Annotated in this window: 85 protein-coding genes (1 of these 85 only partly in view); 37 read left to right on the top strand and 48 right to left on the bottom strand. The window is 62.0% G+C overall.

Annotated features, from left to right (window positions below; translation table 11 throughout):
• The coding region (locus AC1Q80_RS26635; RefSeq protein WP_492362364.1) for a sulfate/molybdate ABC transporter ATP-binding protein at window positions 1-1,039 on the top strand (1,039 nt) is incomplete at its 5' end.
• Between the two features lie 62 nt (window positions 1,040-1,101).
• Here AC1Q80_RS26635 and AC1Q80_RS26630 read toward each other — a convergent pair.
• The 4 genes from AC1Q80_RS26630 to AC1Q80_RS26615 all read right to left on the bottom strand — a co-directional run bounded on the left by AC1Q80_RS26630 (window position 1,102) and on the right by AC1Q80_RS26615 (window position 5,896).
• Window positions 1,102-2,544: an amidohydrolase family protein gene (locus AC1Q80_RS26630; RefSeq protein ID WP_492362363.1), complete on the bottom strand. Its 1,443-nt coding sequence runs from the start codon at window positions 2,542-2,544 to the stop codon at window positions 1,102-1,104.
• Window positions 2,537-3,643 carry an amino acid ABC transporter permease gene (locus tag AC1Q80_RS26625; protein ID WP_492362362.1) on the bottom strand — a complete coding sequence of 369 codons (1,107 nt, stop codon included), beginning with the start codon at window positions 3,641-3,643 and terminating at the stop codon, window positions 2,537-2,539. The genes AC1Q80_RS26630 and AC1Q80_RS26625 overlap by 8 nt, the downstream gene beginning before the upstream one ends.
• A 3-nt stretch (window positions 3,644-3,646) precedes the next feature.
• Window positions 3,647-4,795: an amino acid ABC transporter permease gene (locus AC1Q80_RS26620; protein ID WP_173422950.1), complete on the bottom strand. Its 1,149-nt coding sequence runs from the start codon at window positions 4,793-4,795 to the stop codon at window positions 3,647-3,649.
• Window positions 4,796-4,867: 72 nt separating this feature from the next.
• Complete coding sequence (locus tag AC1Q80_RS26615) at window positions 4,868-5,896, bottom strand: amino acid ABC transporter substrate-binding protein (RefSeq protein WP_209789934.1); 1,029 nt, start codon at window positions 5,894-5,896, stop codon at window positions 4,868-4,870.
• Between the two features lie 240 nt (window positions 5,897-6,136).
• Here AC1Q80_RS26615 and AC1Q80_RS26610 point away from each other — a divergent pair, with 240 nt between their 5' ends.
• Both AC1Q80_RS26610 and AC1Q80_RS26605 read left to right on the top strand, forming a co-directional pair.
• On the top strand, window positions 6,137-6,823 hold the full coding sequence (locus tag AC1Q80_RS26610; RefSeq protein WP_492362361.1) for a GntR family transcriptional regulator: 687 nt from the start codon (window positions 6,137-6,139) through the stop codon (window positions 6,821-6,823).
• Window positions 6,824-6,843: 20 nt separating this feature from the next.
• On the top strand, window positions 6,844-7,149 hold the full coding sequence (locus AC1Q80_RS26605; protein ID WP_492362360.1) for a hypothetical protein: 306 nt from the start codon (window positions 6,844-6,846) through the stop codon (window positions 7,147-7,149).
• A 39-nt stretch (window positions 7,150-7,188) separates the two neighbouring features.
• On the opposite strand, the gene AC1Q80_RS26600 is transcribed toward AC1Q80_RS26605, so the two are convergent.
• From AC1Q80_RS26600 to AC1Q80_RS26585, 4 genes are all read right to left on the bottom strand, one after another.
• Window positions 7,189-7,860, bottom strand: a complete 672-nt coding sequence (locus AC1Q80_RS26600) for an HAD family hydrolase (RefSeq protein WP_173422953.1) — start codon at window positions 7,858-7,860, stop codon at window positions 7,189-7,191.
• Window positions 7,861-7,987: 127 nt separating this feature from the next.
• Window positions 7,988-8,653, bottom strand: coding sequence for a metallophosphoesterase family protein (locus tag AC1Q80_RS26595; protein ID WP_173422954.1), 666 nt, complete (start codon window positions 8,651-8,653; stop codon window positions 7,988-7,990).
• A 197-nt stretch (window positions 8,654-8,850) separates the two neighbouring features.
• Entirely contained in the window at window positions 8,851-9,231 is a 381-nt protein-coding gene (locus AC1Q80_RS26590; RefSeq protein WP_173422955.1) for a hypothetical protein, read from the bottom strand.
• Between the two features lie 181 nt (window positions 9,232-9,412).
• Window positions 9,413-11,143, bottom strand: coding sequence for a phosphoethanolamine transferase (locus AC1Q80_RS26585; protein WP_173422956.1), 1,731 nt, complete (start codon window positions 11,141-11,143; stop codon window positions 9,413-9,415).
• Between the two features lie 279 nt (window positions 11,144-11,422).
• On the opposite strand from AC1Q80_RS26585, the gene AC1Q80_RS26580 reads away from it, so the two are divergent.
• The 8 genes from AC1Q80_RS26580 to AC1Q80_RS26545 all read left to right on the top strand — a co-directional run bounded on the left by AC1Q80_RS26580 (window position 11,423) and on the right by AC1Q80_RS26545 (window position 20,640).
• Window positions 11,423-12,097 carry a response regulator transcription factor gene (locus tag AC1Q80_RS26580; protein WP_077505651.1) on the top strand — a complete coding sequence of 225 codons (675 nt, stop codon included), beginning with the start codon at window positions 11,423-11,425 and terminating at the stop codon, window positions 12,095-12,097.
• Complete coding sequence (locus AC1Q80_RS26575; RefSeq protein ID WP_492362359.1) at window positions 12,094-13,467, top strand: sensor histidine kinase; 1,374 nt, start codon at window positions 12,094-12,096, stop codon at window positions 13,465-13,467. Before AC1Q80_RS26580 ends, AC1Q80_RS26575 begins: the two co-directional genes overlap by 4 nt.
• 157 nt (window positions 13,468-13,624) lie before the next feature.
• Entirely contained in the window at window positions 13,625-14,791 is a 1,167-nt protein-coding gene (locus AC1Q80_RS26570) for an HPP family protein (RefSeq protein ID WP_173422958.1), read from the top strand.
• A 145-nt stretch (window positions 14,792-14,936) separates the two neighbouring features.
• Window positions 14,937-15,641 (top strand): CerR family C-terminal domain-containing protein, encoded by a 705-nt coding sequence (locus AC1Q80_RS26565; protein WP_492362358.1) that lies wholly within the window; start codon window positions 14,937-14,939, stop codon window positions 15,639-15,641.
• The gene (gene hlyD / locus AC1Q80_RS26560; RefSeq protein WP_492362357.1) at window positions 15,638-16,648 is read left to right on the top strand and encodes a secretion protein HlyD; all 1,011 of its coding nucleotides are present in this window, start codon (window positions 15,638-15,640) and stop codon (window positions 16,646-16,648) included. The genes AC1Q80_RS26565 and hlyD overlap by 4 nt, the downstream gene beginning before the upstream one ends.
• Entirely contained in the window at window positions 16,645-18,381 is a 1,737-nt protein-coding gene (locus AC1Q80_RS26555) for an ATP-binding cassette domain-containing protein (RefSeq protein ID WP_492362356.1), read from the top strand. The genes hlyD and AC1Q80_RS26555 overlap by 4 nt, the downstream gene beginning before the upstream one ends.
• On the top strand, window positions 18,378-19,526 hold the full coding sequence (locus tag AC1Q80_RS26550; protein WP_492362355.1) for an ABC transporter permease: 1,149 nt from the start codon (window positions 18,378-18,380) through the stop codon (window positions 19,524-19,526). Before AC1Q80_RS26555 ends, AC1Q80_RS26550 begins: the two co-directional genes overlap by 4 nt.
• Window position 19,527: 1 nt before the next feature.
• On the top strand, window positions 19,528-20,640 hold the full coding sequence (locus tag AC1Q80_RS26545) for an ABC transporter permease (RefSeq protein ID WP_173422963.1): 1,113 nt from the start codon (window positions 19,528-19,530) through the stop codon (window positions 20,638-20,640).
• Between the two features lie 3 nt (window positions 20,641-20,643).
• Here AC1Q80_RS26545 and AC1Q80_RS26540 read toward each other — a convergent pair whose 3' ends face one another.
• Together AC1Q80_RS26540 and AC1Q80_RS26535 are read right to left on the bottom strand one after the other, a co-directional pair.
• Window positions 20,644-21,246 (bottom strand): alpha/beta hydrolase, encoded by a 603-nt coding sequence (locus tag AC1Q80_RS26540; protein WP_492362354.1) that lies wholly within the window; start codon window positions 21,244-21,246, stop codon window positions 20,644-20,646.
• Between the two features lie 66 nt (window positions 21,247-21,312).
• Entirely contained in the window at window positions 21,313-22,245 is a 933-nt protein-coding gene (locus tag AC1Q80_RS26535; RefSeq protein ID WP_492362353.1) for a VOC family protein, read from the bottom strand.
• A gap of 248 nt (window positions 22,246-22,493) precedes the next feature.
• On the opposite strand from AC1Q80_RS26535, the gene AC1Q80_RS26530 reads away from it, so the two are divergent.
• Together AC1Q80_RS26530 and AC1Q80_RS26525 are read left to right on the top strand one after the other, a co-directional pair.
• Entirely contained in the window at window positions 22,494-24,320 is a 1,827-nt protein-coding gene (locus tag AC1Q80_RS26530; RefSeq protein ID WP_492362352.1) for a sensor histidine kinase, read from the top strand.
• Entirely contained in the window at window positions 24,317-25,684 is a 1,368-nt protein-coding gene (locus AC1Q80_RS26525) for a sigma-54-dependent transcriptional regulator (RefSeq protein WP_492362351.1), read from the top strand. The genes AC1Q80_RS26530 and AC1Q80_RS26525 overlap by 4 nt, the downstream gene beginning before the upstream one ends.
• A gap of 76 nt (window positions 25,685-25,760) precedes the next feature.
• Here AC1Q80_RS26525 and AC1Q80_RS26520 read toward each other — a convergent pair whose 3' ends face one another.
• The 4 genes from AC1Q80_RS26520 to AC1Q80_RS26505 are packed head-to-tail and all read right to left on the bottom strand — an operon-like array spanning window position 25,761 to window position 31,063.
• Entirely contained in the window at window positions 25,761-27,362 is a 1,602-nt protein-coding gene (locus AC1Q80_RS26520) for an ABC transporter ATP-binding protein (RefSeq protein WP_492362350.1), read from the bottom strand.
• Window position 27,363: 1 nt separating this feature from the next.
• Window positions 27,364-28,494 carry an ABC transporter permease gene (locus tag AC1Q80_RS26515; protein ID WP_492362349.1) on the bottom strand — a complete coding sequence of 377 codons (1,131 nt, stop codon included), beginning with the start codon at window positions 28,492-28,494 and terminating at the stop codon, window positions 27,364-27,366.
• The gene (gene oppB / locus AC1Q80_RS26510; protein WP_173422970.1) at window positions 28,487-29,410 is read right to left on the bottom strand and encodes an oligopeptide ABC transporter permease OppB; all 924 of its coding nucleotides are present in this window, start codon (window positions 29,408-29,410) and stop codon (window positions 28,487-28,489) included. The genes AC1Q80_RS26515 and oppB overlap by 8 nt, the downstream gene beginning before the upstream one ends.
• 54 nt (window positions 29,411-29,464) lie before the next feature.
• The gene (locus AC1Q80_RS26505; protein ID WP_173422971.1) at window positions 29,465-31,063 is read right to left on the bottom strand and encodes a peptide ABC transporter substrate-binding protein; all 1,599 of its coding nucleotides are present in this window, start codon (window positions 31,061-31,063) and stop codon (window positions 29,465-29,467) included.
• Window positions 31,064-31,817: 754 nt separating this feature from the next.
• Here AC1Q80_RS26505 and fba point away from each other — a divergent pair.
• Window positions 31,818-32,861, top strand: coding sequence for a class II fructose-bisphosphate aldolase (gene fba / locus AC1Q80_RS26500; protein ID WP_057211221.1), 1,044 nt, complete (start codon window positions 31,818-31,820; stop codon window positions 32,859-32,861).
• A 21-nt stretch (window positions 32,862-32,882) separates the two neighbouring features.
• On the opposite strand, the gene AC1Q80_RS26495 is transcribed toward fba, so the two are convergent.
• Entirely contained in the window at window positions 32,883-33,695 is an 813-nt protein-coding gene (locus tag AC1Q80_RS26495; protein ID WP_173422972.1) for a MerR family transcriptional regulator, read from the bottom strand.
• Window positions 33,696-33,925: 230 nt separating this feature from the next.
• Between AC1Q80_RS26495 and AC1Q80_RS26490 the strand changes: the two genes are divergently transcribed.
• Complete coding sequence (locus AC1Q80_RS26490; RefSeq protein WP_492362348.1) at window positions 33,926-35,194, top strand: 4-aminobutyrate--2-oxoglutarate transaminase; 1,269 nt, start codon at window positions 33,926-33,928, stop codon at window positions 35,192-35,194.
• 137 nt (window positions 35,195-35,331) lie between these two features.
• Window positions 35,332-36,807, top strand: a complete 1,476-nt coding sequence (locus AC1Q80_RS26485) for an NAD-dependent succinate-semialdehyde dehydrogenase (RefSeq protein ID WP_492362347.1) — start codon at window positions 35,332-35,334, stop codon at window positions 36,805-36,807.
• 23 nt (window positions 36,808-36,830) lie between these two features.
• Here the strand turns inward: AC1Q80_RS26485 and fabI are convergent, their stop codons facing one another.
• Genes fabI through AC1Q80_RS26465 form a run of 4 tightly spaced genes read right to left on the bottom strand, consistent with a single transcriptional unit; the run spans window position 36,831 to window position 42,002 of the window.
• The gene (gene fabI / locus AC1Q80_RS26480; protein WP_173422975.1) at window positions 36,831-37,616 is read right to left on the bottom strand and encodes an enoyl-ACP reductase FabI; all 786 of its coding nucleotides are present in this window, start codon (window positions 37,614-37,616) and stop codon (window positions 36,831-36,833) included.
• Between the two features lie 17 nt (window positions 37,617-37,633).
• Window positions 37,634-38,818: an acetate/propionate family kinase gene (locus tag AC1Q80_RS26475; protein ID WP_492362346.1), complete on the bottom strand. Its 1,185-nt coding sequence runs from the start codon at window positions 38,816-38,818 to the stop codon at window positions 37,634-37,636.
• A 2-nt stretch (window positions 38,819-38,820) separates the two neighbouring features.
• Complete coding sequence (locus tag AC1Q80_RS26470; protein ID WP_492362345.1) at window positions 38,821-39,777, bottom strand: phosphate acetyltransferase; 957 nt, start codon at window positions 39,775-39,777, stop codon at window positions 38,821-38,823.
• A gap of 20 nt (window positions 39,778-39,797) precedes the next feature.
• Complete coding sequence (locus AC1Q80_RS26465) at window positions 39,798-42,002, bottom strand: DUF3141 domain-containing protein (protein ID WP_492362344.1); 2,205 nt, start codon at window positions 42,000-42,002, stop codon at window positions 39,798-39,800.
• A gap of 339 nt (window positions 42,003-42,341) precedes the next feature.
• Between AC1Q80_RS26465 and htpG the strand changes: the two genes are divergently transcribed.
• Window positions 42,342-44,231 (top strand): molecular chaperone HtpG, encoded by a 1,890-nt coding sequence (htpG, locus tag AC1Q80_RS26460; protein ID WP_492362343.1) that lies wholly within the window; start codon window positions 42,342-42,344, stop codon window positions 44,229-44,231.
• Window positions 44,232-44,291: 60 nt separating this feature from the next.
• Here the strand turns inward: htpG and AC1Q80_RS26455 are convergent, their stop codons facing one another.
• Both AC1Q80_RS26455 and AC1Q80_RS26450 read right to left on the bottom strand, forming a co-directional pair.
• The gene (locus AC1Q80_RS26455) at window positions 44,292-45,485 is read right to left on the bottom strand and encodes a CaiB/BaiF CoA transferase family protein (protein ID WP_173422980.1); all 1,194 of its coding nucleotides are present in this window, start codon (window positions 45,483-45,485) and stop codon (window positions 44,292-44,294) included.
• 10 nt (window positions 45,486-45,495) lie between these two features.
• Window positions 45,496-46,683, bottom strand: coding sequence for an acyl-CoA dehydrogenase (locus AC1Q80_RS26450; protein WP_173422981.1), 1,188 nt, complete (start codon window positions 46,681-46,683; stop codon window positions 45,496-45,498).
• A 94-nt stretch (window positions 46,684-46,777) separates the two neighbouring features.
• Between AC1Q80_RS26450 and AC1Q80_RS26445 the strand changes: the two genes are divergently transcribed.
• The 10 genes from AC1Q80_RS26445 (at window position 46,778) to phnN (ending at window position 57,160) form a co-directional block, all read left to right on the top strand.
• Window positions 46,778-47,656 carry a DUF8692 domain-containing protein gene (locus tag AC1Q80_RS26445; protein WP_492362342.1) on the top strand — a complete coding sequence of 293 codons (879 nt, stop codon included), beginning with the start codon at window positions 46,778-46,780 and terminating at the stop codon, window positions 47,654-47,656.
• 182 nt (window positions 47,657-47,838) lie between these two features.
• Complete coding sequence (locus AC1Q80_RS26440; protein ID WP_173422983.1) at window positions 47,839-48,795, top strand: LysR family transcriptional regulator; 957 nt, start codon at window positions 47,839-47,841, stop codon at window positions 48,793-48,795.
• A gap of 80 nt (window positions 48,796-48,875) precedes the next feature.
• Window positions 48,876-50,003 carry an NAD(P)/FAD-dependent oxidoreductase gene (locus AC1Q80_RS26435; protein ID WP_492362341.1) on the top strand — a complete coding sequence of 376 codons (1,128 nt, stop codon included), beginning with the start codon at window positions 48,876-48,878 and terminating at the stop codon, window positions 50,001-50,003.
• 166 nt (window positions 50,004-50,169) lie between these two features.
• Window positions 50,170-51,012, top strand: coding sequence for a phosphonate ABC transporter ATP-binding protein (gene phnC, locus AC1Q80_RS26430; protein WP_492362340.1), 843 nt, complete (start codon window positions 50,170-50,172; stop codon window positions 51,010-51,012).
• An 86-nt stretch (window positions 51,013-51,098) separates the two neighbouring features.
• A complete protein-coding gene (gene phnD / locus AC1Q80_RS26425; protein WP_173422986.1) occupies window positions 51,099-52,004 on the top strand; it encodes a phosphonate ABC transporter substrate-binding protein in 906 nt (301 codons plus the stop codon).
• A gap of 107 nt (window positions 52,005-52,111) precedes the next feature.
• The gene (gene phnE / locus AC1Q80_RS26420) at window positions 52,112-53,074 is read left to right on the top strand and encodes a phosphonate ABC transporter, permease protein PhnE (RefSeq protein WP_173422987.1); all 963 of its coding nucleotides are present in this window, start codon (window positions 52,112-52,114) and stop codon (window positions 53,072-53,074) included.
• 9 nt (window positions 53,075-53,083) lie between these two features.
• On the top strand, window positions 53,084-54,601 hold the full coding sequence (gene phnE / locus AC1Q80_RS26415; RefSeq protein WP_492362339.1) for a phosphonate ABC transporter, permease protein PhnE: 1,518 nt from the start codon (window positions 53,084-53,086) through the stop codon (window positions 54,599-54,601).
• Between the two features lie 126 nt (window positions 54,602-54,727).
• Complete coding sequence (locus tag AC1Q80_RS26410) at window positions 54,728-55,435, top strand: DUF1045 domain-containing protein (protein WP_492362338.1); 708 nt, start codon at window positions 54,728-54,730, stop codon at window positions 55,433-55,435.
• Window position 55,436: 1 nt separating this feature from the next.
• Window positions 55,437-56,576 carry an alpha-D-ribose 1-methylphosphonate 5-triphosphate diphosphatase gene (locus AC1Q80_RS26405; protein WP_173422990.1) on the top strand — a complete coding sequence of 380 codons (1,140 nt, stop codon included), beginning with the start codon at window positions 55,437-55,439 and terminating at the stop codon, window positions 56,574-56,576.
• A complete protein-coding gene (gene phnN, locus AC1Q80_RS26400; protein ID WP_492362337.1) occupies window positions 56,573-57,160 on the top strand; it encodes a phosphonate metabolism protein/1,5-bisphosphokinase (PRPP-forming) PhnN in 588 nt (195 codons plus the stop codon). The genes AC1Q80_RS26405 and phnN overlap by 4 nt, the downstream gene beginning before the upstream one ends.
• Before the next feature lie 280 nt (window positions 57,161-57,440).
• Here phnN and AC1Q80_RS26395 read toward each other — a convergent pair whose 3' ends face one another.
• On the bottom strand, window positions 57,441-57,581 hold the full coding sequence (locus AC1Q80_RS26395; protein ID WP_492362336.1) for a hypothetical protein: 141 nt from the start codon (window positions 57,579-57,581) through the stop codon (window positions 57,441-57,443).
• A 519-nt stretch (window positions 57,582-58,100) separates the two neighbouring features.
• Here AC1Q80_RS26395 and hutI point away from each other — a divergent pair.
• From hutI to hutU, 4 genes are read left to right on the top strand one after another with little or no spacing between them, the layout of a single operon-like run.
• Window positions 58,101-59,345 (top strand): imidazolonepropionase, encoded by a 1,245-nt coding sequence (hutI, locus tag AC1Q80_RS26390; RefSeq protein WP_492362335.1) that lies wholly within the window; start codon window positions 58,101-58,103, stop codon window positions 59,343-59,345.
• Window positions 59,342-60,877 carry a histidine ammonia-lyase gene (gene hutH / locus AC1Q80_RS26385; protein ID WP_492362334.1) on the top strand — a complete coding sequence of 512 codons (1,536 nt, stop codon included), beginning with the start codon at window positions 59,342-59,344 and terminating at the stop codon, window positions 60,875-60,877. Before hutI ends, hutH begins: the two co-directional genes overlap by 4 nt.
• Window position 60,878: 1 nt before the next feature.
• On the top strand, window positions 60,879-61,697 hold the full coding sequence (hutG, locus tag AC1Q80_RS26380) for an N-formylglutamate deformylase (protein WP_209789969.1): 819 nt from the start codon (window positions 60,879-60,881) through the stop codon (window positions 61,695-61,697).
• Between the two features lie 2 nt (window positions 61,698-61,699).
• Window positions 61,700-63,373 (top strand): urocanate hydratase, encoded by a 1,674-nt coding sequence (hutU, locus tag AC1Q80_RS26375; RefSeq protein ID WP_057218298.1) that lies wholly within the window; start codon window positions 61,700-61,702, stop codon window positions 63,371-63,373.
• Between the two features lie 84 nt (window positions 63,374-63,457).
• Here the strand turns inward: hutU and AC1Q80_RS26370 are convergent, their stop codons facing one another.
• The 6 genes from AC1Q80_RS26370 to AC1Q80_RS26345 form a co-directional block, all read right to left on the bottom strand.
• Window positions 63,458-64,672: an MFS transporter gene (locus AC1Q80_RS26370; RefSeq protein ID WP_492362333.1), complete on the bottom strand. Its 1,215-nt coding sequence runs from the start codon at window positions 64,670-64,672 to the stop codon at window positions 63,458-63,460.
• An 87-nt stretch (window positions 64,673-64,759) separates the two neighbouring features.
• Window positions 64,760-66,202 carry a M81 family metallopeptidase gene (locus AC1Q80_RS26365; protein WP_492362332.1) on the bottom strand — a complete coding sequence of 481 codons (1,443 nt, stop codon included), beginning with the start codon at window positions 66,200-66,202 and terminating at the stop codon, window positions 64,760-64,762.
• A gap of 11 nt (window positions 66,203-66,213) precedes the next feature.
• Complete coding sequence (locus AC1Q80_RS26360) at window positions 66,214-68,133, bottom strand: beta-N-acetylhexosaminidase (protein WP_492362331.1); 1,920 nt, start codon at window positions 68,131-68,133, stop codon at window positions 66,214-66,216.
• A gap of 25 nt (window positions 68,134-68,158) precedes the next feature.
• The gene (locus tag AC1Q80_RS26355; RefSeq protein WP_492362330.1) at window positions 68,159-68,935 is read right to left on the bottom strand and encodes an SDR family oxidoreductase; all 777 of its coding nucleotides are present in this window, start codon (window positions 68,933-68,935) and stop codon (window positions 68,159-68,161) included.
• 21 nt (window positions 68,936-68,956) lie between these two features.
• Complete coding sequence (locus AC1Q80_RS26350) at window positions 68,957-69,820, bottom strand: MurR/RpiR family transcriptional regulator (RefSeq protein WP_077501810.1); 864 nt, start codon at window positions 69,818-69,820, stop codon at window positions 68,957-68,959.
• A gap of 25 nt (window positions 69,821-69,845) precedes the next feature.
• On the bottom strand, window positions 69,846-70,235 hold the full coding sequence (locus AC1Q80_RS26345) for a RidA family protein (RefSeq protein ID WP_173423000.1): 390 nt from the start codon (window positions 70,233-70,235) through the stop codon (window positions 69,846-69,848).
• A gap of 113 nt (window positions 70,236-70,348) precedes the next feature.
• Between AC1Q80_RS26345 and AC1Q80_RS26340 the strand changes: the two genes are divergently transcribed.
• Window positions 70,349-70,840 (top strand): hypothetical protein, encoded by a 492-nt coding sequence (locus AC1Q80_RS26340; protein WP_492362329.1) that lies wholly within the window; start codon window positions 70,349-70,351, stop codon window positions 70,838-70,840.
• A 29-nt stretch (window positions 70,841-70,869) separates the two neighbouring features.
• Window positions 70,870-72,345, top strand: a complete 1,476-nt coding sequence (locus AC1Q80_RS26335) for a M81 family metallopeptidase (RefSeq protein WP_234903101.1) — start codon at window positions 70,870-70,872, stop codon at window positions 72,343-72,345.
• Window positions 72,346-72,474: 129 nt separating this feature from the next.
• Here AC1Q80_RS26335 and AC1Q80_RS26330 read toward each other — a convergent pair whose 3' ends face one another.
• The 9 genes from AC1Q80_RS26330 to osmF form a co-directional block, all read right to left on the bottom strand.
• Entirely contained in the window at window positions 72,475-73,608 is a 1,134-nt protein-coding gene (locus AC1Q80_RS26330) for an ABC transporter ATP-binding protein (protein WP_492362328.1), read from the bottom strand.
• A gap of 87 nt (window positions 73,609-73,695) precedes the next feature.
• On the bottom strand, window positions 73,696-74,925 hold the full coding sequence (locus tag AC1Q80_RS26325) for an ABC transporter substrate-binding protein (protein WP_173423004.1): 1,230 nt from the start codon (window positions 74,923-74,925) through the stop codon (window positions 73,696-73,698).
• Window positions 74,926-74,960: 35 nt separating this feature from the next.
• Window positions 74,961-75,818 carry a carbohydrate ABC transporter permease gene (locus AC1Q80_RS26320; protein WP_173423005.1) on the bottom strand — a complete coding sequence of 286 codons (858 nt, stop codon included), beginning with the start codon at window positions 75,816-75,818 and terminating at the stop codon, window positions 74,961-74,963.
• Window positions 75,815-76,699, bottom strand: a complete 885-nt coding sequence (locus AC1Q80_RS26315; RefSeq protein ID WP_209789977.1) for a carbohydrate ABC transporter permease — start codon at window positions 76,697-76,699, stop codon at window positions 75,815-75,817. The genes AC1Q80_RS26320 and AC1Q80_RS26315 overlap by 4 nt, the downstream gene beginning before the upstream one ends.
• A 13-nt stretch (window positions 76,700-76,712) precedes the next feature.
• Entirely contained in the window at window positions 76,713-77,870 is a 1,158-nt protein-coding gene (locus AC1Q80_RS26310; RefSeq protein ID WP_173423007.1) for a Gfo/Idh/MocA family protein, read from the bottom strand.
• A gap of 523 nt (window positions 77,871-78,393) precedes the next feature.
• Complete coding sequence (locus tag AC1Q80_RS26305) at window positions 78,394-79,131, bottom strand: ABC transporter permease (RefSeq protein ID WP_173423008.1); 738 nt, start codon at window positions 79,129-79,131, stop codon at window positions 78,394-78,396.
• Complete coding sequence (locus tag AC1Q80_RS26300) at window positions 79,131-80,069, bottom strand: ABC transporter ATP-binding protein (RefSeq protein WP_492362327.1); 939 nt, start codon at window positions 80,067-80,069, stop codon at window positions 79,131-79,133. Before AC1Q80_RS26300 ends, AC1Q80_RS26305 begins: the two co-directional genes overlap by 1 nt.
• A complete protein-coding gene (locus AC1Q80_RS26295; protein WP_492362326.1) occupies window positions 80,066-81,232 on the bottom strand; it encodes an ABC transporter permease in 1,167 nt (388 codons plus the stop codon). Before AC1Q80_RS26295 ends, AC1Q80_RS26300 begins: the two co-directional genes overlap by 4 nt.
• A 115-nt stretch (window positions 81,233-81,347) precedes the next feature.
• Window positions 81,348-82,259 carry a glycine betaine ABC transporter substrate-binding protein OsmF gene (osmF, locus tag AC1Q80_RS26290; protein ID WP_209789981.1) on the bottom strand — a complete coding sequence of 304 codons (912 nt, stop codon included), beginning with the start codon at window positions 82,257-82,259 and terminating at the stop codon, window positions 81,348-81,350.
• A 334-nt stretch (window positions 82,260-82,593) separates the two neighbouring features.
• On the opposite strand from osmF, the gene AC1Q80_RS26285 reads away from it, so the two are divergent.
• The gene (locus AC1Q80_RS26285; RefSeq protein ID WP_492362325.1) at window positions 82,594-83,061 is read left to right on the top strand and encodes a DUF4126 domain-containing protein; all 468 of its coding nucleotides are present in this window, start codon (window positions 82,594-82,596) and stop codon (window positions 83,059-83,061) included.
• Window positions 83,058-84,434 (top strand): FAD-containing oxidoreductase, encoded by a 1,377-nt coding sequence (locus AC1Q80_RS26280; RefSeq protein ID WP_492362324.1) that lies wholly within the window; start codon window positions 83,058-83,060, stop codon window positions 84,432-84,434. Before AC1Q80_RS26285 ends, AC1Q80_RS26280 begins: the two co-directional genes overlap by 4 nt.
• Window positions 84,435-84,464: 30 nt before the next feature.
• Here AC1Q80_RS26280 and AC1Q80_RS26275 read toward each other — a convergent pair whose 3' ends face one another.
• The 8 genes from AC1Q80_RS26275 to ocd all read right to left on the bottom strand — a co-directional run bounded on the left by AC1Q80_RS26275 (window position 84,465) and on the right by ocd (window position 91,650).
• Entirely contained in the window at window positions 84,465-85,616 is a 1,152-nt protein-coding gene (locus AC1Q80_RS26275) for a M20 aminoacylase family protein (RefSeq protein ID WP_492362323.1), read from the bottom strand.
• A 10-nt stretch (window positions 85,617-85,626) separates the two neighbouring features.
• Entirely contained in the window at window positions 85,627-86,391 is a 765-nt protein-coding gene (locus AC1Q80_RS26270) for an ABC transporter ATP-binding protein (protein WP_173423015.1), read from the bottom strand.
• Between the two features lie 37 nt (window positions 86,392-86,428).
• Window positions 86,429-87,130 (bottom strand): ABC transporter permease, encoded by a 702-nt coding sequence (locus tag AC1Q80_RS26265; protein ID WP_209789984.1) that lies wholly within the window; start codon window positions 87,128-87,130, stop codon window positions 86,429-86,431.
• Complete coding sequence (locus AC1Q80_RS26260) at window positions 87,130-87,843, bottom strand: ABC transporter permease (RefSeq protein WP_492362322.1); 714 nt, start codon at window positions 87,841-87,843, stop codon at window positions 87,130-87,132. The genes AC1Q80_RS26265 and AC1Q80_RS26260 overlap by 1 nt, the downstream gene beginning before the upstream one ends.
• Before the next feature lie 119 nt (window positions 87,844-87,962).
• Window positions 87,963-88,763, bottom strand: a complete 801-nt coding sequence (locus AC1Q80_RS26255) for a transporter substrate-binding domain-containing protein (protein ID WP_173423017.1) — start codon at window positions 88,761-88,763, stop codon at window positions 87,963-87,965.
• A gap of 29 nt (window positions 88,764-88,792) precedes the next feature.
• Entirely contained in the window at window positions 88,793-89,596 is an 804-nt protein-coding gene (locus tag AC1Q80_RS26250; protein ID WP_492362321.1) for a dimethylarginine dimethylaminohydrolase family protein, read from the bottom strand.
• Window positions 89,597-89,627: 31 nt separating this feature from the next.
• A complete protein-coding gene (gene ctlX, locus AC1Q80_RS26245; RefSeq protein WP_492362320.1) occupies window positions 89,628-90,599 on the bottom strand; it encodes a citrulline utilization hydrolase CtlX in 972 nt (323 codons plus the stop codon).
• Window position 90,600: 1 nt separating this feature from the next.
• Window positions 90,601-91,650: an ornithine cyclodeaminase gene (ocd, locus tag AC1Q80_RS26240; RefSeq protein WP_209790272.1), complete on the bottom strand. Its 1,050-nt coding sequence runs from the start codon at window positions 91,648-91,650 to the stop codon at window positions 90,601-90,603.
• Window positions 91,651-91,774: 124 nt separating this feature from the next.
• Between ocd and AC1Q80_RS26235 the strand changes: the two genes are divergently transcribed.
• Window positions 91,775-92,200, top strand: coding sequence for an Lrp/AsnC family transcriptional regulator (locus AC1Q80_RS26235; RefSeq protein ID WP_025428636.1), 426 nt, complete (start codon window positions 91,775-91,777; stop codon window positions 92,198-92,200).
• Window positions 92,201-92,240: 40 nt separating this feature from the next.
• Entirely contained in the window at window positions 92,241-92,762 is a 522-nt protein-coding gene (locus tag AC1Q80_RS26230; RefSeq protein WP_173423021.1) for a hypothetical protein, read from the top strand.
• A 44-nt stretch (window positions 92,763-92,806) separates the two neighbouring features.
• Here the strand turns inward: AC1Q80_RS26230 and AC1Q80_RS26225 are convergent, their stop codons facing one another.
• From AC1Q80_RS26225 to AC1Q80_RS26215, 3 genes are all read right to left on the bottom strand, one after another.
• Entirely contained in the window at window positions 92,807-93,235 is a 429-nt protein-coding gene (locus AC1Q80_RS26225) for an OsmC family protein (protein ID WP_173423022.1), read from the bottom strand.
• Between the two features lie 145 nt (window positions 93,236-93,380).
• Window positions 93,381-94,970, bottom strand: coding sequence for an ABC transporter substrate-binding protein (locus tag AC1Q80_RS26220; RefSeq protein ID WP_173423023.1), 1,590 nt, complete (start codon window positions 94,968-94,970; stop codon window positions 93,381-93,383).
• A gap of 10 nt (window positions 94,971-94,980) precedes the next feature.
• Window positions 94,981-95,425, bottom strand: the 3' portion of a protein-coding gene (locus AC1Q80_RS26215; protein WP_492362319.1) for a helix-turn-helix domain-containing protein. The gene runs 242 nt beyond the window's last position; only the last 445 of its 687 coding nucleotides appear in the window; its start codon lies off the right edge, out of view; its stop codon occupies window positions 94,981-94,983.

The following is a 95,425-nucleotide window of genomic DNA, read 5'->3' as shown; positions in this document are numbered from 1 at the left end:
CATCCGCTCGGGCGAGCTGATCGCGCTTCTGGGCCCGTCCGGCTCCGGCAAGACGACGCTTCTGCGTCTGGTTGCCGGCCTTGAAAGCCCGACCGACGGCACGATCTTCTTCGGCGACGACGATGCCTCGCAAAAGACCGTGCAGGAGCGCAACATCGGCTTTGTCTTCCAGCACTACGCCCTGTTCCGGCACATGACCGTGCTCGACAATGTCTCCTTCGGGCTGAAGGTCCGCCCGGCCAAAACCCGGCCGCCGGCCGCAGAAATCCGCAAGCGCGCCCTCGACCTGCTCGATCTCGTCCAGCTCTCCGGCCTCGAGAAGCGCTATCCTGCACAGCTGTCGGGCGGCCAGCGCCAGCGCGTGGCGCTCGCCCGCGCCATGGCGGTCGAACCGAACGTGCTTCTGCTCGACGAGCCCTTCGGCGCCCTTGACGCCCAGGTCAGGAAGGAACTCAGGCGCTGGCTGCGCGAGATCCACGACCGCACCGGCCACACCACCATCTTCGTCACCCATGACCAGGAAGAGGCGCTGGAACTGGCCGACCGGGTCGTCGTCATGAGCAAGGGCGCCATCGAACAGGTCGGCACCCCCGACGAGATCTACGATCATCCGGTCTCGCCCTTCGTCTACGGCTTCATCGGCCAGTCGAATGCCTTGTCCGTCACGCTTCAAAACGGCGAGATCTGGTTTGAGGACCGGCCGATCGGCCTCAGAGCCCCGACCGAGCCCGATGGTCCGGCCACGCTCTACTTCCGCCCGCATGACATCGAGCTGATCGATGGCTGCGGCGGCTGTCTGGCCGGGCTCGTCACCGCCAGCCGCCGTGTTGCCGGCACTCGCCATCTCGAACTCGACCTCGGCCGCAACCACCCGCATGCCGAAATCGAACTGCCGCCAGAACGCACCACAACACAGGACCGCGCAAGGGTCGCGTTCCGACCCACAAAGTGGAAACTCTTCAGGGACGGGCACGTACTCGCGACGCCGAAGCAGGACGGTGCTGCGGCTGAAGAACCGCAACTGGTCGCGCAAGCCTGAAACACGAAAGCGCCGGCACTGCCGGCGCTCCCCCAGTTCATGTTCGCGGATCGCTCCGCTGCCTACTGCCCGACGGGCAGCGACAGCGGCGCCAGGTCGCGCATCGGCCGCTTCTTCGGATCGTTTTCCGGCGCCTTGCGACACGCGTAATCCTGGGCTTCCTGCAGCAGCGCCACGGCGCCGTCGTAGTCGATCATGGTCGGACGTCCATCACGCACGACGCATTGCCCGTCGACATAGACCTCCTCGACCGCCCGTTCGGCCGCGCAATGCAGCAGGTTGCGCAAGGGATCATAGACCGGCTGCATCGCGTGGTGTTTCAGATCGACGACAAGAAAGTCCGCCTTCGCACCGACCGCAACCCTGCCAATATCGTCACGGCCAAGCGCACGGGCGCCTGCAAGCGTTGCCGTCTCGAGAATATCCGCGGTCGAGACGTCGAACACCGACTTGCCGGAAAGCCTGGCGCAGATCATCGCCTGGCGCATCTCTTCCAGCATATTGAAGGGATAGCTGTCGGTGCCGAGCGCAACGTTGACGCCGGCGCGGCGATAGCGGCCGACCGATTCCAGCGCCATGCCGCTTCGCGAAAAGGTGACGGGGCAATGGCCCACAGTGGTGCGCCGTGCCGCCAGCAGGCCGAGATCGATGTCGGTGCGCTGGCGTGTCCAGGAATGGCTGTCGACGAAGATGCAATGGCCAAGGATCAGGTTGTCGCCGAGGACGCCGAGGCTTTCCAGATACTGCACCGCAGTCAGGCCGGTCCGACGCAGAAGTTCTTCATGCTCCGCCATCGTCTGGGCGGAGTGGATGGTGATCGGCATGCCGCGCTTGCGCGCCTCGGCTGCCGCGTCCTGCAGCAATTCGGCCGAACAGGTTTCGATCTGCGATGGCGCCACCACGCCACCAAGGCGGCCTGAGGGATGGCTTGCGGCCGCATCGACGACATCGAGCGCCCGGGCGAACGCATCGCGGCCGCGCGCCCTGTCCCAGATGAAATCAAGGCGACGGCTGTCCTCGACATGCCATTGCGCTTCGCGGAAACCGGGAGCGACGAAGGCGCGGGCGCCGCTTCGCGCCAATGTCGGCAGCCAGCTTTCGTGGGGTCCGGCAATATCGAGCAGAGTCGTCACGCCGCTGCGCATCAGGTCGCCCAGCATCACGGTCAACGACGCCTCGATGGCACCGTCGTCGATCTCCAGCAGGTTGGAGTATTCGTAGAGAGCATTGCCCCAAAGCGCTGACGTCCCTGCATCTTCGAAGATGCCCTTGGAGATCGGCTCCTCGCCGGAATGGCAATGCACATTGACGAAGCCGGGCGTCACCATGCGGTCAACGCCTGAGTTTTCGCTGGTGAAGGCACCGTCGTAGTGTCCGCCGACATGCACGAAGCCGGTCTCGTCATAGGCGACATCGGCGTCGTAGAGGTAGACATGGCTCTTCGCTTCGGCATTGAAGCCGACGACGGTGTGCGCCTTGCGGATGACGTGAACTGACTTAGTCATGCGTGGTCCTGAAATATTGCTCGAGGAAACGACTGTAAGCGCCCATCAATGCGCTGAAAAAGAAGTAAACGACCGCGGCGAAGACGTAGCCTTCGAGCACGGCGATGCCCTGCCATTGCGGGTCGCGCATGGCGGTGCGCACGGTATCGAGGAAATCAAGCAGGCCGACGATGGTCACCAGCGTTGTATCCTGGAAGAAGCCGATGAACAGGCCAACAAGCGGCGGGATGACCTTCTTCAACGCCTGCGGCAGCACGATCTTGGACATGATCTGCCAATAGTGCAGCCCGAGCGAATGGCCAGCTTCGATCTGCCCCTTGGGCACTGCCTGCAGGCCGCCGCGCACGATTTCGGCGATATAGGCGGCGGCAAAGAGAATGATCGCCACCTGGGCCCGCAGCAATTTGTCGATGGTGATACCGTCGGGCATGAACAGCGGCAGCATGACGGTTGCCATGAACAGAATGCTGATCAACGGGACGCCGCGGACGATCTCGATGAAGCCGACGCCGAGGACACGGATCGCCGGCAGGCTCGAAGCGCGCGCAAGGGCAAGGGCGATCCCCAGCGGCAAGGCACAGGCGAGCCCGACGAAGGAGAGCATGAAGGACAGCGGCAGGCCGCCCCATTGCGTGGTCGGCACGGGTGTCAGGCCGAACATGCCGCCGGCCATCAGCGTGTAGAGCGTCGGCAGGATCACGACGATCCAGGCAACGGCAAGTGCCCTGCCCCAGGTCCGCGGCACCATCGAGACCCCGCAGGCGCCGAGGAACAGAAGCATCGCCGTCTGCGGCCGCCACTGCTCGTCGAAGGGGTAGAAGCCGAAGAAGATATAGCGCAGCTTGGCAGACAGGAACGGCCAGCACGCGCCGCTGGACGCCTTGCACTCCGCCGGCGTGCCGGCAAAGATCGCATCGACGAACAGCCAGCCGATCGCGAGCTTGGCAAGGCCGAAGATCGTGCCGAGGCAGACGATCGTAATCAGGGCGTTGCCCGGCGTTCCGAAATAGGCCGAAAGCCAGGTGCGGTTGTGGGCGGGCGGCCGGGCAGCGGGCGCCATCAGGGTCGGGTCGGCAACGAAGCCTTCGAACTGGGCCATGGCTCAGCGCTCCCTCAGCGCAACGCGCGCGTTGTACCAGTTCATCACCAGCGAGATCAGGATGGACAGACCGAGATAGACGGCCATGAAGATGGCGATGGCTTCGATAGCCTGGCCGGTCTGGTTCATGATCGTGTTGGAGACCATCACGAGATCGGGGTAGCCGATGGCAATCGCGAGCGAGCTGTTCTTGAAGACCGTCAGATAGGTGTTGGTCAGCGGCGGCACGATGATGCGCAACGCCTGCGGCAGGATGACGAGCTTCAGAGTGCGCGAGCGCGGCAGGCCGAGGGCGGTTGCCGCCTCCCATTGTCCCTTGCTGACCGCTTGAATACCGGCACGGACGATTTCGGCGACGTTGGCCGAAGCGCTCAGTGTCAAGCCGATCAACAGCGCCACAAATTCCGGCCGCACGTGGTAGCCGCCGGTCAGGCGAAACCGGCCGAGTTCGGGGACGTCAAGAGACACCGAGATGTCGGCGAAGAGCAAGGTTGCCGCAAGCGGCAGCAGCAGGGCGAGCGCGGCGAAGGTCGCAATCGGCATGTCCTTGCCGGTCGTAATCCGGCGGCGAGCAAGGATGCGCTCGATCACCACGGCGGCAACGATGCCGACGACAACGGCGACAAATAGCGCCTCAAAACCGCTTGCCCAGCGCATGGCCGGCATCACCAGGCCGCTATTGGACAGGAAGACGCCTGGCAACATCTCGATCGCCTGCTTGACGGGCGGAAACACCGAGATGATCAACGAATACCAGAGCAGGAGATAGAGGAGCAACGGAACGTTGCGCAGCGCCTCGACATAGGCAAGCATCAAGCGCGACAGCACCGGGTTGTGCGAGAGACGGCCGATGCCGACGAGCACGCCGAGGATCGTTCCGAAGAAAACGGCGAGCGCCGAAACCTTCACCGTATTGGCGATACCGACAAGGATGGCACGGCCGAAGGTATCCGTCGGCTCGTAAGCGATCGCGGTCTCGGTGATGACAAAGCCCGCCTGGCGCGCCAGAAAGCCGAAGCCGGTGGCGATATCCTGCTTGGCAAGGTTGGCGCTCGCCGTACTGAACATCGCCCAGGCGACAAAGACGACGGCGCCGATCGCGACCAGTTGGTAGAGGAACGCGCGGATGCGCGCGTCATAAATCAGGGACATGGCGACACGTCTGCCAGGCAAGGGGAACGTCGAAGACGGAAAGGCCCGCGCCCAGGCGCGGGCCGACGAATATCAACGGAACGGCGGTGCGTAGAGCAGGCCGCCTTCGCTCCAGCGGGTGTTCGGCCCACGGGTCAGGCCAAGCGCCGTCTTGGTGCCGAGGTTGCGCTCGAACACTTCACCGTAGTTGCCCACACCCTTGACGATGTTGTAGCCCCACTTGTTGTCGAGGTTTAGCATCTTGCCGAGCTCTTCGCTGACGCCGAGCATGCGCTGGATTTCCGGATCCTCGCTCTTGGCCATCTCGTCGACATTGGCCTGAGTGATGCCGCGCTCTTCAGCCGCCATCAGCATCCAGACCGACCAGGAGACGATATCGCGCCAGTTGGAATCGTTCTGTCGGACGGACGGCGCAAGCGGCTCCTTGGAGATCGTCTCGGGCAGAACGACATAGTCGTCCGGGTTGTTGGCGACGGCGCGGATCGATGCCAGGTCAGAGCGGTCGGACGAGATCGCCTCGCAACGGCCGGAGAAGAAGGCGTTGCGGTTTTCATCCGGGCTTTCGAAGACGACCAGCTCGAACTTGCCGCCGATCGAGCGGAAGAAGTCGCTGAGGTTCTGGGCAGTGGTCGTGCCGGGCAGCGTGCAGATTGCCGCGTCCGTCAATTCCTTGGCACTGTTGACGCCGAGCGACTTCGGCACCATCAGCCCCTGGCCGTCGTAGAACACGGTCGGACCGAAATCGAGACCGAGCGAGACTTCACGCGAAAAGGTGTGGGTGGTCTGGCGCGACAGCATGTCGATTTCGCCCGACTGCAGCGCCTGGAAGCGGGTGTTGATGTTCGTCAGGACGAAATCGACCTTTTCCGGATCACCGAAAACCGCCGAAGCAACGGCACGACAGACGTCGACGTCGAAGCCCTGCATGTGACCCTTGGCGTCCGCGGTGGCAAAGCCGGGCGTGCTCATCGAGACGCCGCAGATCAGCTTGCCGCGCGCCTTGACCGTTTCAAGCGTGGTCGCGGCGTTGGCGGCAAACGCCGTCAGGCCGATCGCCATGCCGGCTGCCGTGGCGCAGAGTTGCAGAATTCTTTTCTTCATTTTCCCCTCCCGATGACTACGACAATCTCGACCTCTTGCGGGTCAAGCGATCCTCTTCGCATGCCTCCTCCCGCATGGGCCGGCGCCAGGGGTGTACCACCGGCGCCATCAATTGCATACGATAGTCGGATACAAATGGCAACATTATTGTATACAATATTGACGCGCATGGCTGTGGGCGCTATCGAAGTCATGGGACATGTTTTGCCGACCGCATTCGGCTTGCTTGGGGAGGCAACCTTGTCTGAGAGATCTAGCCGCAGCGAGGTTGTCTATCGGTTGTTGCGCCAGGCGATCCTGGAGCAGGCCCTGAAGCCAGGCACCAAACTTTCCGAAGACACGATCGCCGATCATTTCAAGGTCAGCCGCACCAGCGTGCGCGGTGCGCTCGTGCGCCTGAACGCCGAGGGGATCGTCGATCTCAGAGCCAACAAGGGCGCATGCGTGGCCGAACCGACGCTGGAAGAGGCGCGCGACATCTTTTCGCTGCGCCGCATGCTGGAGGCGGAGGTCATCCGGCGCCTCGTGGCGGACCTCGGCACTACAGGCTTCAAGCGCCTTGAGCAGCATGTGCGCGAGGAGCAGGCGGCACTTTCCGATCACGGACCGCTGTCGATACGCCTTGCCGGCGAGTTTCATATTCTGCTCGCGGAATTGACGGGCTCCCAGGCGCTGACACGGTTTGTGCGTGAAGTCGTCTCGCGCTGCTCGCTGATCCTCGCCCGCTTTGCCCGCCTGCACTCGCCCGAATGCGCGGTCGACGAACATATTCAGATCATTCGCGCGCTGCGGTCGAAGGATACTGCCGCGGCCGAAAAGATCATGCTTGAGCATCTCGACGCCGTCGAGCTTCGCGCCGAACTCAACCCTGACAAGGCCGAGCCGGATATTTCCGAGATCCTGAAGCGCTACGCCAGCGAAAGCTGACAGCCGTCACAACGCCGTTGTTGGCGGTCGACAGCCTTCTCGCTTACAGGCGGCATCACCATCGACCTGAGGCGCGAACCGCGCGACCGACGCAGGATCAGGTCTATTCGATCGCCCATCTGTCGATGGCCGAGTGGAACGACACCCGCTTTCAACGCGAAGACTTCGTCGAGCTGATCCCTGCCGCCCACGGCCAACTCGACGAGGGCGGCGGCTGGATCGACAATTCGAACGGCGAACTGACGGGGCCACGGCCAGGTTCGTCAAAAGGAAAAGCCGGAGGCCCTGGATCAGGCTCTCCGGCAATCATCAGCGTCTTGGCTTAAGCAGCTCTCGCACCGGCGAGCGCCGCCCGATGCCGACGCTTAGCGGCGGCGCAGCGACAGCATGCCGTCGTCGGCAATACCCGCTTCGATATCGTTGTAGCGGGCGAGCGTCATGTGCTGCGTGTCGGCTGCGGCGTCATGCGCACCGGTGATGACGATGACTTCCGCGCCGGCTGCCCTGCCGGCGAGAATTCCGGCCGGTGCGTCTTCGAAAACGATGCAGTCTTCCGGGCGAACACCCAGTTTCTCGGCAGCCAGGAGATACCCTTCCGGATGGGGTTTTCCGACAGACACATCTTCGCCGGTGATCATCAGCTTCGGCGTCGGGATGCCGGCGGCCGCGAGGCGGCGAACGGCGAGGTCGAGCGGCGCCGACGTGACGATCGCCCACTTCTCCGCCGGCAATGAATTGAGAAAGGCAATGGCGCCCTCGATCTCGATGATGCCTTCGACGTCGGCGATTTCAGCGAGCGCAAGCTCGTGGGCTTCATGCTCCGGATCAACGCCCGGCAGTTCAAGTGTGCGGATCGTGTCCACGGCGCGAACGCCATGGACCGTCTTCATCATTTCCACGGGATCGAGACCGTTGCGCACGGCCCATGCACCCCAGACGCGTTCGACGACGGCCATAGAGTTGAGCAGCGTGCCATCCATATCGAAAAGGAGAGCAGCAAAATTCTTGGCGAAGAGAGATGAAGGCGCGGTATCCAACGGTGATCCCCTGAAGCTGCGATAATGGGCGGGAAAGCCAGCCCGACAGTTTCGGCACACCTACAGCCTGCCGGGCAGGCGCACAACGCAATTCGGCGAACCCTTGATCATCTTCCGCAACGCCAAGTTACAAACGGTCACCGCCGCCAACGCTCAGAAAACCGATGGGGCCGCCCGGAATGTCGTCGTCAAAGATGGCGCAGGAAAGACTGCCGCCGAACACGGCAGCCGAATCCACATTTGTGCGGTTGCCAACCGTCGAAGGGTTTCTTCGGCTCGGCGTGTGGCCGTGGCAAAGATGTTTGCCCCAATAGTCACCCGAATAATGATCCGGGCGCCGGATCCAGAGGAAGATTTCGTCGCCCTGCCGCTCCAGCGGCATGGTCTCGTCGACGCCCGCATGCACGAAGATGCGAAACGGCTCGACGATAATGGAAGGAAGCTGCATCAGCCACTTCAGATGGGTTCCGGGAATGACGTTGTCGTAGGATGCCAGTGTCTCTTTGCCACCGTTGAATAACCACCAGTCGACATCGCTCTCGCCGCTACGGGCACCGAGCAGCATTTCCTCATGGTTGCCCTTGAGTGCCAGCCAGCTCCAGCCCTGCTTCTGCGGACCTGCCATGATCAACTCGACGACGCCACGGCTATCGGGGCCGCGATCGATCATGTCGCCAAGAATGATCACCCTGCCCTCAGGCGCATAAGCTTCGATCTGAAGCAGAAGCGCCTGTAGCTCGGCCAGGCAGCCATGGATATCGCCGACGGCAAAGGTCAAATGCTGCGCACACATGCGCCAGTCCTCCGGCGTTCGACGAACACATAGACGCCGCAACGGATGTCCGACGTTTGAATGCGAACGCCGATAGACTGCACGGATGGCGGAAACACGGCAAGGCCGCCAATCGCAGCGCCGGCAAAACAGACGACCCGCCGGTCAGGAATGACGCCTCGTCTCAGGTTCGAACTGGAGCACGGAAATCGTCGTCGCTAGCGACGGGAATTTCCCTTGGCGATAGCCGAACTGGCAATGGAAACGGGATCGCTGGCCGGAAAGGTGTCTTCGAGACCTTCGTCGAGCTGCTCTTCCATCGTTCCCGTGTCATGCGCAGTGCGCGCATTGGGCAGGGGGTCCCTCGCCGCGGCACCCGGACGCGGTTGATTGGACGCCTCCAGCGCCGTTTCGTCAGCTTCAATCGCCGCCGACAGAATGGCCTTTGCCCTGGCCACCGCATTCAACCTGTTCAACGACGCCTGCGCATCCTGCGGACACGTGACCGTGACGACTTCGCCTTCCGCGCCAACGAACTCTACGGTGAAGCCGGCCTTGCCGGCGCGTTCAGCGGAAACCTGTATTCCGACGACCTGCATCAGTTTCTCCCTCAGCAAAAGGACGGATTGCCGGCGCCGACTGGCGTGGCGTCTCCGTCCCCACGCGCTTGCAGCAGACTTGCTGCCGCAAACAAATGGATATGCAGGGAAGTGCGCGGACGGATGCTTTGTTCCAAGCGTCGATCCGATTTGTTCTGCCTCCAGCGGTCGGGCTGGACCGTTAGAGCGCCTTGGCGTCTGGCGGGGCGGTAACAGGCACGACCGCGGCCGGCAGGTCCTTCGCCGTATCGGCAGCCTGGAAGGTTGACACGGCCGGTTTGCCCGCAGGCCCCTGCCGGGTGCAGTTGGCGAATGCATCGAGATCGCGGTTGTAGACCTTCGTCTCAACATCCATCATGCCAAGCACGGTGTGGAACAGGTTGTCATGTGACTTCGGCTGGTCCGTCTCCTTGGCAAGGCAGCTCGTATCGACGCCCATCGCCGCCTGATACGGCTTTGAAAACCATGTGACGAAAGGGACCTGCGTCTGCTCGCGCGGGGCGATCGCATAGGGCGCGCCGTGCAGATAGATGCCGTTCTCGCCGAGGGATTCGCCGTGATCGGACATGTAGATCATCGCGCCCGAGATGTCGTTCTGATGCTTTTCCAACAGGCGGGCAACGCTTGCGAGCACATAGTCGGTGTAGAGGATGGTGTTGTCGTAGGCGTTGGTGATTTCCTCGACCGAGCATTTCATCAGTTCGGGCGTGCGGCAATCCGGTTTGAACTTCCGGAATTTTTCCGGATAGCGCAGATAGTAGGACGGACCGTGGCTGCCGAGCTGATGGAGCACGATGACGCTGTTCGACTTGGTCGCCGACAGCTTCTTGTCCAGTTCGCCGAGAAAAATCTCGTCGAGGCATTCGCCATTGTTGCACAGCGGGCTGTTCTTCTGGCCGGTCATGCTGGCGAAGTTGATGAGGTCGGCGATGCCCTTGCTGCCGGTGTTGTTGTCCCACCAGGACACGGACACGCCAGCGCGGGTCAGCACGTTCATGAGGTTTTCGGTCGAACGGGCCTTCCAGTCGCTATACTCGTTGCGCGGATAGACGGAGAACATGCAGGGAAGCGAAATCGCCGTTGCCGTGCCGCAGCTTGTTGTGTCCGTGTAATTGATGACCCCGAGAGATTTGAGTTCGGGATTGGTTTCCCTCTCGTAGCCGTTCAGCGAGAAGTTCATCGCCCTGGCGGTTTCACCGGCAACGACGACTACGACGACCGGCTTGCCTGCCGCCGCAACGCGCGCGCCCTGCCGGGCATCGGTGCCGAGCGGCTGCACCACGAGGTTGCGCTCCTTGTAAGTCGAGGAAGCGTATCTGACGGCCGCGGAAACGGGCCCGGTCGGATTGAAGCGCTTCATCAGATCCTTGTGCTCGCGGATGACATAGGCAACGCTGGCGAAATCCGAATAGATCAACCCGCCGCTGACGAGCAGGCACGGGGTTATGACGGCGAGATTGAAAGCCGCCTTGGGCAGAAGGCGCCGATGGCGAACCTTGACCCAAAGCACGAACATCGAAGGAATGACCGCGTAAACCAACAGGTGCAGCATCAGGCTGCCGGTCAGAAGATGGCCCGCTTCCGCCTGGGTGGTGACGGCCGCATTACCGATCATGTCCTTGTCGATGATCACACCGAAATAGTCGACGAAATAGGCTGACGACGCGGAGACGACGATGAGGAAGATCAGCACCGGCTTCATGACGTATTTGACCGACGCAAACGTCAGAACAGCGAAAGTCGCAAGCGCGAGCGCTGTCCCGAACGACAGCAGCGACAGCCGCGAGTGATCGAAATAGATCACCGCGTGCTTCCAGAAGGAATTGTTGGTGATAGCGAGCAGATAGATGCTGACGATTGCGCTGAGCGTGATGCTGCCGAGCACTGGCCGGCGAATTCTTGGGACCATCAAAACAGTCTTCTCCTGCTGCGACTGCCGGGCCGATTTTTGGCATGCGGCCAACGTTGTCGCGGGCATCCATTAGAGGCGGAGGCCGCGTCATGCGGGGTCGCCGGTTCGATTGCAGCCTCCTCCTGCCCTGTCGAGATACGCCCGGTAAGCTGTCGAAACCCCGTCAAGATTGCCTATTGGCTCTTCGACACCCGTTTTGGTTGGCCCCGGCGAAGGAGTTGGCAGCCGCGGAGAAAGCCCATATGGTCGGGCCAAGAATGGTCATACCGAGACGACTCGATGCGCCTGCTCCTGGTTGAAGACAGTCCGCGACTGGTAGAACTGGTCGGAGAAACCATGCGCGACGCCGGCTGGCGGCTCGACGCGGTCTCGAGCGTTTCGGACGCTGAAGCCGCCATCGCGGCTCAGGAGCACGATCTGATCCTGCTGGACCTCGGCCTGCCGGATGGCGATGGACTGGCGCTGTTGCGCCGCGTTCGCCAGGAGTATCCTGGTCTGCCCGTCTTGATCATCACCGCTCGGGGATCGGTCGACGAGCGGATTGCCGGTCTGGATGCCGGCGCCGACGACTATCTGGTCAAGCCCTTTCACCATCGCGAGCTATTGTCGCGGTGCCGCGCCATGCTGCGGCGAAATCCGCAAGCCGTGCAGCCGGTGCTCGAGGCGGGCACTCTGCGCTACGACCCTGCAACCGCAGACCTGACCTGCGACGGCGTCGTCGTCCCGCTGCCGCCACGCGAACGTTCGCTGATCGAGATCCTCATGCGCGAGGTCGGTCGCGTCGTGCCCAAACGGAAGCTCGAAACCGCCCTCTCGGAGTATGGCCAGGAAGTCAGCCCCAACGCACTTGAACTCGCGGTTTCTCGGGTGCGCAAGCGGCTGCAGGCCTACGAGACCGGCATCCAGATCGAGACCGTGCGCGGAATTGGTTATCTTCTCAGGCGCGCTTCATGACGAAGCCGAACCCGTCGCTGATCGGTATCGTCTCCCGTCGCATCCTCGCCTTTTCCCTGCTCGCGATGGCAATCCAGATCGGCGTTGTCTTTGCGGACTACTGGTTCGACGACGACAAGCTCAGCGTCCTCATGCTGCAGCAGGAAACGGAAGCGCTTTCCAGCGCCATCCATGTCCGCAATGGCATTGCGAGTTTCGAGCCGGACCGCGAACTGAGTGAACGTTACCTGGACCGCCATGACCGCGATGGTTCGATCTTCCTGAGGGTGCGAACGGCGTCTGGCGCTTTGCTCTACTCAAACTGCACAACGGAATGTGCCGAGCATTTTTTGCCGCTCAGCATCGATGCGCCGAATTTCTGGAAGCGCGAAATTCAGCCGGGCAAGCCGTTCAGCGTCGCCGGAGGGCAGACCTTCGAGCGTGCTGGCGCGACGGTCCTGGTCGAACTGGCCATCCTGAAAGATCCGAATGGCTTCATGTACGGCGCGCTGCTGCACGAGATGTTTGATTCGATGATCGTGCCGATGACCTTGATGTTCTGCCTCGTCATCGGCGCGACGATCTGGTCGATCCGAAGCGCACTGAAACCGGTGGCCATGGCGGCGGCGGCGGCGGATCGGCTGGATCCGCGCGACAGCAGTGCACGCCTGCCGCTCACCCGCATGCCGGAGGAGATTGCGCGTCTGGTCACGGCCGTCAACCGTATGCTGGCCCGGGTTGCCGACCTCATCCAGTCCCAGAAGCTGTTCTCCTCTTCCATCGCGCACGAGATCCGCACACCTGTTTCGATCGCGAAGATGGAACTCAGCCATATCGACGACCCGCGCGCCCGCAACGCCGAGCGGGATCTCGACGCCCTCACGCATATTCTCGAGCAATTGACCTCTCTTGCCCGCGCCGACGCCGTCGATCCGTCGGCCTATCAGGCGGCGGATCTTTCTCAGATCGGTGCTGGCCTTGCGGAGGCGATCGCGCCCTTTGTCTTCGATCACGACAAGTCGCTGGAATTCGTCGACGAGCGAACGCCCACTGTCACGGTCATCCCGGCGCTCGTCGAAAACATGCTGCGCAACCTGATCGAGAACGCGGTCAAGCATAATCCGCCGGGCACCCGTATCGTGCTAGCCTGCGGCCCGGGCGCAACGGTCAGCGTCGAGGATGATGGCCGGGGGCTGGTCGACCTCCCCGAACATCATGAAGATCTTGGCTACATCAAACGATCGGGTCAGATTGGTCTCGGGTTGAAAATCGTCCAGCGTATCAGCGAGTTGCATAATGCCCCGATCACGGTCGAGACTGCGCCCGACAAAGGGACGAAGATTACCATCGACTTCTCAGCGGCGCGGTCTGACGGCATGACGGTTTCATGATCAGCGGCTGCGCGGCTTGCGCCCACAATGCTTCCGATGCAGGCGCCATGCATATATTTTAATCCGTCGCGTTTTTTTGGATGCAGATTCCCTGCCCAATCCATCGCCATATGCTATTGGACTGAGCAATCAGTGATCCAGTCGCCCGCGAGTTTCCATGTCGAAGGCCAGCGCTTATCTCAAGCGTTTCATCCCATCGCTCGTTCCGATCAGCCATACGGAGCGGCTACGCGCGTCGCTTGGCGCGCTTGTCGGCATTCTTCTGACCGGCCTCGTCAGCACGCTGGCACTTGGCGCCGATGCCAACCTGCCGCTGCTGATAGCCCCCATGGGCGCGTCCGCAGTCCTGCTGTTTGCCGCGCCGTCCAGCCCGCTGGCGCAGCCCTGGTCCATCCTCGGGGGCAACATCGTCGCGTCCGTGATCGGGGTTACCTCGGCCCTTCTCATTCCGGAACCGGTCATTGCCGCGGCAGTCGCCGTCGGGCTTGCAATCGCGATCATGCTGTTGCTCGGCTGTCTTCACCCACCAAGCGGCGCGGTCGCCTTGACTGCAGTGCTTGGCGGCACATCAATCCATGAGGCCGGCTACTGGTTCGTACTGTCGCCGGTCGCGATCAATTCCGCCCTCATCCTCGTCGTCGCCCTGTTGTTCAACAACGCGACGGGCCGGCGCTACCCTCACCTGGCGCCCGCCGGCAACACGCACCGCACCGACGATCCCCTGCCGACGCACCGTCTCGGCATCGTCCCGGACGACTTGCAGGCAGTGCTGGCGCAATATGGCGAGGTTGTCGATATCAGCCCTGACGAGCTCGATGCGCTCATCCATCAGGCGCAGATCCGCGCCTTCAATCGACGCTCGGGCGAAATCACCTGCGGCGAAGTCATGTCGCGCGACGTGGCGACTGCAACGCCGGAGACCTCGCTGCGCAAAGCCTGGCAGACCTTGCTCGAACACGACATCAAGGCCTTGCCGGTTGTGACAGAAAAGGATGGCCTCGTCGGCATCATCACCCAGACCGACTTCATCAAACACGCGATGCTGGCACCGCATGCCGGCTTCACGCAACGGCTCGGCAGCGTCATCGGCTTTGGACCGAAAGCCCCCCGGCTCGTTTCCGAGATCATGACACGTCGCGTGCAATCGGCACTGCCGGAAACGATGATCGCCAAACTCGTCCCACCGATGGCCGACATGGGGCTGCACCACATGCCCGTCGTCGACGCCGACAACCGGTTGGTCGGCATCGTCACGCAGTCCGATCTGATTGCCGCACTCTTCCAGCGCAGGCTGGAGAATGACGACGAGCGCGACGTCGCCTGACATATTCCGAGTTCGCTGCCTGTAAGAGCGCTACCAAGCCGAGTCTGAGCGAATAGTGCGCCGGGCTTGCCAGCGGCAGGCGTCACCCGAGCCATCATAAATTCATTCGATTGACTTAATTGCTTGGCTGTCGTAATATGCGCACATGATGAAAAACAAGAACTCCCCATCCGGCCCCAAACCCGATCGCGGCGACGCCACGAAAGAGAAGCTGCTTTCGACATCGATCGATGTCTTCGGACGCTATGGTTTCGACGGCGCAAGCACCCGCAAGCTCGCGGATGCCGCTGGCGTCAACCTGCAGGCGATCCCCTACTATTTCGGCGGCAAGGAAGGTCTCTACATTGCTGCGGCCGAGCATCTGGCGGCGATCATCGGCGGGCACGTCGCCGACCTGCGAACGGTCATCCTGGAGCGACTGGCACGGCTTGATGCGGAAGGTGTCGCAATGAGCGCCAAGGAGGCACGTGCCCTGCTGACGCAGATGGTCCAGCGCATGGTTGGTTTGTTTGTCAGCCGGCAATCCGAGAGTTGGGCACGCTTCATTATCCGCGAACAGATGGAGCCGACGGAAGCCTTCGCGCGGGTCTATGACAACATCATGGGACCGATGATCTCAATGGCCGGCCGGCTGGTCGGCACGATCCTGGGTGAAGATCCGGCATCGGAGCGCGTGCGGCTGAAGACACTGTCCTTCGTCGGCAGCATCCTCGTCTTCCGCATGGCGCACGCCGCAGTGTTGCGGCAGATGCGGTGGGACGCCGTCGGCCCCGCCGAACTCGAAATACTGAAAAGCCACGCCGCCGACCTGGTCGAAGGGCTCGGCGAGAATACGGACCGCCAGCCATGAGCCGGAAAATACCCATTGCCGTCGCCCTGCTTGCCGGAGCCGCAGCCGCCGGCTGGTGGTTCGAGCTTCCTGCACGGTTCGGATGGTTGGAGCAGCGGCCGGCCTCGGTGCTCTACGGCAATGTCGATATCAGGCAGGTGTCTCTCGGCTTTCGCGTCAGCGGGCGCATAGCCAAACTGGCCGTCGATGAAGGCGACCCGGTCAAGACCGGTGATCTTCTTGGCAATCTCGATCCCACGCCTTTTCAGCAGGCAGTGGACGCGGCGGAGGCTGACCTTGGTGCACTGCGTGCCAATCTTGAAAAGCTGAAGGCCGGGGCACGCAAGAGCGAGATCGCTCAGGCGCGGGCCGTCCACGAGGAGCGGATCGCCGAACTCCAGAATGCTGACCTTGCCTATGAGCGGGCCGTGCAGTTGCGGCCGAACGGCACGATTTCGCAGGCGAACCTGGATGAAGCGAGTGCGGCACGCGCAGCGGCCGCCGCCCGCACCACCTCCGCCCGCGAAGCGCTTGCGTTGCTTGAGGAAGGAAGTCGGGTCGAAGACATCGCCGCTGCCGCCGCTCAGGTCCAGGCGGCGGAGGCCAGGCTCGCCAGTGCCCGCACCTCGCTTTCCGATACGAGGCTGCTGGCGCCCGACGATGGCATCGTCCTTTCCCGCGTTCACGAAACTGGCGCGATGATTGCGCCGTCGGACACAGCCTATGTGATTTCCTTGAATCAGCCCGTATGGGTGCGCGCCTACGTCGCCGAACCCGACCTCGGACGCGTCCATCCCGGCATGAAAGTCGAGATCGTCTCGGATACGGCCCCGGACCGGCCGTACGACGCAACGGTGGGCTTCATTTCTCCCGTTGCCGAATTCACGCCGAAGTCGGTGGAAACACCGGAACTGCGGACCGATCTCGTCTACCGCCTGCGTATCGTCGTGGCGAAGCCGGGAGTGGATCTGCGCCAGGGCATGCCGGTTACCGTTCGCCTGCCACCGGCTGCAGGAGGCACATCATGACCGCCGACGAGCGCTTCGTGCGGATCTCCGGTGTCGTCAAGCGTTTTGGCAAAGATGCGCCCGCGCTTGATCATGTCGACGGAGACATTCTCGGCGGTCGCATCACCGGTCTTGTCGGCCCCGACGGCGCGGGAAAGACGACGCTGATCCGGCTGATGACCGGCCTGATGCTTCCCGACGAAGGGACGGTGGCGGTATTGGGCTTCGACACCGCCAAGGACGCTGCCAGCATTCAGGCATCCATCGGCTACATGCCGCAGCGCTTTGGGCTTTACGAAGACCTGAGCGTGCAGGAAAACCTTGATCTTTACGCCGACCTGCGCGGCCTTCCGCTGGCTGAACGCACGGCGACATACGACGAACTGCTGGAATTCACCGACCTCAAGCGCTTCACATCCCGGCTGGCCGGCAAGCTTTCCGGAGGCATGAAGCAGAAACTCGGGCTTGCCTGCGCTTTGCTGCGCAAACCGCGTCTTCTTCTGCTCGACGAACCGGGCGTCGGCGTCGACCCCATATCCCGGCGAGACCTGTGGAAGATGGTCGAGAACCTGACCGCTTCCGGTATCGGCGTCGTGTGGTCGACGGCCTATCTCGACGAGGCGGAAGCCTGCGACAGGGTGTTGTTGCTGAACGAAGGCAAATTGCTTTTCGAGGGCGCGCCCGCCGAGTTGACAGGACGGGTCGCCGATCGCGTCTTCAAGATTGCCGGCACGACCGGACGAAAGCGCGAGGCCCTTGCACACTACCTTGACGGGGACGGTGTCGTCGATGGCGTTATCCAGGGGGACGCCATCCGGCTCGTCATGGCGCCGGGGTTTGCCCCCCCTGAAGAGCCGACCGACACGACCGGAACCGCGCCATCGGCAACCGTTGCGCCGCCGCGGTTTGAAGACGCATTCATCGATATGCTGGGCGGTGGTCCCGGCGGCCGTTCGAAGCTGGCGGAAGCCCAGACACCGTTTGCCAACGAGGATGGCAAACCGGTGATCGAGGCGCATGGGCTGACGAAGCGCTTCGGCGATTTCACCGCAGCCGACGACATAAGCTTCGACATTCCACGCGGCCAGATTTTTGGCCTGCTCGGGCCGAATGGCGCGGGAAAGTCGACGACGTTCAAAATGCTGTGCGGACTGCTGAAGCCGAGTGCCGGCGAAGGCCGGGTCGCCGGCTTCGACCTTCGCCGTGATGCCGCCGAAGCCCGCAACCGCCTCGGATATATGGCACAGAAGTTTTCGCTCTATGGCGATCTCAGCGTCGCGCAGAACCTGAGTTTCTTTGCCGGTGTCTATGGTTTGTCCGGCGAACGCAAGCGGGAGCGGACGCGGCTGATGGTCGAGATTTTTGGGTTTGGCCGCCTGCTTGACATGACTGCCAAGGACCTGCCGCTCGGCCTCAAGCAGCGCCTCGCGCTTGCCTGCGCCGTTCTGCACGAACCGGAAGCCCTATTTCTCGACGAGCCTACCTCCGGCGTCGACCCGATCACGCGGCGTGAATTCTGGACCCATATCAACGGCCTCGTCGAAAAGGGCGTGACGGTGCTGGTCACCACTCACTTCATGGACGAGGCCGAATACTGCGATCGCATTTCGCTCATCTATCGCGGCCGCTCGATTGCGCTCGGCTCGCCCGACGACCTGAAAAAGCAGGTGGCCACTGCGGCGCTCCCCGACCCGACGATGGAGGACGCCTTCATCGCGCTGGTGCAGGGATCGGAAGAGAGGCAGGCGGCATGACGACGCCTGCGCAAATCGAGACACCGACATCCGGACGAGGACGCCGCTTTGCTGCACTGGTACGCAAGGAAAGCTACCAGATCGTCCGCGATCCCAGCAGCATTCTCATCGCCTTCGTCCTGCCTCTGATCCTTTTGTTCCTGTTCGGCTACGGCGTATCGCTCGACACGACGCAGACACGCATCGGCCTCGTGGTGGAACAGGAGACGCCACTGACGCGCGATCTCGCGGCCGGCTTCCAGGCATCGCGCTATTTCTCCGTCAGCGTCGGCCGCGACCGCCGCGATTTCGAGGACGATCTCGTGCTCGGGCGGCTTCGCGGCATTGTCATCATCCCTGCCCGCTTTACGGCCGACCACGCCGCCGGACGGCATCCGGCATTGCAGGTCCTGGTCGACGGCTCAGACCCGAACACGGCCAACTTCGTGCAGAATTACGCCCAGGCGACAGTCGCAAACTGGGAGCGCCAGCAACGCGGGCAAGACGCTGGCCCGCCTCCGGCGATCTCGGCCGAACAACGCTTCTGGTTCAATCCGGAGCTGACCAGCCGCAATTTCCTCGTGCCCGGCTCGATCGCCATCGTCATGACGCTCGTCGGCACGCTTTTGACCTCACTGGTGGTCGCGCGCGAGTGGGAGCGCGGCACGATGGAGGCGATGATGGCGACGCCGGTATCGGCCGCAGAACTGCTCGCCGGCAAGCTCCTGCCCTATTTCCTGCTCGGGCTGGCGTCGATGACGCTCTGCGTGCTCCTGGCCGTCTTTCTCTTCGGTGTGCCGTTCCGGGGCTCGGTTGCGGCACTCTATGCGCTCTCGGCGACATTCCTGATGCCGGCACTCGGTCAGGGCCTTTTGATTTCAGCGGCGACCAAGAACCAGTTCCTGGCGTCGCAACTTGCGCTGATCTCGGCCTTTCTGCCCGCCTTCCTGCTCTCCGGCTTCCTGTTCGAGATCAACTCCATGCCGACGGTCATTCAGTGGATCACCTTCATCGTGCCGGCGCGCTATCTCATCCCGAGCCTGCAGACGGTGTTTCTGGCTGGCGACATCTGGCCGATGTTCCTGCAGGCGATTGCCGTCATGCTTTTGATCGGCTGCGTCTTTTTCGCGCTCGCGGCACGAAGCACCCGCAAGAGGATCGGCTGACATGTGGTGGACACGGCTGAAAGCGCTGATCGTCAAGGAACTGCTGGCGGTGCTGCGCGATCCCAAGGGTCGGGCGATCCTGATCGGACCGCCGATCCTCCAGCTTCTGGTCTTTTCCTATGCGGCCACGCTCGAAGTGACGAACGTCGACGTCATGGTTCTCAACCGTGACAGTGGCCATTGGGGCCACGAACTCGTCGAGCGGATCGACGGCTCCCCAACGTTTCGAAGCATCGCGTTCACCGATAATCAAAACGAGGTTCGCGACGCAATCGACAGGCAACGTACGATTGCCGCCCTGGAGATCGGCCCGACCTTCTCGCGTGACATCGAAGCCGGCCGGCCCGCCGAGGTCCAGATTATCCTCGACGGGCGCCGATCGAACGCGTCGCAGATCGTCTCGGGCTATCTGGGACGCATCGTCGCCGCGCTTGCCGCCGATACGCCGGCCGGCAAACGCTCGGCCTCCGCGGCGATCGCGGTCATCGCACGAAACTGGTTCAATCCCAACCTCACCTATCAATGGTTCATGGTGCCCAATCTGGTGGCCAGCATCGCATTGTTGATTGGCCTTATCGTTACCGCACTGTCGATCGCGCGCGAAAGGGAACTGGGCACCTTCGACCAGCTAATGGTTTCGCCGCTCAGAACACATGAGATCCTGATCGGCAAGTTGATCCCGCCAATGATGATCGGGATGTTCCACATCACGGTCTACATTCTCGCCGCGGTCTTCATCTTCGGCGTGCCGCTGCGCGGGTCGCTGTTCCTGCTTTATGGCAGCGCGGTCTTCTATCTTGCGGCGGTGGTTGGTCTCGGGCTGTTCATTTCAGCGTTGTCGATGACGCAGCAGCAGGCGATCCTTGGCGCCTTCCTGTTCATGGTGCCGGCAATGTTGCTATCGGGCTTTGCGACACCGATCGAGAACATGCCTGCCTGGCTGCAGCCGGTGACGCTCGTCAATCCGCTGCGCTACTTCCTCGTGATCGTGAAGGGGGTGTTCCTGAAGGATATCCCGCTGGCCGAGGTCGTGCGCCAGACGATACCGCTTTGCGTCATCGCCCTCGTCACGCTCTCGGCCGCTTCGTGGTTGTTCCGTCGCCGGCTGGAGTAGCTGTCAGCCCCTGACGAAGCGCTCGATTGCGGAGATTTCATTCTGGCGGATGTCGTGGCCACCGGCATGCCATTCGATTTCAGTGTCGGTGGCCTGTGCCGTGAAATAGTCCGCCAGCGCCTGCGTCTGGGGCGCCGGGCAAATCGGGTCGCGTTCACCGGCCGTGATCAAGACGTGGCGCCCTGCAAGCGCCGCATTGTCCTTCGGCCGGAACGGGATCAACGGATGCATCAGGACCGCCTTGTCGAAAAGGCCATACTCGATCAACACGTTGGCAAGAATGTTTGCCCCATTCGAGTAACCGAGGCCAACGATCTCAGACGCCTGGTGTTCGTCGGCAAGGGCCTTGACGAAATCGGCCATCTTCTTCGTCGCTCGGGACAGGTCCGCCATGTCGTAGACGCCCTCACCCGTCCGCTTGAAGAAGCGGGCAGCACCATGCTCCGACACATCGCCACGCGGCGACACGATGGTCGCCTCGGGCATGAGTTGCGCGCCGAAGGTGAAGAACTGGTTCTCGTCGCCGCCCGTGCCGTGGAAGACGAGGAAAATGGGATTGCCGGGCTGACCGGCTTTCAGTTTGTGGACGTAGCCGTGGTCGGCCATGGAGATCTCCTTGTTTCTTGCGGGATGTCGCATCGGCGGCGGGGCATCGCCCGACCGCCCTGCGTCCTAAGCTTCAAGCTTCTGCAGATGGCTTTCGAGAACCGGGCGCAGGTGCTTGTGCTGCTGCGGCAGCTTCAGCGCTTCGCCGAGATGGGCGAGATCCTCGTCGCGGTTGAAGCCCGGTTCGTTGGTGGCGATTTCGAACAGGACGCCGCCCGGCGTTCGGAAGTAGATCGCCCAGAAATAGTCGCGATCGATCACCGGGGTCACCTGATAGCCGGTGTCCATCAGCGCCTTGCGCACTTCGAGCTGCTTTTCGCGATTTTCGACGGCAAAGGCGATGTGATGCACGGAGCCTGCACCCTGGGCGGCGCGATTGAGGTTCGGCATGGTCTCGAGGTCGATCAGACCCGCGCCATTGCCGCCAGGCAGGATCAGCCTTGTAACGCCATCCTTGCGACCCAACTCCTCGTAGCCCATGAACTTCAGAAGCTCCGCTGTCGCGCCTTCGTCACGCAGCCGCATTGCCGCCGAATGAAAGCCGCGGATCGCGTGGTCCCCCGAAACGCCGCCGTCCGTCCAGGGCGCCCGCTTGTCGTCGCGCACTTCGACAAGCGCGAAGCCGTCGCCATCAGGGCCCGCGAAATTCAGGCGCTTTTCACCGAAGGTCTGTTCCTCCTTGAGGCCGGTGACACCGAGCTTTGCGAGCCGCTCGCGCCAGAAGCCGAGCGCGCCTTCAGGAACGGAAAAGACCGTGGTGCCGACTTCGCCGGTGCCGGCACGCCCGCGCGGCATCTGTGGGAACGGAAAATAGGTCATGACCGTGCCGGGGGTTCCGGCCTCGTCGCCATAATAGAGGTGATAGACGTCAGGGGAATCGAAGTTCACCGTCTTCTTGACGCGGCGCATGCCGAGTGTCCTGGTGAAGAACTGGTTGTTGGTGAAGGCATCGTCGGCCATCGAGGTCACGTGATGCAGGCCCTTGATCTGATTGAGCATTGCCTTGATCCTTTCCGCCCGCCGAGACCGGGCTTTGTCATGACGCATAGATGCGCTCATCCCGGTCGTTGCGAAAGACAGTCGCCACCAAACGCATTGTCTACGTTTTGTTGACGACAAGGGAAAATCGTTGAACGAACAGTGAGGACATAGCCGACGCCTTGTGGGTGGGCCGGCGCCTGCTTAAGATTGGTATCAGCCACAGCGTGGCTATCGGGAGCGAGCGGGAGGAGGAGCCCAGACATTCCGTGAAATACCGCCTGATCTTTGCCGTCCTCCTGCTGCCGCTGGCGGTTGCCGTCCTTGCCTGGCAGGGCAATGCCGTGGCGATGCGCAGCTATCTCGACGAAGCATCTGCCCAGGCAAACACCGCCCTCCGGCTCGCGGTGGCGGCGCTGGACGGCCACCTCAACCGATACCAGGCCCTGCCCGCCCTGATCGCCGATCACGACGATATCAAGGAGCTTGCCACGCGGCCCCGCGACCGGCGTCTGCGGGAATCGGTCAACGCCTATCTCAAGGATATCAATGGGCTGCTGCACTCCTCCGATATCTATGTGATCACACCCGGCGGCGATACCATCGCCGCCAGCAATTATGACGGCCCGACGAGCTTCGTCGGACAGAACTTCAGCTATCGCCCCTATTTCCAGGAGGCGTTGCAAGGGCGGCAGTCCAGGTTCTACGCGCTTGGCACGACCTCGCTGAAGCGTGGCTATTTTTTCGGCGCTCCCATCCGCGTCGGCGAGGATATCCGCGGTGTCATCGTCTTCAAGGTCGATGTCGAAAGCATCGAGGCGTCCTGGCAGGGCGGTGAGTACAAGATTTTTGTCTCCGATCCCGAGGGCATCATTTTCATGACCGGGACGCCGGAGTGGCTCTATACCGCGATCCTGCCCCTGACGGAGGAGCGGCGCGCCCAGACGGTGGCTTCGAGGCGCTATGCGGATGCCACCGTTCGCCCCTTGCCTCTGACGCGCCACGACAGCTGCGACCACCACTTGATGCGCATATCCGCCGGTCAGTCCGGCCGCGAATATCTTGTCGTGTCGCAATACATGACGGACGCCGACTGGACCGTGAACGTGCTCGCGGACACGGCCTCGGTGAAAACGCAGGCCCTGACGACGACGATTGCGGCGCTGCTGCTGATCTGCCTTGCCGGATTGGCGGCCGGGATCCTTTGGCAGAGACGTGCGCGGCTCAACGAACGCATCTCGATGCAGGCCGAGGCACAGACGGAACTTGAACGGCGCGTAGACGAACGAACAGCGGATCTCGCACGCGTCAACGCGCAGATCGAGGAGGAGATAGCCGAGCGCCGCCTGACCGAGCAACAACTGCGCCGCACCCAGGCCGATCTCATCCAGGCCGGCAAGCTCGCGGGCCTCGGGCAGATGTCGGCGGCGTTGTCGCACGAGTTCAATCAGCCGCTGGCGGCCGCAAAGACCTATGCTGACAGTGCAACCTTGCTGATTGAGCGCGGGCGAACCGATGAAGCCAGCGACAATGTCAGGCGGATCTCCGGCCTCGTCGACCGCATGGCCGCCATCAGCCGGCACTTGCGCAATTTTGCCCGTAAGCCCAACGAGAAGCTCGGACCAGTGCTGATCGAGGATGTCGTGCGCGACACGATGGAAATCGTCACGGTCAGGCTCAAGGCGGCGGCCGCCGACATCGACATCGATCTCGGGCCGGAGCCGCTGGTGGTTCGCGCCGGTTCCGTTCGCCTGCAGCAGGTTCTGGTCAACGTGATCTCCAACGCGGCCGATGCGGTCGAGGGACTGGAGGATCGCCACATTCGGCTTCGTGCCTGGCGCGACGGAGACAAGGTTGTGCTTGCGGTCAGCGATCACGGCCCGGGCGTGCCGGCGGCAATCGCCGAACGGATCTTCGACCCGTTCTTTTCGACCAAGGGGGTCGGCAAGGGGCTGGGCCTTGGCCTGTCGATTTCCTATAACATCGTCAAGGACTTCGGCGGCAGCCTTGTTGCCACGAACCTCGCTGAAGGCGGTGCAGAATTCCGCATCGAACTTCCCGTTGCAGACGACCTGGGCCAGGAGGCCGCCGAATGATCGAAAGCCGTGTCCTGCTCGTCGATGACGAAGAGGAACTGCGCCATTCGAGTGCGCAGGCGCTGGAGCTTGCCGGCTTCCGCGTCGAAACGTTTGCCAGCGCCGAGCGCGCCCTGGAATTCATCGGCTTCAGTTTTCCCGGCGTCGTCATCAGCGACATCCGCATGCCTGGCATGGACGGCATGACCTTCCTGCAGCGCATCCGCGAGATCGACGTCGAGGTGCCGGTGATCCTTGTTACTGGCCATGGCGACGTTCAGCTCGCCGTCCGCGCCATGCGCGAAGGCGCCTATGACTTCGTCGAAAAACCCTTCACCGCCCAGATGCTCGCCGGCACCATTCGCCGCGCACTCGACTGGCGCGCGCTGGTGCTCGAGAACCGACGGCTCAAGGCAGTTGCCGGCAAGCGCGACGACATCGAGCAGCGGCTGCCTGGGCGCAGCCAGGTCATGGTCGACCTGCGCTACCGCATCCGCGCGATCGGCGCCTCCGATGCCGATACCTTGATCATCGGCGAGACCGGTGTCGGCAAGGAGGTCGTGGCTCGTACCCTGCACGATCTGAGTGCTCGGGCGAACAGTCCCTTCATCGCCATCAACTGCGCAGCCCTGCCGGAAAACCTGATCGAGAGCGAACTTTTCGGCCATGAGCCAGGCGCTTTTCCCGGCGCGATCCGTCCACGCTACGGCAAGTTCGAACATGGACGCGGCGGAACCATTCTGCTCGACGAAATCGGCTCGATGCCGATCGACCTGCAGGCAAAATTTCTGCGCGTTCTGCAAGAGCGCGTGATCACGCGGCTGGGCTCCAACGAGGTTGTGTCGCTCGACGTCCGTTTCATCGCCACCAACAAGGTAGATCTGGAGCCGGAAGTGGCAGCAGGTCGCTTCCGGCCCGACCTTCTCTATCGCCTCAATGTCGCGACGCTGCGCGTGCCGCCGCTCGCGCAACGCCGCGCCGACATTCCGCTCCTGTTCCTGCAGCTCGCGCGCGAATCCGCTGCGCGTTATGGCCGAGACGAAGTCGAGGTTTCACAAAACATGCTGGCAGAGATGGCGGAACGCAACTGGCCGGGCAACGTGCGCGAACTGCGCAATGCTGCCGAAAGGCTTGTGCTTGGGCTGGACTCCACATCGAGCGAGACCGCCTCGCCCATGACGACCGGCAGCCGCCTGGCAGACAAGGTCGCTGCCTTTGAGAAGGGGCTGATCGCAAACGCCATCGCCGCCCATGGCGGCGCGCTAAAACCGGTCTATGAATCGCTCGGCATCTCGCGCAAGACGCTCTATGAAAAGATGCAGAAGTTCGGACTCGACAAGAAGCTGGTGGCCGCCGACCTGTCCGGCGACGGTGACGGTCTTTAGGCCTGTCGTATAACCCCAACCAAAAGCAGGGGCGCGAACATCGCGCCCCTGCAAAGCTGTGACAGGACTGTTGGCCTCAAACGTTGAAGGCCGCGCCGATCAGCGTCCTGGTATACGGCTCCTTCGGAGCATCGAAGATCCCGTCGGTATCGCCTTCTTCGACGATCTTGCCGTTTTTCATGACGATCACGTAGTCCGACATCGCCTTCACCACGGACAGATCGTGGCTGATGAAGATGTAGGACAGGCCGTGTGAGCGCTGCAGATCTCGCAGAAGCTCGATCACCTGCCCCTGGACCGAGCGGTCCAGCGCCGATGTCGGTTCGTCGAGAATGACGACCTTCGGCTTCAGGATCATGGCGCGAGCAATCGCGATGCGCTGCCGCTGGCCACCCGAAAACTCGTGCGGATAACGGTTGCGCGACGCCGGATCGAGCCCGACTTCCTTCAGCGCTTCGATGGCGCGACGGTCGCGATCGGCGCGGCTAAGCGCCGGCTCGTGCACGTGCAGACCTTCGGTGATAATTTCACCGACGGTGCGGCGTGGCGACAGCGAACCGTAGGGATCCTGGAACACCAGTTGCAGCGCACGCCTGAGCGGACGCATCTGTCCGCGATCGAAGCCGGAAATGTCTGTCGTTCCGAAGCGGTAGTAGCCGCTGCTCGGCAGAAGCCGCAACAGCGCCCGCCCGAGCGTCGATTTTCCGGACCCGGATTCGCCGACAACGCCGATGGTCTGGCCTTCGCGGAGCTTCAGGGTGACCTTGTCGACGGCACGGAAGACGGCGTTGCCGCGGGTGAAGAAGCCGCCGCCGATCGCGTAGTCGACACAGACGTCCCGGCCTTCAAGGATGATCGGTGCATTGTCTGTCGGGGGAGCCTTGCGACCGCTCGGTTCTGCCGCGAGCAGCATCTTCGTGTAGTCGGCCTGCGGCCGCTCGAAGATGTCAGCGGTGGTGCCCTGCTCCACCACTTCGCCGCGGCGCATCACTGCCACCCGTTCAGCGAAATGCTTGACGATGCCGAGGTCGTGCGTGATCAGCACGATCGCCATGCCGAAGCGCTTCTGCAGCGACTTTAACAGATCGAGGATCTGCGCCTGGATCGTCACGTCGAGGGCCGTCGTCGGTTCGTCGGCGATCAGAAGATCCGGTTCGTTGGCAAGCGCCATCGCGATCATCACACGCTGACGCTGGCCGCCCGAAAGCTCGTGCGGATAGCTGTCGATGCGCCGACCGGGCTCGGGAATGCCTACCAGTTCGAGCAGTTCCAGCACGCGCTTGCGCGCCTGCCTGAATGTGCCGCCGCGGTGATGAACGATCGGTTCGGCAATCTGACGGCCGATCGTATAGAGCGGATCGAGCGAGGTCATCGGTTCCTGGAAGATCATGGTGATCTTGGAACCGCGCACGCCATTGAGCGCCTTGGGCGAGAGGCCCACCAGTTCCTGACCGCGATAGCGGGCAGAACCGGTGACGGTGCCGTTCTTGGCGAGCAGGCCCATGATGCCCATCATCGTCTGGCTCTTGCCCGAGCCAGACTCGCCGACGACGGCAAGCGTCTCGCCGGTGCGCACATCGAGATCGATGCCCTTGACCGCTTCGACCGTACCGTCCGGCGTCGAGAAGTTCACCTTGAGGCCGCGGACGGCCAGAATGGTTTCGTTTGTGTCAGCCATATCAGCGGTCCTTCGGGTCGAGCGCGTCGCGCAGGCCGTCGCCGACGAAGTTCAGCGAGAACAGCGTCAGAACAAAGAAGATGGCCGGGAAGATCAAGAGCCAGGGGTACGACTGGATATTCTTGGCGCCTTCCGAGATCAACGCGCCCCAGCTCGTCAGCGGCGCCTGGACGCCCAGGCCGAGGAAGGAGAGGAAGCTCTCGAGCAGGATCACCTTCGGCACGACGACGGTGACGAAGACGATGACGGGACCGATGGTGTTCGGAATGATGTGCCGACGGATGATCTGCCAGTCAGTCAGACCGAGCGCCTGCGCTGCGCCGACGAATTCCCGCCGTTTCAGCGCCAGGGTCTGACCGCGCACGATGCGGGCCATATCCAGCCATTCGACCGCGCCGATCACCAGGAAGATCAGGATGAACGAGCGCCCGAAGAAGACGACGAGAACGACGACGAGGAAGACGAAGGGCAGAGAATACATGATCTCCACCAATCGCATCATGACGTTGTCGACGCGGCCGCCGATATAACCCGACGTCGCGCCATAGACGACGCCGATGCCGAGCGACACGAGACTGGCGAGCAGGCCGACGGCGATCGAGATCTGGCCGCCGAGCATGACGCGGACCAAGAGGTCGCGACCGTTCGAATCGGTGCCGAACGGGAAGTATTCGCGGTCGACCTGGCCGGTCACCTTGAGGGTGCGGCCTTCATCCTCGGTCGCCACGACCTGTGTGTCGCGGAACTCATTGGCACGATCGAAGTAGCGCGTCGCGCGTGCATCGATCGGCTGCTCGGAGGTGATGGTCGCGGTGAAGGTCTCCCCCTCGACGTTGAACTCCTTCAACGTGACGCGGGCGCGTGTCGCGATCCCTTCCATGACCCCTTGCAGGGTGGACGCATCCGGACGAGGCTCGAGGCTCGGCCCGATATTCACATAGGAAGGGAACACCTGATCATAGGTGTGCGGCACGAACAGCGGCCCCAGGAACGAGAAAATCGCGATCAGGGCAAGCATGACGCAGCCCGCCATGGCCGCACGGTTGCGCTTGAAGCGCATGGCAGCCAGTTGGAAGAGGCTACGCCCCTTGGTTTCCGGCGTTGCCGCCGATGTCTGGACGATATCAGTCATGGCGAACCCTCGGATCGAGCAGGCCGTAAAGAATGTCGACCAAAAGATTGAAAACGATAACGAAGATGGCAACGAGAATGACCGTGCCCATCACCAGCGTATAGTCGCGGTTGATCGCCCCGAGGACGAAGTAGCGGCCGACGCCAGGAATGGTGAAGATCGTCTCGACCACGGCGGAGCCCGTCAGCAACGCCGCCGCGCAAGGTGCGAGGTAGGAGACGACAGGCAGCATCGCCCCGCGCATGGCGTGGGTGACGACAACCGTTCTTGCGGGAAGACCATAGGCCTTGGCGGTGCGGATATGATCGGTGTGCAGCGCCTCGATCATCGAACCGCGGGTCAGGCGCGCGAAGACTGCCAATTGCGGCAGGGCGAGCGCGATCATCGGCAGGATCAGGTAGCGCATCGAACCGTCACCCCAGCCACCGGCCGGCAGCCAGGCGAGGAAAATGGCGAAAATCAGCGTCAAGACTGGGCCGACGACAAAGTTCGGCACGGTGACACCGAGCGTCGAGACCGACATGATGGTGAAGTCGAGGATGCTGTTTTGCCGAAGTGCAGCGATCGTGCCGGCGATGACGCCGCCAATTACCGCGAACAGCAGCGCATACAGGCCGAGTTCTATCGAATAGGGCAAGCCCTTGCCGATCAACTGCGCAACGTTGTTGTCCTTGTAGATGTAGCTCGGGCCAAAGTCGCCGGTCACTGCATTGCTGAGGTAGTGAACATACTGGCGCCACAGGGGCTGGTCGAGCTGATACGTCGCCATCAAGTTCGCCATCGTTTGTGGCGGAAGGGGACGCTCAAGGTTGAAGGGGCCGCCTGGGGCAAACCGCATCAGGAAAAAGGAAATGGTGACGACGATAAACAAGGTCGGCACCGCACTCGCCAATCGGCGAAGGATGAAGGAAATCATGGACGTACTCCGGAGGCGACGCGCGGCATTTTCGCCGCGCGTCGTCCCTGTTCGTTATTCGGCGACGCTCAGGAACCGGCTAAGGTGCTGGTTCGGCGAGTTGTCCTGCCAGCCCTTGACGCGGTCGGAAACCAGCCAAAGGTCGGCCTGGGTCAGAAGCGGAGCGATCGGCTGTTCCTTCATCAGCAGAGCTTCGGCTTCATGCAGCAGCTTGGAGCGCGCTGCCGGATCCTGCTCCTCGTAGGACTTCTTCATCAGGCCATCGAATTCAGCGTTTTCGAAGTGGCCGTAGTTGAAGGTCTTGTTGGAGCTGAGGCTGAGAGCGAGGAAGTTCTCGGCATCGGCGTAGTCGGCAACCCAGCCGGCGCGCGCCACGTTGAACTTGCCGCCTTCCTGCAGGTAGGCGTAGTGCGAAGACACGTCGAGGTTCACCAGCGACACCTTGGCGCCGAAGGTGTTCTTCCACATGTCAGCAACGGCAGTTGCAACGCGCTCGTGGTTCGGATTGGTGTTGTAGCGCAACTCGATTTCGAGCGGCTTGCCACCTTCGCCGTAACCGGCTTCCTTCATCAGGGCCAGTGCCTTGTCTTCACGATCGAGCTGCGACAGGGTGCCGAACTCGGCCTTGGACGGCTCACCGTAGCTCTCGATGCCCGGGGGCACCATCGAGTAGGCCGGAAGCTGCGAACCAGCGTAGATTTCCTTGGCAAGGAAGTCGCGGTCGACGGCCATGGACAGCGCCTGACGGACGCGAACGTCGCTATAGGGCTCCTGGCGGGTGTCGAAGGCATAGTAGTAGGTCGCGAGCGTCGGCGACACGTGGACCTGATCGCCATGGGACTTGCGCAGACGATCGAGCTGATCGGCCGAGAAGTTGTAGGCGAGATCCATTTCCTTGGCTTCGAAGCGGCGGACCGAAGCGGCCTGGTCGTCGATCGGGTAGAAGATGACCTTGTCGAGCTTGACGTTAGCGGCATCCCAGTAGTTGGGGTTCTTGACGGCGGTCAGGCTGTCGTTCGGAACGTGGGCGGCAAGCGTGAACGCACCGTTCGAAACCATAACGCCGGGCTTGACGAAGTCCGCGCCGTTCTTTTCGACGCTGGCCTTGCTGACCGGAAGTGCAGTCTGGTGCGCAAGCAGTTCGAGGAAGAACGGGGTCGGGCGCTCAAGCGTGATTTCAAGCGTCTTGTCGTCGACGGCCTTCATGCCAAGCTGGTCGGTCGGCAGTTCGCCCTTGTTGACCTTTTCGGCGTTCTTGATCGGGAAGAGAATGTTGGCGTAACCGGCCGCAACCTTCGGGTCTTCGACACGGCGGAACGAGAAGACGAAATCTTCGGCCGTCACCGGCGAACCGTCGGACCACTTGGCATCAGCGCGCAGCTTGAAGGTGTAGACCGTGCCGTCGTCCGAAAGCTCCCACGTTTCGGCTGCACCCGGGACGATCTTGCCCGATGCGTCATAGACGGTGAGGCCTTCGTAGAGATCCTTCAGGATGAACTCTTCGATGTTGATCGACGTATGGGCCTGGTCCAGCGTCTGCGGCTCACCGGCATTGCCACGATGCAGGACAGCTTCGGCAAGAGCCGGGCTTGCTCCGATGAGCAACGAGCCGATCAGCGCGGCAGCGCTAAGGTTGAGTTTCAGTGAGGCCATTTCGTTTCTCTCCTTCCCCTTTTTTGGGTTTGTGATCGCAGGAGAGAAGTGCAAATCTTTCTCAAACGCAAGGCGGATTCTGCAGCCGGCTGCATCTTTATCTATAGAGCCGTAATTTTGTGAACTTTAAAGTTGTATTTCGTTTGCGATCGTTTTCGTCGTTTTTGCGACGCAGATATGACAGCGGCGCGGTAATCCACGCCTATCTCCTGTAACGTTTTAGATGCGACCGCCATTTTGCCGGATCGAGGCCAAGAATCAGCCGTCGTGCAAACTTCGTGAATTCGAGGGGCAGTTTACGTAATGTGCGAAAAGAAACAGGGCCTTTGCCGCAATCTTCTTGCAGCACGTCCGCTGAACGGTCACGCCGCGCTTCCTCACAGGCCATTTCCAACTCGGTGCAGCTCGCCATCGGCGCGCGCAAAGGTAGCATTTAGCCCGATCGATCCGACCCGCGGTGACGCACCACTAGAAAGCGAAACGGTTAGATCCGTCCTGTTGCATCCAGTCCACAGTAAAATCGATTGAAGCGCGTCCGGCACCCCTCGCAGCCAGCCTGTCGCCCGTTGCCAAACCACTTTGATGAACTATTGTGCGCCTGACTTCGGTGGGCGCGACCATTTCGCACGCGTTGTCACGTCGCACGACAAATCCGGCCATCGACTGGTGTCGATGAAACCACGTGCGGCGGCATGGCCGGACCATTTTCGTCGCGCACCAAGCTGCGCAGAGACATATAAAGGGAGATTATCGAATGGCATTGATCACATTGCGGCAACTGCTCGACCATGCGGCGGAGAACGACTACGCACTGCCGGCGTTCAATGTGAACAATCTCGAATACATTCAGGCCGTCATGCGCGCTGCAGACGCGACTGATTCTCCCGTTATCCTGCAAGCAAGCCGCGGCGCTCGCTCCTACGCGGGTGACGCCTTCCTGCGCCACCTCATCCTGGGTGCTGCTGAAGAATATCCGCATATTCCGGTTTGTCTGCATCTCGACCACGGCGACCAGCCGTCGACGTGCATTTCGGCGATCACCAACGGCTTTACATCGGTCATGATGGACGGTTCGCTGGAAAAGGACGGCAAGACCGTCGCGAGCTATGAATACAATGTCGCAGTCACCGCCGAAGTCGTGAAGATCGCGCACGCGGCCGGCGTTTCCGTCGAAGGCGAACTCGGCTGCCTTGGCAACCTGGAAACCGGCGCTGGCGACAAGGAAGATGGCCACGGCTTCGAGGGCAAGCTGTCGCGCGAGGAACTGCTGACCGATCCGGAGCAGGCTTTCGACTTCGTCACCAAGACCGGTGTGGATGCGCTCGCCGTCGCCATCGGCACCAGCCATGGCGCCTACAAGTTTACCCGTGAGCCGGATGGCGACATCCTGTCGATCGAAACCATTGCCAAGATCAACAAGCGTCTGCCGAACACCCATCTCGTGATGCACGGCTCGTCCTCTGTTCCGAAGGATCTACAGGATCTGTTCAACACCTATGGCGGCAAGATGAAGCCGACCTGGGGCGTTCCGGTCTCGGAAATCCAGAAGGCGATCCCGCTCGGCGTTCGCAAGGTCAACATCGACACCGACCTGCGTCTCGCCATGACCGGCACGATCCGCAAGAACTTTGCCGAAAATCCGGAAAATTTCGACCCGCGCACCTACCTGAAGCCGGCGACGGCGCTCATGACCGAGGTTTGCCGCGAGCGCTTCGAAGCCTTCCGTACCGCCGGCAAGGCATCGAAGATCCGCACCCTGCGCCTGCCGGAAATGGCCAAGCGCTACGCCGCGGCCTGATCGGCATCAGGCACGCCGCCGTCAGAATGTCGGCGGCGTGTTGATCCACAGAAGGACCGTTTCGCCGTCATGCCGGTTTGTCCAGGCATGGCGGCGTTTGCTTTCGAAGTAGAGCGAATCGCCGACCCCAAGGTCGTAAAACTGGTCATTGTCGAGAATGAACTCGACGCGCCCCGAAAGCACATAGACGAATTCCTCCCCCTCATGCCGGTAAGCGCCTTCGCTTGAAGCACCGGGCTCCAGCACGAAACGATGGCAGTCCATCTGGTTGCGACCGTCGGCAAGGAGCTGGACCGTGACGCCGGGCGTGGTCTTCGGCCAGGCCCGCCATTCTCCCGCCCGGACAACGGCGCGTGCGTCCGCCTCTTCCTCGCCCGACAGGCTCGAAACCGTCGATCCGAAATATGCGGCGATGTTGTGCAAAACGGCAACTGACACGCCTTGCGAGGTGCGCTCGAGCGTCGAGAGTACGGAAGCGGCAATCCCGATCTCGCCCGCAACCAGCTCCAGCGTCTTGCCGGCGGCATGGCGCAGACTGCGCAATTTGCGGCCGACCTGGTTGTCGATACCGCTCTCTCCCGGCGCAGGCGCGTCATCATCCGCAGCCACCTCGGCTTCGAGTGCTTCTCTGATAGCCGCCGGGTTGAGACCGCGTTCGACGCGAAACCAGGAAATGCGTTTCAGTCGCGCCAGATCGGCTTCCGTGTATTGCCGGTGGCCCGTCGGTGAACGCTCCGGCACGACCAGTCCTTGCGTTTCCCACAATCGGAGCGTCGAGGCGGACACTCCCGCCAATCGTGCAGCCTCGGCAACCTTGTAGCGCACGCCGCTCATTTTCTCTTCCTTGTTACAACCGCCTGGTCCGGCAACGAATCTGCGCCGCACCCGCGCGCTCGCGAACTTATCCGCCCGACCTAAGCTTTTACAAGAATGCCTCATCAGCGCCGGTGTTCTCTCGATCACCAAATTTGATTTGCATTCCATTTTGAAAGATGTACCACTTCCCAAATAAACTTGCAGAAAAAATGCAACATATTGCCTTCGCCAGCAACAGGACACGCACCATGACTAGCCTCACCGATCGTAAGAACGCTGCCATTTCCCGCGGCGTGGGCATGACCACGCAGATCTACGCCGACCGTGCGGAGAACGCCGAAATCTGGGACAAGGAAGGCAACCGCTATATCGACTTCGCCTCCGGCATCGCCGTCGTCAACACCGGCCATCGCCATCCGAAGGTGATCGCCGCCGTCAAGGCGCAGCTCGATCGCTTCACCCACACCTGCCATCAGGTCGTACCCTACGAGACCTATGTGCATCTCGCCGAGCGCCTGAACGCGCTTGCGCCCGGCGATTTCGCCAAGAAGACGATCTTCGTCACCACAGGTGCCGAAGCCGTAGAAAATGCAGTCAAGATCGCCCGTGCGGCGACTGGTCGCCAGGCCGTGATCGCCTTTGGCGGCGGCTTCCATGGCCGCACATTCATGGGCATGGCGCTTACCGGCAAGGTGGTGCCTTACAAGGTCGGCTTCGGCGCCATGCCGGGCGACGTCTTCCACGCGCCCTTCCCGATCGAACTTCACGGCATCACCATCGAGCAGTCGCTGGCCGCGCTGAAGAAGCTGTTTGCTGCCGATGTCGATCCTGGCCGGGTCGCTGCGATCATCATCGAGCCGGTGCAGGGCGAAGGCGGCTTCTACCCGGTTCCGCCAGCCTTCATGAAGGCACTGCGCGAAATCTGCGACCAGCACGGCATTCTCTTGATTGCCGATGAAGTCCAGACCGGCTTTGCCCGCACCGGCAAGATGTTCGCGATGGATCATCATGAAGTCGCGGCCGACCTGATGACGATGGCAAAGAGCCTTGCCGGTGGCTTCCCACTCGCTGCCGTCACCGGCCGCGCCGAGATCATGGACGCGCCGGCCCCCGGCGGTCTTGGCGGCACCTATGGCGGCAATCCGCTCGGTATTGCCGCGGCGCATGCCGTGCTCGATGTCATCGCCGAGGAGAAACTTTGCGAACGGGCCGAACAGCTTGGCGGCCGACTGAAGCAGCGCCTTGCCGCGATCCGCGAGCAGGCACCCGAGATCGTCGACATCCGCGGCCCGGGCTTCATGAACGCCGTGGAATTCAATGATGTGAAGACCAATCTGCCGAGCGCCGACTTTGCCAACAAGGTTCGGCTGATTGCGCTCGACAAGGGCCTGATCCTGCTCACCTGCGGCGTGCACGGCAACGTCATCCGGTTCCTGGCACCGATCACGATCCAGGACAACGTCTTTGCCGAGGCGCTCGACATCCTCGAAGCCTCGATCCTCGAAGCGCGCGGTTGACGCCTTGCCGGGCGACCGCTAACGCGGTTGTCCGGGCCGATGAAATGGCTCCGGGCGTCGGGAGGAACGACGCCCGCAAAAACAAACAGGAAGCGGGCCGGTCGGCATGCGACGGGCATCGCTGGAGGACGTCCATCATGACCCTGACGCCGGCCTTGACCAAACACCTGCGTGACGCCGAACTGTTTTCCGGTTTGGACGGCGTTGCGCATTGCGCCGGGAATTGGACGGGCGCGACCTTCGACGTTTTCAACCCATCGAGCGGAGAGTTGCTTGCGTCGTTGCCGGATATGGGCATTGCACAGGCGAGCGCTGCGATCGATGCGGCCGCCGCCGCGCAAGCCCTTTGGGCAGCAAAACCGGCCAAGGATCGAAGTGCCGTGCTTCGGCGCTGGCACGACCTGATCATTTCCCATGCCGACGATCTCGCCGCCATCCTCACTGCCGAAATGGGCAAGCCAATCGGCGAATCGAAGGGCGAGGTGCTGCACGCTGCCGCCTATGTCGAATGGTACGCCGAGGAGGCGAAGCGCATCTATGGCGAAACCTTCCCGGCACCGGCCAATGACCGACGCATGCTGGTCATCAAGCAGCCGGTCGGCGTCGTCGGGACGATTACCCCGTGGAACTTTCCTGCTTCCATGGTCGCCCGCAAGATCGCGCCCGCGCTTGCCGCCGGCTGCGCCATCGTGTTGAAGCCCGCAGAACAGACGCCACTCGTTGCCGGCGCCATGTTCGTGCTCGCCGAGAAGGCCGGCTTCCCTGCAGGCGTCGTCAATCTGCTCTACGCTTCGGAAGGGGCTGCGATCGGGCGCGAACTCTGCAGCAACCCCAAGGTCCGCAAGATCAGCTTTACCGGCTCGACGGAAGTCGGCCGCCTGCTGATGCGCCAGTGTTCAGACCAGATCAAGAAGGTGAGCCTGGAACTCGGCGGCAACGCCCCCTTCATCGTCTTCGACGATGCCGATATCGACGAGGCGGTCGATGGGGCCGTCCAGGCGAAATTCCGCAACGCCGGCCAGACCTGCGTTTCGGCAAACCGCATCTATGTGCAATCGGCCGTGCATGACGCGTTTGCGGAGAAGTTCGTGGCACGCGTCGCCGAACTATCGGTCGGCGACGGCTTTTCCGCCGGCGTCACCATCGGCCCGATGATCGACCGGCATGCGATCGAAAAGATCGAGGCCCACGTCGCCGACGCCGTGTCGAAGGGCGCCAAGGTGCGCGCCGGCGGTCATCGCATCGGCGCGTCGGGCACGTTCTTCGAGCCGACGGTCCTCACCGGTATCTCGACCGACATGCGCGTCGCCCAGGAAGAGACATTTGGGCCGATCGCTCCGATCATCCGCTTCGAGACCGCCGAACAGGTCATCGCCGAGGCAAACGACACGATCTATGGCCTTGCCGCCTATTTCTACGCCGAGAACCTCAAGCGCGTGTGGCATGTGGCAGAGGCCCTCGAATACGGCATGGTCGGCATCAACACCGGTCGCATGTCGTCCGAGGCGGCTCCCTTCGGTGGCATCAAACAATCCGGCATCGGTCGCGAGGGCTCCCGCCACGGGCTCGAGGACTATCTCGAGATGAAATATCTCTGCATGGGCAACATCTGAGGTTTGACGCGCGGGCCTTGCGCTCAATCGATGATGTGATAGCCGCCGTCGACATAGAGAACCTGCCCGGTTATCAGCCGCGCGGCATCGTGAGCGAGAAATGCCGTAGCGGCACCAACGTCGTCGATGTCCACAAGCTCGCGGGCCGGAGACTTGACCTTGGTCTTTTCCAGCAGCGCGTCGAATTCAGGGATGCCTGAAGCAGCCCGCGTCGCAAGCGCACCGGGCGAAATGGCGTGGACGCGAATGCCCTTCGGGCCGAGCTCTGCCGCGAGATAGCGGACGGCACTTTCCAGTGCCGCCTTGGCGACACCCATGATGTTGTAATTTTCCACCACGACCTGCGAGCCGTGATAGGTCATGGTGAAGAGCGTGCCGCCATTCTTCATCAGTGGTTCGGCCAGATGCGCCATGCGGATGAACGACCAGCAGGATATGTCCATGGTCTTCAGGAAGCCCTCGCGCGGCACGTCGACGACGCGTCCGCCGAGCGTATCCTTCGGCGAAAAGGCGATGGAATGCACGACGAAGTCGAGCTCTCCCCAGCTCTTCGCGATCTCCTCGAAGACCGCTTCCATCTGACCGGGAATAGCCACGTCGAGCGGCAGGAAGATCGGCGCTTCGAGCTCGCGCGCCAAGGGCTCCACATGGGGCTTGGCCTTGTCATTGAGATAGGTGACGGCAACTTCGGCCCCGAAGGCGCGGAAGGCGCGAGCGCAACCCCACGCAATCGAGCGGTCGTTGGCGATGCCAACGATGAGGCCTTTGCGGCCTTCGAGAAGCTTGGCCTTCGCGGCGGGAATGGACATGGATTGCCTCCGTTGGGTCAGGCTACAGCGGTTTTGAGAAGTGCCAGCGTGTGGCGCGCGATCATCAATTCCTCATCAGTCGGAAGAACGTAGAGCGCGACGCGGCTTGAAGCCGTGGAGATCAGGGTGGCTCCGCCGTCGTTGGCGACTGGGTCGAGTTCAGCTCCAAGCCACGCGAGACCTTCCGCGATCCGAGCACGGATCGGGGCGGAGTTCTCGCCGACGCCTGCGGTGAAGACGAAGGCGTCGATGCCGCCGAGCGCGGCCGCAAGCATCCCGGCGTTGAGCCCGCAGCGATAGACGAAGTGATCGATGGCGAGCTTGGCGTGCGGATCGTCGCTTGCCAGAAGATCGCGCATGTCGTTCGACACCCCGGAGAGCCCTTTCAGGCCAGCCTCATGGTAGAGCAGATCCGAAACTGCCTTCGCGCTCATACCGCGCTGGAGGATCAGGTAAAGCACGACGCCGGGATCGAGCTGACCCGGCCTGGTACCCATAGGCAGGCCATCGAGTGCAGTGAAGCCCATGGTCGTCTCGACGCTGTGCCCGTCGCGCAGGGCACACATCGAAGCACCGCTGCCAAGATGAGCGACAATCACCCTGCCCCGCGCATTGCGTGGCGCGACCTCGCCGAGGCGCTCGGCTATGTACTCGTAGGAAAGGCCATGGAAGCCGTAGCGCCGCACGCCCTCGTCATAGAAGTGGCGCGGCATCGCATAGCAGTTCACCTCTTCGGGGTGCCCGTGATGGAAGGCGGTATCGAAGCAGGCGACCTGCGGCACGTCGGGGTTGATTGCCATTGCCTGGCGAATGGGCGCGAGGTTGTTGGGCTGGTGCAAAGGCGCCAGATCCTGATAGCTCGCCAGCCGGTCAAGCACGGCCGCGTCGATCAGCACGGGCGCGGCATAGTCCGGTCCGCCATGCACCACCCGATGGCCGATTGCACGCAAAGTGAAACCCTCAAGCGTCAGCAGCCAATCCCGCGCCGCCGCAATGGCTGCTGGCAAATCGCGAACGGCATCTGCCTCGTAGCTCCGGTCGATGAGGACGGCACCCTCGGCGCTCTTCGCCTGCAAGCGCGGACGTGTGCCGATGCCACCAACCTGACCTTTGATCTGACGGACGAGGCCAGCCTCGGTGATCCCGAAAACCTGAAACTTTAGACTGGATGACCCGGCATTGACGACGAGGAGTGCGTCCATGATCACACCGCCGCAACTTGTGCGACCCGCCGCCGTGCCGCGTAGAGCGCGGCTACGGCACAGGAAGCGAGACGCGTACGAACCGTATCCGCCCGAGATGTCAGCACGATCGGCACGCGTGCGCCAAGCACGATGCCGGCGGCGTCGGCATGGGAAAGGAAGGTAAGGTTCTTGGCGAGCATGTTGCCGGCCTCGAGATCCGGCACCACCAGGATCTGGCCACGGCCGGCGACCGGCGAGACGATGCCCTTGATGCGGGCGGCCTCCGGGTCAATCGCGTTGTCGAAGGCGAGCGGGCCGTCGAGCAGGCCGCCGGTGATCTGGCCGCGCTCGGCCATCTTGCAGAGCGCCGCTGCTTCGATCGTCGACGGTATTTTCGTCGTTACAGTCTCCACCGCCGACAGAATGGCGACACGCGGCTCGCCGAGGCCGATCGTCACCCAGAGATCGATCGCGTTCTGCACGATGTCGCGCTTGGCCTCGAGGTCCGGAAAGATGTTGATCGCGGCATCGGTGATGAACAACGTCTCGGCATGGCCAGGCACATCCATGATGAAGACGTGGCTGATCCTTCGGTCGGTCCTGAGCCCGGTTGCGGAGGCCGCAACTTCCTTCATCAGCTCGTCCGTGTGCAGGCTCCCCTTCATCAGGAGCTCGCCGCGGCCCTCGCGGATCATTGCTACGGCCTTGGCGGCGGCCGCATGGCTGTGCGGCACATCGACGATCTCGCGCCCGGCGAGGTCGAGGCCGTGCTCCGCGGCGACAGAGCGGATCTTCGCTTCCGGCCCGACGAGAACGGGCGCGATCAGGCCCATGTGGGAAGCTTCCAACGCACCGCGCAACGAAGTCTCGTCGCAAGGATGCGCCACGATCGTGACAGCAGGCGTTTCGTCCCGCGCGGCTGCGATCAGGCGGTCGTATTTGGACAGTTCAGGCGTCAATGCGCTTGCTTCGGACACGTTGAAAACTCCCTCGTCGATCAGGATGCCTTGCGATTGCGAACGGTCTTGCCGGCAGTGATCGAGACCGGTGGTTCGCTGCCGAGGCGAAAGAGCGTCGCCACCCGTTGCAGCCGCTCGGCGGCTTCACCCTTCACCGCACCGGACGCTTCGAGGACTTCCCGCAGGGCGGCAAAAGCCGATCGCCGCTCCTCCATCGCCTCCGGCAACAATGCCGGAAGGGCCGCAAGCGCGGCATCTTCGTCGATCAGCAGCATGAAGTATTGCTCCCGCATCACTGCCTTGAACGCGGCAAGATCCAATTGCCGCGTTTCCGGACGAGCCTGCCGCAGCCGGCGCACAGCCTCGAATCCGCGCTCGTCGGCGCCGCCGCGCGCCATGCCGACGAAAGTCAGGGCTCTGGCGAGACCTTCACAGGTCCCGCCCTGCTCCATTCGGGATCGAAGTTCGCCGATCCGCGCCTCGACGAGTTCCTGATGCAGAAGGCTTTTTGCTGCCTTGCGCGGTTTCCCGGTGCGCGCATCGATGCCGAGCGCCGCCTGCAGGGTCGGAGAGCCGTAAATGGCGTGAAAGCTCTGTTCCGAAAGATACTCGGCCGTCCGCCGCCATCCCTCGAGCCCGTCGACGATCTGTTGAGACAAGGCCTCCTGCCATGCGACGAAAGGGTTCTCCGGGGCTACCGGCTCGCGGGTTTCACGGACCTTCACTGCAAGAGCCCTCGCCCAATCCATGAAGGGATTGTCGGGCCCGAACAGCGCATATTGCAGGCGCAGCGGATGCAGATTCCGCATCGCCGCGGCCACCGACGGCGTCACCGCCGCCTTGACTGCTGGCTGCAGGTAGGTGCGGTAGAGCGCGAGATTGACTTCCGAGAGCTTCGCCGCGGTGGCGAAACGCCGTTCATCCTCGGCGTCGTTGCCGCCAAGCGCGCGGATATCGTCGAGCGTGCGTGGTTCGCAGCGCATCAGCCATTCGCCGGAAGCGAACTCCCTGCCTTCGGCTACCTCTCCTGCCGGTGTCAGCACGGCTTCGTACAACCCAGGGGGCAACACATCGATCAGGTCGATGTTGGAAGCGAATTCGTCGTGCTCCTTGCGCGCAACACCGGCCGACACGAAGATGCCGAGATGCCCGATCGTCTCATGGACGGTGTAGACGATGGTCTGGCCATAGGCGCGGATCTCGTCGACGCTGTCATAGAGATCGAGGATCCAGTCGAGTGCCTGCTGCGGCGGCGTGATGTTGTCGCCCTTCGAGCAGAAGACCACGATTGGAGAATTTACGTTGCGCAGATCGATAGCGATTCCATCTGATGTCCGGATCTCGCCGGCCGCAAGCTTGTTGCCGACAAAGAGTTCATCGACGATGAACTGCATTTCCTCAGCGTTCAGCGTCACATGGCCGCCCCACCAGCGCTCAAAGCCGAGATAGCGCGCCGCTTCGGTATCGATCTTCGAATAGAGATTGTACTGCTTGGTCCAGAGCGTGTTGGCCGGGTTCTGGTTTTCGAAGTTTTGCACCAGCCAGGCGCCATCGAAGATACCGGCGCCGAGATCGCCGGTCAGCGCCGTCAGCCAGCTGCCGCCGAGAAGTCCGCCGGAATAGCGCATCGGGTTCTGCCCCTTCACGCCGGCCCAATAGGAAAGCGGCGCGCCGGCGATAATGATCGGGCCGAACAGCTCTGGTCTGAGCGCGGCGACGATCATCACGGCCCACCCGGCCTGGCAATTGCCGATCACGCAGGGCTTGCCGTCCGCAGACGGATGGCGCGCAATGACGGTTTCGAGAAAGTTCGCTTCGGCAAGAGCAATATCCTCAATGGTCTGACCGGGCACGGGATCGGGAAGAAAGCCGATGAAATAGCAGGGATGGCCCGCCTTCAGCGCCACGCCGATTTCGCTATCGGCCTTGAAGCCGCCAATTCCGGGACCGTGGCCGGCACGGGGATCAACCACGACAAAAGGCCGTTTCGACAGGTCAACCGCCACACCTTCGGGCGGAACGATCTTGACCAGTGCATAGTTCACCGGCCGCGCGAGCGTGCGCCCGTCATGAATGAGTTCGACCTCGAATTCCAGCACGTTTGGAGCGGTTTGCGTGCGGTGTTCCTCGTATTGCGCGCCGCGCTCACGCATGACGTCGAGAAACAGCACCGAACGCTGCCACGCGTCCAACGAATAGGCGTAAGCGTCAGCAAATGTCGGAATGCTGGTTGGCTTGGGCATGATGTCCACTCCTCGGTGCGATTGAGGGTCGGGCCTGTTCCCGAAGGCTATAGGGCAGTGCAAGTGGTCAAGTGTTGATTTACGTCAAAAACGACATGCGTAGCGCGACCCGAAACGCCTCATCGGGGCCATAGGAATATATCTGCGGAGTGTTGCCGCGAATTCTCACCGTTGCGATATGCTAGGCTCGCACCCGGTCGACGGCGTCCACTTCTCACCTGTAGTCTCGTCTTCTTCGCACTGCAGCATCGTACAGAAACATGCACTCCACAAGACAACCCTTGAAATTTGAGACGCAGCTTGCCAATTGGGGCGAAACCCAAAGGAGGTCCCACCGCGATGAGCGAAACTGAAATGTCCGTAGAGAAACATGTCTTCGAAGCCGATGTAGCCAGGCTGCTCCATCTCATGGTGCACTCGGTCTATTCCGACAAGAACGTCTTCCTCCGCGAACTGATTTCCAACGCCGCGGACGCCTGCGAGAAGTTGCGATACGAGGCGATCGTCTCGCCCGAGCTTTTGGCCGGCGACACGAGCCCCGGCATCAAGCTGACGCTCGACGAGGAAAACAACCGCCTCGCCGTCGAGGACAACGGCATCGGCATGAGCCGCGACGAGCTCGTTGAAGCGCTCGGCACCATCGCCCGCTCGGGCACGCGCGCCTTCATGGAGCGCATCGAGGCCGCCCAGGGCAAGGAAGGCGCGCAGCTCATCGGCCAGTTCGGCGTCGGCTTCTATTCCGCCTTCATGGTCGCCGACAAGGTTGACGTCATCTCGCGCCGAGCCGGCTCCGATCACGCCTGGCTCTGGTCGTCCGACGGCAAGGGCAGCTACACGGTGGCAGCAGCCGATCTCGCAGACGCGCCGGCGCGCGGCACGCGCATCACCCTGCACCTGATGGACGATGCCAAGACCTACACCTCGCGCTGGACGGTCGAGCGCATCGTCAAGGATCAGTCCGGCCATGTGCCCGTGCCGATCTCAATCGTCGAGAAGCCCGGCGCCGAGCCGGTCTCCGTCGGCGATGGCACGGCGCTCTGGACAAAGCAGAAGAGCGAGATTTCCAAGGAAGACTACGCCGATTTCTACCGCGGCGTTTCCGGCCAGTACGACGACCCGGCATTGACGGTGCATTTCCGTGCCGAGGGCCGGCACGAATATACCGCACTTGCCTTCGTACCTGGCTCCAAGCCCTTCGACCTCTTCGATCAGGACCGCAAGGGCCGGATGAAGCTCTACGTCAAACGTGTCTTCATCACCGACGAGGCGGAGTTGCTGCCGCGCTACCTGCGCTTCGTGCGCGGGCTCGTCGACACTTCGGATCTTCCGCTCAACGTTTCGCGCGAGATGATCCAGGAAAGTCCGCTGCTGTCGAGCATCCGCAAGGGTCTCACCAACCGCGTGCTGACGGCGATCGAAAAGCTGGCCGAGAGCGACAAGGAAACGTTCGACAAGGTTTGGGAAAACTTCGGCAGCGTGCTGAAGGAAGGCATCTACGAGGACTTCGAACGCCGGACGCAGCTGATTGCGCTTTCCCGCTTCCGCACGACCGTGTCCGAAGACGGTCATCGCGGCCTTGCCGACTACGTCAAGGACATGAAAGACGGCCAGTCGGCGATCTATTACCTAACGGGTGACAACCTTGCCCAGCTCAAGGCCTCGCCGCAGCTCGAAGGTTTTCGCGCCCGCGGCATCGAGGTGCTGTTGCTGACCGACCCGGTCGACAGCTTCTGGGTGACCTCGGCACCGGACTTCGACGGCAAGCCGATGAAGTCGATCACGCAAGGCTCAGCCGATCTCGGCAGTGTCGCGAAGCCGGAAGGCAGCACCGACAGCGCGCCGGAAACAAGCCAGGCCGTAACGGACTTCGTCACCTTCGCCAAGGAAACACTGGGCGAGGCCGTATCAGAGGTTCGCACGTCGGATCGCCTCACGGAAAGCGCTGTCTGCCTGGTGGCGCCGGAGCATGGCCCCGACCGTCAGCTTGAGAAGATGCTACAGGGCGCCGGTCGCCTCGATGGCGCGGCCAAGCCGATCCTCGAGATCAACCCCGGCCATGCGCTGATTGCGGCAATCGCCGCTTGCCCGGCCGACGACAGCGCCTTCAGGACCGACGCCGTTCAGCTTCTGCTCGACCAGGCGCGCGTGCTCGATGGTGACAAGCCGCAGGACCCGCGCGCCTTCGCTGAGCGCCTGTCGCGCGTCTTCAACCGCGCGCTCAAGGTTTAACGCGCCGGCCCAACAGACTGTAATTGCAGGAGATGAAGGGGTGAGAGGGTGAAATCCCTCTCACCCTTTCGCTTGTTCGGGCACAGGCGTCATATCGATCTCGGCCAGCACCTCGGCCGTATGTTCGCCGAGACGCGGAACACCGCGGTCGAGCACCAGCGAGGCGTCGGAAAAGCGGATCGGCGTTCGGACGCCCGGCGAAGTTCCTCCAGCCGCGCCGGAATGCGGGGTGTCGATCTGCATCTGCCGATGCACGATCTGCGGATCGGCAAAGACGTCGGCGACCGTGTTGATCGGGCCGCCGGGAACCCCGGCCTCTTCGAGCAGCGTCAGAAGCGTATCTCGCTCGAACCTTGCCGTTTCCGCGCTGAGCGCCGGTGTCAGGCTGTCGCGATTCTGAACGCGGGAGGCGTTGGTCAGATAGCGCTCGTCTGTCGCCAGATCAGCGCGACCAAGCAGGTTGCAGAATTTCACGAACTGCCGGTCGTTGCCGACGGCAACGATCAGATGTCCGTCAGCCGTCGGAAAGACCTGATAGGGCGCGATATTCGGATGGGCGTTGCCAAGGCGGCGTGGCGCCTTTCCCGAGACCAGAAAATTGAGCGCCTGGTTGGCAAGCACGCCGGTCATGCAGTCAAGCAACGCCATATCGATCTGCTGGCCCTTGCCGGTGCGCTCACGCTGCGCCAAAGCTGCCTGTACGGCGATGACGCCGTAGAGCCCTGTGAAGATGTCGGCAAAGGCGACGCCGATCTTCTGCGGCTCGCGGTCCGGCTCGCCTGTCAGGTCCATGATCCCGCTCATGCCCTGGACGATATAGTCGTAGCCGGCGCGATGGGCGTAGGGTCCATCCTGGCCAAAGCCCGTCACCGAGCAATAGATCAGGCGCGGGTTGACCTTCTTCAGGCTCTCATAGTCGAGGCCATATTTCTCGAGGCCGCCGACCTTGAAATTCTCGAGCAACACGTCGGATTGCGCCACCAGCCGGCGAACGGCTTCCTGCCCTTCCTCGGTGGTGAAATCGAGCACGACCGAGCGCTTGCCGCGGTTGCAGGCGTGGAAATAGGCGGCATCGAGCTTCTCGCCGTCCTCGCCCTCCACGAAGGGAGGCCCCCAAGTGCGGGTGTCGTCACCCGCCGGGCTTTCCACCTTTATGACGTCGGCGCCGAGATCGGCCAACGTCTGGCCGATCCAGGGGCCCGCGAGAATGCGGGCGAGTTCCAGAACACGAATACCCTTCAGTGGCGCTTCCATGACCGGCGGCTCAGAAGAAGGCCTGGAGGCCGGTCTGGGCGCGACCGAGGATCAGCGCATGGACGTCATGCGTGCCCTCGTAGGTGTTGACCGTCTCGAGGTTCACCATGTGGCGCATGACCTGGTATTCCTCGGAAATGCCGTTGCCGCCGTGCATGTCGCGCGCCATGCGAGCGATATCGAGCGCCTTGCCGCAGTTGTTGCGCTTGACGAGCGAGATCATTTCAGGCGCCATCCGGCCTTCGTCCATCAGCCGGCCGACGCGGAGCGACCCTTGGAGACCGAGCGAAATCTCGGTCTGCATGTCTGCAAGCTTCTTCTGGAAGAGCTGCGTCTGTGCAAGCGGGCGGTTGAACTGCTTGCGGTCGAGACCGTACTGGCGCGCCGCGTGCCAGCAGAATTCGGCCGCACCGAGTGCGCCCCATGAGATGCCGTAGCGGGCGCGATTGAGGCAGCCGAACGGGCCCTTCAGCCCCTCCACGTTGGGCAGAAGCGCATCTTCGCCGACTTCGACGTTGTCCATGACGATTTCGCCGGTGATCGAAGCGCGAAGCGACAGTTTGCCCGCAATCTTCGGCGCCGAAAGGCCCTTCATACCCTTGTCCAGCACAAAGCCGCGAATGGCGTTGCCATGGGCCTCTGACTTCGCCCACACGACGAAGACATCGGCGAGCGGCGCATTGGAGATCCACATCTTCGAACCGACGAGGCGGTAGCCGTTGTCCGTCTTGATCGCCCGGGTTTTCATGCCCGCCGGGTCGGAGCCTGCATCCGGCTCGGTCAATCCGAAGCACCCGATCCACTCGCCGCTGATCAGCTTGGGCAGGTACTTCTGCTTCTGCTCTTCCGAGCCGTAGGCATAGATCGGGTAGATGACGAGCGAGGACTGCACGCTCATCATCGAGCGGTAGCCAGAATCGACGCGCTCGACTTCGCGGGCGACGAGACCGTAGGCGACATAGGAAGCGCCGACGCCACCATAGGTCTCCGAGACGGTGACGCCAAGCAGACCGAGATCGCCCATTTCGCGGAAGATTTCGGGATCGGTTGATTCTTCGCGATAGGCAGCAATGACCCTGGGCTGCAACCGATCCTGCGCATAGGCCCGCGCGGTATCGCGGATCATGCGCTCGTCCTCGGTCAACTGATCTTCGAGGAGGAACGCGTCATCCCATTGAAATTGCGTCTTGCCGGCCATGTCTCTCTCCCATCGGATTTTTCCACTTGCGGTTATGGCAAGCAGAACCAAGGCTTTCAAACGAAATTGAGGCACCGGCTCATGCGTCTGCGGAATGGCCCAGGCGGTCGGGGCGATCTTAACCTTGTTTAGAGACACCTTATGGACCAGGCTTTATGGTTGCCATATCCTTAACGGGACATTTTATGGGAGTGCGTCCGTCATGGATCGTCGAATCTGCAATGTCCGTTTGACACCTTTCATCTGGTTCATCGCGCTGATGGTTGCCTGTCTGATCGCCATTCATTGCTTCGTCATGGTTTGCTGGACGATGAAGAGCTGCGGTCCCCTCACCGCATCGGTGACGAGTTTCGGCCACCTCTTCGATCTCAATCGCGAGCTCAACATTCCAAGCTGGGCAAGCTCCGTCCTGATCGTCCTGGTCGGCGCCGCTTGCATGCTGGTCGGATTGGCCGAACGGCAACAAGGCGGTTCAGCGTGGCCGTGGTGGGGGCTCGGCGTCGTGTTCGCCTACATGTCTCTGGATGAAGCGGCAGAGCTTCACGGGTTACTCGCCACCGACAAATTGGCATTGCCGGGCATGACGGGCGCCGGATTCGCCTGGATCGTGCCAGGGCTTGTGCTCGCCGCCATCATCGCCCTGGCCTATCTGCGCTGGGTGTTGAGGCAACCCGCAGAAATACGCAACCTCTTCTTCATCGCCGGCACCATCTATGTCACAGGTGCTCTCGGCTTCGAAGCAGTGGGCGGCCTGCTGGCCGATCCGACCTACTTCAACCCCGCCTATCTCGTTGCCTCCACGATCGAGGAAGCACTCGAGTTTCTCGGCATGCTGATCATGCTCTATGCCGTGCTGCGCCGACTGGACATGTCAGGCCTTGCCTTCGAGTTTGCCACGCCTCGGCCAGGCCAAATCGCGGTGGCGAAGAATGACATTCCGCGGAAAGGCCTGGGCGGAGCAACGACCGGGTGACCTTTCTCATGGGTAGGAATGGCCACCCGTCGCGGCGTGCTCTATCCGGCCGTACGCTCCGCTGCCTGCGTCTTGCAAATCACCTGCAATATGACGACAAGGCTAAAGGATGATCGGCGGAACGGCCCTTCCAGCCAGGCTGCCGGTTACCATCCACCGATAAAGGTCCAAGTAATCCATCCATGGCCAACGACCGTCTGGAACGCTTCGCGCATAACCTCGACTGGAATCTGCTACGCACCTTCGTCGTCGTCGTGGAGGAAGGCAGCATCACCGCCGCCGCCAACAGGCTGCTGTTGCAGCAGCCTGCTGTCAGCATGGCGCTCAAGCGGCTCGAACAGACTGTCGGGCAAAAGCTGATCGATCGCCGTCCGGGCCGGTTCGACCTGACAGACGCCGGAGCGAGGCTGCACGCACAGTGCCGCGACATCTTCGCCGCCGTCATCCGCCTTCCGAACGTCCTTGAAACGGCCGGCGAGGAAATCACCGGCCATCTCAACATTCATGTCGTCAGCCATGCCCACAACCCGGCCTGGGATCGCAAGCTCGAGAGTTTCTTTGCCAAGCACCCGAAGGCGACGATATCGGTGACTGTCGCCACGACTGTCGACGTGCTGAGTGCCGTCGAGCGCAACATCGCGACGATGGGGCTTTGCGACGGCAACATCCCGGACTGGCTGAACAAGGCCTTTCACGTCCGCGAACGCTATGCGCTCTACTGCGGTCGCGATCATCCGCTGTTCGGCGTCGAGGGCGTCGATTTCAACGACTTGCGCGGCAATGCCTATATCGCCTTCATCGCCGACGTGCTCGGCGGCCAGCACATGAACTCTGTTACAGCTGTGCGCGCCATCGGATCGTTCGGCCAGCAGGTTCGGGCCGTATCCTGCAATGTCGAGGAGGTTATGCGGCTGATCGCAGCCAATATCGGCATCGGTATGCTGCCGGACCATCTCGCCGCAGCCGGCGTTGCAGAGGGCCGGCTCTGGCAGCTTCCGCCCTACGACAACCTGCCGACGACAGACGTGTTTCGCATATCCAACCCCAACTCTATCCTCAACCCGGCGGAAGCTGCTTTCCTTGCACATGTGGCCGACACCGCCCCGCTTGACCACTGCCTCGAGCATCATCAAAATTGATAGCGGCATTTCCCGTTATAAATTTGAACGCAGATCGCGCGTTGCATATGGTCCGGCCAAATCAGGAGTGAGGTCGGGACATGCGTGAATTTGATGTGGCTATCATCGGCGGCGGCGTCGCAGGACTATCACTTGCTTATTTCCTGGCACCGCACCGCTCCGTCGCTATCATCGAAAGGGAAGACGGGCTCGGCTATCACAGCACCGGCCGCTCCGCCGCGGAATTCGTACTGCGTTACAACGCGCCCGAAGTGTGCAAGCTCGCCGCGATCTCCAAAACCTTCTTCGATCAGCCGCCGGAGGGCTTTTCCGACGTGCAGTTGCTCAAGCAGCGCGGCGGCGTGATGATCGCCAACGCGGAAAAGGCGGCGCGGCTGGAGGCGGTGTTTGCCGAAGAGAGTGCGGCCAATCCCGACCTCAAGAGACTGACCGTCGACGAAGCGATCGCGCTCGTTCCGGTCCTGCGACGCGAGTATGTCGCCGGCGCCTTTTACGATCCCAATTTCTGGGACATTGAGGTCGAGAACCTCATGCAAGGTTACCTGCGCGGTGCCCGTCGCCATGGCGCCGAGGTGATCGAGCGCAGCGACGTCATCGCTCCGCGCCGTGAGAGCGACCGCTGGGTGCTCTCGACGAGTGCAGGCGACATTCGCGCGCAAGTCGTCGTCAACGCCGCCGGCGGCTGGGCGGATCCGGTTGCCACTCTCTTCGGCGTGGAGCCGGTCGGCATCGTGCCACATCGCCGCACCGCGATCACCGTGGACCTCCCCGCAGAGATCGACGCCCTGACCCTGCCCGAGATCAACGAGATCGACGAGGACTTCTATATGAAGCCTGAAGGTGGGAGGCTGCTTGCCTCCCCCGCCGATGCCACACCGTGCGAGCCCAGCGACGTCCAGCCCGAGGAGATCGATGTCGCGTGGGCCGCCCATTATGTGGAGGAGGCAACGACCGTGCCCGTCCGCCGCATCTTCAAGAGCTGGGCGGGCCTGCGCAGCTTCTCGCCCGACAAGTTGCCGGTGATCGGTTATGCGAAGGGTCGGGCGGATTTCTTCTGGCTCGCCGGCCAGGGCGGCTACGGCATCCTGACATCACCGGCATTGGGCGCTTTTGCCGCCAACCTGCTGATCGGGGCGCCCGCACCCGAGAGCTTCGCCGCCAACGGCCTTGGTGCCACCATCTTTAGCGCGGAGCGCTTCCAGCAGTAGCAACGGGTGTTCCTGTCCGCTGAATGTGTCACATTTTGTTAACGACGTCCTTGAGGGTGTGAACTGTAACACAAACGACAAGAAACTGACATTTCGCTTTCATGAAGCGCCGATATGGCAGGTGTCATACCGATGACCGGTCTCCCCGTAAGAGGACCTGCTAGAAATGTTTCAGTTGAAGAACGTAACCCGCCAATTCGGCAAGAAGACAGCCGTGAGCTCGGTTACCTTCGACATCCCCCAGGGCCAGATGGTCGGCGTGATCGGTCGCTCCGGCGCTGGCAAGTCGACGTTGCTGCGCATGATCAATCGCCTGGTCGACCTGTCGTCCGGCTCGATCGAATTCGCCGGCACGGAAGTCTCGTCGCTGCGGGGTGCCGCCCTTCGCAATTGGCAGCGCGACTGCGCGATGATCTTCCAGCAGTTCAACCTGGTGCCGCGCCTCGACGTGTTGACCAATGTGCTGCTCGGCCGCCTCAACCATCGTTCGACGGTGCTCAGCATCCTCAACATGTTTACCCGCGAAGAGCGCATCATGGCGATCGGCGCGCTGGAACGCCTCGGCATCGAACAGACGGCATTGCAGGCAGCCGGCACGCTTTCCGGCGGACAGCAGCAGCGCGTGGCGATTGCCCGTGCCCTGATGCAGCAGCCGAAGGTGTTGCTCGCTGACGAACCGATCGCCTCGCTCGACCCGCTCAACGCCAAGATCGTCATGGATGCACTGCGCGACATCAACGAGCGCGACGGCATCACCGTGATCACCAACCTTCACACGCTCGATACCGCGCGCAACTACTGCGAACGCATCATCGGCATGGCCCACGGCCGCGTCGTCTTCGACGGCCAGCCAAAGGATCTGACGGCGGCCGCCGTCGCCGAGATCTACGGCGCCGACACCGGCATCGAGGAATCGATGACCTCGACAAGCATCAACATTCCCGCGGCCGTCCCGCAGGAACAAACGGCATCTGCCAGCCTCCAGCCGCTGGCACTGGCCGGCATCTGACGCCCGCCAGGATCGAAGGCCCACGTCAAGGGCACCTCTTTGAAACCGAATATCATCCGGCACAGCCGGAGAAACGGGAGAACCTTATGCTGAAGAAAGCTCTTCTGGGCACTGTTGCCCTGCTCGCCCTCCTTGGCCACGCCCAGGCCGAAGACCTCAAGGAATTCCGCGTCGGCATCATCGGCGGCGAAAACGAAGCCGACCGCCTGCGCAACTTCCAGTGCATCGTCGACAAGCTTCCGGCCGCAATCGGCGTCGAAAAGGTCTCGCTGTTCCCGGCCGCCGACTATGACGGCGTCATCCAGGGCCTGCTCGGCGGCACGCTCGACTACGCTGAACTCGGCGCGTCCGGCTTTGCCAAGATCTACCTCGCCAAGGCTGACGCGGTCGAGCCGATCCTGACGACGGTCCAGACCGACGGTTCGACCGGCTACCACTCGATCATGGTCGCCCGTAAGGATTCGGGCATCACCAAGCTCGAAGACCTGAAGGGCAAGAAGCTCGGCTTCGCCGATCCGGACTCGACCTCGGGCTACCTGATCCCGCTCGTCACGCTGCCGGAATCGATCGGCGCGCCGGTCAAGGAATTCTTCGCTGAAACCGGCTTCGGTGGCGGTCACGAAAACCTCGTTCTCGAAGTCGTCAAGGGCACGTTCGATGCCGGCACGACCTTCGGTTCGGGCGTCGGCGAATTCAAGGACGGCTACACCTCGGGCAACCTGAAGAAGATGGTCGACAAGGGCATCCTCGACATGAACGACCTCGTCGAACTCTGGAAGTCGCCGCTGATCCCGAACGGCCCGATCGTCGTCCGCTCGACGATGAACGACGACATGAAGGCCAAGTTCAAGCAGTTCATGCTCGACCTGCCGAAGACCGATGCCGCCTGCTTCTCCGCCATCCAGGGCGGCGATTTCACCGGCTTCACCGAAGTCAACGCCGACTTCTACAAGCCGATCATCGACGCCCGCAAGGCGACGATCGGCGGCTGATCTTTCCGATCATTCAAGGACGCTGGCCGCCAAAGCGGCCAGCGTTCGCCTTTTTGCTATGGCGCTGGTAGCGCCTGTCGACAGAGGCCGGCACTGCCGGAACATTCATGGCAACTTCCATGCTCCCGAAGCATCTGAGTGACAATGGCGCGCTAGTGGAGCGTCACTGGCAGGAGCTGAATTCCCGCCGTCGGCTCTACTCCTGGCTCGGCTTCGCCGTGCTGATGCTCGCCCTTTCCGGCTCGCTCTGGTTTGCCAACGATTCCAATGCCGGCAAATTCTTCGACCGGCTGCCGCACTTCTTCGATTTCGTCGGCGATCTCGCGCCGCGCGACGGCCTTGAAATCTTCCGCGCCATGTTCGACCTGCCCTCGCCCTATGACGACGGCAGCTTCAAGTACAATTACCCCGAAGGTCGGCTCTACCTGACGGAAAGCTTCTACATCCCCGAATATGTGCACAAGATGCTGGAGACCGTGAACATCGCGATCTTCTCCACCGTCATCGGCACCTTCTTCGGCTTCATCTTCTGTTTCCTCGCCGCCCGAAACCTGATGCCCAATCCGTGGATACGCGGATTTGTGCGGCGGTTGATGGAAATTCTGCGTGCGTTTCCCGAGGTGGTCATCGCCGGCTTCTTCCTGGCGATCCTCTCGCTCGGACCGATCCCGGCGATCGCGGCCGTCTCGATCCACACCATCGGCGCACTCGGCAAGCTGTTCTTCGAAGTGGTTGAGAATGCCGACATGAAGCCGGACGAGGGCCTGCGGGCTGCCGGCGGCAACTGGATCGAGCGGGTCTGGTTCGGCATGGTGCCGCAGGTCCTGCCCAATTTCGCCAGCTATTTCCTGCTGCGCCTCGAGATCAACGTGCGCGCCTCCACCATCATCGGCGCGGTCGGCGGCGGCGGTATCGGCGAGCTGCTGCGCCTGTCGATCGGCCAGGGCCATCAGGCGAAGACGCTGGCGATCGTCATCCTCCTGTTTGCGACGATCTTCGCCGTCGACCAGTTTTCCGCATGGCTGCGCCGTCGCCTCGTCGGCGACCAGGCCTTCCAGCTTGCCCAGTAGGTGCCCATCATGACCTCCGCGAACAGACTAAGCCCGCTCGAAATGGATGCGATTGCGTCGCGCCACCCGCACTTGCTGCAGGGTTCCTCGAACAAGCGCCTGCGCACCATCCTCATCAGCGCTGGCCTCGTGGTCTATCTCATCTTCAGCTGGTGGTTCTTCTCGATCGGGCATGTGCTCGGCAACGCCAACTGGGGCATCGCCGGAACCTATCTTGCCGACTGGGTCTCCTATGAGGTCCGCCCCGAGCTCAAGATCGCGCGCGACAAGACGATGACGATCGACTTCCAGCGCAACTCACCGCTCGGCCCCAATCCCAATCCGTCGTGGGTGGAACTCGACAAGGAGACCGTGACCCGGACCGTCGAGATCCCTGCGTCCGCCACACTGTCGGCAAAGCCGAAGGCAAGCTCGTCGTTCAGCTTCATGGCGCCCGGCTCAGCAGTGGGCAGCACCGACGCCACAAGCATGCAAAGCCGATCCGAAACCCGAACGGAAGAGGTCATCACGAGGGCGGTCATCACCCTGAACCGCTCGACGAAGATTGAAGTCGCCGACGGCCTGGTAACGGCCACACATAGGGGTGAAACCCTGACCATGGCCGTCGATGGCCAGGACACCGTCACGCCCCAAGGTACCCTTCCTGCCTGGGCCACGCAAAAACGTCCCGGTGAAAAAATCACACTCGCTTTCGGCGCCACCGGCTGGGCGGAAGTCGAAGGCGACGACGTCTCGGTGCGCAACCGTTTCTTCGGCTGGGCCAATTTCCTGTTCGACACCAACTCGCCCTTCTTCGGCAAGAGCTCTGCCGAGGTGCTTTCGCTGATCACCAGCGGCGAGCGTATCGATCCGGCGCGATCAAACCTGGGGCTCGCCTGGAACAACATTCTCTACAATGCAGAATGGCAACATCTTGATGTCTGGACCAAGCTGCTGCAGACGGTGGTCATGGCCTTCGTCGGCACGCTTTTCGCCTCGCTGGTGGCGTTTCCGCTTTGCTTCCTGGCGGCGCGCAACATTACCCCGAATTTCCTGACCAACCAGATCGTCAAGCGCTTCTTCGACTTCCTGCGCTCGGTGGACATGTTCATCTGGGCACTGTTCTTCACCCGCGCCTTCGGCCCCGGGCCGCTTGCCGGCATGTCGGCGATCTTCTTCACCGACACCGGCACGCTCGGCAAGCTCTACTCGGAGGCGCTGGAGAACATCGATGACAAGCAGCGCGAAGGCGTGAAATCCGTTGGCGCCACGCCGCTTGCCGTCCAGCGCTTCGGCGTGCTGCCGCAGGTACTGCCGGTCTTCGCCAGCCAGGCGCTTTATTTCTGGGAATCCAACACGCGTTCGGCCACGATCATCGGAGCCGTCGGTGCCGGCGGCATTGGCCTTAAACTCTGGGAGGCGATGCGCACCAATTCCGATTGGGAAAATGTCGCCTATATGGTGCTTCTGATCTTGCTGGTTGTGTTTATTTTCGACAGCATCTCGAACGCCCTGCGTTCGCGGCTGATTGGCCAGAAAGCGCATTGACGAGATGAGCGTTTTGCAGCTTCGCCATCATGATGTTGTCATGGAAATCGGCTAGCTGCGCATCGCGTCCCGCGAACAATCGACCCGCCGTCCCGGCGGGCCGGTCGATACAAGAAAGTGAAGACCGTGCGTTATGCAATCTACTTCGCGCCGCCGGCGGATGACCGGCTGTCGCAGACGGCGGCCCGTTGGCTTGGCCGTGACGCATTTACCGGCGAGACCAGTGAATTTCCGGCACTGGCCGATCTCGATGCCGACACGCGGCACGCATTGACCGCCGACCCCCGACGCTATGGTTTTCATGGCACCCTCAAGGCTCCCTTCGCCCTTGCCGATGGCCGCAGCGAAGCCGAACTGGTCGCAGCGTTTGAAGCGTTTGCCGCAGATGTCGAACCTTTCGAGATACCGGAACTGACACTGCATCAACTCGGCCCCTTCTTCGCGCTCGTCTCTGCAACCCATTGCGAGCCGCTGCAGAATTTGGCGGCTCAAGCCGTCCAGTATTTCGAGCCGTTCCGGGCACCTCTGTCGGCGGCTGACATGGCACGGCGCAATCCGGAAAAATTGCCGGAGCGACAGAGAGAATACTTGAAAAAATGGGGATATCCCTATGTTTTCGAAGAATTCCAGTTCCACTTGACGCTGACCGGGTCCGTCCCCACCGAGACAGCGAAAACCATGCGGACCGTGCTCGAGAGCACTTTTGCCGATCATATCGGCGACCCGCTTGACGTTACGTCAGTTGCGCTCTTCGTCGAGCCGCACCGTGGCGCACCGTTCCTGGTCCATTCCCTGCTGCCGCTTGGCGGCGCGACACAACGAAAGATCGCATGAGATGAGCAAAGAACAAGTCCTGACCAACGCCCGCATCGTTCTCGAGGACAGCATCCTCGACGGTTCAGTGCTGATCCGCGACGGCAAGATTGCCGATATCTCGAAGGGCACTGTAAGCACCGGCGAAGACTTCGAAGGCGACTATTTGCTACCGGGTCTCGTCGAACTGCACACCGACCATCTGGAAGCGCACTATTCGCCACGGCCGGGCGTTCGCTGGCTGAAGATCGCGGCGATCCAGGCCCATGATGCGCAGGTGGTCACGTCAGGCATCACCACCGTGTTCGATTGCCTGCGCCTCGGCTCAGACGAGGACGGTGGTTTCCAGAAGGGCGAGATGCGCAGCATGGCCGACGCGCTGGCGCAAGCCCAGCAAGAGGGTCGCCTGCGCGCCGACCACCTGATCCACCTGCGCTGCGAGGTTTCCACTTCGGACGTGCTCGATCACTACGAAGACTTCCAGAACGACCCGCAGGTTAAGCTGGTATCGCTGATGGACCACGCGCCGGGCCAGCGTCAGTTCCAGACGATGGACCAGTACACGCTCTACTACAAATCCAAGCGCGGCCTGTCAGATGCCGAGTTCGAAAAGTTCGTCGCTCGCCAGCAGGCGCTTTCGGCGAAGTATGCCGGCCCGCACCGCGACGCCCTTGCCAAGGCCTGCGCCGAGCGCGGCATCACCATCGCCAGCCACGACGACGCCACGATCGCCCATGTCGACGAATCGATCGGCTACGGCATCAAGCTCGCCGAATTCCCGACGAGTTTCGAAGCGGCCGAAGCCTCCCATCGCGCCGGTCTCAGCGTGCTGATGGGCGCACCCAACATCGTGCGCGGCAAGTCGCACTCGGGCAACATCGCCGCCCGCGATCTGGCTGACCGCGGCGTGCTCGACGTGCTTTCGTCGGATTATGTGCCGTTCAGCCTGATCCACGCGCCGTTCGTGCTGGCTGACGAACTTGAGGCCATCGACCTGCCGAAGGCGATTGCCATGGTCAGTGCGACGCCGGCTCGCACCGTCGGCCTTGACGATCGCGGTCGCATCGCCGTCGGCCTGCGCGCCGATATCTCGCGGGTGCACCGACAGGAAGGCATTCCTGTCGTGCGTTCGGTCTGGCGTGAAGGCCGGCGCGTCGCATGAGTGCGTTCGAACGCAGGCGTGGCGCACTCGTAGTAGTGGTCGGCCCGAGCGGCGCGGGCAAGGACAGTGTCATGGGCTTTGCCGCCCAGCACTTTTCCGACTGTCACGACGTGCATTTCGTCCGGCGCGTCATCACCCGCCCGTCGGACGCCGGCAGCGAGGTGCATGAAAGCGTCTCGGAAGACGATTTTCTGGACATGCAGAAGGACGGCGCCTTCGCCGTCTTCTGGGATGCGCACGGCCTGAAATACGGCATCCCCTCAGCAGTGCTTCAAAATGTCAGGGCCGGCATGACGGCGATCGTCAACGGCAGCCGCGGCGCTCTGCCGGCGTTCAGGGAAACGTTCGGCGACATCGCCGTCGTCGTCGTCACGGCGGAAGCCTCGGTGCTCGCTAAGCGGCTTGCCGAACGCGGTCGCGAGAGCGAGGAAGAGGTGCTGCGACGTCTCAGCCGCCTGGCACCCGACGTCACCTCGGGCCCCGGCGTCAGCGTGATCGACAACAGCGGCAGGCTGGAGATCGCCGGCAACCGATTTGTCGAACTCGTTGAGCGGCTGCGTATCGACGCGGATCATGCGGCCTAGCGAGCACAGGATGGGAAGGCCACGCATTTGACCCGCAGCACGCATCGTCTCGTCAGAGCAATTCGGTAACTGCCGCGAACCAGAGACAGAACGAAGCCCCGACGCCCGTCGCGTTTCGGGGCTTTCTTCGTAACGCACAAGCAACTTGCGGACTTAGATCGGGACCTAAACATCAAGCCCAACCTGATGCAGCGCAAACCACAGGTGGCAAACGACATGAGGAGCGTTTGCAACGCATTCGACAAAGCTTTGCAGCAGCGAGCCGCCGGCTACCAACAGATCACGATTTTCTCAGATCATCGTAGAGAATGGCAATCCCGGTCGCCATTACGCCGATCGGCGCCATCCAGATCAGGATTTTGACTGGCTCAACCACGAAGAAGAACATCCACAGGAAGCCAGCTGCGCCGGCCAGCGCCATTGCGGCTCCCAAGGCAAGTGAAATCGCCTTCCTGATCTGTGAGCGGTTATCGTTCTGCATGTCGTGACCGTACACGACGGACGCGTTTTATCAACCCTTGCTGGTGCCAAGCAACGGCATCACCCCTAGCCGATCGCCCAATCAGGGAAGATGACGGCGATGACTTCATCTCGGGTGATACCGCGTGCTTTGGCAAACCCGACGTCTGTGGCCCGAGTCAGGTCGAGATTTCATCCGCGAAGTTCAGTAACACAAGGTGCTCACCGAACTGACGGTGCCGCTCGCCAAGGCGCTGTTCGACCGCGATGTGCGGACTACTCTCCGGTTGGAGTCCGCCCGCCAAACGCAACGGGAATTCTCCCAAAGATCAAAAAGCTAACGTCGCCAGTTCATCTTCGAAACGGTGGCCATGGCCTCGTTTCCACGCCACGGTCTCTTTCCTTTTCAGCCGGCTTCCCAAATTTCCTCTTGTGAAGCAGGTTAATATGTATATACATTATATTCAGTGGAGGCGACCTTATGAACGAACTCTCGACCCGCAAGCCGGCATCCGGACTCTGGCGCAACACGCGCCTTGTGACGCTCAGCGAAACCGCCGAAGGTGCTGGCCTCGTCGAGCACGCGGCCGTTGCAGTTGTCGATGGACGCATTGCTTATGTAGGGCCAGAGAACGCACTGCCCGCCGAACTCGCACACAGCCTTGAGGCGACCGATTGCCAAGGCCGGGTAATGACGCCCGCCCTCATCGACTGCCACACCCATCTCGTCCATGGCGGCAACCGTGCCCGCGAGTTCCAGATGCGGCTCGAAGGCGCTACCTATGAAGATATCGCCCGCGCCGGCGGCGGCATCGTTTCGTCGGTGAAGGCGACCAATGCACTGACCGTCGATCAGCTGGTCGAAAGCGCCCTACCGCGCCTCGACACGCTGCTTGCTGAAGGCGTTTCGACCGTCGAGATCAAATCCGGTTACGGGCTGAACATTACGGCCGAACTCAATATGCTGCGCGCCGCCCGCAAGCTCGAAACGCTTCGACCGGTGCGCGTGGTCACCAGCTACCTCGCCGCCCATGCGACGCCTGCGGAATACAAGGGCCGCAACGGCGACTACATCACAGACGTGGTTCTGCCAGGCCTCGACGCGGCCCATGCCGAAGGTTTGGTCGATGCAGTGGATGGGTTCTGCGAAGGCATCGCGTTCTCGACCGCCGAGATCGCTCGTGTCTTCGATCGCGCCAGAGCACTCAGCCTGCCAGTCAAACTCCACGCCGAACAGCTTTCCAACCTCGGCGGCGCTAAGCTCGCGGCGTCATACGGTGCGCTCTCCGCCGACCATCTCGAATATCTCGACGCCGAAGGTGCAGCAGCGCTTGCCAAGGCCGGAACAGTCGCCGTGCTTTTGCCCGGTGCTTTCTATGCGTTGCGTGAAGAGCGTCTGCCGCCGGTTCAGGCACTGCGCGACGCCGGTGCGCGCATCGCAATCGCCACCGACTGCAATCCGGGCACCTCGCCGCTCACCTCGCTGCTCCTCACCATGAACATGTCGGCGACCTTCTTCCGGCTGACCGTTGCCGAATGCCTCGCCGGTGTCACCCGCGAGGCGGCGCGTGCGCTCGGGCTTCTCGGCGAAACCGGCACCATCGAAGTCGGCAAGTCGGCCGACCTCGCACTCTGGAATATCGAAGACCCGGCCGAACTCGTCTACCGCATCGGCTTCAATCCACTTCATACGCGCATCTTTAGGGGCGAAAGGACCGGTCCATGACCATCATTCTGCATCCGGGCTCGGTTCCGCTTGAGGATCTCGAGACCATCTACTGGACCGGCGAACCTGCCCGCCTACACCCATCTTTCGACGCAGGCATCGAAAAGGCCGCCAGGCGCATCGCCGAGATCGTTGCCGGCAATGCGCCGGTCTATGGCATCAACACCGGCTTCGGCAAACTGGCTTCGATCAAGATCGATAGCGCCGATGTCGCCACCCTGCAGCGCAACCTGATCCTGTCGCACTGCTGCGGCGTCGGCCAGCCGCTTGCCGAAAACATCGTCCGCCTGATCCTGTCGCTGAAGCTCGTCTCCCTCGGCCGCGGCGCGTCGGGCGTCCGGCTCGAACTGGTTCGCCTGATCGAAGCGATGCTCGAAAAGGGCGTGATCCCGGTGATACCGGAAAAAGGATCTGTCGGTGCATCCGGCGACCTGGCGCCCCTCGCCCACATGGCCGCCGTCATGATGGGCCACGGTGAAGCATTCTTCGCGGGTGCCCGCCTGTCCGGCGCCGAGGCCCTTGCCAAGGCCGGGCTGACGCCGGTCGTGCTTGCTGCGAAGGAAGGGCTGGCGCTGATCAACGGCACGCAGACCTCCACCGCGCTTGCGCTCGCCGGCCTCTTCCGCGCCCACCGCGCCGCACAGGCAGCCCTTGTCACCGGCGCCATGTCCACCGATGCGGCGATGGGATCTTCGGCCCCGTTCCATCCCGATATTCACACACTTCGCGGCCATCAGGGCCAGATCGACACGGCCGCCGCCCTTCGCGCGCTCCTGTCGGGCTCGGCCATTCGCGAGAGCCATATCGAAGGCGACGAGCGGGTGCAGGATCCCTATTGCATCCGCTGCCAGCCGCAGGTTGACGGCGCTTGCCTCGACCTGTTGCGCTCGGTAGCGCGCGTGCTCGAGATCGAAGCCAATGCCGTCACCGACAACCCGCTGGTGCTTTCCGACAATTCCGTCGTCTCCGGCGGCAACTTCCATGCGGAGCCGGTGGCGTTTGCGGCAGACCAGATCGCGCTTGCCGTCTGCGAGATCGGCGCGATCTCGCAGCGGCGCATTGCGCTTCTTGTCGATCCGGCTTTGTCTTACGGCCTGCCGGCCTTTCTTGCCAAGAAGCCCGGCCTCAACTCCGGCCTGATGATCGCCGAGGTCACATCGGCAGCATTGATGTCGGAAAACAAGCAGCTGTCGCACCCGGCCTCGGTCGACTCCACGCCGACCTCGGCCAACCAGGAAGACCATGTCTCCATGGCCTGCCATGGCGCGCGCCGCCTGCTGCAGATGACCGACAACCTGTTTTCGATTATCGGCATTGAGGCGCTGACGGCGGTACAGGGCGTTGAGTTCCGCGCGCCGCTCGCCACAAGCCCCGAACTTCAGAAGGCTGCCGCAGCCCTGCGTGCCGTCTCGGCGACGATCGAGGAAGACCGTTACCTGGCAGACGATCTGCAGGCTGCCGGCGAACTGGTCGCCTCTGGCACGCTGAATGCCGCGATTTCCAGCGACATTCTGCCGAAACTGGGAGCCTGAGATGAGCGTCTTCGAAGTTCGTCAGGGCACCTCGCCTGTCATTCTCGGCTTTCCGCATACCGGCACGGATGTGCCGGCCGAGATCTGGGAGCGCCTCAACGACACCGGCCGCCTGCTCGCAGACACCGACTGGCACATTCACAAGCTCTACGAAGGGCTGCTGCCTGACGTCACCGTCGTGCGCGCCACCTTCCACCGCTATGTCATCGACGCCAATCGCGACCCGGAGAACGTCAGCCTCTATCCCGGGCAGAATACCACCGGGCTCATTCCCGAAACCGACTTTGACGGGTTGCCGATCTGGAAGGATGGCGCAGCCCCGACCGAGGCCGACACGGCGGAGCGCCTACGCCAATTCCATGCGCCCTATCACGCCGCGTTTCTGGCGGAGATCGAGCGGGTGAAGGCCATCCATGGCATCGCCATCGTATACGACTGCCATTCCATCCGCTCGCATATCCCGTTCCTGTTCGACGGCAAGCTGCCGGACTTGAACATCGGCACGGATATGGGCCGCACCTGCGCGCCTGAAATCGAGAAGGCCGCCGTCGATATCGCCGCTTCGGCCGAGGGCTACACAAGCATTCTCAACGGTCGTTTCAAGGGCGGCTGGACCACCCGGCACTACGGGCGGCCCGAAACCGGCGTGCACGCCATCCAGATGGAACTGGCACAATCGACCCACCTTGCCGCCGAAGAGCCGCCGTTTGCGCTCGACGCGAGCAAGGCAGAACGCCTGCGTGTACCGCTTCGGGCCATCCTTCAACGCATCGAGAACACCGCATTCGACCTTAAAACGCTGACAGGGAGCGAGGCATGAACATGAACAATCCGCGCCACAACATTCGCGACGTGCGCGCCCCGCAGGGCACCACGCTCAACGCCAAGAGCTGGATGACCGAGGCGCCGCTGCGCATGCTGATGAACAACCTCGACCCGAACGTCGCGGAAAACCCGCACGAGCTGGTGGTCTATGGCGGCATCGGCCGCGCCGCCCGTACCTGGGCCGATTTCGACAAGATCGTCGAGACGCTGAAGGACCTGAATGAGGACGAGACACTGTTGGTCCAGTCCGGCAAGCCGGTCGGCGTCTTCCGCACCCACAAGGATGCGCCGCGCGTCCTGATCGCCAACTCCAACCTGGTGCCGCATTGGGCGACCTGGGACCACTTCAACGAGCTGGATAAGAAGGGCCTGGCGATGTATGGCCAGATGACCGCCGGCTCGTGGATCTATATCGGCACGCAGGGCATCGTCCAGGGCACCTATGAAACCTTCGTCGAGGCCGGCCGCCAGCATTATGGCGGCAGCCTGAAGGGCAAGTGGGTGCTGACAGGCGGTCTCGGCGGCATGGGCGGCGCACAGCCGCTGGCAGCCGTCATGGCCGGCGCCTCGTGCCTTGCCGTCGAGTGCAATCCTGATTCGATCGACTTCCGTCTGCGCACCCGCTACGTCGATGAAAAGGCGGAAACGCTCGACGAAGCGATGGAGATGATCGCTCGCTGGACGAAGAACGGCGAAGCCAAGTCCGTCGGCCTGCTCGGCAACACCGCAGAAATCCTGCCGGAAATGGTCCGCCGCGGCATCCGTCCTGACATGGTCACCGACCAGACCTCCGCGCACGATCCAGTTAACGGCTACCTGCCCAAGGGCTGGACCATGGCCGAATGGAAGGCCAAGCGCGAGAGCGATCCGAAGGCTGTCGAAAAAGCTGCGCGCGCTTCCATGCGCGAGCATGTCGAAGCCATGATCGCCTTCCAGGATATGGGCATTCCGACTTTCGACTACGGCAACAACATCCGCCAAGTCGCCAAGGAAGAAGGCCTCGAAAACGCCTTCGCCTTCCCCGGTTTCGTGCCGGCCTATATCCGCCCGCTGTTTTGCCGCGGCATCGGTCCGTTCCGCTGGGCGGCGCTTTCCGGCGACCCGGAAGACATTTACAAGACCGATGCCAAGGTCAAGGAACTGACCCCAGGCAACACCCATCTGCACAACTGGCTCGACATGGCGCGCGAGCGCATCTCGTTCCAGGGCCTGCCGGCGCGCATCTGCTGGGTCGGCCTCGGCGACCGCCACCGCCTGGGCTTGGCCTTCAACGAGATGGTCAGGAACGGCGAACTGAAGGCGCCCGTCGTCATCGGCCGCGACCATCTGGACTCCGGCTCCGTTGCCTCGCCGAACCGCGAGACCGAAGCAATGAAGGACGGCTCCGACGCTGTCTCCGACTGGCCACTCCTCAACGCACTGCTCAACACCGCGTCGGGCGCCACCTGGGTATCGCTGCACCATGGCGGCGGCGTCGGCATGGGCTTTTCGCAGCATTCGGGCGTGGTCATCTGCGCCGATGGCACCGACGATGCAGCCAAGCGGCTTGAACGCGTGCTCTGGAACGACCCGGCGACCGGCGTCATGCGCCACGCCGATGCCGGTTACGACATCGCGCTCGACTGCGCCAAGGACAAGGGCCTGCGCCTGCCGGGCATCCTCGGCAACTGACGAACGACAAGGGGCGCCCGAAAGGCGCCCCTTTCTTTTGAGCAAGATGAACTTTCAGCCATAGGCGGCTGAAATTTCGAATTTTTACGCCGCGGCGTTACCGGCCTTACGATTGCCGTCGAGCACCAGCAAAAGCGCCAGGCCGGCAAGTCCGGCGACACCGCCAAGCAGCGCAGTGCCCGAGTAATTGCTGATCCTCGTGCCCAGTGCAAAAAGTCCGGCGCAAAGCCCGCCGCTCAGGAAGATGTTCACAGCGATCAGAGAACTTCCCAGTCCCGGCCGGTCGGCAATCAACTCCTGAAGATAGCTGATCGGGATGGTAATCAATGCGGCGGCGCCGAAGGCGCTGATCAGACTGAGAGCGTAGATGTGCCACGTGGCCGTCGAGAAGCCGAGCAACACCATATAGCCGATATAGATAACCGTCCCCAGCGCCAAAGCCTTGAACGGAGCAAGGTCCATCTGGATGCGCGCCCACACGAGGATGAAAACGACTTCGAGTAAGGCGACGATGCCGACGATGATGCCTATGTCGGTGACGCTTCCGCCGATCTCGTCGGTCATGATCAACGGCAGAACGGCGCCATTGACGTGAAGGGTCGAGGTGATGGTTGCCACGGCGATCACGCGCAGGAAAATGCGCGGCGCCAGGATCTCCCGGAACGACGTCCAATAGGAAAGCCGCTTGCCCAGCGCCGGATCGGCGCCGCCTTCATTGGGGAGTGAAAAGAAGACGATCAGCAGATTAACGGCACAGCCGAGACAGGCGAGCAGATAGGCGGGCAGCATGCTGTCTCCGCCGGCCAGCGCAAAACCGACCAGTCCGGGGACCAAAACCCATGCGAGCGAGATGGCGGCCCGCGCACCCGTCGTCAGTGATGCCGCATCGTGGCCGCTCATCCGCCGGGCGATGCTGCGCACATTGGCGAAAAGCAGCGTATAGACTGCGCCGTAGATCGGCAGCAGCAACAGGACGCTGACGACAAAACTCGTCTGGTTCGGCATCGCGTAGACAATGCCGTAGCCGACGACGCCGAACAGGATCGCCGACGACATCAGCAGCCGATAGTTGCCGACACGGTCGGCCAGAATGCCGATCGAGACACTGACCACGACATTCACCGTCGAGGCAACGAGGATCAGCAGCGAATAGAGCGCATCGCTGAGGCCAAGCTCGTTGATGCCGACCACCGACTGATAGGGCGAGGTCGCAGCACCGGCGAAACCGAACAGGAAGATCGCCAGCATGCTGACGCGCATGGCCGGGTTGCGCATGGCGCTGAGAAGCGTGGAAGTCATGATGATGCACGTCCGCGAAGGATGCGATTTCTGAAGGAGGGCTTGGCGCCGGCGGATCTCGCCGGCGATTGGATCATGGCAAACCGCTTAGACCGATTCCGCCCACCGCGCCGAGAGCTTTGCCTCGGGCGAAAACGCGAACTCCTCGTCGAAGGGAAAGACGGGGCGCTGACGGTGCAGGCTTGCAAGGCCAGCGATGTCCTGATTGACGACGCCATCGGTCAAGGCCATCAGGTTGGGATTGGCGATCGGGGCCAGTTCCGGTGAAAGATAGCCGGATTTGACCACCAGCAGCCGAACAGTGCCGGGGTCCAGCCCGAGACGGCTGAAATCGGCGATGTTGTGGTAGGGCCGACGTCGCGCTGAAAGCACCACGTCAATCGCGCCGACACGCACCACCGCCTGGCGCTCATTTTCCGGACCGGGGTCGTCAAGCCGCACGACTTCCACCAGCATTTCCGCAACCGGGCTTGCCGGGTCGAGGCTGCCGCCGATCTTCAGCATTAACGTTTCGCCGACACCGGCAGCAAAGCAGGCATCGACTGCGGGACGGTCGGCGATACCGGCGATGAGCGCGCCGCGCCAGCCGCGCGCAAGCAGGGCCTTCAGCACATCCGCCCTGTCACCAACGCCGCCCCCGGTCGGGTTGTCGCCGGAGTCGGCAAGGATGATCGGGGTTGTCGTCGCCTTTTCGGCGATATCGAGCATAGCATCCAGCGGCCCCGTGACCGGACCGAAGCGGAAATTGCGACGTTCCGCCCAGTAGGATGCTGCTATGTCAACGGCTGCCTGCTCCGCGGCGGCCTGGTCGGTCGCGGTAACCACGGCGCAGGCCGTTGCACGCGGCTCGTCCGCCCAGACATAGCCGACCATCAGATTGGCATCGAGCACACCCGGTCGAGCGTCGATGTCGGGCAGCTGCAAATAGAGGCTCTTGGCCGGCTCATCCTCGGTCGAGGTGCATTCTCCCGGCAACAAGACCGGGATTTTCGCCCAGGCGACACCCGGTCGGGTGCCGCTGTGCAGCGCCGAAACGAGCATCGTCCAGGCACGGATCATCGTTTCGCGTGTGTCGATGTGCGGCGCTGTGCGGTAACCTGCAAAGATGTCGATCTGGTCGATGATGCGCTGGCTGACATTGCCGTGCAGATCGTAGCTGGTCGCGAACGGGCAGTCCCGGCCGACGACAGCTCTCGCGGCCGAAATCCAGTCCCCTTCGGCGTCTTCCATGCCGTCGACCTTGATTGCCCCATGCATGGCCAGATAGAGCCCGTCGATCGGCAAGGCCTGCTGCAACCGCTCAAGGAATTCTGCCTTGAAGGCATCATAGGTTGGCCGCGAAACCGGCCCGCCGGGCACGGCACGGGCGTGTATGAGCGGCAGATGCTCGACACCCTCGGCGTCGAGGAAATCGAAATATTCTGCTTCAAGCAGATCGGCGCCGCGCAGGACCCGAAAATCCTCGGGCGCCATCAGGACCGGCGAATAGGTGCTGCACTCCGTGTGGATGCCGCCTACGGCGATGCGCATGAAAGCTCCTGTCACAGTTCTGGGCTCAAGGGGGCGATCGCGGCGAAGCGCTGCCAGTCCTTGGCGGATTTCGGGGTCCATGCGGCCTCGGCAATGGCACAAAGCCTCGGGAAGACCAGGCGGTTGAAATAGCCGCGCGACAGGAAATGCTCCGACCAGATGCAGGCCTGAACGCCCTTCATGCGCGGCTTCAACTCTTCCGGAAACTCCCCTTCAGCCTCGTAGCCATAGGTGTGTGCCGGCGTCGCCGTGCCGGCCCAGCTCGCGCCCGGCTCCTGCCAGGCATCCGCCTGCGCCATATCGAGATAATAGGCCTGCCCGGGCGTCATGACGACATCGTAACCTTCACGCGCAAGCTCGATGCCGACCTCCGGCCGCTCCCAGGCCATAAGCAACGTGCCCTCGGTCGAAACGCCGCCGCCATGGGCGACCTCGTTCCAGCCGGCAAGCTTGCGGCCGCGGGCCGTCAGCATCTGCTTGACCTTCTTCAGGAAGTAGGACTGCAAGGCGAATGTGCCGGAAAGACCTTCCTTCTCCATCAGCTTCTTGGCCAACGGCGAGGCAAGCCACGAACCGTTGGCAACTTCGTCACCACCGATATGGACGTACTGGCTCGGAAACAGCTCAACGATTTCGTCGAGCACTTTTTCGAGGAATTCGTAGGTAAAGTCGATTGCGGGATTGAGGGCGTTGTTCGGATAGCCTTGAACCGAATGGTAGCTTTCCGGCGCCTCCTGGCCATCGGTCAGATCCGGCAGGGCAACCAGCGTCGCGGTGCTATGCCCGGGAATGTCGATCTCGGGGACGATCTCGACGTGAAGCGCCGTGGCCTGCGCCACCAATGTCTTCACATCGTCCTGGCTGTAAAACCCGCCGACCGGCTCGGCGCCGTTGCCGAGTTGCGGCAGCAGCGGTTCATCCGGACCGCGCAGGACACCGAGCGTCGTCAAGGTCGGGAACGCCTTGATCTCGAGCCGCCAGGCCTCGTCATCCGTCAGATGCCAATGGAAGATATTGAGCTTGAACCAGGCGAGAATGTCGATGAGCCGGGAGACATCAGACGTCGGGTAGAATTGCCTGGAGACGTCGAGATGGCAGCCGCGCCAGCCGTAGCGCGGTGCGTCGGAAATCTTGCCCTGCGCCGGAAAGCGGAATTTTTCCGGATGCGTGCGCGCGCCATTCAGCAATTGCGCGAGCGTCGTCAGCGCGTATTGCCGGCCGGCCGCACCGCCATAGGCAAGGCCGATCTCCTTTGTAGAAAAGCTGAGTTCGTAGGCTTCGGGCGCGAGTGCCGTATTCTTTGAAAAGACGATCGCCCGCCCCTGGCTGGAGGCAACAAGGCTAAACGGAGCGTGCCCTTCCGAAAACAGCCGATGAAACAGCGCCAGCACGCTGCCGACTGCCGCAACGTCATCAGGCGTTGCACCGGGTGCCGGGTAGAGCACGACAGGAAAGCTGTCACCGGCCCATGCATCGATCTGCGCCGGCCACGGCTGCATCGAAAACGGCAGGTCAAGCTTGCCTTCGGGCAAACGCGGAGGCGGCGGCTCACTGACCGCATTCTCAAGGAGCAGATCGGAGACGGCAACCGGCACATGCTCACCGCTTGCAAGCGTGAGATAGGCCGACTTCGCACCATCAGTGCAGTGCTTCGCGTTGCGGTGCAGGCCGCTCACCGTAAACGTCCAGCTTTCGCCGGGGGCAAGGGTCAAGCCCGCCGGCGGCGCGAACTCGTGAAAATTCGCATTGCGGCGCAGGAACGTGGCGTTGTCGCAGGCCTCCGGAACGATGACGCGGGTCAGCGAGGTATAGACCAGACGAAAGCCATTAAGCGGCGCTTGCGAAAAATTGAAGAGCGTAAAGGTGAACCGGCCAAATGCGCCGCCATCCGGCTGCCAGGACGCTTCGAGACGATAGGAAACCGGCGTCATGTTCTTCCTCCCAGAAGACTTACAGTCAGTAGTGGCTTGATTGCGAGAAGGTTCGCGCGAGCTCCGCCTGGCCGGCGGTCAGCCCGCAATCGACCGGCAGGCATACGCCCGATATCGCCGCGGCCATCGGACCGGCGAGGAAGTGTACGGCGTTGGCGACATCGTCAGGGTTGACGATGCGCTGCAGCGGATACCAGCGGCGCGCCTCCTCGAAGACCTGAGGATTTGCGGCGGCCCGCACCTCCCATGCCTGCGTTCGCACGGTGCCCGGCGAAACGGCGTTCGAGCGGATACCGAACTTGCCGTATTCCACGGCGATGAGGCGGGTCAGGTGCAGCAGGCCGGCCTTGGCAACGCTGTAGGCCGGATGGCCGAAGACATTCATGCCGTTGACGGAGGCGATGTTGACCACCGACCCGCGGCTTTCCTTCAGCATGTCTTCCACGGCGCGGAAGCACAGGAAGGCTGCCTCGAGGTTTAGAGCATTGTCCATGCGCCAGATATCCGGCGTTGTGTCGTGCAGGCTGACGGCGCGCGCAGCACCGGCATTGTTGACGAGCGTTCGCACGATCCCCTGCTCTCTCGCAGTGGCGGCCAGTTTGTCGACGCTTTTCGCATCCGTCACGTCACAGGCCACCGCGATGAAGCGCTTGCCGTCACCGATCTCGCGCGCAGCCTTCTCTGCAGCGCCGCTGTCGATGTCTGCAAGCAGTACGACCTCATGATCCTCGCCAAGGCGCTTGGCGATTGCGCGGCCGATATCGCCGGCTGCACCGGTGACGATGGCGATGGAGTGCGTCATGCGGGAACCTTTCGCGGCAGGTCAGTCTCCCAACAGCTGGCGGTCGTCACCGTCGCGGTGGGTCACCAGCTGTTGTTTGATGCGCCGAAGTGTGACAGTCGCCTGCGGCTGAACCCGGTAGGCAACGAGACTGGAGAGGATATCGAGCAGCGCCAGATAGGCGATGCGTGTGGAGGTTGGGCGATAGATGTTGTTGCCCTCGGGCAAATCGACGGGAACCGTGATCGTCGCTGCAGCCGCGACCGGGCTGTTGCTCTGGGTCAGCGCAATCGTCGGCACCTTCAGCTCGCGCGCCAGCGTAAAGGCGCGCACCAACTCGGCGTTGCGGCCGGAAAAGGAAGAACCGATCAAAAGGTCGGTCGGACGAGCGGCGGCGGCCATCATCAGCTGCATGCTGTGGTCCGAACTGGCGGTCACGCGCAGGCCGTAGCGAAAGAGCCGGTTCTGCAACTCGCTGGCAATCATCGACGAGTTGCCGCCAGAACCGAAGGCATAGATCATTTCAGCCGTTGCGATCCGCTCGACAGCCTGCTCGATCGCCGCGAGATCGAGAGAGCGATGCAGGAGGAACAGCGCATTTTGCGCCTTGGTGATGATGTCCTGGGCGACATCACCGGTTTCGCGGCTCTTCGGCTCCGGCTTCAAATAGCGCATGCCGATATAGGCGGTGCGCGCCAGTTGCACCTTGAAGTCTGAAAAGCTGTCGCAGCCGAGCCGTCGACAGAAGCGCGTCACAGTGGGGGGAGAAACATCAGCCTTGCCGGCCAACTCGATGATCGACGCATTCACCGCGAACTCGAAGTCATTCAGAAGAATGTCGGCTATCCGGTTCTCAGATTGTGAGAGCCGGCCTTTTTCTTCCTGAAGTGTCGCGAAAATATCCATCGCCTGCTGATGTCCTTAGGGTCTATCAGCCTTCCTTCGGCTTGTAGGCGATGCAGTCGATCTCGACCTTGCAATCAACCATCATCGCCGACTGGACACAGGCCCGGGCCGGTGGATGCGCACCGAAATACTCCTGATAGATCTTGTTGAAAGTCCAGAAGTCACGCGGATCGTCGAGCCAAACGCCGCAACGCACCACATGCTCGGTACCGTATCCGGCCTCTTCCAGAATGGCCAGAAGATTGGCGATCGCCTTGTGCGTCTGCGGAATGATACCGCCCTCGATGATCTCGCCTTTTTCCATCGCGACCTGGCCGGAAACGTGCAGCCAACCGTCCGCCTCCACGGCGCGCGCAAAGGGTAATGGCTTACCGCCCGCACCGACTTGTTCAGTGCCATACCGTTTGATGGTCATGTGTGCCTTCGTGCAAATTATTTTCTTTGATCGTTGACAAATGACCATAGAAAGCTGAATTTGGCCAGAGAAAAACACCATTCATGAAAAGAATTTCAATATAGGGCGAAAACATGCGGGATCCCTTCCTCAATCCGTTCCCCTCCTCCGACACCGCGCGCCATGCCATCTGGGAGATGCTGGTTCCGCGTGACATCGACGCTTTTCTTTCTGCCGATTGGTCGATGGTATCAGGCGATTTTGTCGAAGAGGGCTTCATCGGCATCGACGGACGTCGCCAGACCAATCCCGACGATTGGCGCCTCACCTTTCCCTCGCTTGTCGCCTATCGCGACGAGTGGTTGCGCCAGGCGAAAGACTTCGCTGGGCTTTCTTTCGCCGAAGACACGCGCACCGCAATCTTCACCACGACGACGCTTGAGGACATCGAGGTCAATGGCAACGTCGCGCTCGCGCGCAAGAAGTTTGATGGCGGGTTGAAGAAGTCGGACGGCAGCTTCGACGTGATGCAATGGCAGACCGTTTATTACTGCCGCCTGCACGAGGGACGCTGGAAGATTTCCGGCTTCACCGGCTACCTGCCGAACCCGATGGGATCGGCTTGAACCAGCGACGCACGGGAAAGGCAACGGCATTGCGGATCTTCACAGCGGCGCTTGCGACGGAAACCAACACCTTCTCTCCCATCTGCATAGACCGTCGTGCCTTCGAGGCGTCGCTCTATGCACCACCGGGCGAGCATCCGGAGACGCCGACGCTCTGTACGGCCCCGCTCACGGTCGGCCGCCGCATCGCAGCGGAAAAGGGTTGGACGCTGATCGAGGGTACCGCCACGTGGGCGGATCCGGCCGGCCTCGTCAACCGCCAGACCTATGAGGGTCTGCGCGACGAAATTCTCGATCAATTGCGCGCCGCACTGCCTGTCGATGCCGTTGTCATGGGACTGCACGGCGCCATGGTCGCCGACGGCTACGAGGATCCCGAGGGCGATCTTCTGACCCGCATTCGCGCGATCGTCGGTTCCGACGTTCTCGTCTGCGCTGAACTGGACCCGCACAGCCACCTCACCGCAAAGCGCGTTTCGGCGGCGGACTTCTTCGTCTTTTTCAAAGAGTTTCCGCACACCGACTTCGTCGATCGAGCGGAAGATCTCTGGCGGATCGCCATCGATACGCTTGAAGGCCGCGTCACGCCGGTGATGTCCGTTTTCGACTGCCGCATGATCGACGTCTATCCGACGTCGCGTGAGCCCATGCGCTCGTTCGTCGACAAATTGATACGCATCGAGGCAGAGGATCCGGACGTCCTGTCGCTGTCGGTTGTGCACGGTTTCATGGCCGGCGATGTCCCCGAAATGGGGACGAAGGTGCTTGCCGTGACCAACGGCAAGCCGGAGAAAGGCGAAACGCTGGCACGGGAACTCGGGCTCGAACTCTTTTCGAAGCGCGGAACCTTCATCATGCCGCAGATCGATGAGAAGCAGGCAGTTGCCGAGGCCTTGGCGGCCACCGAAGGCCCGGTCGTAATTGCCGATGTATGGGACAATCCGGGCGGAGGAACAGCGGGCGACGCGACCGTGCTGCTCGAAGAATTGCTGGCGCAAGGCGCGACCAACGCCGCTGTCGGAACGATCTGGGATCCGATGGCCGTACAGATCTGCATGGCCGCCGGCGAAGGGGCTGAAATTCCGCTGCGTTTTGGCGCCAAGTCAGCGCCAGGAACGGGTAACCCGGTCGATGGCATAGTCAAGGTCATCAAACTGGTGCGCAATGCCGAGATGCAGTTCGGCGAGAGTTTTGCGCCCTTCGGTGACGCGGCCCTCATCTCCTATCGCGGTATCGACATCATCCTCAACTCGACGCGAGCGCAAAGCTTCGACCCGAGCCTGTTCTCGGTGATGGGCATCGAACCGCAGGCAAAAAGCATCCTGGTCATCAAATCGACCAACCACTTCTACGCCTCGTTCTCCAAGATCGCCGCACAGATCCTCTATTGCTCGGCCGGCACGCCCTACCCGAACAATCCCGCCAAGACCGCCTATCTGCGCGCGCCCCGGAATATCTGGCCAAAGGTTGCTGATCCGCATGGCCTTGAGAAAGGCGCAGCTTAGTCCCGCTCGCGGCCCTGCTACGGTGGCCACTCGTCAGAGGGGCCCCTTCGACCAAGCCTTGTTCAATTGCATATGAAAAGGCCGCCGTCCCCGATCAGGGACGGCGGCCGATTGCATTGGGAGTGATCGTCAGGCCGCAGCCGGATCGAGCAATTCCATGTCGATGTCGGTAAGCTCCACACGCCGCTCGAGCGCGATACCCGCCTCGTCGAAAAGGTGGCAATCGGCGGCACGAATGCCCGTCAGCACCTGTTCTTCGGGGCGAATGGCCACTGTGCCTGGCAGCATTGCGCAGTAGTTCTCGCCTTCGCCACCGATCGCGGCGTAGGCAACGGTGTGCGCGCCGAGACGCTCGATCACCGTTGGTGTAACGGTCAGAGACAGGTCGCCGGCTCCGAGCAGAATGTGCTCAGGCCGCACGCCTAGCGTCAATGTCCGCCCGACCAGCCCGGCATGCGGCCTCACCGGAACGACGACAGTCTTCCCCTTGTAGTCGACCTCCACGCCGGCATCGCTGACGGCCGTGCAGGTTACTGCCAGGAAGTTCATCTTCGGATTGCCGATGAAACCGGCAACGAAGATGTTGGCAGGCTTGTGGTAGAGTTCGAGCGGTGCGCCTGTCTGGGCGATTTCACCGGCATTGAGGACGACGATCCGGTCCGCCATCGTCATCGCTTCGACCTGGTCGTGCGTGACGTAGATCATCGTGGCCTGCAATTGCCGATGCAGCTTTGCCAGTTCAATGCGCATGTCGGCGCGCAGCGCCGCATCGAGGTTCGAAAGCGGCTCGTCGAACAGAAAGATCTTCGGTTCGCGCACGATCGCCCGGCCGATGGCAACGCGCTGGCGTTGGCCGCCAGACAGCATTCCGGGCTTTTGCTGCAGCCGTTGGTCGAGATGGAGGATGCGCGCTGCATGCTCCACCTTGGCCTTCAGTTTCTCTTCCGGCATCTTTTCTACGCGAAGCGGAAAGGCAATGTTCTCGAAGACGGTCATGTGCGGGTAGAGCGCATAGGATTGGAACACCATGGCGATCCCACGTTTGACCGGCGGCAGGTCGTTGACGCGTTTGCCATCGATCAGGATGTCCCCCGAGCTGGTCTCGTCAAGACCGGCTATCATCCTGAGCAATGTCGACTTGCCGCAACCGGAAGGTCCGACGAAAACGACGAACTCACCGTTTTTGACTTCGAGTTCGATGCCCTTCAGCACCTCGAATGTCCCGTAGAATTTCTGAACCGTATTGAGATTGAGCTGTCCCAAGAAACTGTCTCCGGCCGCCGGCTGGAAGCGGCCCGTTCGTAACGGATTGGTCAGGGCCGCGGACCGAAGATCCGCGGCCCGATGAACTTACTTGTACTCTTCGAGTTCACCAGCCGCCTTCTTCAGGGCGTCGGCCGGCTCTGCCTGACCGGTCACGACCGACTGGACCATGGCGATGACGACGTTCTGGAAGCCCTTGTAGTCGGTGAAGAGCGGCTCCGGACCACCAAAGGCGATACCGTCAATGAACGGCTTCCAATAGGGATCCTTCTTGACGAACTCGTCGACCATCGGCGACGGCCGCAACGGCGTCAGGCCGGCAGCGCCCTGAAGTTCATACTCGCCTTGCGGACCGGGCGAGGTGATGAACTTGGCAAATTCGATCGCCTTCTCTTCGACGCCGGACCCCTTGAACACCGCCAGGCTGTCGGTAATCAGCAGCGTGCCCTCGCCCTTGGCCGAGGGGCCGAGCGGCAGCGGCGCGACGCCCCAGTTGACCTTGGTATCCTTCAGGCGCACGGCGGCACCTGAGCCCGACTGGAGCATGCCAACCTTGCCGTCGAGGAAGATGGCCCGCATCTCGTTCTGTTCGTAGGCGGTCGCACCTTCGACGGAATAGGGCGTGATGTCCTTGTAGGCCTGGAGCGCCGCCAGAACTTCCGGGCTGTCGATGACGATCTTGTCGCCGTCGATCACCTTGCCGTTGTTGGTGTATACCCAGTGCATGAACTGGTGCATCGTGTTGTCGAAGGTCTTGGCCGGAAGACCATAGCCGGCGACACCAGTCTTTTCCTTGATCGTCTTGGCAAACTCGATCTCTTCAGCCCAGGTCTTCGGCGGCTTCTCGGGATCAAGGCCAGCCTGCTTGAACAGGTCCTTGTTCCAGTAAAGCGCCTTGGTGGAGAAGGCGACGGGAACGCCCCACTGGTTGCCGTCGAAGGTCACCGTGTCGACGATGTTGGGGTAGTACGTCTTCTTCTCCTCGTCCGTCATCGGCACGGGCACGATCAGATCGTTCTGAGCGAACTCCTTCAGCGTGCGCGAGCCGACATAGGCCATGGCGACCGGCGTGCCGGCGGCGGCGAGCGTCGTCGCCTTGTCCTGGCACTGAGCCCAGCCGACGACTTCCGGCGTGACCTTCCAGCCTGGGTTCTTTTCTTCCCACTGCTTGATGTACTTGGCATGCACCGCATCCATGGTGTCGCCGCAGTAGATCCAGCTGATCTCCTGGTCGGCAGCCTGGGCAGCAACGCCGCCGAGCGCGGTCGAGCCGAGCAGGGCGAGCGCGAATACCCCTGTCTTGAATTGAATTGACACTTTTTATGCTCCCGTTCTCTGGTGGTTGGTTGGTCTTATTGTTTCACCGCGCCCGCGGTCAGCCCGCTGACGAGATACCGTTGTAGGAGGAAGATCACGACGACCGCCGGCGCGATGCCGACGAAGCTTGCCGCCATGAGTTCGTTCCAGATGACTTCCTGGCGTCCGAAATAGGCAAACAACCCGACCGGCAGCGGCATGAACTCGGTCTTGGAGTTGAAGGTCAGCGCGTAGATGAACTGCTGGGCATAGGCGCCGATGAAGGTGGTGATGGCGACGACCGTGATGCCCGGCATGGCGATCGGCAGGATCACGCGACGCAGGGTATAGAAATGGCTCGCGCCATCGACGAAGGCGGCCTCGTCCAGTTCGCGCGGGATGCGCATCATGTAGGTGCGCAAAAGCCAGATCGCCGACGGGATCAGGAAGGCAACGCCCGGCATGATCATCGCGAGATAGGTGTTGAGCACGCCAAAGCTACGCATCAGCCGGAAGAGCGGGATGAGAAGAACCGCACCCGAGAACATGTTTACGGCCAGAAACGCCCCGAGCAGCAGCCCGCTGCCGCGGAATTTGAAGCGGGCAAAAGCGTAAGCCGCCGGGATGACCAGGATCAGCACGATCGCGGTCACGATGGTGGATATGAAGAAGGAGTTGAAGATGTAGCGCGCAAAGCCTGGCACGCTCTCCCACATGGTGAAGTAGGCCGCAAAAGAAGCGTTCTCGGGCCAGAACTTGTAGGGCGATGAAAAAAGCAGGCTCAGCGGCTTCAAGGATACGATAAAGCCTTCGACGAACGGCGCCAGAATGAAGGCGAGGAACACGAAGATACCGACATAGATGGCGACGAGTTCGTACCAGCGATAGCGGTTGATCAGGGCAGGCTGGCTCATTTCTGTTCCCCCGCGGACAGACGGCTGGTGACGCGGAAATAGGCAAAGCAGAAGATCGACAGGAAGATGCAGATCAGCACGGCACGCGCCGCGCCCTCCCCGTATTTCTTCGAGCCGATCGCGGTGCGATAGGTATCGATGATCATCGTGGTGGTCTCGCCGTTGGGGCCGCCCTGCGTGAGGATCCAGATGATGTCGAAGGAATTGAAGGTCGCAATCAACGACAACATCGACATGGTGATCAGCGACGGAACAAGGAGCGGCAGCGTGATCCTGCGGAAACGGTAGAACCGCCCTGCCCCGTCCGTCCACGCGGCCTCATAGAGGTCCTGCGGGATCGCCTGCATCGCTGCCAGCATGTAGAGCGTGACGAGCGGCACGCCGATCCAGACGTCGGTGACGATCGTCGCCCAGAAGGCGGTCGAACCGCGGGCCAGGAAAGCGATCGGTCCGTCGATGATCCCCCAGTTCTGCAACACGCCGGAAATCATGCCGAACTGGCCATTGTACATCCAGCCCCACATGAAGATGCCGATGGCCATCGGCACGATCCACGGCGGCATGGTGAGGAGGCGGAAAAGCGCGCGCCCGGGCACGGCAGCGTTCAGCATCGTCGCACCGAAGACCCCGATGATCATCTTGATCGAGACCGAAAAGAAGGTCCACACGAAGGTGCGGAAGATGACCTCGGCGAAGGTTTCGTTGAAGATCTTGTCGTAATTGACCCAACCGACCCAGTTCGTCGTCTTCTTAAGCGAGGCGTCCGTGAACGACAGGATGAAGGTATCGACGAGAGGATAGGCGACGATGACCGTGACGTAGAGCACGGCGGGCAAAAGCAGGATCCAGGCGAAGATGATCGTGCTGCGTTGAACACTCATCCCGCTTCTCCTCTCACGCCGCCCGTGAATGCAGGGCTTCGTCGAAGCGGTCCCAGATGGGCCTGAGATCGATGACGCTGCGCTTGCGGCGGGCCTCGTCCATCGACAGGGCCAGGATGCCGGCTTCAAGCGCATCGATCGTCGAAACAGGCAAGGGCCGGCCATCACGCACGTGGCCGATGATATCGGTCGCCATCTGCTCGTCCGCACCGTAGTGCTGCGACAATTCGGTGGCGGCGTATCTGTTCTCGACGACCTTCTTGCCGGTCAGCATCTCGTGCACGTCGAAATAGCCGCGGATGAAATCGCCCTCGGCCATGCCGCGCGACCCCATGATGCAGAAGCGGCGGAACTGATCCGGCACATTGAGGTTGGTGTGGAAGTTCATGCCGACGCCATTGGCGTACTCGACGATCGCGACCTGGTAGTCGATGATGTCGCCGTCGCTATCGAACACCTTGTCCGATCCCATCCAGCCGCTTGGCTTGCGATGGAAAAGCTCAAGGTCGTTGATGCCCTCGCGCGCTGGGTCGTTGGCCGGAATGAAGCTCTTGCGGCCGCCGAAGCTCGCCACCCGCTCCGGACGAGCGCCGATGACGCCGTTGTAAAGGTCGAGGTCGTGGCAGCATTTCTCCAGCATGAAGCTGCCGGAATAGCGCTCGTAGCGGCGCCAGTCGCGCATGAAGAAGGCGCCATGATAGGGCTCGATATGTTCGGATGCCTCGATCGAAACGACCTGGCCAAGCTTCCCTTCCGCAAGCGCTGCGCGAAGGTCCCGGTACATCGGCGCGTAGCGCAGCACCAGGCCGACCATCAGGCGCTCGTGGCCGAATTTCGCCATCAGCTGCGCAAGCTCCAGGCTTTCCTGAACGGTCGTCACAATCGGCTTTTCGCTGAAGACCTTGAGGCCGGCCTCAAGCCCGATCCGGATATGATCGAGATGCATGTGGTTCGGTGACCCGATCATCAAGAGGTCGAGCTTCTCGTTGGCGATCAGCTCTTCGGGCGTCGCATAGGCCTTGCCGGCGGAGATGCCTTTTTCGACCAGACCCGGAAGCCCGGCAGGCGCGGGATCGACGTAGCCGGCGATCTCGAAATTCTCATCCATGGCTTTGAAAACGTAGCCCAGATATCCCAGACGGAATCCGAGTCCGATTATCCCGACTTTCATGCTCGCACTGTTCCCTTGCCTTATGGCGTAATTTATTTTCGCAGACTGGGACAGTTTTTTGAGGTCGTCAACCCAAATCCGCGTATTTTGTAAAATTGTGAAATTCATTTTCATGGAACGCAGCAAATGCCGCTATGGCAGGCATTTCCCGGACAACCAAAGAGGGTGTGACCTCCGCAACTCTCCGACAGGAGGAAAGCGGTCCAGACCACTATACGTTGCGTGGGTGATTTCTGGTCGGTTCAGGCTTCTGCGAGCAAGCGATCGCGCCAAGTGCAGCAGCCGTGGCAATGGCCCGGCCAGACAATGGTAGCCTTATCTTGGGATGATCACCGACCGTTCCCTTCCGTGCGATCTGCGCATTTGGCGCAATCAGGAGCGCAACGGCCAGCGCGCTACGAGTGGCAAAGATTTCCTTCTGACGCCCTGATAAAGCACGCGCCATTCCAGCACGCGTCCTGTGTTCTGACGCAGCGCGCAGCCGATGACCCCAATGGCATGGCAGGCGGTGGGCGGCGCTGCCCTAACGTCCCATTCGAGACCCGAGACTTCGTTCGGCTGCCTGCAGGGCATCGTGGATCAGGACGGCAAGCACCGCAACGATGAGCCCCCCCTGGACGACGAAGGCAAGGTTGTTGGACTGCAGACCGGCGATGATCACTTCGCCGAGCGTCCTTGCCGCAACCGTCGAGCCGATGGTCGCAGTCGCCAGGCTGATGACCACGGAAAGCCGGATGCCGGCGAGGATCACCGGCATCGCCAAGGGCAGTTCGATCTTCATCAACCGTTGACGCCCGGTCATGCCGGTGCCCCGCGCCGCCTCCATGATCGATGGCGGCAGGGTCGTCAGCCCCGTCAGTGCGTTCTCGAAGATTGGCAGCAGACCGTAAAGGAAGAGCGCAATCAGCGTCGGCTTTTCACCAAAACCGAAGATCGGCACGGCGAGTGCCAGGACGGCGACTGGTGGAAAGGTCTGCCCGATATTCACCAGGCTGCGCGAAAGCGGCAGGAACTCTGCCCCCGAACGACGCGTCACCAGGATCGCCAGTGCCAGCGCGACGACGGTCGCGCAGGCCGTTGCGATCGCCACCGTGCGCAGATGCAGCAGCGTCAGTTGCAACAGGCTGCCCTGGTTGTAGATCGCCGGCGCATTCTCCTGAACCAGCGGCCGCAACAGCGGTTCGAACCATTGAGGCTGGATGAGAAAGGCGACGAGGACAGCAAATGCAAACAGCCGAAACAGAGTTGGAAGGCGCAGCATCACGTGGGCCCCGCGGCACGCTGAACCAGGCCATCAAGGCTGACCTTGCCGATCAGGGCACCATCGGGGCCAATGACGGGAAGTGCCTTGCGACCGGTCCAAAGAAGCGTCGACAAGGCCTCGCGCTGGGTGGCCGCGCTCGCAATCGCCTCGCCTTCTGCCGCACCCGGCTCGACGGCATCGGCGACGGTTTCGATCGCCAGCAGCCGGAACGGTCGCTCGCCGGCGCCGATCAGGCTTTCGACGAAGGCTGTCGCCGGTTTGACGAGCATCTCGGCGGGCGTTGCGTATTGCACCACTTTGCCCTTGTCCATGACGGCGATCCGGTCAGCCAGGTGGAAGGCTTCCTCCATGTCATGCGTAACGAGGACGATCGTCGTTTCGAAGTGCTTCTGGATTGCTAGCAGGTCGTCCTGCGCCTTGGCCCGAATGATCGGATCGAGCGCACCGAAGGGCTCGTCCATCAACAGCACCTTTGGCTCTGCCGCCAGCGCGCGGGCGACACCGACACGCTGCTGCTGGCCGCCGGACAGTTCGTGCGGATAACGCGGGCCGAACGCCACCGGATCGAGTTGAAAGAGTGTCAGCAGTTCGGTGACCTTGGCCTCGATGCGGGCGCGATCCCAACCGAGCAATGTCGGCACGGTGGCGATGTTTTGCGCAACGGTACGGTGCGGAAACAGCCCATGCCCCTGGATCGCATAACCGATCCGGCGGCGCAGTTCGTAGTCCGGAAGCGAACGGTTATCCTCGCCGTCGAGCTTGATCGTGCCTGATGTCGGCTCGACGAGACGATTGATCATCCTGAGCAAGGTCGTCTTGCCGGAGCCGGAAGTCCCGACGATGACAGTGACCGTGCGTGGCGCGATCGCGAGGCTGACGTCCCTGACAACAGCGGTCTCGCCATAGCGCTTGGTAATACCTTCGATCTCGATCATGCGCTTTGCACCCGGTTGCGGTTTGGTGTGGCCGTCTCGATCAGGGCATCGAGGACGATAGCGGCAGTGAATGCCAAAAGGACGGTCGGAACTGCCCCGAGCAGGACCAGGTCCATTGCCGTCTGCCCGACGCCTTGAAAGACGAAGACGCCGAAGCCGCCACCGCCAATCAATGCCGCGATCGTCGCAAGCCCGATGTTTTGAACGAGAACGATGCGAATGCCGGTGAGAATGACCGGGAAAGCCAAGGGAAATTCGATACCGACAAGGCGCTGGAAGTCCGTCATGCCGATGCCGCGCGCAGCGTCATTGGCTTCCCTCGGCACGCCGGCAAGCCCGACCACGGTGTTGGCGACGACAGGCAGCAGCGAATAGAGGAAAAGCGCGACGAAGGCCGGCGCCGTGCCGATGCCGCGGATGCCGATGGCGGCGGCACCCGGCACATGCACCGCGATCCAGCCAAGCGGTGCAATCAGAATGCCAAAAAGCGCGATCGACGGGATCGTCTGTATCGCATTCAGGACGCCGAGCAAGCCGTCGCGAAGGCGCGCGACACGATGGCAGAGAATGCCGAGCGGAATGCCGACGATGGTCGCGGCGGCAAGCGAACCCAAAGCGAGCGTCACATGCTTGCCGGCCTCGGCCCAGAAAGTGTCTGCGCGGCTGGCATATTCCTTGAGAAGGGACAAACCATCCCACGTTCCGGACGTCAGAACTGCGGCAATGAAGCCGAGGACCGCGGAAAGAAAGAGCACACGCACCAACGGCGACGGCCGCAGCCGGGTCAATGCGTCGGCGGCCAGCAAACCGAGCGCGAACAACAGGATCCAGAACCCGGAGGCCGGCGAAACGCGAGCGTAGGCGTTTTCAGGTGGCGTCAGATGGCCCGCGGCAGCACCGATGCCGAGCGCCAACGCGGCGATCGCAGCAAATGCGGTGCCGAGGCGCAGCCGGCTAGGCGTTTTCAGAACCGCGACAACCACGGTCGCGGTGACAAGGAGGAGAACAACGACTGTCCATGCCGACGGCAGGGCTTCGCCTATCGATCTCGCCTCGCCGGCGACAATGCGATTGGCGCGAAAGGTCGCGAAAGGCGCCAGCAACGCGCCGTAGGCGGCAAGTGCGGCAATGATCACGCCAAGCTTGTCCATGCGGAACTGCATCAGATCCCTTTTTCTCATCCGGCTACCGCTTGACGGACCTTCGTTGTTCCACGCCCATAAAAGAAAACGCTGGTCGGATGCGTGCATCCGACCAGCGTCACGCTTTTGCGTCAACCTATTTCAGGAAGCCGTTCTTCTTCAGGAAGTCCTCGGCGACCGCCTTTGCCGGCTCGCCGCCGACCTGGACGCGACCATTCAGTTCCTGCAGCGTTACCAGGTCGAGTTTCTCGAAGACCGGCTTCAACAGCGTCTCGATCTGAGGGTTCTCCTTCAACACCGCCTCGCGGATGATCGGAGCCGGCTGGTAGACCGGCTGAACCGACTTGTCGTCTTCAAGCACCACGAGGCCGGATGGGGCGATACCACCATCGGTTCCGTAGACCATGGCGGCATTGGCACCGTTCGTCTGGTTGGCCGCCGCAGCGATCGTCGCGGCGGTATCACCACCTGAAAGGGTGATGAGCTGTTCCGGCTTCAGCGTGAAGGCGTAGGTCGTCTGGAATGCGGGAAGAGCCGCCGCCGAGTTGACGAATTCGGACGACGCGGCAAGTACGACACTTCCGCCGCCGGCAACATACTTGCCGAAATCGGAGAGCGTCTTCAGCTTGTTGGCCTCAGCCACATCCTTGCGCAGGCCGATCGCCCAGGTGTTGTTTGCGGGAGACGGCGTCAGCCAGACGATCTTGTTGGCGTCGTAGTCGAGCTTCTTGGCGTTCTCGTAAGCCTTCGCGGCATCCTTCCAGGCCGGGTCGTCCGCCTTTTCGAAGAAGAACGCGGCATTACCGGTATATTCCGGGTAGATGTCGATCTCACCGGCGGTAATCGCCTTGCGCACCACCGGCGTGGCGCCGAGCTGCACCCGGTCTACCGTCTTGATATTGTTGGCATTCAATACGGCAAGAATGATGTTTCCGAGCACGCCGCCTTCCGTGTCGATCTTGGACGACACGACGACGTCGGCGTTGGCGGCAGCAGCGGTCAGCGTGAAGGCAAAGGCTGTTCCGATAAGCAGTCTGGTCAGGCGCATGGAGTTCTCCCTCGAAATTCGGTTCCGCAGTTTGATCACGGAATATTCCCGTCGTCCGGGCAAGCCATTCCATATATGTCAGCCTTCGACAAAAAATAGAGCTGCGGGCAGACGGCGCGATGGGTGAAAAATCCCGTCGTCCAGTATCACCATCGAAACTATAGACTACACCCCAAGCCGGCAGGCGATTGGGCGTTGCAATCGGCCGCGTTGTCGGTCACTCTGATTGCGGCCCGCCATAAAGTCCGCTTTCACTCTTGGTTGCGATGCCGCTCGACCCGAACCGCCTGGGGGCTGGCGGCGTGGGCTCGCCCGGCGAACGTTCGGGGAATCAATGTCGATCTACTTTCTCGCGCTTCTTATCGGCGTGGTGGCCGGCCTTCGCGCCATGACCGCGCCTGCCGCCGTCAGCATTGCGGCTGCGGCCGGATGGCTGCCACTTTCCGGCACCTGGGCTGCCTTCATGGGCTTCCGTTTCACGCCCTATATCTTCGGGCTTCTCGCGTTGGTCGAGTTCGTCACCGACCAACTTCCAAGCACACCTAGCCGAAAGGTGCCGCAGCAATTCGGCGCCCGTATCGTCAGCGGCGGTTTCTGCGGTGCGGTTCTCGGCACGGCCGGTGGCTCGCTGATCGGCGGCCTGATTGCAGGCATCATCGGCGCCGTGATCGGCACGCTTGGCGGCTATGAGGCACGCAAGCGGCTGGTTGCCGCAACAGGAGGCAGGGACCTGCCGATCGCACTGCTCGAAGACGTCGTTGCCGTGCTGCTCGCACTCTGGGTGGTGTCCTCGGTGCTATGACGAAACACTTCGATGCCATCATCATCGGCGCTGGCCAGGCGGGGCCGTCATTGGCCGGCCGCCTCGCCGCTGCCGGAAAGTCCGTTGCGCTGATTGAGCGCAAACTTTTCGGCGGCACCTGCGTCAACACAGGCTGCATGCCGACCAAGGCGATGGTCGCCAGCGCCTATGCCGTGCACATGGCCCGCCGTGGCGCGGATTTCGGCGTGATGACCGGTCCTGTTTCCGTGGACTTCAAACGCGTCATGGCACGCAAGGACAAGGTGAGAACCGACGCCCGATCGGGCGTCGAAAACTGGCTCAAGGGAATGGAGAACTGCATTATCTTCAAAGGGCACGCCCGCTTCGAGGATCCGCACACCATTCGGGTTGGCGAGGACATTCTCACCGCCGATCAGATCTTTCTCAACACCGGAGGCCGGGCGGCCACGCCAGATTTTCCCGGTGTCGACGACGTGCCCTTTCTCACCAATGTGTCGATGATGGATCTGGACGTTCTTCCGCGCCACCTGATCATTGTTGGCGGCAGTTATATCGGCCTTGAGTTTGCACAGATGTTCCGGCGTTTCGGCTCCGAGGTGACGGTGATCGAAAAAGGACCGAGGCTGATTGCGCGCGAAGACCCTGACGTTTCCGACGCCGTGCTTGCAATTTTGGAAAAGGAGGGCATCCGGTTCCGGCTCAATGCCGAATGCATCCGCTTTGCGAGACAGGGTGACGATGTCGCCGCCGGCGTCGATTGCACCTCGGGCGCGCCGGAGATCACCGGCTCACATCTGCTGCTCGCAACGGGACGGCGGCCGAACACCGACGATCTTGGCCTCGACAAGGCGGGCGTGAACACCGACGCGCGCGGCTATGTCGAGGTGGATGACATATTGCGCACCAATGTGTCGCACATCTTCGCCATGGGCGACTGCAACGGCCGCGGCGCCTTCACCCACACCGCCTATAACGACTTCGAGATCGTCGCGGCGAACCTGCTCGATGGCGAGCCACGGCGGGTGAGCGACCGCATCTCCACCTATGCGCTCTATATCGATCCACCGCTCGGGCGCGCCGGAATGAGCGAGACCGAGGCGCGCAAGACTGGCCGCAAGATTGCCGTCGGCAGGCGACCAATGACCCGTGTCGGTCGTGCGGTCGAAAAAGGCGAGACCGAAGGGTTCATGAAGGTGGTCGTCGACGCCGACAGCAAGGAGATCCTCGGCGCATCGATCCTGGGCACCGGCGGCGATGAGGCGGTTCAGAGCATTCTCGACGTGATGTACGCCAGAAAGCCCTACACCACGATCACCCACGCGGTGCACATTCATCCGACCGTTTCGGAACTGATCCCGACAGTCTTCGGCGATGTCGCGCCGGCAAGCTGACGGTCGGCGAACCGACCGTCAGGCGCTCTTTCAAACCAGTGCAGAGCGCGCCAGATGGTAGAAATACATCGCGCCGCGCTCGAGGATGTCGTCGTTGAAGTCGTAGCGCGTGGTGTGGAGCCCGCTCGAATCGCCGTTGCCGATCAGCACGTAAGCGCCCGGCACCTCTTCCAGCAGGAAGGAAAAATCTTCACTGCCCATCAGCGGCTCGGCGAGTTCGACGAAAGCGCCCTCGCCGAACTTTTCATTGATCACCGCGCGCGCATGGTCGACCGCATCGGCGTTGTTGATGGTCGCGGGGTAGCCGACCTGCCAGCCGAATGTGACCTCGGCGTTGAAGCTCTGTGCCTGGAAACGGGCGATCTGCTCGACGCGCTCCTGCAACTGCTTGCGCACGACCGGATCGGTGGCGCGCATGCTGATCTCAAGCACGGCCGTATCGGGAATGATGTTCGAGGCCGAGCCCGACTGGAACGAGCCGACCGTGACGACTGAGGGCTGATGCGGCGAGACATTGCGCGACACCAGTGTCTGCAGCGCCATGACGATGCTCGAGCCGACGACGACAGGATCGACCGTCAGCTCCGGCTGCGCCCCATGGCCACCCTTGCCTCTGATCGTCAGCGTCAGCACGTCGATCGAGGCCGCCATCGCGCCCGCACGCGTCGAGAAGGTGCCGGCCGGCAGGCCCGGCCAGTTGTGAAGCGCAAAGACGCGCTCGCAGGGAAAGCGCTCGAACAGACCGTCCTCGATCATCAGCTTCCCTCCGCCGAAATTTTCCTCGGCGGGCTGGAAGATCAGGTGCACCGTTCCGTTGAAGCTTGCGTCCTGCGACAGCGCCCAGGCCGCACCGAGCAGCATGCTCGTGTGGCCGTCATGGCCGCAGGCGTGCATGGCGCCGGGATGTTTGCTCTCATAGGCAAGCCCGGTCTCCTCCTGCATCGGCAACGCGTCCATATCAGCGCGAAAGCCGATCGAACGGTTGCTGCTGCCGCGCTTCAGCGTCGCGACGATGCCGGTCGTTGCAAGGCCGCGTGTCACTTCGAAGCCCCAGGACTGCAGCAGGCCCGCGACGAATTCGGAGGTCTTGACCTCGGAGAGGCCGATTTCCGGCATCGCGTGCAGCGTGTGGCGGATATTGATGAGTTCGGGCAGGAACTCCGACAGGGTCGCGTCGCGCATGGGTCTCTCCTCAGGCCATCTGCAGGAACTGGCGCAGGCGCGCCGATTTCGGGTCACGCATGACCTGCGACGGGGCGCCGCGTTCCTCGACGAGCCCCTTGTGCAGGAAGATGACTTCGCTTGAGATGTCGCGCGCCAGCGACATTTCGTGCGTCACCATCACCATGGTGCGCCCCTCCTCCGCCAGCTTCTTGATGACGAGAAGCACCTCGTTCACCAGTTCCGGGTCGAGCGCCGAGGTCGGCTCGTCAAAAAGCATGACGTCGGGCTTCATCGCCAGGGCACGGGCAATTGCCGCGCGCTGCTGCTGGCCGCCCGAAAGCTGGTTGGGGTAATGATCGCGCTTCGGCGTGATGCCGACCTTCTCCATCAGGATCTCAGCTTCGCCAATGGCATCCTTGCGCGTCATGCCGAGCACATGCATCGGCCCTTCGATGATGTTTTCGAGGATCGTCTTGTGAGACCAGAGATTGAAGCTCTGGAACACCATGCCAAGGCGGGTGCGGATATGTTCGAGCTGGCGCTTGTCGGCGGCAACGAGCTTGCCGTCCTTGCCCTTCACCGTCCGGATCACTTCGCCCGAGACGGTGATTTCACCCTCGTCCGGCGTCTCAAGATAGTTGATGCAGCGCAGCAGTGTGCTTTTCCCCGAGCCGCTGCTGCCGATCAGCGAAATGACGTCTCCGGATTTTGCTTCGAACGAAACGCCCTTGAGCACCTCGACCGAGCCGAAGCTCTTGTGGATGTTGTTCACAGACAGTGCGGTTGCGACCATCGTCGTTCCTCCTGTGGCGCGGCTGCGCGCCTTGTCCTTATGCCTTGGCCGTGCGGTAGCGGGTCAGCCGCTTTTCGACGACGTTCATGATCCGCGTCAGGATGAAGACGACGGTGAAATAGATGATGCCGGCCGCAATCAGCGGTTCGAAGATCAACAGAGACTGGCGTTGCAGCATGCGGGCGGTGCCCATCACCTCGAGAATGGTGATCGTCGACGCCAGCGAGGTCGTCTTCAAGAGGATGATCAGATCGCCCGTCAGAACCGGCAGGCAAGAACGCAGTGCCTGCGGCAGCGTGATGCGCCGAAGGATCAGCGAGGAGCGCATGCCGATCGATTTTGCCGCCTCGATCTGTCCGCGCGGGATCGCCTTGATCGCGCCGCGGATGACTTCGGCATTGTAGGCCGCCTGATTGAGGCTGAGCGCGAAGATCGCATACCAAAGCCCGTCGCGCAGATAGGGCCACAGGAAGCTGTGGCGAACCCACGTTCCCGGCAGGACCTGTCCGAGGCCATAATAGACGAGATAGATCTGCACAAGCAGTGGCGTGCCGCGAAACGCGAAGGTGAAGACATAGGCCGGCATCGACAGGACGCGACGGGGCGAAAGCCGGGCAAGGGCCACAAGCGTGCCGATGACCAGACCGAAGATGCCGGCAACAGCCGTCAGAAGCAGCGTGAGCGGGGTCGCCTTGATGAGCGCCGGCAGGAAGCCGATAACGTTGGAGATCGTTTCCATCAATGGTGCCCCCGGTTCAGGCGGCGCTCGATCTGGGCGATCACCAAGGCCGAGACGAGCGTGATCAACAGGAACAGGACCGCCGTCAGCCCGTAGAAGAAGATGTATTGCTTGGTGCCTGCGGCAGCGCGATAGCCGGTGTAGAGCAACTCGCTGAACGAGCCGAGAACGCTGATGATGGCGCTTTCCTTGGTGATGGAAAGCCAGAGATTTCCCATGCCGGGAACTGCGTGGCGCATCATCTGCGGCAGCACGATGCGGGTGAAGACCTTGCGCGGCCGCATGCCGATCGAAACCGCGGCCTCGATCTGCCCCGGGGGGACTGCGAGGAAGGCAGACCGCAGCACTTCCGTCATGAAGGCGCCGGAGACGAAGGCAAGCGCGATGATGGCCGCCCAGAACGAGCTGAACTGGAACGTCTCGGCGACGAGGCCGAAATGCTTCAACAGACGTTCAGCGCCGCTTGCGACCGAGAAGTAAAGAAGCAGGATGACCAGGAGTTCAGGAAGCGAACGCACGACCGTGGTGTAGATATCGGCGAGCAGGCGGGGAATACGATGCTTCGAAAGCTTCCCGGCAGCGCCCAACAGGCCGAAGACGACCGCGACCGCATAGGCGACCACGGAGACCTGCAGCGTCATCACCAGGCCCCAGGCGAAATCGTCGCCCCAGCCCTCGCCGCCCCAGGCAAGCAATTGCCAGTAATACTCCATCCGTCGCTACCTGTTCCCGATTGGTGTCGTCAGCCAAGGGCTGCGATGATGCCCGGACGCTGCGGTCCGCTCGGCAATCGAGGGCGAAGGGGCTCGGCCCGACGCCCTCGAAAATGCACTTACTTCTGGCCGAAGATCCACTTGTCGACAAGCGTCTTGACCTGTCCGTCCTTTTCGAGGGCGGCAAGACCGGCATTGACCTTCTCGAGTGTCGCGGCATCGCCTTTGCGCACCGCATAAGCGACACCTTCGCCGAGAACGGCGTTCTTCGGAACCTCGACCTTGACTTCATAATCGGCGCCATCAGGCGACTTCAGGAACGTCTGGATGTAAAGGTCCGGGATCAGAACGTAGTCGACGCGGCCGGCAACGAGATCGGCGACGGAGTTGTCGGCGGTATCGTAGCTCTTGGCCTCAGCGCCAGGCAGGTACTTGGCGACATAGGCCGACTGCACGCTCGACGTCTGGACGCCGATGATCTTGCCTTCGACGCTGGCCGGATCAATGATCTGACCGGTACCGTCGGCAGCGTCGACCGTCTTGATCTCGCTGGTGTCGGACTTGGCGCCGACGAAGGACGTGCCTTCGGTGTAGTAAGGCGTCGAGAAATCGACGACCTTGCGGCGTTCATCGGTGATCGAGAAGGCGCCGATGATGAAGTCGACCTTGTTTTCCTTCAGCGATGGGATGAGGCCATCCCACGCCATCTGGTTGATGTCGCACTTCACAGCCATCTTTTCGCAGAGCGCGCGAGACAAGTCGGCCTCGAGGCCTTCCCATTCGCCGCCGGCATTGACCTGCGTGAAAGGCATGTAGGGCTCAGGCGTCATCCCCAGGCGCACGGTGTCCTGAGCGAAAGCAGCGCTTGCCGCCATCGAAAGGGCGATCCCTGCAAACAGGGCCGACTTGAACTTCTTCATGATGTTTCCTCCGCGAAATTATGTCTGGATCAGAGCGTGTTGCTGAACCAACGCAGCGACATGCAGGACAGGCCCGCGTCGATCTTGCCGATTTCAGTCGTCTTCATCGGCACGACCTTGTAGCCGAGCTTGTCGAGCATCTCGATCGTGCGCGGGAAGTCCGAGCCGACCATGACGACGTCGTTGACGCGCAGCGCATTGGCCGCCGGCTCTTCGCCTTCGGGAATGATCACCTGCTTGAAGCGATCGAACACGCCGGACTTGGCAAGACGGGCGGTCGACAGCACGGTCTCCTCGTCGAGCAGCGAGCAATCGGTCTTGAAATGCAACACGCCTTCCGGAGTGGCGACGATCTCGCTCTTGCGGCCGAGCTTGTCGAGGCAGGCCTGCAGCGCCTCGGCGCCGACCCTGTCGGTGCGGGCCGAAAGACCGATCATCACGCTTTCGCGGGTCGTCAGCACGTCGCCGCCGTCAGCAAGGCCGGTGCCCGGCAGATCGAGAACGGTCTCGAACATCGCACGAAGCGTCGGCTCGATCTCGATGGTTTCCTTGACGCGCGTGGCCGCACCCGGACGCAGCAGGATCGCGCCTTCGGTGAAGACCAGCGCCGGATCTTCGACAAAGATCGAATCCGGGAAGGCTTCGAGGGCCGGAAGAACGGTGACCTTGACGCCCGCATCCTTCATCGCAGCGATGTAGGTATCGTGCTCGGCCTTCACGCCTTCGTAGGTCGGATTGCCACGATCATCGGCGCGCAGACCGTTGACGACGGTGGTCGAGGGCGTGCGGACGATGATGTTGTTGAAATTGTAGACGGGGCGTGCTTGCGACATTTGTAGTACCTTTGGCTTGGATGAGGTGCTTCTATCGATCGGATGTGGCGGCGTAAAGCTTTTGCGTACCGGCTGGTTCTCTGCGCGACAAATGCACCCCGGCGAGCATGCAGCGCACGGAGCCGCCAGCAAGCTCGATGGTGGGCACGTCGAAGGCGAGCACGCGGGCCGAAGCCTCGATCGCCTTGATCTGGTCCGGCCGAAGCGAGGCAAGCGCCCGTGCCGACATCACGACGACGCGGCCATCGGCGCCATCGAGTTCGATCGCGTTACCGGCAAAGTTTTCGATCTGATCGATCGTGAGATCGATGACCTGCCGACCGGTCTCTTCCAGACGCGCACAAATTTCCTGTCGCCTTGCAGCGTCGGGGATCATGCTGGTGCCGATCAGCGCGAAATCCGTGCCGATGCACATCAATACATTGGTATGGTAGATCGAATTGCCATTGCGGTCGACCGCACCAAACACCATTGGCTCGAAATTGAAGTGGGTGCAAAAGCGCTCCAGCGCCACCTCGTTGGTGCGGTTCGAGCGTGCGGCATAGGCGACGCGACCGATATGGTCGAGCACCATCGCACCGGTGCCTTCGAGATAGACGCCGTCCTTTTCGAGGCCGGAATAGTCGATCACGTCCTGGACGCGATACTCGGTCTTGAGCATCTCGATGATGTCGGCGCGACGCTCGCTCTGGCGGCTTTCCGAATACATCGGATAGATCGCCACATGTCCGCCCGAATGGGTGGAGAACCAGTTGTTCGGAAACACCGAGTCCGGGCGCGTCACCGTCTCGTCTTCGAACAGGTGGACAGCGACGCCGGCCACCGACAGGCCGTCAGCCATGCGCGTCACCTCGTCGAAGGCAGCCGTTGCGATCGCCGAGGGCTTGCGCGCCTCGTCGGTCGACTGGAAAGCATTGTCCTTGGCCGTCATCGGGTTCGGGCCGAAATGGTGCGGACGGATCATGACGACGCCCTTCGGCGCCTGTACGGACAGTCTCTTCATGTTATGCAGCGCTCCGCTCGGCAGGTGCCGCCGGCTGCTGCCGGAACAGGCCGTAGAGGTCACGCGGGTGCTCCGGCTGCGTCGTCAGGTCGAGCTCGGTGTAGAAAGCGGTGCCCTGGATCTTGTCGCGCAAGAAGCGCAGCGCCGAAAAATCCTCGGTGGCAAAGCCGACGGAATCGAAGATGGTGATCTGTGCGCTCGAGCGACGGCCTTCGGCATCGCCGGTGATAACCTGCCAGAGTTCAGTGACCGGGAAATCCGGCGCCATCTGCTGGATTTCGCCTTCGATCCGCGTCTGCTCCGGATATTCGACGAAGACGTCGGCGCGACGCAGGATATCACCCTGCAGCTCGGTCTTGCCCGGGCAGTCACCGCCAACGGCGTTGATGTGCACGCCGGCGCCGACCATGTTGTCGGACAGGATCGTCGCGTTGCGCTTGTCGGCCGTCACAGTCGTGATGATGTCGGCGCCAGCAACGGCCTCTTCGGCGGTCTTGGCGACGACGATGTCGAAATCCATGTCGGCGAGGTTCTTCAGGAACTTGTCCGCTGCCTCGATGTCGATATCGAAAACCTGCAGGCGTTTGATACCGAGCAGCGCCCGGAATGCCAGAGCCTGGAATTCCGACTGCGCGCCAAGGCCGATGATCGCCATCGAGCGAGCATCAGGACGGGCAAGGTATTTTGCTGCCAGGGCCGAGGTTGCGGCGGTGCGCAGCCCGGTCATGATCGTCATCTCGGACACGAGACAGGGATAACCCGTGCTGACATCCGAAAGCACGCCGAACGCCGTTACCGTCTGCAGGCCGACATTGGGGTTCGTCGGGTGACCGTTCACGTATTTGAAGCCGTAATGCTCGCCGTCCGACGTCGGCATCAACTCGATGACCCCCGTCTTCGAGTGGCTCGCCAGCCGAGGCGTTTTTTCAAAAGCGTTCCATCTGCGGAAATCGTCTTCGATATATTCCGCAAGACCCAACAGGAACGTTTCAATGCCGATCGATTTGACCAGCTCGATTACGTTGCCGACACCGACATACTGAACCACGATTCCAACTCCATCGGGAAATTCGATAAAGCCAGCCTAGGCATGCAAGAAGCGAGTTGAAATTTGAAACTTGCGCAAATTTTTGCAAAAGATTGCGCAAATTGCACAACTCCCCTATAAGATTTTTATGCACATCTTCGACGACCTCGACCATCAGCTTATCTCGCTCCTGCGAGAAGACGGCCGTGCGCCATATTCCAAAGTCGCCTCGGTTCTCGGCATATCGCGGGCGACGGTCCAGACGCGCATCGACCGGCTGCTGGAGACCGGTGCGGTCCTGGGTTTCACGCTGCGCGTGCGGCAGGACTATGACCAGCGCGCAATCCGGGCAATCATGATGATCGAGGTCAGCGGGCGAACGACCACAAAGGTGATCAAATTCCTTCGCGGCCTGCCCGAACTCTACGCTCTCCACACCACCAATGGCGCCTGGGACATGGTGGCCGAAATCCGCGCCAACAGCCTTAGCGACTTCGACCGCATCCTGCGCGAGGTCCGCGACGTCGAAGGCGTGCTCAACAGTGAGACGAGCATTCTTCTCAGCACCATCTGAAAGGGCGCATTCCCGCGCCATCACCAATACAGGCATGACCGTGAGCCACATTCCCCAGATCGATTACGATACCGCTTCCGACGCTATCCGCGCCGCCCACGACGAGGAAGTCCAGGCCCGTGGCCGCATGACCAACATGAAGCGCACACTGTTGCATTCGCCGACGGCGCACCGGATCTACGCCGAGTGGTTCACGCTGCGGGAAGAATTGCGGCCGGCGCTCGACGATCGGGCGATCTGGCTGCTGTCGCACGCGATCTCCGAGGCGATGGAATCGCCGATCGCGATGGGCTTTTTCCGCCGCGCCTTTGCCAATTCCGGCGTGGACTTTCATTCGCTTGTGCCGACGGCAGACGAACAGCGGCTGATCGACTTCGGCCGGGCGATCGTCGCCGATTCCAATGCTGTGCCTGCAGAGATCTGGGATGGGTTGAAAGCGCGCTATGACAACGCGGCGCTGGTCAACCTCGTGGCGTTTGCCGGAATCATGGTCGCGACCGCGCTGTTCAACAACGTCGTCGAAGTCGAGTTCGACCAGGAATTGGCGCCGTTCATGGATTGAGCGGGCCGTGGCCCGAGACAGTCGGGCCACTCATACAAAGAACGTCAATCTGCGTATCGGGTCACAAATTCCGGGTTGCCGCGCAAGGTGTTGCTGACGGTGCAGATTTCATTCTCTGCCGCCTCGGCAATGGCATGCCGCGTCGCTTCGTCAAAATCGCCCTTGATGTCGAAGACAATCTCGAATTTCCCGATGCGTGACGGTTCATCATGCGCCTTTTCGCCGGTCACCTTGGCGCTGACTTCGGTCAAACGGTCGAGCACGCCAAAGCGGCTGGCGGCAATGCGGGCACTCAAGACCAGGCAGCTCGCGAGCGAGGCATAAAGCAGGTCGAGCGGTCCGTAGCCCGGCTGCGATGGCCCGGTGACAATATCGAGTTCACCGCCGGTGACCGAAGTCACGTGCGGAAAACCGGTTCTGCCCACCGTGGCCGTGGCGCCTGTTTCCCGCGTCCTTACCTTCACGTCTGCCATTCGATTCGCCTTCTCCAATGTTCACGTACCGGGGTCAGCCATCGTGCAGAAGTCCCGGTCCGGTCGCCATGCCGTGGGCCACGCGTGGCCCACGGCTCTGATATGTCCGCGCTCAGTCGCTGACGCAAGTGAGCCCGCGCAGGAATCAGTTCTTCTTGACGAGGCGGTAGAAGACGAAGTCGGAGGTGGCGCCGTTGACGTAGCCTTCGACCTTGTCCTTCATTGCAACCTGGGTTGCGGCCTGGAACATGATCACGATCGGCGACTTCTCCTGCACCTTGCGCTGCAGGTCGACATAGAGCGCCGAACGCTTGGCCGGATCGGCTTCCTTCAACGCAGCCTTCGTCTCTTCGTTGAGTTCGGCCGGAACCGCCCAGCCGTTACGCCACGTGGTCGTCGACTGATACTTGTCGTCCGCGTTGTCTTCGTTATAGGCGAAGGCCTTGGCGTTCGAATGCGGGTCCATGAAATCAGGGCCCCAATAGAGCAGCATGGCTTCATGGGTGCGAGCGCGGTACTTGGTGATGACCTGGCTGCCGGTTCCCGGAATGATGTCGAAGGTGATGCCGGCTTCGGCAAACGAAGCCTGCAGCGACTGCGCCATATCGGTGAACGGCGTCGAGTTGATGACGTCGAGCGTGACCTTGATCGGCGTCTGGATGCCGGCGTCGGCGAGGATCTTCTTCGCCTTTTCGACGTCGTAGGTGTACGGCGTCTCATCGAGCGAGCCCGGGAAGCCCTTCGGCCAGAAGGCCTGGTGGATGTCCATCTGCCCCTTCAGGAAGCTGTCGGTCATGCCCTTGTAGTCGACGAGGTAGCGGGCAGCTTCCCAGACGGCTGGCGGCTGCAGGGCTGCGGCCTTCTGGTTGAACGACAGGAAGTGGACGGCCGCCTGCGGATAGGATTCGACCTTCATGCCGCCCTTGGCGGCAACGCTTGCCATCTGATCCGGCGTCAGGTTCTTCGCCATGTCGACGTCGCCGGTCTCAAGCATCAGCTGCTGCGTGGCGGCTTCTGCGACGTGGCGGATGATCACGCCCTTGATCGCCGGAGCGCCGGCGAAATAGTTCGGGTTGCTCTGCAGGTTCAGGAGTTCGCCAGCGCGGAACGCCTTCAGCACGAACGGACCGGAACCGGCCGAATTCGCCTTGAGCCAGGCATTGCCGTAGTCACCATCGGCTTCGTTCGCCTTGACCGCTTCCGCGTCAACGACTGAGGCCGGGCGGGCGGCGAGAACGTTGAGCACGAAGGCCGACGAGAAGTCGCCTTCATACTTGATCGTGACCTTGTTGCCGTCAGCGGTCACCATCTTGTCGATGTTCTCAGGCGTCCAGCCGAGCTGCGTCAGGATGAAGGCCGGTGCCTTGTTGAGCACGACGACGCGCTTGAACGAGTAGACGACGTCTTCGCCGCGCAGCGGGTTGCCGGAAGAGAAGGTGACGCCATCGCGCAGGGTGAAGGTGATCGTCTTTGCCGCATCGTCTGCGGTCCATTCGCTGGCAAGACCAGGAGAAAGCTTCAGAACGTCAGGCGCATCATACTGCACCAGACGGTCATAGGTCTGCGTCACATATTCGCCGGACGAAAACTCATAGGCTTCGGCCGGATCGATGCTGACGATATCGTCGATGTTCTGGGCAACCACCAGCACTTCGGCAGGGGTCTCCGCCAAAGCTGCCGGAGACACGCTCAGCATAAGGGACGCCGCGAAAACCGCGACCTTGAACATTCTCATCATTGCTCTCCTATTTTCGATGAGGTTTGGTTTTTGTTGTCGTCGCCGGCTTGGGGACTGCCTGAGGCATGCCGGTCTCGTTGGGCAAGGATGTGCGGGATCGGAACAGTGGCAGCGTGCCAGTCCAGATCAGCCGAACGGGTCCATCCGTCTTGTTCCACCAATAGTGTGGCTGGATGCCCCGAAAGTGCAGGCCGTCGCCGGGGGTAAGCGTGGTCTCGTCATCATCGAGACCGAACAGGATTTCACCCGCGAGCACGTAGACCAGCTCCTCACCCTCATGGCTGAACACTTCCGAGCGGTGCCCGGCGGGGATGGTGATGACGAAGCTGGAGAGCTGGTTTCCGGCAAAATCCGCACCGATCCGTTCATAGGACACGGGCGAGCCACCGACGGAAAAGATCATGCGTTCACTGGCACGCGACAGACCGGTGTCGATCGCCGGCGCCAGGATG

The organism is Ensifer sp. GW823-FHT05D09, from assembly GCF_058795755.1.
The sequence above is the reverse complement of the archived record's forward strand: the minus strand, read 5'-3'. Positions and strand labels throughout refer to the sequence as shown.

Bases quoted from the DNA above. Each gene is read 5' to 3' on its own strand.
- AC1Q80_RS26630 (WP_492362363.1), bottom strand. From the start codon at position 2,544: ATGACTAAGTCAGTTCACGTCATCCGCAAGGCGCACACCGTCGTCGGC.
- AC1Q80_RS26625 (WP_492362362.1), bottom strand. From the start codon at position 3,643: ATGGCCCAGTTCGAAGGCTTCGTTGCCGACCCGACCCTGATGGCGCCC.
- AC1Q80_RS26620 (WP_173422950.1), bottom strand. From the start codon at position 4,795: ATGTCCCTGATTTATGACGCGCGCATCCGCGCGTTCCTCTACCAACTG.
- AC1Q80_RS26615 (WP_209789934.1), bottom strand. From the start codon at position 5,896: ATGAAGAAAAGAATTCTGCAACTCTGCGCCACGGCAGCCGGCATGGCG.
- AC1Q80_RS26595 (WP_173422954.1), bottom strand. From the start codon at position 8,653: ATGTGTGCGCAGCATTTGACCTTTGCCGTCGGCGATATCCATGGCTGC.
- AC1Q80_RS26590 (WP_173422955.1), bottom strand. From the start codon at position 9,231: ATGCAGGTCGTCGGAATACAGGTTTCCGCTGAACGCGCCGGCAAGGCC.
- AC1Q80_RS26580 (WP_077505651.1), top strand. From the start codon at position 11,423: ATGCGCCTGCTCCTGGTTGAAGACAGTCCGCGACTGGTAGAACTGGTC.
- AC1Q80_RS26575 (WP_492362359.1), top strand. From the start codon at position 12,094: ATGACGAAGCCGAACCCGTCGCTGATCGGTATCGTCTCCCGTCGCATC.
- AC1Q80_RS26570 (WP_173422958.1), top strand. From the start codon at position 13,625: ATGTCGAAGGCCAGCGCTTATCTCAAGCGTTTCATCCCATCGCTCGTT.
- AC1Q80_RS26565 (WP_492362358.1), top strand. From the start codon at position 14,937: ATGATGAAAAACAAGAACTCCCCATCCGGCCCCAAACCCGATCGCGGC.
- hlyD (WP_492362357.1), top strand. From the start codon at position 15,638: ATGAGCCGGAAAATACCCATTGCCGTCGCCCTGCTTGCCGGAGCCGCA.
- AC1Q80_RS26555 (WP_492362356.1), top strand. From the start codon at position 16,645: ATGACCGCCGACGAGCGCTTCGTGCGGATCTCCGGTGTCGTCAAGCGT.
- AC1Q80_RS26550 (WP_492362355.1), top strand. From the start codon at position 18,378: ATGACGACGCCTGCGCAAATCGAGACACCGACATCCGGACGAGGACGC.
- AC1Q80_RS26545 (WP_173422963.1), top strand. From the start codon at position 19,528: ATGTGGTGGACACGGCTGAAAGCGCTGATCGTCAAGGAACTGCTGGCG.
- AC1Q80_RS26540 (WP_492362354.1), bottom strand. From the start codon at position 21,246: ATGGCCGACCACGGCTACGTCCACAAACTGAAAGCCGGTCAGCCCGGC.
- AC1Q80_RS26535 (WP_492362353.1), bottom strand. From the start codon at position 22,245: ATGCTCAATCAGATCAAGGGCCTGCATCACGTGACCTCGATGGCCGAC.
- AC1Q80_RS26525 (WP_492362351.1), top strand. From the start codon at position 24,317: ATGATCGAAAGCCGTGTCCTGCTCGTCGATGACGAAGAGGAACTGCGC.
- AC1Q80_RS26520 (WP_492362350.1), bottom strand. From the start codon at position 27,362: ATGGCTGACACAAACGAAACCATTCTGGCCGTCCGCGGCCTCAAGGTG.
- AC1Q80_RS26515 (WP_492362349.1), bottom strand. From the start codon at position 28,494: ATGACTGATATCGTCCAGACATCGGCGGCAACGCCGGAAACCAAGGGG.
- oppB (WP_173422970.1), bottom strand. From the start codon at position 29,410: ATGATTTCCTTCATCCTTCGCCGATTGGCGAGTGCGGTGCCGACCTTG.
- AC1Q80_RS26505 (WP_173422971.1), bottom strand. From the start codon at position 31,063: ATGGCCTCACTGAAACTCAACCTTAGCGCTGCCGCGCTGATCGGCTCG.
- fba (WP_057211221.1), top strand. From the start codon at position 31,818: ATGGCATTGATCACATTGCGGCAACTGCTCGACCATGCGGCGGAGAAC.
- AC1Q80_RS26495 (WP_173422972.1), bottom strand. From the start codon at position 33,695: ATGAGCGGCGTGCGCTACAAGGTTGCCGAGGCTGCACGATTGGCGGGA.
- AC1Q80_RS26490 (WP_492362348.1), top strand. From the start codon at position 33,926: ATGACTAGCCTCACCGATCGTAAGAACGCTGCCATTTCCCGCGGCGTG.
- AC1Q80_RS26485 (WP_492362347.1), top strand. From the start codon at position 35,332: ATGACCCTGACGCCGGCCTTGACCAAACACCTGCGTGACGCCGAACTG.
- fabI (WP_173422975.1), bottom strand. From the start codon at position 37,616: ATGTCCATTCCCGCCGCGAAGGCCAAGCTTCTCGAAGGCCGCAAAGGC.
- AC1Q80_RS26475 (WP_492362346.1), bottom strand. From the start codon at position 38,818: ATGGACGCACTCCTCGTCGTCAATGCCGGGTCATCCAGTCTAAAGTTT.
- AC1Q80_RS26465 (WP_492362344.1), bottom strand. From the start codon at position 42,002: ATGCCCAAGCCAACCAGCATTCCGACATTTGCTGACGCTTACGCCTAT.
- htpG (WP_492362343.1), top strand. From the start codon at position 42,342: ATGAGCGAAACTGAAATGTCCGTAGAGAAACATGTCTTCGAAGCCGAT.
- AC1Q80_RS26455 (WP_173422980.1), bottom strand. From the start codon at position 45,485: ATGGAAGCGCCACTGAAGGGTATTCGTGTTCTGGAACTCGCCCGCATT.
- AC1Q80_RS26450 (WP_173422981.1), bottom strand. From the start codon at position 46,683: ATGGCCGGCAAGACGCAATTTCAATGGGATGACGCGTTCCTCCTCGAA.
- AC1Q80_RS26445 (WP_492362342.1), top strand. From the start codon at position 46,778: ATGGCCCAGGCGGTCGGGGCGATCTTAACCTTGTTTAGAGACACCTTA.
- AC1Q80_RS26440 (WP_173422983.1), top strand. From the start codon at position 47,839: ATGGCCAACGACCGTCTGGAACGCTTCGCGCATAACCTCGACTGGAAT.
- AC1Q80_RS26435 (WP_492362341.1), top strand. From the start codon at position 48,876: ATGCGTGAATTTGATGTGGCTATCATCGGCGGCGGCGTCGCAGGACTA.
- phnC (WP_492362340.1), top strand. From the start codon at position 50,170: ATGTTTCAGTTGAAGAACGTAACCCGCCAATTCGGCAAGAAGACAGCC.
- phnD (WP_173422986.1), top strand. From the start codon at position 51,099: ATGCTGAAGAAAGCTCTTCTGGGCACTGTTGCCCTGCTCGCCCTCCTT.
- phnE (WP_173422987.1), top strand. From the start codon at position 52,112: ATGGCAACTTCCATGCTCCCGAAGCATCTGAGTGACAATGGCGCGCTA.
- phnE (WP_492362339.1), top strand. From the start codon at position 53,084: ATGACCTCCGCGAACAGACTAAGCCCGCTCGAAATGGATGCGATTGCG.
- AC1Q80_RS26405 (WP_173422990.1), top strand. From the start codon at position 55,437: ATGAGCAAAGAACAAGTCCTGACCAACGCCCGCATCGTTCTCGAGGAC.
- phnN (WP_492362337.1), top strand. From the start codon at position 56,573: ATGAGTGCGTTCGAACGCAGGCGTGGCGCACTCGTAGTAGTGGTCGGC.
- AC1Q80_RS26395 (WP_492362336.1), bottom strand. From the start codon at position 57,581: ATGGCGCTGGCCGGCGCAGCTGGCTTCCTGTGGATGTTCTTCTTCGTG.
- hutI (WP_492362335.1), top strand. From the start codon at position 58,101: ATGAACGAACTCTCGACCCGCAAGCCGGCATCCGGACTCTGGCGCAAC.
- hutH (WP_492362334.1), top strand. From the start codon at position 59,342: ATGACCATCATTCTGCATCCGGGCTCGGTTCCGCTTGAGGATCTCGAG.
- hutG (WP_209789969.1), top strand. From the start codon at position 60,879: ATGAGCGTCTTCGAAGTTCGTCAGGGCACCTCGCCTGTCATTCTCGGC.
- hutU (WP_057218298.1), top strand. From the start codon at position 61,700: ATGAACAATCCGCGCCACAACATTCGCGACGTGCGCGCCCCGCAGGGC.
- AC1Q80_RS26370 (WP_492362333.1), bottom strand. From the start codon at position 64,672: ATGACTTCCACGCTTCTCAGCGCCATGCGCAACCCGGCCATGCGCGTC.
- AC1Q80_RS26365 (WP_492362332.1), bottom strand. From the start codon at position 66,202: ATGCGCATCGCCGTAGGCGGCATCCACACGGAGTGCAGCACCTATTCG.
- AC1Q80_RS26360 (WP_492362331.1), bottom strand. From the start codon at position 68,133: ATGACGCCGGTTTCCTATCGTCTCGAAGCGTCCTGGCAGCCGGATGGC.
- AC1Q80_RS26355 (WP_492362330.1), bottom strand. From the start codon at position 68,935: ATGACGCACTCCATCGCCATCGTCACCGGTGCAGCCGGCGATATCGGC.
- AC1Q80_RS26350 (WP_077501810.1), bottom strand. From the start codon at position 69,820: ATGGATATTTTCGCGACACTTCAGGAAGAAAAAGGCCGGCTCTCACAA.
- AC1Q80_RS26345 (WP_173423000.1), bottom strand. From the start codon at position 70,235: ATGACCATCAAACGGTATGGCACTGAACAAGTCGGTGCGGGCGGTAAG.
- AC1Q80_RS26340 (WP_492362329.1), top strand. From the start codon at position 70,349: ATGCGGGATCCCTTCCTCAATCCGTTCCCCTCCTCCGACACCGCGCGC.
- AC1Q80_RS26320 (WP_173423005.1), bottom strand. From the start codon at position 75,818: ATGAGCCAGCCTGCCCTGATCAACCGCTATCGCTGGTACGAACTCGTC.
- AC1Q80_RS26315 (WP_209789977.1), bottom strand. From the start codon at position 76,699: ATGAGTGTTCAACGCAGCACGATCATCTTCGCCTGGATCCTGCTTTTG.
- AC1Q80_RS26310 (WP_173423007.1), bottom strand. From the start codon at position 77,870: ATGAAAGTCGGGATAATCGGACTCGGATTCCGTCTGGGATATCTGGGC.
- AC1Q80_RS26305 (WP_173423008.1), bottom strand. From the start codon at position 79,131: ATGCTGCGCCTTCCAACTCTGTTTCGGCTGTTTGCATTTGCTGTCCTC.
- AC1Q80_RS26300 (WP_492362327.1), bottom strand. From the start codon at position 80,069: ATGATCGAGATCGAAGGTATTACCAAGCGCTATGGCGAGACCGCTGTT.
- AC1Q80_RS26295 (WP_492362326.1), bottom strand. From the start codon at position 81,232: ATGCAGTTCCGCATGGACAAGCTTGGCGTGATCATTGCCGCACTTGCC.
- osmF (WP_209789981.1), bottom strand. From the start codon at position 82,259: ATGCGCCTGACCAGACTGCTTATCGGAACAGCCTTTGCCTTCACGCTG.
- AC1Q80_RS26285 (WP_492362325.1), top strand. From the start codon at position 82,594: ATGTCGATCTACTTTCTCGCGCTTCTTATCGGCGTGGTGGCCGGCCTT.
- AC1Q80_RS26280 (WP_492362324.1), top strand. From the start codon at position 83,058: ATGACGAAACACTTCGATGCCATCATCATCGGCGCTGGCCAGGCGGGG.
- AC1Q80_RS26275 (WP_492362323.1), bottom strand. From the start codon at position 85,616: ATGCGCGACGCGACCCTGTCGGAGTTCCTGCCCGAACTCATCAATATC.
- AC1Q80_RS26270 (WP_173423015.1), bottom strand. From the start codon at position 86,391: ATGGTCGCAACCGCACTGTCTGTGAACAACATCCACAAGAGCTTCGGC.
- AC1Q80_RS26265 (WP_209789984.1), bottom strand. From the start codon at position 87,130: ATGGAAACGATCTCCAACGTTATCGGCTTCCTGCCGGCGCTCATCAAG.
- AC1Q80_RS26260 (WP_492362322.1), bottom strand. From the start codon at position 87,843: ATGGAGTATTACTGGCAATTGCTTGCCTGGGGCGGCGAGGGCTGGGGC.
- AC1Q80_RS26255 (WP_173423017.1), bottom strand. From the start codon at position 88,763: ATGAAGAAGTTCAAGTCGGCCCTGTTTGCAGGGATCGCCCTTTCGATG.
- AC1Q80_RS26250 (WP_492362321.1), bottom strand. From the start codon at position 89,596: ATGTCGCAAGCACGCCCCGTCTACAATTTCAACAACATCATCGTCCGC.
- ctlX (WP_492362320.1), bottom strand. From the start codon at position 90,599: ATGAAGAGACTGTCCGTACAGGCGCCGAAGGGCGTCGTCATGATCCGT.
- AC1Q80_RS26235 (WP_025428636.1), top strand. From the start codon at position 91,775: ATGCACATCTTCGACGACCTCGACCATCAGCTTATCTCGCTCCTGCGA.
- AC1Q80_RS26225 (WP_173423022.1), bottom strand. From the start codon at position 93,235: ATGGCAGACGTGAAGGTAAGGACGCGGGAAACAGGCGCCACGGCCACG.
- AC1Q80_RS26220 (WP_173423023.1), bottom strand. From the start codon at position 94,970: ATGAGAATGTTCAAGGTCGCGGTTTTCGCGGCGTCCCTTATGCTGAGC.